Source organism: Reyranella sp. (assembly GCF_965279625.1).
Taxonomy (GTDB): domain Bacteria; phylum Pseudomonadota; class Alphaproteobacteria; order Reyranellales; family Reyranellaceae; genus Reyranella.
In genome coordinates, this window is the sequence record NZ_OZ257251.1 from 4,206,883 (window position 1) to 4,322,225 (window position 115,343).

Consider the following 115,343-nt stretch of genomic DNA (forward strand, 5'->3'; position numbering starts at 1 on the left):
ATCGGGCTTCCAGTTTAGGTCCTTGATCAGCGCCGGATTGGCCGAGTGATAGGCCGAATACTGCATCAGTATCGTGTAGCCGTCGGGCTTGGCGCGGGCGACGATGGCCGTGCCGATGTTGCCGTTGCCGCCGCCCTTGTTGTCGACGATCACCTGCACGCCCAGCTCCTGGCTCAGCAGGTCGGAATAGAGTCGCGCCACCAGATCGGTGCCGCCGCCCGGCGGGGCCGGCACCACCATGGTGATCGGCTTGTCGGGATAGTTCGCCTGGGCAAAGGCGGGCGCGCTGGCGGCGCCGGCCAGGGCGGTGGTCGCGGTGGTGGCGGTCGCGAGTGCCACGAAGCTGCGGCGCTTCAGGGGGCGTTTCATGGGTAGTTCCTCCTCCAGGTTTCTTTCAGTTCCGGCCGTGCATCGGCCTTGCGCGCGATGGCGAAGAGCTTGGGCGTCTCGGCCTCGAACCAGCCGCGCCGCGGGCGCCAGCGGGTCATGACGCCGATATAGATGTCGAGGGCGGAGAAGCGCTCGCCCAGGAACCAGGGTGCGCCGGCCGCGCTCTCGACCTGGCGCCACAGGCGCTGGGCATAGGCGTCGGCGGCGGCCCGGAACGGGTCACGCGCATTGTTCACCGAGACGAAGCGCGCCGGATCGTCGGCATAGGTGAAGGTGGGATAGATGTTGGCCACCAGGAACACCAGCCAGCGCAGGAACTTTGCGCGCTCCGGCGCGCCCGATCCGGGCACCAGGGAGTCGCTGCCCGTGACGTCGGCCAGCAGCAAGGTGATGGCGGCACTCTCGCTCATGACGCTGCCGTCTTGCATCACCAGGGTCGGCACCTGGGCCAGCGGATTGACCTTCTCGAGCTTGGCCTTGGCGCCGGGGTCCTTGAACAGATCACCGACCGTCTCGTAGGTGAAGGGCAGCCCGTACCAGTCGAGCTGCGCCTCGACGAGGGCCGAGCCCCAGCCCGGCCGGCCCCACAGCGTGTAGCCGCCGCTCACCGCGGCGACCCTACGGCTTCTGCAGCGGCTGGATCAGGCTCGACGTGTCCCAGCGGCCGCCACCGCGCGCCTGCACCCGCTCGTAGAACTGGTCGACAAGTGCCACCAGCGGCATGCCGGCCTTCTGGCGCTTGCCCTCGGCCAGCGCGATGCCGAGGTCCTTGCGCATCCAGTCGACGGCGAAGCCATAGTCGAACTTGCCGGCGACCATGTTCTGCCAGCGATTCTCCATCTGCCAGCTCTGCGCCGCGCCCTTGGAGATGGCGCCCAGCGCCTTCTCCATGTCGAGCCCGGCGCGCTGGCCGAGGTTCAGCGCTTCGGCCAGGCCCTGCACGATGCCGGCGATGCACATCTGGTTCATCATCTTGGTGATCTGGCCCGAGCCCGACGGGCCAATCAGCGTGACCGCCTTGGAGAAGGCGTCGGCCACCGGCTTGGCCTTGTCGAACGGCGCGGGATCGCCGCCGCACATCACGGTGAGCTGGCCGTTCTCGGCGCCCGCCTGGCCGCCCGAGACCGGCGCGTCGATGAAGTCGATGCCGAGCTTCTGGCCCGCTTCATGGAGCTCGCGCGCGATGTCGGCCGAGGCGGTGGTGTTGTCGAAGAAGATGGTGCCCTTGCCCATGCCGGCAAACGCGCCATCCGGCCCCAGCACGACCGAGCGCAGATCGTCGTCGTTGCCGACGCAGCAGAACACGATCTCCTGGCCGGCCGCGGCCTCGCGCGGCGTCTTGGCGGCCTTGCCCTTGTGCTTCTGCGTCCAGGCCTCGGCCTTGGCGAAGGTGCGATTGTAGACCGTGACCTCGTGGCCCTTGGCGGCGAGATGCCCCGCCATCGGAAAGCCCATCACGCCCAGTCCCAGAAATGCCACCTTGGCCATCGTTCCCTCCCGCGAAATCCGCCCCATCCGCGGGGCGGCGGCGATCATAGAGGCAAAATGCGACTGTGCCAGAGGGGGGGGAAGCGGCGCCGGACGGGTGAGGGGTAGGCATTGCTGGATGCTGTTGCCGACGTGTGCCGCCGGATAACATCCTTGTAAAGCCGGCCTATGTGCCGGCCTGAAGGCGAGAGTCAGCGCAATGAGCGACGATCCGAGAGACGAAGAGAGCCAGACAATCGACGAGCCCATACTGTCGTGCGTAGAGAATTGGACGTCGATGAGATCAGCCTTCATTGGCTGGTCGCTGTAGCGCAAGGCTTCGCCCTGCCTCAAGCAGGGCGAGATGACATCTTGCGGCGCTGCATCTTGGCATTGCTTGCTGCAGGCGCCCATCCATCCGCGCCGGTAGGTGGGGCCGCCGTGGCGCATAGTGCGCTCTGGCGCAATGGTTCGCCGGGAGTTGTGTGGAAACGGCTCGACTATGGCGACACGCCAGAGATGATTGCCGAAGCCATCGTAGAAGAATGGCGTCGCAATGGGTCCGATCCGTTGGATTTCAGCGTTTGGTTCGCGAGGAATGTGAGCCACGATAGGAAACTCGGAACATGATACTTCGGCGCGAATACGGGGCCACAATCGAAGAGTGCTTCGAAGAGATAGCCAGTGGCCTTGAAGTCGATGCTGTCGCTCTTTGGTCTTTGGTGTCCGATGGCTGGTACGGCTTCCGATTGAGGGAGGACGCGCTCACGGACTTTGTGCGTCGTGGTGTGATTGCTCTGCTGGAGAGCGGGGCGAAGCCCGTTATCGGGGTTTGGCGTATCGCGACGGCTGATTCGCCGATTCAGGTAAGGCCCGGATGGCCCCCTCCGCATGACTGGCAGGCGGTCGATTACGGAGAAACAACCCGTGCCATTGCCGATGCCATCGTCGAGGAATGGCTCGCCAGTGGAGGACTGCCGCACAGTGACCCGCGCGGCTTATGGTTTGCGTTACCTTCGTTTATCCGTGGATAAGCGCTGAGACTTGGACCGCCAGCCGTCTCTATCTCGCGCCAGCCAGAGCAAAGCGGGCTCACCCTCCGAACCGCAACCCCGGCACGTGGGAGGTGAGCCAGGGGCGCAGGCCCGACACCCGCGCAAAGTACGAGGAGTCGCCGTAGCGGTCGCCGCCATTGGCGTTCACGCCGACGATCGCCCAGCCGGCTGGCGTCTGCATCCACAGCGAGCCGCCGCTGTCGCCCGAGCCCAGCAGCCCGTCGAGCCGGCCGGCGCCTTCGGTCTCGCGGCGCAGGGTGACGGAGAGCCAGTTGCCGCGATCGCCGGTGCGCGGCGGCGGCTGCACCGGGTCCATCGCCTCGTCGATCACGTTGGTGGCGGCCGCCTTGGCGCCCGAGGGTCCGTCATAGGCGTCGTTCTCGCCGATCGAACCGATGCCGCGCGCACCGTAGCCGACCATCACCACCGGCGCGCCTTCCTCGTGCGTGCCGCCATAGAGCAGCGGCGCCGGCCCGCCGCCGTTCATCGGCCCGCGGAGGCGCAGCAGCACCACGTCGTAGCCGGTGGTGTCGTCGTTGTTGCCGTTGAACAGCGGATGGCGGATCTGGCGGTCGCCCTTGCACAGCGTGCCGTCGGGCGCGCGGAGGGTGAAGTCGAACACCGAATCGTCCCGCGCGAAGAGATGCGAGGCGCTGAGCACCCAGGCGTTGCCGCCGTAGTTGCCGAGCCAGGTCGCCGAGCCGATGCCCCAGTCCTCGCCGCCGTCGGTCGAGAGCGGGATGACGGGGGCGAACTGGCTCTGGTGGGCCAGCGCCTCGTGGGCGCGGAAGCCTTCGCTCTCATGGCCGGGCCTCCCGCCCTCGGCGCGCCAGGTGCGATCCAGCACGATGACGGCGCCGGCGGGTCGCGCGACGGGCAGGGCGGCGAGTCCGGCGAGGCCAGCGGCGAGCAGATGGCGGCGCGTGACGGTCATATATCAAACGCAGGATGGCCGGTGCCGGCGAGGCCGGCAAGGGCCGCATGAGCCGCTTAATCGAAATAAACGAAATAAACGAAACAACTGAAACGGATGTCGCACCCCCCCCCCCCCCCCCCCCCCCGGTGTTGAACCCGGATTCGGTCAATTTTCCAGGGGCCAGCAGTGCCAGCACCGCCGCCACGCTCAGCCTGGCGGAGACGGCCAGCGCTCCGGATTGCTGACGGACCGACAGGTGGCAACTCAACAGGCCGTGGCGATGATCTCTTCCTTGAATGGGGTCGCGGTTCAGGAGTCGTTTGCCGTTCAGGGTGCCCGCGTACACCGCATCGGCGGAGCGCCGTATCCCCACGTCACCACGGCCGTGCCCTCCTTCTCGGTGAAGGTTTCGTTCCGGCCGACATATCCCGCCTCCGGTCCGGCGGACTGGCGGACCATCAGCGACGTCGCGTCGCCGCGCTCGGCGATCAGCGTCCTTGGGTCTGTCGGGAAGAACGTCACGACGAGTTCGTTGCGGCGGTCGCCGTCGCAGAAGAAGGTTGCCGGACCGGTGCCGGCCACCAGTCGATAGCGCGCCTGGAGCGAGGCGATCCGCTGCCTGTATTCGGCCTCGACGCAGGACCGCTTGTCGTCGCTCTTCCAGCAGTCGTTGCGCCCCCGGATCCAGCCGATCTGTTCGGCCTTCAGGGTGGGCGGGTGTTCGTTGACGGCCTTCCGGGTCGCCGCCTCATAGACCTCGGCCAGCTTGCGATCGAGGGATGAAAGGGCGGCATCCCCGCAGATCAACTTCTCGATGCTGCCGTCGCGCGCCTTGGCACAATCGAAGGCCGGGCTGTCCGCCTGGGCCAGGGCCGTTGTCGCGAAGGAAAAGGTGAGGGAGAGAGACAGGGCGAATCGGCGCATGGTTTCCTTCACGTTCAGAGGGCCAGCAGTGCCAGCACCGCCGCCACGCCGGTCAGCAGCGGCGGCAGGGCGAGCGGCCAGGCGCGGCGGTAGAGGGCGGCGTCGGAGGTCGAGAGGGCGAGGATGGCGGCGCCCATCGAGACGCGGATCGGCGACAGCATGGTGAGGTTGGCGGTGACGCTGTTCTGGACGGCGGCGATCCAGGCCGGATCGAGGGCGAGGGCGCGGGCCAGCGCGGTCTCCATCGGCATCAGCATGGCGTTGGCCGCCGCGCCGCTGCCGGTCAGGAAGCCGCCGACCGCCGCGAACAGCGGCACGCCCAGCGCCGCGCCGCGTCCCGCGACCGCCCGCAGCGCCTCGGCGATCGAGGTCGCCATGCCGGAGCCGACATAAAATTCCGCCATCACCACGAAGGCCAGCGTCACGGCGCAGGCGCGCCAGGCGCCGCGCGCCGCCTCGGCCGCGACCCTGGCCAGCGGGGCGCGCGCCAGCAGCACCACGGCGAGGCCGATCGCCAGCAGCCAGAAGCCCGGCGCGTAGAACGGCGCGAAGGCCGGCTGGTTGTCGAACGGGCGCAGCGCCCACAAGGGCTTCAGCAGGTCGCGCAGCGGCGTCACGAGGCGGGTGGCGCAGAGCGCCAGGGTCAGCGCCACATAGGGCGCGGCGGTGCGCAGGGTGGTGCGCAGGCGCGCGCCGTCGGGCCGCTCGTCGCGCCAGAAGCGCACGGCCAGCAGCAGGGCGGTGGGCGCGGCGGCGGCGATCTCGACGTCGCTGAAGCGGTTGGCCATCCAGACCAGCGCCAGCAGCGCGGCCGTCCACAGGAGGTCGTCGAGCTTCTGCAGCGCCGGCACCGCCACGCCGGCCTCGCGGGCGAAGCGCCAGTAGAGCAGGAGGTACATCGCGTGGATCGGTACCTGCAGCACCGCCGAGCTGAGGCCGAGCTGGCTGGGCGCCAGGCCGGCCAGGGTGGCGCCCACGGTAGTGCCGATGGCCAGCGCGCCCCACGGCACCAGCGACTGGCTGTAGAGGCCGAGCAGCAGGGCCGGCATGCCGCCGATCCCCAGCCGCCGCAGCGCCGCCAGCGCGATGATGTAGCCCACGCCGAAGCCGGTCACCGATTCGGCGAAGGGCGCCAGCAGGAAGCAGACCGAGAACAGGCGGCGCGGCGAGGCCTCGAGCGTCCCGGCGCCCGGCCCGCCGCCGCGGGCCAGGGTGGCGCGATGGAAGAAGACGCCGGTGACGATGATGGCAATGACGTGCCAGGAGAGCCACAGGCCGGCCGGCACCTCGCGGCGGAACAGCAGCGCCACGGCGGCGGGGCCATCCGCCTGCATCACCAGCGCGGCCGAGGCGGCGAGGGTGGCCGCCAGCCCCGCCAGGCCCGCGACCAGCGCGCTGGCGCGGCCCGAGGCCAACAGGCCCAGGACGAGGAGGAGGGGCAGGAGCGAGAGCAGGGTGGTCATGGAGGGGGTTCTATAACCTTCCCGCGCGCCGCATGCTTCGGTTTCGGCCGAAGCGGGGTCCGGTTGGGGATGGCCGGGGGCGAAACAGCGCCTTGCGCCCGCGCCCCCTTTCCCTTAAACCCGCCGCCGATGCCCCGATAGCTCAGCTGGTAGAGCACGTCATTCGTAATGATGGGGTCGGCGGTTCGATTCCGTCTCGGGGCACCATTCCATTCCGATCTGTCGGTTACAGGTATTCTGCAGCATCGCGTGCGCCGATGCCGGGGCCCCTCGCTGCCTGACTATTTCCTGTAAATGGCGATCCGGAAGAGAATCCAGAGTATGGAGACCAAGAGCACGACCAGTGGCAACAGCCACCAGCGCAAATCGAACAGCCCCGACGAGACAGAGTCGGTCAGCTGAACTAACATTCGTCCGAATTCCTGCAAGAGTGTCTCCCGGGCCTGGCGGGCCTTCGGTGCAATGGTTCTGATCATCCGCTTTGGTACGACGGACGGCGCCACGGATAAGCGCACGGAGAAATTCACGTGGTCGAGAAGTTTTTTCAAGTCGCGCTGGCCGCAAGCGCTCGGGTCCCTGATCAGAGGGCTGCCGGCAGGAAGAAAGGCCTGCTCCTGGGAATTTCCGCCTGGCTGCGGGTCGTCGGCTATCTCGCCGTTCTTCAATTCGATCAGAAGTTCCGTGGCAGCCGCTTCAGTGCGGTTCTGACGTTCCTAGAGCCGCTGATCCTCGTCGTCCTCCTTGTCGCGATTAGGGGCGTTCTGCGTGATTCATTGCCCAACTACGGCACATCGACCTTCGTGTTCTACTCGTCCGGCATCTTCCCCTTCTACGTCTTCTTCCGGTTGTCGGTCCGTCTGCGCGGTGCGGCGCCAAGTCCGCAAAGGAGACTGCCACAGGTAGACAGCACCCAGATGGTGATCGCTTCCACGATCGCGGAAACCGGCATCATATTGACCACGATGGTCGTGTGGTTCACCGTCATGTGGTTCCTGGGTTTCAAGGAAGCGGCTCCCGTCAGGATCGACCTTTGCATCGTCTCACTCGCGTGGCTCTGTGGGCTCGGTATCGGTGTGGGACTGTTGAATGCGGCCGCGACCAAGGCCTCAAAGATCTGGCAGTTCGTCTACGGCAGGGCCACCATGGCGCTTGCATTCCTATCCGGCGTCTTCTTCGTTGTGGACCTACTTCCCTTGAGTGTTCGAAGCATCGTCGTGTGGAATCCGATCATGCACGGCATCGAATGGTTCCGGCTCGGCCTGTACGGCACGTACCCGGTCTTCACGCTCGACAGGGACTATCTGATCGACACCACCGCCATCGTCATCATTCTGGGAATCGCGGCGCATCGAGCCACGTTGCGCTTCGGTCAGTGAGCGGGTCGTGATCACATTGCACGGAATCTCCAAGACGGTCGGCCACGGGTCGCGCACACACGAAGTTCTCCGAGAGATTAATTGGAAAATCGAGCCCAAGTCTCGACATGTCATTCTGGCGACGGGAGGTGCTGGAAAGACCACGCTTCTGGATGTGATAAGTGGATGGCTTTCCCCTACCGAAGGGTGGGTGGAGAGGCAGGGAGTCGTCTCCTCGACAAAGAACCTCGTCCGCGGCGATCCAGGCACCACTGTCAGGCAGCTTATTAGGGGGTTATGTATTCTTTACGTTGCAGATCCGCTTAAGGTGGAAGAGTTCGTCCGCAAGTACATTATGATGGACGACGTTCACTTCAGGCAGGTGCGTACGTTGAATAATACTGATAAGCGAGCCCTCAATTCCGCTCTGTTCTACGCACTGCCGTGCGATTACTACCTGTTTGATGATCAGGTCCACCGTCTACCTCCTAAGTTTCTGCCTTCCGGTGAACAGGCATATCGTATGCGGGCAGGCGAAGCAGGGATGATCTTGGCGACCTCCAGGCTAGCGATAGCTCGTGATTTTGGTGGTCAGTTGAGCATTCTCCACGGAGGACGCCTCTTTCCCTTCAACGATTTCAAGGAGGGACTCGCGGTCTTTCGCAAGCTCCCGGAGACTCCGGCGCCCGGTGTCGAGCGCACTCCCGACCGCGAAGAAACGGAAGACGACTCCGGACTCGACGCCATGATCTAGTTCAGCTGCTCCTGGATCGAGCGAACGATCATGGTGCCCGTCATCCACAGGAGCATCGCAAAGAGCCCGACGACCACCACCGAAAGGGCCCTCTTCGGATAGGTCGAGCTTTGCGGCAACGACGGATAGACGAAGGGGCTTACATAGATGTGCTGTGCGAGGGCGTAGGCGCGGGCTTGTTCAAGGCTCGTCATGGCGCTTTGCAGCATGGTCTGGGAGAATTGCTGCTCGAGCGTGAGTTCCTCATAGCGTCCGACGATGTCGGCCAGAGGATTGTTGCCGTGTTGCATCTCCTTCACCTGGCTCTCGACGATCGCGAGCTGCTCGCGGGCGGCCTTGATGCGGGTTTCGAGGGAGTTGACGAGGGTTCCGGAGGCGGCCAGCCTGCCCTTTCGGAGGGTGGCGAGCTCGGTTTCGAGCTGGGCAATGGTTGCCCGAATCGTCTGGCTGAGGTTGGCGTTGCTCGTGACGACGCTGCTTTGCGGATCGATCACCTGCTCGGTATTGCGGAACTGGGTCATGGCGACCCGCGACTTCTTGAGGCGTTCCTCGGCGCGGGCGACATCTGCTTCGGCGAAGCGAATCGCGTCGAGCTGCGGGCGATTCGAAATCTTGTTGATCAGCTCTTCCGACAGGGACAGCAGCGTATTGGCGATCTGCAGGGCATCCTCGGGCGAAAAAGCCCTCACCTGTGCAGTGCCGATGCCTGTGATCTGATCGAAACTCGCGTTGACCATGCGCTGCCAGTAAGTGGCGAACTTCTCGATCGGAGCATCAGCGGGGAGGCGTGAGAAATAGTCGATCTGGTCGCCGCTGAACATGCCGCGCAGATCGAACTTCTTCTGAATGTCCAAGATCGCCTGACGACTCGTGACGAAGTTCGTAACCGTGTAGTCATCCACGGATGAGGAGGCCATTCCCATGAGCGAGGCCGCCCCTTGCAACGAGGGCATGCTCGACGGCGAGCCGGACTTACCCTCTCTAACCGTATACTGAAATTCTACAACGTATTGATCGGATGCGATGGCAAAGTAATAGATCGAAGCCGCGATGACCGGCAGCAATACGCACAAGGCGAAGCTCAGAAGCGTGGAGTAGGAAAACCTAGGCTTCGTCTGCGGGGGCCAGGGCAGGTTGACTATGGTTGATACTGCGTTCTCAATCCTGCTACTGTCACGATCGATTGCGGATTTTGCATGCTCGCTGCGATCTTTGCTTATCCGGGCGAGAAGAGCGCTAGCCTTGTCGGGGCCGCTAGCTTTCTCCATGGCAATTTGCCGTTGACGGCTGCGATCTGAATCTTGCATCAGCAACTCGTTAATTCTCTGCAGCTGTTTTGCTTCTGGAGAAAGGAGCCATCGTCCCGGCTCAAATTATCTTCATCGCCCTAGGTGCCCTGCCGCTCGCAAGCGCACAAATCCTTCTCCCCTGAAGAGCGGGCGATTTGCGATAGTAAAGCTATTACTACCTTGATACTTTCGTACACCAATAGCAACATGGAACTCTACTGTGTCAAAATCCCCAGCGAAAGATGCAGCGGCTCGAAGAGAAAATAAAATTTCGAAACTAGCGCGGCAATTGCAGAGAGTCCATTCCGTTCAAATGATGGCCCATTCTCGCAAGTGGAGAGATGTTTCCGAAGAAGAGAGAGTCGTTTGGGCCAAGATGGCACGCTTGGCATTCAGGACGTTGAGCGAATAAGCCGCAATGAACGACGGAACTCGAGCGCATTACTAGCCCAGCCGTCGCGCAACAAATGTGGCATTTTGGTATGCAATGTCTGCAGGCAGGCTCCGTCTTACGATCTGCGTAGCAAGATTGATCGAGCGCAAGTTTGCGATCACATCTGCGCCGAAGTCGGTCACCACTAAGCTGGCCGAGCCGTCGCCAGCCCTGCGAAACCTTGGGGGCAACGCGTGCTCAATGTCGTCGTCGACAACGCGAATTCGAGAGATGGTTTTATCCGGCAGTGGCCACCGAGTAGACATGGAGAAGATATGGACTCCACCTACTTTGAGCACTCTAGCGATTTCTTGATGGGCCTTCATCGGGTCCATTACGTGCTCTAACACGTCCGATGTAAGTACCAGATCCAGAGAAGCGTCGGGAAAGGACAATTGCCTCAAGTCTTCAAATGGCACGCCGTTTCTAACGTCTCCATGATGCGCTCCATCCCAAAAGTAGCTTCGCCGATAATTCGGAAGTTTGGAAAACAACCTGACAAAGGGGCCGCGTAGCGCCGGCTCATATATCGCCAACGAATCCAGCAGCTTGCTGCGCACAAGCTGCGCGAGGGAGAGAAACTGGCCCTTGCCAAACTCGTCCAAGATCAATGCTGCTTGGTCCCGATACCGAAGGGTTGCCTTACATTCTGGGCAGGGAAAGCCTTCCCTTACAGAAGCATGCCCACCTCTGTCGATCGCGCTTCGCGTGCCACAGATTGTGCAAACCAGCTGTGCGCTGTCTTTTGGAGTTTCAAGCAACCAAACCTCTCTCTAAACAGTCTTGTCCATAGCTTGCTGAACAGCAATACTTATGCCGATGATGTACACCATACGACGCCAGTCGGCTAAGGTGATTAGCGCTTTTTTTCTTGCAGCGTGCCTTAACGTTGCGATGCCCGCAGGGGCACGGGAGGCAGCGGACTGTGTAATGGTTCCGCCAATTGCGCGGCCGGAAGCATTACCCCCGTACGTCGACGATGCGGGCTCAATTCCGAACGAAGAAAACCGCAAGGCTAACAGACAATTGGTGGCCGTGCCTCGGGAACTGGCGGCGATAGTCGCGGCAGGAAGTGAAGGGGCGCCTGGAGCGGCGGCGTGCGCAGTAGAAAATCTGGACGCGTGGGCGCAAGCGAATGCCTTGCTGACCCGAGGGAACAACTTTGCCTCCACCCGGCAACTGCTTAGATACTCCACTGGCCTTAATATGGGAGTGTTTCGGCTTCGTGGCCGTGGCGTATCTCTCAGGCCAGAGACACTCGCTTGGCTGGAAAGTCTTGCGATTTTTGCGGCCGAGCAGTTCGAGGGGCGATACGACAAACATCAAATTGTAGATAATCTGTATGTTTGGTCCGGCGTGACCGCGGCATCATTCTCGTTGGTGGCGTCTAGTCCGTCGTTAAAGGCTTATGCCGACGGCGTCTGGCGACGTGCCATCGATGCTATCGAGCCGTTAGGCGGCGTGGCGGCCGAGCGTCGGAGGGGGCGCAGAGCGCTTTCATATCATACATATTATCTTTCTGCTGTTTTATGGCTGGCGAACATAAGAAAGAAGCAGGGGCACCCTGTGTCGCCCGACGACCAGAATGCCATCCAGAGTCTGGAGGACTTTATCGTCAAGCAGGTATGCTCCTCCTCAAGAACCCTGCCTGGAGTCGCAGCCCAGCAGATCAGGCCGACGGCGTCTGACTACAAGAGTGCGTTCTATCTTGCTGACGAAGTGTTCAGAATGCGCATCCAAGAGTGTGGCCTTAAGAAGCCACCAGATTATGATGCATTTCTTGGTGGGAAGATCGAGAGTTTGAACTGACGGTAGCGGCAGTCGCTCTTATTCGATTAGCTGAGGGCGCTTTCTGGGCGGCTTGGGAATCCGATTTCCCCATAGCTGGGCAATGAGCTGACTATTGAGTCGATCTATCTGGCTATCAGTCACAGCCAAAAGATCTCTCAAGCGCTCTGATTTCCAATGTTCGGGGGTGGGTTCCTTTCGTTCCACTCCAACTTTGAGTGAAAGTCCCGTTGCATCATTTACCCATTGCACTTCGTCTCGAAACTTCGAAGACAAGCCGGCTTCGATATCACTCTTGAGAGAAGGCTTGCCAACAATCGCAAGCTTTCGCTGGGCCTTCCTCAACTCTTTCATAATCTCATGCTTGGCGTCGGTGAAGACATTATCGGGGCCCGTGAAGCCATTCTGATGCAATGCCTGCAGAATGCACATGGCTTCTGCAGAAAGAGACTCGTTCTTCGTAACCGTGACGAATGCATCCTCCTTGACGTCGCGAAGATATCTGGTGCGAAAGTCCTGAGCTACGCAGTTCTTCACAAGGGATGATCGACTTACGTCGTGAGCCGAGAAGGCTGAACCGAAAACTGCTTGGTAACGTTCGACTCCGCCCTTCATCGCAGAGCTAGAGTTAAACGGGGAGATGATTTGCGCTGATGCCTTTACGATTTGCTGCTGAAGCGAGAGATAATAGCTTACTGGTTCCCGCAGATAGGCAACTACTTGGATGTCTGAAAAACAGTCGGCGAGAAATGTCTTTAGCTTTTCAAGTGAAGCGCGGTTCATATAGAAAAGAAACTCGGAAGACAGGATCATCGTTGCTGCATCCGACTGTTTAGCGGTATCCGCTAATCGCTTTAAGTAAGCGGCGGCATCGAATTTCTCTTGGGCAAATATTCTCGGGCGCTGTTCCTGGAAGCACATCACCAGAGGGTTGTGCGTTAGTTCGTTTGCGCGTCCGATTTCGGCGTATAGATAGCCGCTCTCTCGAAGGAGCCCTCGTTGCTGCGCAAACGTTGCCTGCAGGGTCGAGCTACCGGCCTTACCCATTCCAACGTGGAGAATGACGCGCATAGAGTTTGCTCCATCAACCCAAGCAGCCTTATCGCAATGTGAAGCGGCTGCGCGCTGCGGGAGATACAGCTTGACGAAGAACTGTTCAAGCTGACATCTTTGTAGAAACAACGTATTTATGAGGCGACCATGAACGATCCAAAAGTGGTGTCGGAACCAGTTCACAAAATAGACAGGGATTCACTAGTGGCGGCTATCTTGGCGGCCGGGGCGAAAGATGCTCCTGAGGAAGAGGTGCTGGCTCGATACGCGACTTTTCTTAAGTTGCTTCGGGACATGGGGGGGACCCGAAGGTTGTGGGCGGCTGCATCTGTGGCTCCTCGGACGGGCATATGATCTGACGAGGAGATGATCTAAGGTCATTTCCGTTCCCCCGGGATCTTGTTGCTCGCGAAGAGGGGGGGGCTACGCGCATGCAAGTCCCGATGCGAAGGGCGTTTTTGTCAGCGGTGATATCCTCTAACTCAGATCCATCCAGTAAACAGCAATCATCAGGCATTCGATGTGGTCCCTTTGAACGCAGAAGCCAGGGGCCTATGGCGCTGCGTCGGAAGAGTCGCTAATTCCTTTCTACATTCAGAATGTTCAGGTTGCATTGGTTGGAGGATATGCACATTTCAAGGCGTAAGGTTCTCTGGGCGCTGATGTCGGCATCGCAAGGTATGAAGTTTGGAGTACACTGGTTGCGGGGAGAACAAAGCTTGTCTGGTTTTCGGCGGGTTACTGAGAATTCTCAGAGAGGGTAATGTATGCGCTGGGTGAGGCTCGGCGGGTAGGCGAGCCATCAGTACCGGCTGGAAATATCTCTGAAACCCTCGCTGCTCCAATCGGAAAGTCCGCGATCTACCGGCTCTTCCCATGCGCTTGGGGCTAATGTAAAACAAGCGCGCACCGGTCGAGATTCACGCGTGAACTTCTTCTATAAAGCGAGCTCTTGGTCGTAGCATGTGGATAGGGGCTCCCGTCGGTGCGGGGCTTTATTTGGCGTAGGGTTTGCATCGATGTCGTGGCGTCTATGCAGATGTGCGTGTTGGCTGAGGCGGTGAGACAGTTATGACGAATGTGTCAGCCGTGGAGATCATTCCTCTCATAGAGGAGATCGATTTCTCTCAAGTCAAGGAAGTTGCCCGCTGGAAGCGAAAGCTGGCGATTTCCGGGCGCTGGTGGGCCGACATCAAGCGCGCCGACGCCGAGAAGTCCGGTTCGGTCAAGTGGGACGCGGAACGCGGTCTGCAACTAATGTGGCCAGGTACGCCAGGCCGGGTTCGACTGTGGCAGCGACTATCACTTGAAAAGTTGGCGCCGTCGCCTGGAGGTTACGATCTAAGGTTTCAGGCTTCGTTTCCGAGCGATTTTGACGTCAAGAAAAAGCTCCAATGGATCGCCATCCTGGAGGAAACGGAAGGCGGCACCACCAAGTTTTTCTCCCGGTTTGAGCTTTCGACCGCTCGCACGGCAAAGAGGCTCATTGTACTGGGAACGGCGCGGGCCGCGGCGTTCAGTGGTGGAGGGGCTTACCGACTTTCCCTCCAGTTCAAGCCTGATGCTCATTCCGTCTGTATGTTTTCCACACGGGTTGAGGCTTCGCGAGCTTTACTGCGCCCGCCGGCCGAGCCGGCCACACCGCCCTCCGCGGTGAGTCGACCCGCAGTCCGGCAACCGCCGGCTGTTGTCGTTCAGCCGGCGAGTCCTGTTGCCAGGCTCGCGCCGCAAAAGCCCGGCAACGAGAGGTCAGCTCTTCCCGTTGTCCCGAGCAAGGATCCGGAGGCTCGGAGTGAGAACCCGCTGGTGCCGCGACCCGCCTCGATCCTATCGTCCGGTCCGCCTGCGCGTCTGTTTTCCGGGCGCAAGAAGGCAATTGTGATCGCCTGGGACATGGGGCATAACCCGGTAGGCCGAGCATATCTCGTCGCGGATATGCTCAAGGCTACATACGACGTAGAGCTCATCGGACCACTCTTCAAGCAATATGGCGGCAAAGTCTGGGGGCCCGTCCAAGGATCGAGTATCCCTTTTCGGACCTTTGCCGCCGATGAAATTCAGGACTTTTGTCGGAAGGCTCTTAAGTTCGTCGAAGAGGCAGAAGCCGACCTTGTTGTTGCGTGCAAGGCGCGTATGCCCAGCATGGTCTTGGGAATGCTTCTCAAACATCGTCTGGGGTGTCCCGTGCTCATCGATGTGGACGATCACGAGCTGTCGTTCTTCCCCGGTGGTGAGCCGATGTCGCTGGCCGAAGTGAAGGCCGAACATTCTCGCGGCAACGGGGACTTGGCGCGCCTCTACGGGGAAACCTGGACGAGGCTTGCCGAATCCCTCGTGCCGACCTTTGATGGCGTGATCACCTCGAACGTCGCATTGCAGGAACGGTTCGGCGGAATTGTAGTGAGGCATGCGCGCGACGAGGCAACGTTCGGGCCCAATCCGGATGTGCGCGCCAGGATTCGGAAGGAGTTCGGATTCCCCCCTGAAGACAAGGTCATCCTATTTTTGGGAACGCCTCGGGCGCACAAGGGAGTGTTTCGAATTGCAGAGGCACTCGAACGTCTCGAGCTTCCCAATCTTGTCCTCTGCATTATCGGCTCGCCCAACGATAAGCGAATTGACGGAAAGATCGCGTCATTTAAACGAGCGCGAATTCGCATCTTTCCAGATCAGCCCTGGGAGCGGCTCCCTCAGCTAATCACGATGGCGGACGGCGTCTGCCTCTTGCAGGACGTGAGTTCACCGGTCTCCGCATACCAGATTCCCGCGAAACTGACTGATGCGCTGGCCACCGGAGTTCCCGTGGCGGTAACCGATGTTGCCCCTTTTCGCGACATACCGTCCCCGTCTGTCGTCACTCTCGTTCGGAGGGATGGTGACTTGGATGCATTTCTTACAAATATTTCAAAGGGGCGAGCGGGCGATGTAGCCTGCGTTCGTCGATCGCGAGATTTCTTCCTGGGGGAGCTGAGCTACGCTGTAAACGTAGCCCGCCTCAATGCCATCTCGCGAAGTGCCTTAGCTGTCAAGACCTCGTGGAACGAGCAATGGACGGAAGTGCTGGACTTCGTCAGCTCGATCGCCAATGCGCCGATGCCGTTGGTTCAGCCGTCGTGGTCAAACGTGAGGCTTCCATTCCCGGCACTGAGAAAAGACAAGCCATTCGACATTGCGTTCTTCTGGAAGCAGAACGACACTGGGCTTTATGGTCGACGTCATGACATGCTCCTCAAGTACCTAGCGCGGCATCCCCGCGTCGGCCGCATCGTCCAGTTCGACGCCCCGCTGGAGGGGAGGAAAGTGCGAGCTAGCGTCAGGACAGATGCAGATGCTTATCTGGATCAGACCAACCATGTCGTAAGCAACGTCATCAGCAGATTCCTGAAAATTGCGGACGGCGAGAAAATCAGCCGCCGAGTATTCGTGCATAGGTCCGGACAGGCGGCAGAAGGTTTTCTTGGCCAGGTACTTCCACCTAAGAGTGCGTATGTCCCTTGGATTCGTCAAACTTTGCAGGAAGCAGGGATAAATGGTCCGCTGATTGGATGGGTCGCGCCGGTTGTGTTCGAATATGCAGAAATTCATGACGAGCTCGGATTCAGCCTGAGTATCGCTGATTTGATCGACGATCAGAGGGCGATGCCTTCCACGGTCGAGCACAATCGGCGGGTTAGGGCCGGCTACGAGGAGACCCTGAGTCGAGTGAACATGGTTTTCACCAATTGTGATGCGGCTCGCGATGCTTTCTTGCCCATGCGGCGTGACATCGAAGTGATCACGAATGCAGCGGAGCAGCGTGCTACGGAAGAATACCATCGTCCCGCGATCTTCGATGAACTTAGAGGGCCGATCATTGGCTATGTCGGCAACCTAAGAGATCGAATTGATGTAGAACTACTTCAGCGTATGGCAGACGAGAAGCCGGAATGGCAGATTGTCCTGATCGGATCGGCCCACCGATCTCCGGATGTCTTGAGACTGCGCGGCCGCCAGAATGTACATTTTATGGGTGTCAAGCCCTACGAAAATGTAATCCAATACATTAAGGGCTTCGACGTCGCAATCATGCCACATGTCGACAATGCCGTAAGCAAGGCAATGAATCCGCTGAAGCTCTATGTTTATCTTTCATGTGGAGTGCCGATCGTAACGACCAGTGTTGCGAACATCGCAGAGGTTAAGGATTTCGCTGAGATCGCGTCCACTCAAGACGAATTCATCGCGAAGGTCGAGAGTCTTCTCGGCGTTGAACGGCGGATACAGTCCGGTGTTCTTGTGCCGCATCACTTGACTTGGAGTGAGCGGGTGGAGCGAATCGTTCGCCAGATCGATAGGCAAATTTCGTGACTGGTGCAGCGCCTTGATATTCGGAAGAAGATAGAGTCTTCCCTTCTTGACAAATAAGCACATGACGGATCTTTGGATAAGAGCCGATCCTGAGCAGTCGACTGTACACCGCTGTACGGTGAGATTTCATGCATTTAATGGGTGCCTCGCGACGCTAGTCTAGTCTTGAATTCCTTTGATCCGGGGCAGTGGCTGCGTGACAAGCCACAAGGAAGTGGGATTCATTCTTTCGGAATGGCGCTTTGGCTCAAAGAGTCATCTATGTCGAGTAGCGTGGCCAGTCTGCTCAACTTCAGTAGGAGCCGAAGTGAGCCCGTCACGGACTATCTCTTTAGGCAAGGCGTGGGCCGGCAATTCGACAAATGTAACACCGTATCGCCACTCGGGCTTGGTGACGGTGGGTCACCGCCAACTGCTGTCATACTACAATGACAACGGTGCGCTGACTTTCTCAGAAAGAAGTCTTGTCGGCGGGGCCGTGACACAGAAGACGGTAGAAGGCGTGTCGGCCCCCGTAGATGCTCATTTCAGCTCCTCGATTGGAGTGGATCGGGACGGCCGTATACATGTCCTGGCGGGGGCCCATGTTTCGAAGGCGATATGCCTTCGCAGCGATACCGAGAGTGTCGAGACCGTAAAACGGGTGGCAGATCCAGTCCTGGAGAAGTTCGACATCACCTATCCGGCCTTCGTGACGGACCGCCGCGCCAATTTTCATGTCGTGTTCAGGGTAGGCAGCGCGGCGCGTTCGGCATGGCGGACGCTTCAATGGGATGGCGCCTGGCTGGAAAAGAAGGGGTATCCGCTTCTGAGCGGAATTACTGAGCCCTGGAGTGCAGGTCCCTATATCAACACACCATTGGCCGATACTGGACAAGGATTCGGTCTGTTCGTCGTGTGGCGCACGGCCGCGATCTTCGGTTCCCGCCAGCGGGCCATGAATGGAGGGATCGACTATCTGGAAGCGGATTTGGTGACGAAGCGCCTGCGGACCTGGAGCGGGGCTGTTCTGCCCATTCCGGCGACCCAGGCGGTCATGGAAAGAGTTGCTGCCGTTCCCTGGACGGCGAGTCTCTGCAACCAGGCCGGGGCAACGCGCCTGGCTGACGGTCGTCCTGTCGGGGTCTTCTATTGGACGCACAAGGGGCGAACGACGGTAAACATGCTGTATCCCGACAGCCATGGCTGGCAGTTGAGGGAAATAGCGGAACTGGGGACACCGATCGATCTGGTTGGGAGAGGCACGCTTTCACTCCCCTATAGCCGGCCTGTTTGCGTCACGCTTCCAGACGGTTCCGTCTTCATAATATACCGGACCATGGAAGCGGGGCGGGCGCTGGTCGGACATCGGCTTCATCCACCAGACTTCGAGAAGGCGGAAGTTTTGACTCTCATCGAAGAGCCGCTTGGATATTACGAGCCGGTCGTGGATGGGCTTCGGGCGCAGCGGGATGGGATTTTGTCCCTCTATGTTCAGAAATGCCATTCGGGAATCGATGGGAAAGCAGAATTCATGAGTTCGGAAGCGTATCTTGCCGAGTGGGACTTTCAGGTCTCGAAAAAGGGAACTTTGTCGGTTTAGGTCTCCAAATCAATAATCGTCTCGCCTATTCCGTCTTTGGCCGCCGGGATGGGCCCCGTCGTTCTTCCAGGGTATCGCCCGCGACTTGGCGGGCCATTCCCCAGCAACCTCGTCAGCTCATTGGGGCAACTGGGCGTGCGGGTCGGCGCGGGGACCCGCCGCTGGTTCGGGAGACGATGCAGCGCGACCTTAGGATCGCCCGCTCGTTCCTCTAGCGACGTCTCGGACAGAGCGACAGATAGAAGAAGAACGCCATGACCGGCAGCGTGAACCAGTTGAGCGCGGCACCCGGGGCCGTGCCCATCGTCGTCACCGGCTTGAGGAAGCCGGCCAGCCCGCGCAACACGGGCTCGAGCGTGAACACCAGCAGCACGAGCGGCACCGTTCCACGCCAGCGCAGCAGCAGCACCCAGAGCAGCAGCGCGAGGAGGAGCTGGATCGCCCCCCACTGGCCGAACATCGCCACGATGTTCGAGCCGCCGTCTATGGTCGCGACGTCGATCGTGGCGATCGACTGCGCGCCACCGTCCGCCGCCAGCAGATGGATGCAGGAGCGCACGGTGATGACGCTGAGCCAGGCGATGGCGACCCAGAAGGAAAAAAGCGGTCCATCGTAGTGCGCTGGATTGGCCGGCAACAGCCTCGCCGGTGATGGGAGCCACGAGGAGGGCATGGAGAGGACGCGTCCGAGTTTAAACAATTTTACCAGAGACCTTCGATCCGAGATTCACCAGTGACTTCCTGAACAAGCACCCAAGGTAGCAATCCGGGGTCTTGCCGTGAACCGCGGTCACCCCAGCAAGAGAGCACAAGCTATACGAAGGTCCAGGCTCTCGAACTCTATGTAGAATGTTCCCGCCAAGATCCGCGTGCAAATCTCACCTCCAGGGCGCGCCATCGAGCCGGCGCGTTACACGAGAGGAAGAGCCATGATCGGCTATGGATTTGTCGCCCTCGGGGGCGCTTTCGGATCCGCTCTGCGCTTTGCGCTGGATCGGTGGATCACTCAGCTGCTTGGAAGCGCCCTGCCGTGGGGGACCATTCTTATCAATATCGGCGGGTCCTTTGTGATCGGTCTGTTCACGGCCCTCTTCGCGGGCACCAGCGCGGCCTCAACGCCCATTGAAATCCGCCAGTTCGTGCTTGTCGGCGTGTGCGGCGGCTTCACCACCTTTTCGTCCTTCAGCCTTCAGACCTTGAACCTGTTCAATGCCAACGAGCCGGGGCGGGCGCTGCTGAACATCATGCTGTCGCTCACGCTGTGCCTCATCGCCGTCGCTGCCGGTTATGTGCTGCCCGGCGCCTTCACCACGCTCTCCCGAGGCGTGGGCCCCTGAGCACGACCGTTCCGCGTCCGCACACGCCTGCCAATCTCGCCGCGTAACCACAGGAGCCGCACATGAAGATCGATCTTTCCGGAAAGTCCGCCCTCGTCACCGGCTCCACCGGAGGCATCGGCTTTGCCATCGCCAGGGGCCTGCAGGAGGCGGGCGCGGCGGTGGTCATCAATGGCCGCACCTCTGCCAATGTGGACGAGGCCCTCGCGCGCCTCGGAGGAGTGGCACGTGGCCGGGCGCTCGATCTTGCGAGCCCGGAAGGCGCGCGGGACCTGGTGGCGCTCGAGCCTGCGTTCGACATCGTCGTGAACAATCTCGGCATCTTCCAGCCGCAGGATTTCTTCGACACCGACGATGCCATCTGGGAGCGGCACTGGCAGGTGAACGTAATGGCCGGCGTCCGGCTCGCGCGAGCCTATCTGCCGCCGATGGCGGCGCGAGGCTGGGGCCGGATGATCTTCCTCGGCTCGGAATCCGCCTTCAACATTCCGGTGGAGATGATCCACTACGGCGTCAGCAAGACCGCCGATGTGTCGCTCGCGCGCGGCCTTGCCAAGCGCATGGCAGGGACCGGCGTGACCGTGAATTCCATCCTGCCAGGCCCCACGCTGTCAGAGGGGGTCGCCGAGATGCTCAAGCCGGCGATGGTGGGAGGGAAGTCGCTGGAGGAAGCGGGGGCGGGGTTCGTCCGTACGCACCGGCCGACGTCGCTGATCCAACGCCTCGCCACCGTCGATGAGGTCGCCAGCATGGCCGTCTATCTCGCCTCGCCCCTCGCGTCTGCCACCACGGGCGCTGCGCTGCGCGTGGATGGCGGCGTGGTCGACTTCATCAACTGAACCCGTTGAGGGGCAACGCCATGAGTTCTCGCATTCTTATCGTCGGCGGGTCGATGGGGGGCCTGTTCGCCGCCGTCCTCCTCGGTCGCGCCGGCTTCGACGTCACCGTCACCGAACGCTCCGCGCACGGGCTCGAGGGGCGAGGGGCGGGCCTCGTTGCCCAGCAGGAAGTCTTCGACATTCTGCGGGAAGTCGGCATCGAGCATCTCGCCCGCGTCGGTGTCACGGCGCATGAGCGGATCTACCTCGACCGCAGCGACGCCATCATCCATCGCCAGCGCACGCCTCAGACGCAGCTCTCGTGGGATGTGCTTTTCCGCACCTTCCGCGAGCGGGTGCCGGATGCACGCTACCGCATCAAGGACCGCGCCGTGCAGGTGCGGACCGACATCTCCGGCGCGACCGTGAAGTATGCGGACGGGCACGAGGAGACGGCGGATCTGGTCATCGGCGCGGACGGCATCGGGTCGCTCGTGCGCGAAGCCGTGTCGGGGCCGCAGTCGAGGCCGGCCTATGTGGGCTATGCGACATGGCGTGGGCTCGTGCCGGAGACGCTGGTGCCGGAACTGGCGCGGCGGCAGCTCTTCGAGCGGTTCTCCTTCTATGAAGGCCCGGGTTCACATGTTCTCGGCTATCTCGTTCCGGGCGCGGACGGGTCCACAGAGGTGGGCCAGCGCCGGTACAACTGGGTCTGGTACCGACGCTATCCGCCCACGGAGTTGAGCCGAGTCCTGGTCGATCGCGACGGTATCAGCCGTCCCTTCTCGATCGCGCCTGGCCGTGTGAGGCCGGAGGTCGTGGACCGGCTCAAACGCGACGCCGCTGAAGCGCTGCCGCCCTCCTTCGCGCAGGCGGTCGCCGCCGAGCCCCAGCCCTTCATTCATGCGATCTTCGACTATGCGCCCTCGCACATGGTGAAGGGGCGCGTGGCCCTTCTGGGGGATGCCGCCTTCGTGGCCCGGCCTCATACGGCCATGGGTGTCGCCAAGGCCGCAGGCGATGCCTTTGCGCTGCGTGATGCGTTACAGGCGCATTCGGATGTGGATGCTGCGCTCGCTGCCTATCAGGCGGCGCGGGTACCTGTAGGGCAGGCCATCGTGGCGTACGGCCAGAGATTGGGACAGTCGCTCCAGCTGGCTGGAAGCTGAGGCGGCCCCTGCGTCTACGTTGGCGCGAGCGGCGGTCGATGCCTGTGCACGCCGAGCCTCCATCTTCCGATCACGCCGATCCATGACTGCAGGGGTGATTTTCCCTCCCCATTCAGCCGATGAAAACTGACATGCCCCTCCAGGATCGCGCCCCCCAGGGGCACCCCGACCGCTCGAGCGAGAGCTTTGTGGCTCGGCCGAGGGACCACTTTCGCGATGGCGGCGGCGGCTGGTCTGGCTATCGCCAGTATCTACTACAATCAACCCATGCTCGATGTGATCGAGCAGGAGTTGGTCGACCGGCTTGCGGGCGCGGTTCCCATCGCCACGCAGCTCGGATATGCGGCGGGCCTGTTCCTGCTGGTGCCGCTTGGTGATTTCGTAGAGCGCAAGCGACTGATCCTTCTGCAGTTCGCGTTCCTTGCGGTCGCCCTTGCACTTGCGGCCCTTGCCCCGAACGCGCTGACTTTGGTCGCCGCGTCGCTGGCGGTGGGCCTTCTGGCGACGGTGGCGCAGCAGATCGTCCCCCTTGCCGCGCACCTCGCGCCGCCGCCGCGGCGCGGTGCGACGGTTGGAACCGTTATGGCCGGGCTTCTCACGGGCATTCTGCTCAGCCGGACACTGGCGGGCTTCGTGGCGGCTCATACCGGGTGGCGCCAGATGTTCTGGCTTTCCGTGCCGCTTGCGCTGGCGGGCGGCGGGCTAATGGCCGTGGTCCTGCCGCGCAGCAGGCCCGACTCGCTATTGAGCTATCCAAAGCTCCTGCGCTCAATCTGGCACCTCTGGCGTACCTTCCCGACGTTGCGGCTGGCGGCGCTCACCCAGTCGGCGCTGTTCGCGGCCTTCACCGTGTTCTGGACCATCCTCGCCTTCCGGCTTGCGGAGCCGCGCTTCGGCTATGGCGCGGAGGTGGCCGGTCTGTTCGGGCTCGTGGGTGCGATCGGGATTCTCGCGGCTCCCCTCGCAGGGCGCTTCGCCGACAGTCGCGGCCCGTCTCAGGCTGTGATCCTGGGCGTCGCCGTCACCGTTGTCGCGTGGCTCGTCTTCGGTCTCTGGACTTCGTTGACGGGACTGGTGGTGGGCGTCGTGTTGTTGGATCTCGGCATTCAGATGGCGCTCGTTTCCAACCAGCACATCGTCTTTGCCCTTCATCCCGAGGCACGCGCGCGGCTCAATACAGTGCTCATGGGCACCATGTTTCTGGGCGGCGCCATCGGCTCGGCACTCGGGACACTGGCCTGGCAGGCGGGGGAGTGGCAACTCGTCAGCGCCCTCGGCACCGGCTTTTCCATTCTCGCCGCCCTTCTGCAAGGGCTCGCCTGGCGCCCGCGTGCATGAGGCGCTGAAGGCGGAAACGACGTCCGTACGATCGCTCGCCCCGGGATATCGATCCTCGCAACCGACCGACGAAACAGGAAAGGCGGCCAACCCAGGTCACGGGGCGGCCGCCTGCTCATCGTCGCGGCGCGTCTGGCGCTTGGAGACGAGCGAGGGTCGCGCTCAGGGGTCCCTATCCTCGACCATCTTTCCGCGAAAGATGAAATAGACGGTCAGCGTATAGGCCAGCGTGAGAGGCAGGACGAAGACGCCTGCCCCCCAGAAAAGAAACGAGAGGGATGCGGGGGGGGAGGCCGCCTCCCAGATGGTGAGCGAGAAGGGCAGCATGTAGGGCAGGAAGGATCCCGCGAGCGTTGCGAACGCCGCAATGAAAATAGTTGCCCCCGCGAGGAACAGGAAGCGGTCGTCCCGGCGCCGAACGAAGAGGGCGAGGCTGGCAAAGGCGACGAGGCCCACCAGCGGGCACAGGAGCAGGGCCGGGCGCTCCATCCAGCGGTGCAGCACCGGGAGGCGGAGCTGAACGGACCAGATGAAGACCGCGACGAGGAAAGCGAGGAGCGCTGCCAGCAGACCCGGCAGGATGCGGAAGGAGAAATCCCGCAACGCCCCATCGGTCTTTCCGGCGACCCAGCAGGCCCCATCATTGCGTAGCCGATGGATAGGCCGATGCCGCAGAACATCGAGAAGGGGCTGGCCCAGCCCATTGAGCTCCCGGCGAACACCCCGTTTGCGAGGGGCAGGCCCTGCACGATGGCGCCTACTGCGGTGCCCTGCACGAAGGCTGCCACATAGGAGCCGGCGACGAAGCCTGCGTCCCAGATCGGGCGGCTGGCCGTGGCCTTGTAGCGGAACTCGAAGGCCACGCCCCGCAGGATGAGGCCTGCCAGCATGAGGAAGAGGGGCAGGTAGAAGGCCGAAAGGACGATCGAAAAGACGATCGGGAAGGCGCCGAACAGGGTGGCGGCGGAAACCACCAGCCAAGTCTCGTTGCCGTCCCACACGGGCGAGATGGAGGCCAGCATGTGCCGTCGCTCGGTTTCTCCACCGGCGAAGGGAAACAGCATCCCCACGCCGAGGTCGAAGCCGTCCAGCAGGACGTAAAGGAGGATCGAAAGTCCAAGAACAGAGGTCCAGAACTCGACCATGGTCATTCTCCCGATGTTGTGGTGCGCGACACGCCGGGACTGGCGCCAGGGATGGAGAGGGGGCGCTTGGGATTGGTGGCGTAGAGGGAGATCTCGGCGGCGGGGATCGGACCACTACGCAGCAGCCGGTATATGTAGAGGACCCCGAAGCCGAAGATGAGCGCATAGATGCTGGCGATCCCCACGAAGGTGAGCGCCACCTCATGTGCCGCCAGGAAAGGCGTCACTGCATCGGCCGTCCGCAGTTGGCCGTACACGACCCATGGCTGGCGTCCGACCTCTGCCGTGAACCAGCCGGTCAAGGTCGCAATGAAACCGAGTGGGAAGGACAGGAACGTCGCGGTGAGGAACATGCGCGCCCGCAGGATCCGTTCGCTGAAACTGAGCCACGTGCCGACCCACGCGACCGCCAGCATCAGCAATCCGCAGCCGACCATGATGCGGAAGGCGAAGAAGGGAATGACGACGGGCGGGCGATTCTCCGGCGCGAAACTCGTGATCCCCAACTCCTTCGACGTCAGGCTCATCGAGCCGATGAGGCTGCCGAGATAGGGTACCGAGACCTCGAAGAGGTTGCGCTCGGTCCTGGAATCGGGCCACGCAATGAGAATCTCGCTCGCGGGCTGCTGGTCGTTCCAGCGTCCCTCGATGGCTGCAAACTTGGCAGGCTGGTTATCATGGACGAAATCGCCGACTAGGTGCCCGAATCCGATCTGCACGGGCACCCAGGATCGCCGCGAGACGCAGTCCCATGACCGCCATGGTACGGCCCTCCTGCACCGCCTTGCCGCGCAGCACGTACCAGGCGCCGGTGGCGGCCACGCAGAAGGCCGATGTCACATAGGCCGCGAGGATCATGTGCGGAAAGCGTGTCCACACCGCCTCGTTGAAGATGATCGCGGACCAGTCCGTGGGCACGAACACACCCTCCGGCGTCAGCTCGAAGCCGGTCGGGTACTGCATCCAGCTGTTGTTGACCATGATCCAGAAGGCGGAGAGGCTCGTGCCCAGCGAAACCATCAGGCAGGCGACGAGATAGGCCCAGCGCGGTACGCGATCCCGGCCGAACATCAGTACGCCGAAGAATGCTGCCTCGAGCGCGAAGGCGGTGAAGCTCTCATAGCCGAGCAGCGGCCCCTGGATGGGGCCGGTGCGGCGGGAAAGCTCGCTCCAGTTGGTGCCGAACTGGAACGCCATGACGATGCCGGAAACCACGCCGAGACCAAAGGCAACGGCGAAGATCTTCATCCAGAAGTCCGACAGGCGGTGATAGATGCGCTCACCCGTGACGAGGTGGCAGGCCTCGAGAAAGGTCAGCCACGCGGCAAGGCCGATGGTGAAAGCTGGAAAGATGATGTGAAAGGAGATCGTGAATGCGAATTGTATCCGCGACAGCAGGAGAGGGGTGAGGTCCATGAGAGCATCCCGCGTTCTGAGGAACCGGCATTGACGGCAGGTGGATGCGGCCGCTCAGCGCGGCAGCAGATTGGTCCTGGCGAGGTCGATGACTTCAGAGCCGTGCCCGCTGAGGACGGCGCGCAGCATCCACAGGCCGAAGCCGCGGGCCTGCTCGAAGCTGATGGTGGGAGGCATGGAGAGTTCCTGCGTGGCCACCACCACGTCGAGCACGACCGGTCCGTCATGGGCGAATGCACGGTCAAGCGCATCCTTCAGTTCGGCAGGGTCTTCCACCCTTATGCCGAGAATGCCCATGGCGTTGGCCATGGCCGCGAAGTTTGGGTTCTGGAGGTCCGTGCCCAGTTCCACGAAGCCAGCGGCCTTCATCTCCAGAGCGACGAAACCGAGAACGCCATTGTTGAAGATTACCGTCTTCACGGGCAGCTTCTCCTGCACCAGCGTGATGAGGTCTCCCATGAGCATGGTGAAGCCACCGTCGCCGCAGAGAGCGACCACCTGGCGCTGCGGCTGTGCCGCCTGGATGCCGATGGCCTGCGGCAGGGCGTTCGCCATGGAACCATGCACCAGCGAGCCGACTAGACGGCGCGTACCGTTCATCTGGAGATAACGGGCGGCCCAGATAGTGGGCGTGCCCACATCGAAGGTGAAGGCGGCGCCGGCGTCCGCATGTGAGCTGATCAGCCGGGCAAGATATTGCGGGTGGATCGGTGTGCGGCCTGGCGTTCCCTGCGCCAACGCGTCGAGATCCTTGCGGGCGTGCCGGTAGCGGGCGACGCTGTCATCGAGATGCAGGCGGTCGGCCTTGACCTCGATCCGCGGGATCAGGGCCTCGAGCGTTGCCGTCACATCGCCGACGACGCCGAGGTCGAGCTTGCAGCGCCGTCCGAGATTGCCGGGGCGGATATCCACCTGGGCGATCTTAGCGGCGGTGGGCAGGAACTGCTTGTAGGGGAAGTCGGTGCCCAGCATCAGCAGAACGTCACAAGCATGCATCGCCTCGTAGCCGGACGAGAAGCCGATGAAGCCGGTCATGCCCACATCATAGGGATTGTCGTACTCCACATACTCCTTGCCGCCGAGGGCGTGGACGATCGGGCTCTTGAGCGCCTCGGCCAGCTGCATGAGAGGCGCGTGAGCCCCAGCACAGCCCCGACCGCAGAAAAGAGTCACGCGCTGGGCGCCGTTCAGCAGATCCGCGAGCGCATCGAGCTCGCGATCGGCAGGAGCGACCACCGGTACGGGGGGAACCAAGCCTTGCCGCTGGGAGATCGCGCGTTCGGGCGCCGACTGCAGCGCGACATCGCCGGGAACGACGATCACTGCCACCCCGCGCTGGCCAATGGCGGCCCGGATGGCATTTTCCAGCACGAACGGCATCTGACGCGGGTCCGAAACCAGCTCACAGTAGACGCTGCATTCCTGGAACAGGGTTTGCGGGTGGGTCTCCTGGAAATAGCCACCACCGATCTCGGCCGATGGGATCTGGGCGGCGATGGCGAGTACGGGGGTGCGGCTGCGCTGCGCATCAAAGAGACCGTTGATGAGATGGAGGTTGCCCGGACCACAGGAGCCGGCGCAGACCGCCAGATGTCCCGTGATCTGGGACTCTCCTGCCGCCGCGAACGCGGCCACTTCTTCGTGTCGGACATGAACCCAGCGCAGCTTGCCGGACACGCGCAAGGCTTCGGTGAGGCCGTTCAGGCTGTCGCCCACGACCCCGTAGATTCGCTCCACGCCCGCTTCCGCCAGCGTGTCCACCATCAGTTCGGCGACGTTCCGTGAAGTCATGGCCAACTCCCTCCAAGTGAATGCCAGGTAACGACAGTGGCCAAAGCCTAGGAGGGAGCTCGAGAAGGCACACTTCAGACATGAGTGTGTCGGCCTCATACCTTTGGATGGTCGGGTCGGGGAAAGCCGGTCATGGTCAGAGCATCAGCCGTGCTCCGACGCGCTCCTCGCCCGCCGGAAAAGGGGAGTTGAAGTCGTGCTGCGCGTTGCACCGTCACGCAGCAGCGCAACGGCATTCTCCGAGCCGGCTCGCAGACGAAATAGGATTGCGGGCTAAGGCATCGACGTCCGATGCATTGAGGTCGCGTCGCTTGGTTGCATCGTGGCCGTCGCGATTGGCGACGGCCGAGTTCGCCTCGCCTTTGGCGCTAACGCAGTTTGTGGAAGCTAATGCTCCAGAAACAACTGCTCCACGGCGATTTTGGCGGCACTCGTTTCAGCTGAATGCCGAGTGATCATCGCGCCCACCTTCTCACGGTTCCACCGGTATACTCTGCCGTGACCTGCCGTTCGGTCAGTAAGCGGCCTCCAGCAGCTGCTGCGCCGCGGCAATGCGCTCACCATCAGATCGGACGCCTGCGTTGGCATTGAAGTTCTTGACCGTCTGTCCCGCGATGAGGGGAAGCGCCGATCGTGGGATGTTCAGTTCGCTGAGACGAATCGGCATTCCCACGCAGCGATACAGGCGTTCCAGCTCATCGGCGATGACCAGCCTGATCGGCCTGTTGCTGCGACTGAGGCCGAGGGCGTCGGCGACGACCTGCGCCGCGGCCTCGTCGTCTTGCGACAACCGGATCTTGGTGGCGTGGATGGTGGAGATCGACTCGCCCTGGCCGACATGGGGGAACTGGACGTGCAAGGCGGTCGAAACGGCATAGTCTCCGCCAAAGGAAGAACTGGCCCCCATGCGGGACCCATCGTCCTCGGCGCGGTTCTGAAGGAAGGCGGCGATGCAGAGATCGGCACGCGAGGCGGCATCGTCGCGATTCTGGGCAAGGGCCGAATAGGCGCGAAAGGCGAGGCGGAAAGCCTGAAGGCGATCGCCTTCGACCAGTGGATTCGATTCGGCGGCGGCGATGGCTCCGACAACACTGGAGAAGACCGTGGTGGCGGTCGACCGGTGGGATGAAGACGTCGGCGCGGAAGCGACTCCGGCGCCGTCGGTCCGATAGCCTTTGGCATTCGACACCGCCGGGATGTCAGCCGTCGTAGCACCAGTCCTGATAGCCTTTAGGAAAGCGGTGCGCCCTTCTTCAGTCACATGATCGGCGAGGAATGGCGTCAATTCACCGGACTGTGCCATCGATGATTTTCAGGAATGTCGTCTCGACGATCCGTGACGTCAGCTGCCATGCGGTAATCAGGAACCGCCACGCCCCGGTGGTGCCACCCTAATAGGAGCAGGCCTGCCCTGGCAGCGCGTCGTTGGAATTCAAGTCGGCGACGAAGCGTTTGATCTAGGCAAATGCTCATGGCTGAGACCTTACCCTCGAAGGAGGAAGGTAACGGGCAAGCCGGGTAACGCGGCTACAATAACTGCCGCTCGACGAGACGCCGGAACGCGCCGTTACGGACGATCAGTTCGTCGTAGGTGCCACTCTCCACGATCCGGCCGGCCTCGAGGACGAGGATGCGATCAGCGGCGCGGATGGTACTGAGGCGATGGGCGATGACGATGCGCGTGCCGTTCATCGCGGCCAGGCTCGCGCCCACAATCGCCTGGGTGCGATTGTCGAGCGCACTGGTTGCCTGGTCGAGGAAGATCAGGCGAGGCCGGTTGACGAGCGCGCGCGCGATCATCACGCGCTGCCGCTGACCGCCTGAGAGCTGGCCGCCGCCCTCCATTACGAAGCTTTCGAGACCCATCGGCATGCTAGCGATGTCGGCGTCGAGGCCGGCCAGGCGCGTTGCGTCGTGGACTTGCTCGCGCGTCAGCGGCGCGCTGCCCGCGATATTGTTGTAGAGGCTGCCGGGCACGAGGCCGGCCGTTTCAAGCACGGTTCCGATCTGGTGGCGCAGTAGCCGAAGGTCGAGCGTCTCGAGATCCTTGCCGTCGTAATAGACGCCGCCGCGCGCCGGTGTTTCGAAGCCGAGCAGCAGGCGCAGCAGGGTGGACTTACCGGATCCCGAAGAGCCGACGATGGCGATGTTTTCGCCCGGACTTGCCTCGAATTCGATGTTGTCGAGCGTCCATGGTCGTTCCGCAGAGTAGCGGAACGAAAGGTTGCGCACCGCGACGTGCCCGCCCAACACACCGGGATCAACGCGGCTTCCGCCGACTTCGAGGTTGGCCTCGAACACCGGCCGGATGCGGTCGAAGAGCGGCGCGGCCTCAATTGAGATGTTGAGCGCACCGGTGAAGCCGAGAAGGGCGGCGGTGAACTGGCCGAAGGCGCTGTTGAAGGCGGCGAAGGCGGCGACGTCTATGGGTTCGACGCGATCGCCAGCGATCGCCAGCACGCAGAGCGTGCCCAGGATGGGAAGGCTTGTAGCGGCCACCATCTGCCAGGCCCCGAGGCGTCCCGACCTGGCGTCGTTGGCGCGCTGGTCGGCAAAGGCGTTAGACCAGCGCGCGAAGGCGCGCAGCTCGGCGGCAGCGACCCGAAGTTTGGCGATGCCGCCCAGGATCTCCACCAGCAGGCCAGTGACAATGCCCTTGCGCTCGTAAACGGCGCGTTCGAGGCGCATCTGCTGGCGGCCCAGCACAAACAAAATGCCGGCGGCGACAAATGCGTAGCCCGCGGCGAACATGGCCAGCCGCGCGTCATAGATCAGCATCACGCCGAGGCTGGCTAGCGAGAACACGCCGCCGATCATGCCGTTCAGGCCCTGGCCCGCGAGGATGCGCCGGATAGTATCGATGCCCAGGATGCGCAGCGCGAGGTCGCCCACGCCGTAGCGGCGGAAGAAGGACGTCTTGAGCCGCATGACTCGGTCCCAAACCGCGGCCTGCAGGCGAAGATCGATGTGCGTGCCAAGCCGGATCAGCGCCACCGACCGCGCGACCTGAAAACCTGCACTTCCGATGGCGGCCGCGACCAGCAGGATCATCATGTCGGCCAGCAGCGACGTCCGCGCGTCGGGGATCGCGTAGCCCAGGATGGCGCCGGTAGCGACGGGGATGAGCAGCCCGGCCAAGGTTGCCGCTGCCGCAGCCAGCAGCAGGCGAACCACGTCGCCGCGCGCCCCGAATAGCGCAAAGCGCCAGATTTGGCCCGTCGTGATCTGCTCGGGCAGCGACGCATAGAACATGTAGGCACGCGGCATAAGGGCCGCCGCCGACGTCGCATCGATGATGGTTTCGACACCGGTCTCGGGATCGATCGCCCGCCAGCGCCGGCGCCGCCAGACGACCGCCCGCGGCCGGCCACCGGTACTCTCGATGGCGAGCACGGCTGGGCCTTCCCTCTTCCACCAGCCGTCGTCGAGCGCGATCTCGCGAAAGCGGAAGCCGCTCGAATTGGCGAAGCGGCCGAGGCGGTCGAACACCGAGCTGTTACGCTCGTCCGCCGCCGGGAAGCGCAAGGTGAAGTTTTCCGTGGTGGCGATCGTCGCCAGCGCGGCGGCGAACGAATCGCCTCCGGAGATTGCGGTGCTCGCAATGGCGGGTGCACGAAAAGCCGCAACGTCGCTAAGGCGCTGCAGAGCCGCGGAGACTTCCGCCTCGTCCCTGAGGTGCCGCTCGTCCAGGGACTGGCGCATCGCGGTTTCACGCGCGATGACGCCAGCGGCGATCCGCGCAGAGTGCACGGAAGTGATGGCGGCAAGGCCTTCCGGCGCGTTGTCCGCCAGCAGCGACGTCGAGGTGACCGCACTTATCTCACCTTCGGAGATGAGCTGGGCGCTCATCTGATTGGCGAGCACGAGCAGCGAGAGGGCAGCAGATGGCCCTGTGGCCGCCGTCGCGGGGTAACGCAGGAGGGGCGTCGCTGCCTGCAGCCAGACGACCTCGTGCGCCGTCACCATGGCACCTTCCGGCAGCACGCGGCTCTCCCAGGCCGCCATCGGGACGGCCGAGGAATCGGCGCGAGCCAATCCCGGCCAGGACAGCAACGCGCCATGCCAGGCATCGAGTGCGGCGGCGTCAATCGGTCCGGCGGACAGCAGTGCGCTCCCGGTCGAGCCGTCCTGTCCGACCAGCAGAAACGACACGCCAGGGGCCGCCAGCACGAACACGGCAGACCCTTCCGGCAGATCGGCCAGGAAATGGCGAGGCCCGGTTGCTCCGTGGAGGCCCACGACCACCACATAAAGCCGCGCGGGCCGCAGCAGCCGACCGGGCGAGGCGAGATGCGCGAGGTCCGTCATGCCGCATCCTCGGCGCCGATCAGCCGGGCATAGGCACCCGCGGCGGCGAGCAGCGAGGCATGCGTGCCGCGTTCCACGACTTTGCCGCGCTCGAGCACGATGATCTCGTCGCAGTCGCGGATCGTACTCAGCCGATGAGCGACGAGGACGCAGGTCATGCCGCGGCGCCGGACCGCCGTCAGGATCTCGTTCTCGCTCACCGCGTCGAGGGCGGAGGTCGCCTCATCCAACACCAGCAAGGAGGGTTCGCGCACCAACGCGCGCGCGAGCTCGATGCGCTGACGCTGGCCGCCGTTCAGATTGCGGCCGGCCTCCTCGATCGCGCCGTGGAAATTGCCTTTCATGGCGCTGACGGTCGCCGTCAGGCCGGCATCGTCTATCGCGTCGACCAGCCGGGCGTGATCGACGGTGTCGTCCCACAGGGTGACATTGTCGTGGACGGTACCGGCGAACAGCTTGATGTCCTGATCGACGGAGGCAACGATCGTCGACAGCCGCTCACGCCCCCAGGCCTGCAGCGTGTAGCCGTCTACGCGGATGTCGCCGGCGCGCGGTTCCAGCAGTCCAGTGATCAGCTTGCCCACGGTGGACTTGCCGCTGCCTGATTCGCCCACGAGCGCCACCCATCGGCCCGGGGCCACGTCGAGTGAAAAATCCTCGATCAACGGTGGTTCCAGCGGGCTGTAGCCGAAGCTCACACCCTGCATCGACAGGTGGCCGGCAGCGCGCGCGTCGGGCGGCGCCTCGAGTGCGGCAGCCCCGGCGCGCGAGAAGCGCCAGTCGGGCTTGTACTGCAGCACGTCATCGAGCCGCGACAGATCGGCCGAGGCCTGCTGTACCTTGGCGGCCACGCCGACCATCTGCTGGACGGGCGCCGAGAAGCTCATGAGCAGGCCCTGAAAGGCCACGAGTGCGCCGATGCTGAGTTCTCCATTGACGACCTCCAGCGCGCCGACGCCGAGGACAGCGGCGGAAGTCAGGCTGAGGAGGACCGCCGGCAGCAGGTCGATGGTCTGCTGATACACGCCCAGCTTCTGTTCGGAATTTATGGTTCGCGCGTGGTAGCCCGCCCACTTCGAGAAGAAATCGTTCTCGCCACCGGTCGACTTCAGTGTCTCGATCGACTGCAGGCCAACGACGGAGGTCGAGAACAGTCGGGCCTGGTCCATCTGCAGGCGCAGCGCTACATCGGCCAGCGAGCGATGCAGCAGGCGGAGGACGACGATGTTGAAAACCGCGCTGCCCAGCACGATAGCCGCGAGCTTGAGGTCGTAGGAGATCATGACGGCGCCCAGGAACATGGCCGTCAGGCAACTTGCCGCCGCGTTGCCAAAATCCCGCGCCAGCAGCGTCGCCACGCGGTCGTTGGCCTCGACGCGACTGACGAGATCGCCGGTATAACGCTGGCTGTAGAAGACGACGGGCAAGCTGAGCACATGCCAGGCGAAGCGCGCCGACTGTTGCAGTGCCAGCCGCAACTCGATGCGCACGAGGGCAATGCCTTGCAGGTAGCGAAGGACGACATTGATCAGAAACGTGAGGCCGAGACCCACCAGCAGCGGGTTCAGCCATCCGTCGAAGCGCTGGATCAGGACCCTGTCGACGAATGCCGCCGTCAGGCCCGGCACGATCATGCCGGGGATCACCAGCATCAGGCTGATCCAGGCGACGAAGGCGATGGCGGCATGAAGGCCTTTCAGTCGGCCCGCCAGCTTCGCCATCACGCCCGGGGCGGCGCCGCCGGTAATGAAGGCGGGGCCCTTCTTGAACTCCAGCGACACGCCGGTGAAGCTGTTGGCGAACTCCGCGCGTGAAACGCTGCGCGGGCCGGCCGCCGGATCGTTGAGATAGACCTTGGTCTGCGAGACGCCTTCGAGCACCACGAAGTGGTTGAAGTTCCAGAAGACGATCACCGGAAAGACGCCGGCTAGGACTTCGTCGACTTCGCGGCGCATGCCGATGGCCTCGAGGCCATAGTGCCGCGCCGCTCGCACCACGTTGCTGGCCTTGCTGCCGTCGCGCGACACGCCGCAGGAGACGCGCAGTTCCTCAAGCGGCACCCGCCGCCCATGATAGGCCAGCACGATGGCAAGCGCTGCCGCGCCGCATTCCACGATCTCCATCTGGAGCACGGTTGGCGTGCGGACGCGGCGCGTCGCGAAGAGACTGAACAGGATGTCTATCCGCTGATGCTGAGCAGCTTGCGCAGCGCCGGAATGATCAGGCTGATCGGCCGCACCTCGTCGATGACGATATCGAGGTTGGCAACGGAGCCCGGCGTGATTTTGTAGGGCGGCCCGCTGCCGCTCCACCATTCGTAGCCGCTCAGATTGGCTTTCGACGGAACCAGCTCGACACGGGCGAGCAAAGCCGAGCTGCCGTCACCGACCAGGCGCTTGGTGAGCTGGGCATTTTGCAGGATCTGCTCGATATGCTCGTTGGACATCTCATTCTCGGAGACGGCGATCACGCGGCCGCGCATCGAGCCGTATTCCTCCTTCTTCGTGCCGTCCGGCATGACATAGGCGTTCATGCCGACAGCGACGCGCTTCCTCCTTTCGCCGCTCAGCACGACCAGCATCTCCACATTATCCTCTGCGCCCGAGCCGATCGTGACCAGCACCGCGCCCATCGTCGTCACGTCACCCCGGCCCATGCGGACTTCCTGGATGACGCCGCCGACCGGCGCCCTGACCACCGAGCCCACCGCCTTCTCCACCCTGAGTTCCTCGACTTCGGCCCTCTTGAGATCGATTTCGGTTTGTTTCTCGCGCTCTTTGTCGTCGAGATCGTCGCGCTTGGCCTGGACCGTCGCCTCTATCTCGATCTTTTTGGCGCTGCCGTTGGCGATCTCAAGAGTCGTTTCGTCATACTGCTCCTGCCGGGCGATTACTTCGGCTTGCGCCATCATTCCCCTGGCACGCAGCGATTCATATCCCGCAACGAGCTGGCGAAGGCGGTCGCGACGTATCTCATTGGCGGCCAGCTGGCCGTCTATCGCAGCCTGCTGGCGACGCGCAGTCTCTTCGCTCTGGCGGATCTGAGCGGCATTCGCCGCCTTCAGCTTGGCCATGTTCGCCTCGAGGCGTCCGACTTGGGCCATCCCGTTCTCGATCTGCGCGCCCAGCAGCCTCTGCTCGATGCGAGCGATTTCGGCGCCGGCCAAGACGCGCTCTCCCGGCTTCACGAAAATCTCGAGCACCAGACCGGCCGAGACAGCCGACACGGCGAAGTTGCCCGACCTGTCGGCCAGCAGCACGCCACGCCCGATCGCGCGCGTGGGCACGGATCCGAACACGCCCCACACCAGCGCCGCCAGGATGATCACGGCGGCCGATACCGCCAGCAGGCGCATCGCCGGAGGTATCAAGCCGATGCGTTGGTCGAGTTGCTCCGGTGAATTAAGCCGCTGGAGGGCTGCGTCCCGGAAGATCCTCTTGCCGGCACCGGCACCGCTCTCCTGTCGATCGCTCAATCGATGTCCCCACGGGTGTACACTTAATCAAAGAGCGTCATCCAGTTGGATGCAAATCCGGCCGGCTCGGTCGCGAAGTAGTGCTGGCCAAATGCATCGGCATAGAACTTCGCCGTCTCCAGGACGCCCCGTTGCATCATCGCCGCCTCATCTGCATCCCCTGTCGCAGGGCTGTGATGAAAATACGTCCCGAACAGTCTTGCGCAATCCACGGCATAAGCCCGCGTAAACAGGATGTGCTGATGCCAGAAGACGTCGATATCCGGCGGCGGTACGAGAATGAGCCCGGGATCGAGGAGATGCATGCAGAGAAATCGCCGGTACCTAAGCTCGGCGTAGTCTGCGATTTCCTGCCTCCAGCCCTTCTCCTCGATCACCTTGCGCTTGACGCTAGCCAGATCGAGCAAAGTGACGGCAGCCATCGCCGCCTCGACGCTCATGGAGGCTCTGCCGCTCTCTTCGCCGACGGCGATGCGCCCGATCTCCGTTGCGCTCATCAACGCCTCTCCCCGTTGCTGCTTCGGGTCAGCGCTCGGTCAATGGCTATCTGAACATGCAATTGCCAGCGGCACAAAAGCAGACCCCGCCGGCCACGCCATCGAGTTCGGCATCGGTGAGTTCCTTGCCTTTGGATTTGGTCCTCGCCTTGGCATGGTCTTTCGCCTCATCGGCGGTGAAGGAGTAGCCTTTGCTCGCCGCAAAGCCCGCCGCGCGTTCCATCGGACTGGCGTGCGACTTCTCGGCCTGCGCCGTTGCGGCTGCGGCACGCAGGGCTTCGTTGGATTGCAGGTCGGCTGCAAAGCGCTCGATTTCGGCGATGCTCATGGCGTCTTCCTTAAAATGGTTCCGCCATTCTTTGCGCGCTTTATGAGTCAATGAGAAGTACTAATACCAACGGCCTGAGCGTGTGACTCATTTCAGGGATTCCGGAGCGATGCGCGGCGTAAGAACAAGCCCGCCAACGGCATCTTCGAAACCTACGACGATATCGTCGAGGCCTGCTTCAATGCATGGAACGTCTTCGCCAGCGATCCTGCCGCCGTCACATCAATCACGAGCCGAAACTGGGCAAGGGTCAATGTTTAGGGCCGTTGGTTTAAGCTTGGAAATCGGGCCTTTCCCCTAGGGCTCGGATCCCGGGGAAAAGGTTTGCAGACTTGATGGCGATGGCGCCCGTCTCGCCACCAGCTCGAGGCACGGTGGCCAGCAGGCATGCCCCTCGGTCAGTAAGCGGCCTCCAGCAGCTGCTGCGCCGCGGCAATGCGCTCACCATCAGATCGCACGCCTGCGTTGGCATTGAAGTTCTTCACCGTCTGTCCCGCGATGAGGGGAAGCGCCGATCGCGGGATGTTCAGTTCGCTGAGACGAATCGGCATTCCCACGCTGCGATACAGGCGTTCCAGCTCATCGGCTATCGCCAGCTTGCCAGGCTTGTGGCCACGATCGAGGCCGAGCGCTTCGGCCACGACCTGCGCCGCGGCCTCGTCGTCTTGCGACAACCGGATCTTGGTGGCGTGGATGGTGGAGATCGACTCGCCCTGGCCGACATGGGGGAACTGGACGTGCAAGGCGGTCGAAACGGCATAGTCTCCGCCAAAGGAAGAACTGGCCCCCATGCGGGACCCATCGTCCTCGGCGCGGTTCTGAAGGAAGGCGGCGATGCAGAGATCGGCACGCGAGGCGGCATCGTCGCGATTCTGGGCAAGGGCCGAATAGGCGCGAAAGGCGAGGCGGAAAGCCTGAAGGCGATCGCCTTCGACCAGTGGATTCGATTCGGCGGCGGCGATGGCTCCGACAACACTGGAGAAGACCGTGGTGGCGGTCGACCGGTGGGATGAAGAGGGTGTCGTCATCAGGACCTCGTAGTCCAGCAGGATTGCCTGCGGCCGGGTCTTGGGGTCGAAGTACTCCATTCGATGATCCAGATCGTCATTCTTCAGCCCCGTTCCAGCGCGATTCATGGCGCTGGTGGGAGTGGTCGGGACGTTGACGATGGGCAGCTTCGGTGCGGCCAGGCGCGGGCTGTAGGCCGGCTTGTCGGCCGGGTACTGCGTCATGAGCTCGAAGGGATCGCGCTCTTCTCCGAGGAAGATGGCGACGGCCCGCGTGGCGACCAGCACGCTTCCGCCCCCGACGGCGATGAGGAGATCGGCATTGGCCTCGCGAGCGGCATCCCTGGCGGCGCAGACGTTGGGGTAGGGACAATCCTTTTCGATCTGATCAAAGACGCCGGCTAACGTCGGCCCCAGCGTCTTTTCGAGGCGGCGAACGATGTCGGTTCGCTTGTTGATGGACGGGGAGCAGATCACGAAGGGGCGCTTGGCGCCGGCGCGCGAAACGACTTCATTGAGGTGGTTCTCAAGGACGTTCGATCCGCAATGCAAACGCCAGTTAAAGCCCGAAGCACGAAAGCTCACGCGATTTCCTCCTGATTTGTGGGATGTCCGATCCATAAGGCCTTCATGCCCGTTCGCGGAGGCCGGCTCCAGATCAACTTTTGCCGCCGTGCAAGGCGGCATCGCGCTATATAGGCGGTGTCCGTTGAGCGAGGAGTGAAGTCCAGTGGCATCGCCGTCGTCCGTTACCGTCATGAGCGGTCTCGCCCTCGAGGTGGCCGTCAATCGCTGGCTGAAGCCGGCCTTCGAGGCTGCGTCGCCCTATCGCCTGGAGATCGACTGGCGCCCGACCACCGCCATCATGAAGTCGATCGCCGAAGGGCAGCGCGCCGACGTCGTCATCGCCATTAACGGCGCCATGGACAAGCTTTGCGCCGACGGCATCGTGCGTCCCGAGACCCGCGTCTGTCTCGCCGATTCGATCCTGGGCGTCGGCGTCCGCGAGGGCGCGCCGAAACCCGACGTCTCGACCGTCGAAGCGTTCAAGCGCACGCTGGTGGCTGCGAGGGCCGTGGCTTACTCGCGGGCCGGTGCGAGCGGCATCTACTTCACCGGGCTGGTCGAGCGGCTGGGGATTGCCGCAGAGGTCAACGCGCGCGCCGTCACGATACCGATGGGGTTCACCGGCGAGAAGGTCGCGAGCGGCGAGGCCGACATTGCGATCCAGCAGGTGAGCGAGCTGATGTCGGTCCCCGGCGTCGCCGTCGCCGGTCCGTTTCCCCCGGAGGTCCAGACCGTCTCCACCTTCGATGCCGCGATCTTTGCCGATGCCGCCAACGCCGAGGGTGCCGCCGCGTGGATGGCGCTGCTCGCCTCGCTCTCTGCTGCGAAGGCCTATGGCGATGGTGGCCTGGTATCCCGCCTCGCGCATTCCTGAAAACGCTCTCCTTTCGAAAGACCGCTCGCATGTCGAAGAAGCCCCGAATCGTCCTCCTGCATGGCACACCCGTCGCCATCGAACCCATCCAGCGCGCGTTCGCCACGCGGTGGCCCGAGGCCGAGGCCGTCGACCTGCTCGACTCCTCGCTGTCGATCGATCGCGCCAAGGACCACGACCTGACGCCGCGCATGTTCGAGCGCTTCGTCGAGCTCGGCGGCTACGCCCATCGCATCGGGGCCGAGGCGATCCTCGTCACCTGCTCGGCGTTCGGGCCGGCGATCGAGCGCATGGCCCGCGAACTGCCGGTACCCGTGCTGAAGCCCAACGAAGCGATGTTCCGGGAGGCGATCGGCCGGGGGCGGCGGATCGGGATGCTCGCGACCTTCGGGCCGTCGGTGCTGACCATGACGGAGGAGTTCGAGCAGTTCGTCGGTGAGGCGGGCGGCGAGGCGGGTGGCGGGGCGACGCTCGAGACGATCGTTGTCGAGGGGGCGATGGACGCGTTGCGCAAGGGCGACGCCGACCGGCACAACGCGCTGATCGCTGCGCGGGCGCCCGAGCTCGTGCACTGCGACGCCATCATGCTCGCGCACTTCTCGACGTCGCGGGCGCTGGCGGCCGTCACTGCCGCGGTCGCGACACCGGTGCTCACGGCGCCCGACGCCGCGGTCGACCGCATCAGGGCTGCCATCGGCAGTTGACGCGGGGCATTGTTCCGGACAACGTCCTCAATTGCTTTGTTCCATCCGTTGTGGCGTGGATCATCCTCCGATAGGCTCTCTGAGCGATCTTGGGCGCTTGATACGGGGGTGCTGCTCCCTTTTGCGGAGGCGCGCCTTACGGATTTGGGTGTCTTGAGGGAATGATGACAGCTGGTGTCAGTGGCGAACAGCTCGCGCGCTTTCGCGTGCTGTTGTTGGTCGGCACGGCATTGACGGCCCTCTCTCTCCCGACGGGGGCATCCGCACAAACGGCCTGGACGGGAGCCACCACTTCGGACTGGTCCGCAAATGGCAACTGGACCAACAACGCACCTACAGCAGCAACTCTAACCACCTTGGGAGGCGCGGGCGGCGCCAACCAGCCGACGCTGAGCACCAACAGCGCTGTCGGAAGCCTGGCCATGAACGGGACCGGCAATACGCTGGACCTGAACAACAACACGCTCACATCGACCACGTCCGTGGACCTGTCCGCTGGTACCATCACCGGTGGCGGTACCGTGACTGTGACCGGTTCGTTCATCATGAGCGGCGGCACGGTCGGAAGCGGCGTCAGTGTATCCGCCGCGAACGCCAATCTGTCGGGTGGGTCGCTCACCGGTGCCCTTCTGTCGTCGACCGGCCAGGTGAACGTGCAGGCCGGAAGCGCGGTCGCCACGACGGGTGAACTCAACAGCGGAACATCGATCCTCTCCAGCTTCGGCGCCGTCCTCAACGCGCAAGGTATTCTGTCGGCGCCGACTGTCACGAACCTGGGCACTGTGACGGTGACCGGAACTCTGTCCGGCGTGGGTGTGGCCGGACCTAACGTCTCGCCCATAGCGACGTTCGACAATCAGGGTACGGGTGTCCTGACGATCAATGCAGGTACCTTTTCCGGCATCAACAGCCTTGCCAATGCGGGCAGCGTTTCGGTCACCGTCGGCGCCGGGTTGACGGCAGTAACGATTGGTAATGGCGGTACGCTGACGAACAACGGCGGTATGGCGGCTGCGAGCTACAACAATAGCGGCGACACGACGAACAACGGAACCTTGGGAACTGCCGGCGTGACGGCGTTCACCAATACCGGCACAGTGACGAACAACGCCGGCAGCACCCTGCAAGGTGCGAGCTACACGCAGACCGCAGTGACAACGACCAATAACGGCGCGATGACGCTAAGCGCAGCGCTGGCTGTCAACGGCGGAACGTTCACCAATAACGCGACCGGTACAGTAGCAGCGGCGACTATTTCGAACGCTGCTGGCGCTACGATCGCGAACAACGGCACCTTGGGAACTTCCGGTGTATCGGCGCTCACCAATAGCGGCACGGTGACGAACAATGCCGGCGGCACCTTGCAAGGTGCGACCTACACGCAGACCGCCGGGACAACAACCAGTGGCGGCGCGATGACGCTGAGCGGAGCGCTTACTGTCAACGGTGGAACGTTCAGCAATAACGCCACCGGAACAGTGGCGGCGGCGACGATTTCAAACGCGGCTACTGTAACGAACAATGGCACCTTCGGAACTGTCGGCGTAACGGCGCTCACCAATAGCGGCACGGTGACGAACAATGCCGGCAGCACCCTGCAAGGTGCGAGCTACACGCAGACCACCGGGACGACGACCAATAACGGGGCGACGTCGCTGGGCGGAGCGCTGACCGTCAATGGCGGAACCTTCAGCAATAACGCCACCGGAACGGTAGGCGCGGCGACGATTTCGAACGCCGCTGGCGCTACGATAACGAACAACGGCACCTTGGGAACTTCCGGTGTATCGGCGCTCACCAATAGCGGCACGGTGACGAACAATGCCGGCAGCACCCTGCAAGGTGCGAGCTACACGCAGACCACCGGGACCACGACCAGTGGCGGTGCGATGACGCTGAGCGGGGCGCTGACTGTCAACGGCGGAACTTTCACCAATAACGCCACCGGAACGGTAGGCGCGGCGACGATTTCGAACGCCGCTGGCGCTACGATAACGAACAACGGCACCTTGGGAACTTCCGGTGTATCGGCGCTCACCAATAGCGGCACGGTGACGAACAATGCCGGCAGCACCCTGCAAGGTGCGAGCTACACGCAGACCACCGGGACCACGACCAGTGGCGGTGCGATGACGCTGAGCGGGGCGCTGACTGTCAACGGCGGAACTTTCACCAATAACGCCACTGGAACAGTAGGCACGGCGACGGTCTCGAACGCTGCTGCCATAACGAACAATGGCGCCTTGGGAACTGCCGGCGTAACGGCGCTCACCAATACCGGCACGGTGACGAACAACGCCTTCAGCACGCTGCAAGGTGCGAGCTACACGCAGACAACCGGGACGATGACCAATGGCGGCTCGGTAACGCTGAGCGCGGCGCTGACTGTCAACGATGGAACTTTCACCAATAACGCCGCCGGAACTGTAGGGGCGGCGACGAGTTCGACGGCGGCCGGGAGCACTGTCAACAATGCGGGCACCTGGACCGGCCCCATCAGCAACACCGGCACGTTCAACCAGACGGCGGGGTCGACCGGCGCCTTCACCAACAACGCGGGCGGCACGCTGGGCCTCTCGGGCGGAACGATGGCAAGCCTTGCCAACTCGGGCACGGTGACTGTCACGGGCGGATCGATTACCGGCGCACTTGGCGTCAACGGCGGCACCGTCAGCCTGGTCGGCGTCACCAACCTGACGACGGGCTCGCTGTCGGGCAGCGGCGGCACGATCGCGCTGGGCACGGGGAGGCTGACGACCGGCGGCGACAACGCGTCCACGAGCTATTCGGGCGTTCTTTCCGGCAGTGGTGGCGGCCTGACCAAGCAGGGCACCGGGACGCTTATCCTGAGCGGCGCCAATACCTACGGTGGTGGGACCATAGTGACAGGCGGCACGCTGCAGGGCACGACCATCAGCCTGCAGGGCTCGATCGCGAACAATGCGGCAGTCGTGTTCGACCAGGCCTCGAATGGGACCTACGCCGGCGTCGTCTCGGGCACCGGCACATTGACCAAGACGGGTGCGGGTGTCCTCAATCTCGCGGGCGCCCAGACCTATACCGGCATCACGTCGGTGACGGGCGGCACGCTGGCGGTGAACGGCAGCCTCGCGAGCGGCGTTGTGGTGGGCCCGAATGGCACGATCGGCGGCACCGGTATGATCGCTGGCCTGACCGTGAACGGCGGCACGCTGGCGCCGGGCAACAACTCGATCGGTGCGCTGACGGTCGCGGGCAACTACACGCACAATGGCGGCTTCTACCAGGTCGAGGTCAACGGTGCGGGCCAGAGCGACCGGTTGAGCGTGACGGGCGCCGCCACCTTGAACGGAGGCAGTGTGCAGGTGCTGGCCCAACCGGGAGCCTATGCACGCAACACCACCTACACGATCGTCAACGCCACCGGCGGCGTCGCGGGCGCCTATGCCGGCGTCACCAGCAACCTCGCCTTCCTGACACCGAGCCTGAGCTACGACGCCAACAACGCGTTCCTGACCCTTTTCCAGTCGAGCAGCGCCTTCGCGTCGGGCGCGCAAACGGCGAACCAGCTCGCCGTCGGTACTGCACTCGACATTGCCTCGCCTTCGGTCACCAGCGGCGACTTCAACACGGTGCTGAACGCGCTTGCCGGCTTGAGCACCGCACAGGGCCCGGCAGCCCTGGACGCGATCAGCGGCCAGCCCTATTCGGGCTTCGGCACCGTCAACATCGCGGGCAACATCCTGTTCATGAACGCCTTGGCGCAGCAAATCGCCATAGCGCGCGGCGGGACGCCGGTTGCCACGCGCGTGGCGCTCGCCGAGGCCTGCGAAACTTCTTGCGACACGGCGGCGCCGGCGCGATGGGGCGCCTGGATCACCGGGCTCGGCGGAATGGGCAACATCGGTGGCAATGCCAATGCAGGCACACTGACCTACAATTTCGGCGGCGCGGCGGTCGGCGTGGATTATCGCGTCGACCCGCGCTTTCTCGTCGGTGCGACAGTGGGCTTTTCGAGCGGCCGGCAGTGGGTCGGCGGCTTCCAGGCCACGGGGTGGAGCGACACCTACAATGCGGCGCTTTATGCCTCCTTCACCGAGGGCGGATTCTACGCCGACGGCCTGGCGGGCTACGCCTATGCCAACAATACGCTGCAACGTTCGATCGTCATTCCCGGCCTCGCGGCGCGCATCGCCACTGGTACCGCCGGGGCTAACCAGTTGCTGGGTCAGGTCGAGGCTGGCTACCGGATCGAGATCTACGCGCCGGCTACCGCGACTGTCTCGCCGTTCGCACGCTTTCAGACCGTGGCGGCGTCACAGAACGCCTTCACCGAGAGCGGCGCCAACTCGCTGAACCTCAATGTGGCGCAGCAGAACACCACGTCTGTACGTTCAGTCCTGGGCGCCGACCTGGCGGCTGCCATCCCAATTGCGCAGGCGCGGACCCTCGCCCTGACGTCGCGGCTGGGCTGGGCTCACGAATATGCCAGCACGACGCGGCCTGTAACGGCCTCGTTCGCCGGCGCAGCCTCGGTGCCTTTCACGGTCTACGGCGCCCAGCCGCAGCGCGACGCCGTGGTGATCGGGCTCGGCCTCACGACGCGGATCGCCGACGGTGCTTCGATCTACGCGCGTTACGATGGCGAGATAACCGGTCGAGACGACGCCCACGTCTTCTCGACTGGCCTGCGCATGACGTGGTGAGCGATTTGCGGGTAGAACGCGGAAAGGCCTCGAGCCTCGGTATCCGGAAGAAATTCCAGGTCACCAACGGTAAGCCGTTGATCGGTCGAGAAACGGGAAGTTGAAAGCGTGAAGAAGCTTCTGTCGTTTGGTATCCAGGTCCTCGCAGCGATGTGCGTAGGATCGCCCTCCGGAGGCGCCCAGGCGCAGACCTTGCCTCCCGGCGCATCCGCGCGGACCGAGATCCTGACCTATGACAATTGGACGGTGACTTGCCGCGAGGTGTGGGAGCCTCGGGAAAAGCGGAGCTGTACCGCCGAGTTAAGCATCATCCAGGACGCCAACAAGACGCGACGGGTGTTGTTGGCCTGGACCATCGCGCCCAACAAGGACGGCGTTCTGACCTCGACCCTGCGCTTCCTGCCCGGTGTCCAGATCGCGCCTGGGGTGGAGTTGAAATTCTCCGACAAGGCACGTCGCAAGTTTTCCATCACGACGTGCGAACCGGCCTATTGTGAAGCCACGATATCGCTGGATGAAGCCTTTGTGCGCGATGCCTCGGCGGTTACCCAGGCAGAAGCGATCATCCAGTCTTCCGACGGACGACAGGCAAACATTACGATCAATATGACGGGCTTTGCCCGGTCCCTGGCGATGGTGCGATCAGCAGCTCGCTGAAGTCGATCGCGCCCTGTCGTTGGCCGCAGTGGTTGTGAACTCCTGGTTGTCTAAACCGAGGGTCAAACCGCGCATGTTTGTGCGCGGCCGTGCTCGGTGTCGGTGTCAGCAACTTGCGTATTGACCAATGCGAACGGCTTTGTTCGAGGGAATTCGGGTGATTGAAATGCTCTTGGCGGCGGTCGCTGCAGTGGCGGCGCTGTCAGTGGCGGCGCACGCTCTGTCGGAGTCGCTTCAGAGTCCGGGCTTCTACCTCGGCTTGCCGGCGGTCAACGAGAGCCACAACATCGTTTGGGCCGCCGTGGCATGATCGGCTACGATTTCCTCGGCCTCGCATCGAGATCGAGGCATTTATCGTGACACCATGGGCATAGGCGTCATGCCCGGCTTGCCTTACACGTTCGCGGTCGACCGCATCAGGGCCGCCATCGGGGCTGACGCCGGGCATCGCCCGCGCTTGCGAACTCTTCCTGCGACGGTACAGGATCCGTGTTGGTTTGAAGGAGGAAATCATGGCAAAGCGAACCGTCGAGAGCCCGCAGGCGATGAAGGCGCTGGTCGGTCAGGAGCTGGGGGTTAGCGACTGGCTGGTCATGACTCAGGAACGCATCAATACGTTCGCCGAAGCAAGTGGCGACCATCAGTGGATCCATGTCGATGTCGAGCGCTGCAAGACCGACATGCCGGATGGCAAGACCATCGCGCACGGCAATCTCACCTTCGCCGTGATCTCTACCTTCGCCCGCGATGTGCTGAAGATCGACAATATGCGGAACGGCATCAACTACGGCTCGAACAAGGTGCGCTACACCAGCCCGGTGCAGGTCGGGGCCCGTATCCGCGGCCGGCAGAAGCTGCTGGCCGCCGACGACATGCCGAACGGCGGCATTCGCATGACCTACCAATGGACTGTCGAGATCGAGGGCCAGGAGCGTCCGGCCTGTGTCGCCGAGACCATGAGCATCGCCTACGCCAAGACGTAGGCGACCGCGACGCTCTTCTCCATTCAAATGGGGAAGTGCCCCGTCATACGGGGCGATGGGGTCATAGGCGTCGCAAAGCCATGACCCCTCCGACGCGCAAGACGCCGCCACCTCCCCATTTGAATGGGGAGGAACGTGATTCGCCGCTCCGGTCGCTACTTCCGCTTCAGATAGTCGATCGCGAGATAGCTCAGCGCGCGCACGCCGTACTTGAGGGCGGGCTCGTGGACGCGGAAGAGCGGCGAATGGTTGGCGGGCGCCTGCAGCGGGTCGGCGTCCGGTGGCACGATACCCAGGAAAAAGAACATGCCCGGCACGACCTGGGCGAGGTACGAGAAATCCTCAGCGCCCATCACCGGGCGCACCTCGGTGACGCGCTGGGTGTCGAGACCGTTCTTCAGGCTGGCGGTGCCCCAATCGGTGAGCGGCGGATCGTTGTAGGTCACCGGCACGCCTTCGAAGACCGTGACGGTGGCCTTGGCGCCGGCGGCATCGGCGATGGCGGTGGCGGTCTTGTCGATGCGCTTCCAGATCTCGGCGCGCACGCCCTCATCGTGGGTGCGGATGGTGCCTTCCATGGCGACCGAATCGGGCAGGATGTTGTTGCGCACGCCGCCATGGATGGTCGAGACCGAGACGACCGCCGGCGTGAGGGTGGGATCGAGCTGACGGCTGACGATGGTCTGCAGCGCCAGGATGATCTGCGCCGAGGTGACGACGGGATCGATGCCGCGCCACGGCTGCGAGGCGTGCGTCTGGCGGCCCTCGACGTCGATCTTGAGGCGATCGGCGCTTGCCATCAGCCCGCCGGGGCGGAGCGCAATCACGCCTGAGCGGATGCCCGAGGTTACGTGCAGGCCGAACACGGCGGACGGCGCCGGGTTCTGCAGGCAGCCGTCGGCGATCATCGCCTGGGCGCCGCTCGGACGGCCGTCGTTGGAGCCTTCCTCGTTGGGCTGGAAGATCAGCTTCACCGTGCCCGGTATCTCGTCCTTCATGCCGGCCAGGATCTCGGCGACACCCATCAGGATGGCGACGTGGCAATCGTGGCCGCAGGCATGCATGACCGGAACGGTCTGCCCGAGATACTGCGCCGTGGCCTTGGAGGCGAAGGGCAGGTCGACCCGCTCCTCGACGGGCAGCGCATCCATGTCGGCCCGCAGCGCCACGACGCCGCCGGGCTTGCCGCCCTTCAGCACGCCCACGACGCCGGTGATCCCGACGCCCGTCCTCACCTCGTAGCCGAGTTTTTTCAGGTGTTCGGCGGCGAGCGCGGCGGTGCGCGTCTCCTGATACGAAAGCTCCGGATTCTCGTGAAGGTCGCGCCGCCACGCGATGACCTTGTCCTCGATCTCGAGGGCCGCAGCGGAAATGCGCTCGGAAAGTTCGTTGCCGGTGGTGATGTCGTTCATGCCGTGAGTGTCCTAGACCACGGGGCGGGTGCGCAAGAACCTACCATCGTTCGGGAATGCTCATACCGCGGATGGTGGTCGTTCCGCGAGAGCAGGGCCCGGGAAGCGGGCCTTTTCTCCGGGGCTCGGGGCGCCGGAGAAAAGGCTCGCATAATGAATGGCGGTGGGCGCAATCCACCACGAACAGGTCTCTCCGTCGTGTTCGGAGCAGGAAATAACTCAGGCCGGAACAGGAAAATTCGGGACCAAAACTTGGAATTTTCGCCCATCGATCGCTGCGAGCATAACGACCTTCAATGAAGTCGAACGCGGTTTAGATCCATGTCGGCTGAGAAAGCTCCTTTCGATCTTTGAGTAATCTGCCGGACGAGTCTTCCTTACGACGCATAGCGCTGTTGCCATCAGCTGCGTGAGCGAGAAGGGCCATCTCCGGTCTCCGGAGGGAACAGGCACCAGCGGCTTGCTCCCGGCGGACAAGGTTGGCGAGCAACAAAAACGCGATCCGGAAACCCTTCTCGCAGGCTCGCCGTCGCCGGTGAAAGCGAGACTGAGGTCGGCTTCCGCCGGTACCGGCGTCACGCCCTGCCTTGACAGAAACCCCAAACTTGAGATTGTATCCAATAAGGATAATATAGAATCCAATTCGCGAACGGAGATAACGGCCCATGAGCGCCCCCGTGAAAATGACCCTGCCCGAAATCTCCAGCACCGTGCATCAGTTGCTTCTGAAGCATGGTTTTTCCGAAGCGCATGCAGGGGCCATCTCTCGAACCGTCACGGCCGCCGAGCGCGACGAATGTCTGCATCACGGACTGTTTCGCATCCCTTTCTATATCAACGGGGTCAAGTCGGGTCTGGCGACGGGGGACAAGACTCCGACCATCAATGACTTGGCGCCGGCCGTCGTGCGCATCGATGCCCACTACGGCTATTCCAATCTCGCGCTGGAGGTCGGCGATCAGCTTCTCGCGGACCGGGCCAAGCAGTTCGGCATCGCGGCCCTGGTCATCAATCACTGCCACAGCATCGTCGCCCTGTGGCCGGAGGTGGAGCGGTTGGCCGCGCGCGGGCTCGTCGGTTTCTCCTTCGTCTCGGCCGCGCCTTATGTGGCGCCCGCGGGCGGCAACAAGCCCCTGTTTGGCACCAACCCGATTGCCTTCGCCTGGCCCAGGCCGAATTCGGAGCCCTATTGCTTCGATATGGCGACCAGCGCCAGCGCGCGGGGCGAAATTCAGGTCCGGATGCGGGACGGCCGATCTCTCGGGGAAGGCTGGGCCATCGATGCCGCGGGTCAGCCGACGACGGACCCCGGACAAGCCCTGCTGGGTGCCCAGCTGCCGTTTGGTGGCTTCAAGGGGTCCGCGCTTGCCACGATGGTCGAGTTGCTGGCCGGGCCCCTTATCGGTGATTTCCTGAGCTACGAGTCCGGCGAGTACGACACGGCCGGCGCCGGCACCTGCTGTGGCGGACAGCTGGTCCTGGCCCTCGATCCGACCAAGTTCAACATGCTGGGCGATCTGCAGAAACAGATGGAGCACGGCGAAGAGCTGTTCACGCGCATCCTTGCCCAGACGGGCGCGAGGCTTCCTTCCGATCGCCGGTACGCAGCGCGCAAGCGGACGGTAACGGAAGGGGTCCTGGTCCCGGCATCGCTTTACGACACTCTGCAGGTCCTGCTGCGCGGAGAGGTGCCGGATGCCCGCCAGGATTGGGAAGGCGACCACAATGTAGTCAAGGCCAACGTCGCCTAGCCCGTTGGGCAGTCACGAGGAAGTCCCAGCATGACAACCGAATACCTGCCTACTCAGCGGACCGAATTCCAGAAGGTTCCGACGCGGGGATCCTATGATCGAGATCTGGTGCACGCGATCATCGACCAGTCCATCGTCTGCCATGTCGGGGTCTCGATGAACAATACGGCGCGTGTCATCCCGATGGCGATCCTGAGGATCGGCGAATACGTTTATCTCCACGGCAGCAACACGAGCCAGTTGCTGCGCTCGCTGGCCGATGGCGCGGAGGTGTGCATCACCGTCAGCATCATCGACGCCTTGGTCGCGGCACGGTCCGGCTTCCATTGCGCCGTGGACTACAGGTCGGTCGTCCTGTTCGCAAAGGGGGAGGAAGTCCGCGATCGGGGCGAGAAGATGCGGATTCTCGACGGCTTCATCCAGCACATGGTGCCGGGGCACAAGGTCAGGGAACCGAAGGGGAAGGAAATCAACGCCACCGCCGTGATCCGATTTCCATTGGTCGAAGCCTCGGCCAAGGTCAGGGATACGGGCGTGAGCGATTTCGAAGAGGATCAGCAGCTTGATTCCTGGGCTGGGGTCATTCCGTTGAAGATCGTCGCGGGCGACCCGGTCGACAGCCCGACCCTCAAGGCCGGCGTCAAGACGCCCGAGTACGTCAAGAATTTCACCGGTTGGCGAGCGGTCCGGTAGGCTCCCGGGGCCACGGCACGACGCCCGCCTCCGCACTATGCGCCGATCGTGTTTTCCAGCCACCAGATGGCGAGTTCGCCCGACCGCAGGATGTGATGGCGCATGGCGCGACGCGCTTCCTGTGCATCATGCTGTTCGATCGCACGGATGATGGCTTCATGCTGGGCCACATTTTCGCGCATCGCACGGCCGTCCATGGTCGCGGTGGACATCATGATGCCGCGCGTGAAGTTGGCGTGGAGGTCGAGGACCATGGCCTTGAGGCGGGTATTGCGGGAAGCCGTCAGAATGATGTCGTGAAACGTGGCATTCGATTCGACCCAGCCCCTGCTGGCGTTCTTCGCCGTGCTGGCCTGGGGCTTCTGGGGGACGAGCGAATCGACAACCGACGCAAATTTGACCTGCGCCTTTTGCAGCGTCTCGACCTGCTCATCCGTGACCCATTCGACGCATAGTTCCGCGGCAAGGCCCTCGAGTTCGGCCCGCACCTGATAGCCTTCGCGAATCTCGCGCGCACCGGGAATGCGGACCGTCGCACCCTGGTTTGGCAAATGCTCGACGAGGCCTTTGGTTTCAAGCTGGCGAAGCGCTTCCCGAATGGGCGTCCGGCTGACCGAAAACTCTTCGGCCAGTGCTTCTTGGCGCAGTCGCGAACCGGGCACCAACTCTCCGGACATGATGCGATCAGCGATCGTATCCGCGAGTTGCTTCACGAGGTCGATGCTATTTGTTGTCAAGGGCCACTCCCCGCCTTTCATGAGCGTTTGAAATTTATTGTTGACGAAACCCAGGACTGGATGCAACGCTATCTATATTGGATACAATCTCAGATGCGCCGTCGCAATAGCCGATCGTGTCAGCTGAAGGGCGCCATCCACCCAAGCCTTCCAAAGCCTGAGACGGCGGGAAGGTAGCATCGCTTTGGAAGGGAAAATCAATGGGGAACCTGATCAAAGCGGCCGCCGCGACCGCTCTCGCCCTCGGGGCGTTCACCTCGGTGTCGGCCGTCGCTCAGCAGATGGTGAAAGTCGGGATCGTGCAGTCCACCTCCGGCGGATCCGCTGCCATCTACGGGACTGTGCAGAAGAATGCGGCGGAGCTCGCGATCGAGCAGATCAATGCCTCCGGCCAGCTGGGGAATCTCAAGCTGGAGGGGATGCATGCGGACGACGCCGGCGACCGCGGCCAGACCGTCAATATTTTTCAGCGGATGCTGAATCGCGACAAGGTCGCCGTCATCTTCGGCCCTTCGTTGTCGAATTCCATGTTCGCAGCCGGGCCGCTCGCCCAGCAGGCGCGCACGCCGGTGATCGCGAGTTCCAATACCGCCTCCGGCATTCCGGCAATCGGCACCTATATCTTCCGCACCAGCCCGCCTGAATCGGTGACGTTCCCGGGCGTCCTGCAGTTCGCGAAGGAAAAGTACAAGATCAAGACGGCAGCCCAGATCTACGGCATCGACGACGTGTCGATGAAGGCCAACTACGAAGTGCACAAGGCGGCTCTCCAGAAGGAAGGCATCAAGGTTCTGACGACCGAGACGCTCCAGAAGGGCGACGTCGACTATTCCGCCCAGCTGACCAAGATCAAGGCCGCCAATCCCGATGCGATCGTGATCAGCGCGTTGGCAGAAGAAGTCGCCAATATCGTCCGCCAGGCGCGCCAGCTCGGCATTCCGCAGGCCACGCTCCTGATCGCCTCGAATTCCGCCATCAGCCCGAAATTCATCGAACTTGCCGGGCCGGCGGGCGAGGGCCTGCTGGCGGGAGCGGGGTGGTTCCTCGATTTCGACAGCCCGGCGAACAAGGCTTTCATCAAGGCTTATTCCGCCAAGTTCGGTTCCGAACCGGACAGCTACGCCGCTTACCAATACACCGCCGTGCTGGCCTTTGCGGACGCCCTCAAGCGGGCTGGCGGGGCAGGCGATTCGGCCAAGCTGCGCGACGCACTCGCGGCGACCAAGGATATCGACTCCCCGCTTGGCAAGTTTTCTTTCACCAGCGACCGCGAGCCGGTGATCCAGGCCAAGGTTCTGGTGGTGAAGGCAGCAAAGTTCGTCATCGCCGAGTAGAGGATCGCGCCGGATGTCGATCTTCCTCCAGCAAATGGTCAACGGCCTGTCGCTCGGGGCCACCTACGCAGTGTTCGCCATGGGATGCACGCTGGTGTTCGGCGTGCTGAACGTGGTGAACATGGCGCAGGGGGCGTTCTTCATGGCCGGGGCTTATCTCGGCCTGGAGATCGCCCTGATGGGCCTGCCGCTGCCCGTGGCCTTCCTGGGGGCGATAGTGGCCGGCGGCGTCCTCGGGGTGCTGACGGAACTCCTCATCTTCCGCACCATCAAGCGCCGGGGCGGCCATCGCTGGATGGGGCTGGTCGCCAGCCTCGCCTTGGCGCGCGGACTGGTGGCCTGTGCGCAGGAATTGTTCGGGACCCAGATCCGGCGGTATCCGACCATCGAATGGCTTTCCGTCAGCTTCGATGTGGCGGGTGTTCGCTTCCAATCCATTCAGCTCCTGATTGCCGGCCTGTCCCTCCTGCTGATGGCGGCCTTGGCGATCACGCTTCGGAGAACCGCGATCGGACGGGCGATCCGAACGGTCGCTTTCGGCGAAGACGTGGCGCAGATCGTCGGCGTGCCGGTCAACCGTACGATCATGGCGACGTTCTTTCTGGCGGGCGGCATGGCCGGCGGCGCCGGCTTGCTGCTCGGCATCCTGTTCAATGTCGTCTCCCCCTTCATGGGGGAACACATGCTCGTGAAGGGCTTGACCGTGATGATCATCGGCGGCCTGGGGAATATTCCGGGGGCCGTGATCGGCGGGCTCTTGCTGGGGTTGATCGAGGTCGTCAGCACCGCCTATGTCGCATCGTCGTTCCGGGACGCGATCGGGTTCGGACTGATATTCCTGATCCTGCTGTTCCGGCCGACCGGTCTGTTCCGCTCTTTCGAGGAGCGGCGGGCATGATGGAGGCGCTGTCGCAGTTTTGGGCCAGCTATTCCAATCTGATCAACCTCTGCCTGCTCAACGCCTTCATTGCCTACGGTGTGTTTCTTGCCCTGAGCGCCAACATGTTCACGCTCGGCACCGGCGGTTTCATGTCGCTCGGGGCCTATACCAGCGTGCTGCTGACGATGGGGTCGGACGCCCCTTTCGTCGTGGCGCTGGTCGCCGGCGGCTTGGTGTCGGCCTGCGCGGCGCTTCTGATCGGTGCACCGGTGCTGCGACTGCGCGGCGATTATTTCATGCTCGCGACCTTTGCCTTTACCGAGGTCGTGCGGGTTCTGGCCTTGAATCTGGAAAGCGTGACGGGCGGGGCGATCGGCATCATGAACATTCCGACCAAGACCGAGACTTGGCATTACATCGCGCTGCTGGTCGTGCTCATCGTCCTGATCCGGCTGTTCCGGCGGTCGCATTTTGGCTTGGCCGTGGCCGCGATCAAGAGTGACGACGTCGTGCCGCAGGCGGTGGGGATCGATGTCTTCCGATACCGGCTTTCCATCTTCACGGTGAGCGGTTTCATCGCCGGCCTGGCCGGCGGATTTGCCGCGCACATGAACTACTTCATCGCGCCGGGAGACTTCGGCCTTGCGCGAAGCATCGATGCGCTGGCCTTTCCCATTCTGGGAGGGGTGAACGCTCTGCTCGGGCCGATTCTCGGCGCGGTTTTCACCACGACCTTGCCCGAGGTGCTGAGGTTCTCGAGCCAGCTGCGCGAGATCCTCATGGGCGCGCTGATCATCGGCGTCGTGCTGTATCTGCCGGGCGGCATGTATTCGCTCCTGAGCTTTTCGCCCTCGGCACTGGGCAAGATCGGCCGCAAGGCGGCTGCAAAAGGCCTCGCGGCACCGAACCCAGCTCATGGAGATGGCGCATGACTGGAGCCCATCTGTCCGTCCGCCAGATCGCCAAGCAGTTTCAGGGCATCATTGCGGTGGACCGCATTTCGTTCGAGGTCCCGGCGAACAGCATTACCGGACTTATCGGCCCGAACGGCTCCGGAAAAACATCGACGATGAACATGATCACCGGGCTGTATGCCGCGGATGCGGGCTGGATCCGCCTGGACGATGTCAGCATCGACGGTCAGGCGCCGTTTGAGATCGCCAAGCTGGGTGTCGCACGAACGTTTCAGAATATCCGTCTGCTTGGCGACCACACCGTCCTCGAGAACGTGGCGCTCGGCTGCCACCTCACCCGTACGACCGGCTTGCTGGCGACCTTGCTGAACCTGCCGTCCCAGGCTCGTGAAAAGCGTCGGGTGACCGAGAAATGCCGGGAGCTGCTGGCCCTGCTCGGCATCGAGAACCTTGCCGAGACGCGGGCGGCGAGCCTGTCCTACGGCGACCGGCGGCGCGTGGAGATTGCCCGCGCGCTGGGGATGCATCCCAGGCTGCTGCTGCTGGACGAGCCGGCGGCGGGCATGAGCCGGGCGGAGCGCCAGAAGCTGGTGGATGTCATCCGGAATATCCGGTCGCGTGGCATTAGCATTCTTCTGATCGAACACGATATCGAGCTGGTCTCGAATACCTGTGATCGCATCGTCGTCCTGAATTTCGGGCGGGAAATCGCAGAAGGTACCTCGGAGGAAATCAGGAAGAATCCCGCCGTCATCGAAGCCTATCTGGGGTCGGATGCCGATGCTTGAGATCAAAAATGTCCGTGGGGGCTATGGCGTCGTCGATGTGCTCAACAGCATCAACATCAAAGTGGCACAGGGGGCCTGCGTATCGATCATCGGTGCGAACGGTGCCGGCAAGACCACGACTCTGTCGGTGATCTGCGGGTTGATATCCGCGACAGCGGGCACGGTGATGCTGCAAGGGGAGGACGTCACCAACCTGCCGGCGCACGCTATCGTGAAGCGGGGTGTCAGCTTGGTGCCGGAGGGGCGGCGCATCGTCTCCAACATGACCGTCGAGGACAATCTCCTGGTGGGCGCCTATACCAGGACCGATCGGGCCGTTCGCGACGATCTGGACAAGATCTATCAGCGCTTCCCACGCCTTAAGGAACGGTCGGCCCAGTATGCCGGATCCCTTTCGGGTGGCGAGCAGCAGATGCTGGCGATCGGTCGCGCTCTGATGGCCAGGCCCAAGGTTCTGCTGCTGGATGAACCGTCGATGGGGCTGGCCCCCCAGATCGTGAACAGCATCTTCGACATCATCCGGGAAATCAACCAGTCCGGAACGACCGTCCTCCTGGTCGAACAGAATGCCCGCAAGGCGATGGCGGTCTGCACCTATGGGTACGTGATGGAGATGGGGCGCATCGTCTTTGAAGGCGAGCGGGACCTCCTGGCGAATTCACCGCAAGTCGTCTCCGCTTATCTTGGTGCCGGCTGACGCAGACGCTGCAAGGTCAGACCTCCAACGTCTTCATCAGGTCGGCGATCTTGATCGTGGCGAAGCTGGAGTAGGCCGCCTGCTCGAACTGAACGAAGCGCACATCCTCGATGTCGTGCGACAGCGTCTCGGTGATCGGGAAAATCACACGCTCGCTGATGTCGAGTCGGGCTTGAAGCAGACCTCCACATCGGCGCTGCCATCATTCGCAATGACGCCGGCGCGGACAGTCAGCGACGCGCAGGGTCGACAGCCTCGTGGCGAATGCTATGAGCGGACTACTTCGGCGTGAGCTTGCCCTCGAAAAGGCAGTGGCCGTCGAGCATGTTCGTCGAGGCGCGCTCCTCTAGGGGAGCCGACGGCGTCCATCTTGTTGCAGCCGCCGACGATGGCGGTCGTCTTGGACTCCACGTCGGCGCCCAGCGTCGCCTTTGAAGTTCCGTTCCATGCAGTCTTCCTCGGAAGCTACCACTCGACCATCAGGCGCCAGAGAAAGCGCGCCGGAGGCGGCCAAATTGACTGAATTTGCAGGCGAATTGTGCGTCGTATGGTGGTTGTCTTCGACGCCGAAAGCCTCGCAAAACGGGCGTCTTTCGCGATGCATGCATGGCCGGAGTGGGCGTTCGCGGCATCGCTGGCGGTGCAGCCATTCAGCCGCGAACCCCCTTCCTTCCCCGGTAGCAGGGAAAATATCAGGGATTCGGCGAGGGGCGTGATTGGCTGAACTGCGGAGAATGCCTGCAAGGACGGCATCTTTTGAGGTGTTGCTGTGCAACACAGCCCAATCGGAGCAGGGAATTCGGACACCCCGGAACCGGGTATTGGGGGAAGAAAACAGGGAATCCCATCGGTGCGATCGGAACACCAATTTGTGCCCGATTCATATCGAGGCATTCGCATGACAGGCACTAAGCACGCTTCAATACTCGGTCCCGCGGGTCAATGGACTCCGAATGCGGTGCCCTTCGAGCGTCTAAGCATATCGGTTCCTCTCACGCGTTCGATGCCGTCGCGGCAAGACGGTCTCCATGACAATAGGCACACCTATTGCTTCGACTGGCAGCATGGTCACCGCGAGGCTCCTGTCTACCGCCGAGGAGGCGAGCGCGACCGGCACGGCCGATCAGGCGCCTTTGGCGACGGAAATCGGCACGCAGCTTCGCCGTATCCTCGGCACCGCCGACTTCGCCGCCTCGACGCGCAGCGGGCGCTTCCTCGCCTATATCGTCGAGCGCACGCTGGCGGGCGAAGCGCGCCTGCTGAAGCAGTACAGCATAGCTACCGAGGCGCTCGGCCGGGGGCCGGGATTCGATCCCGACCGCGATCCGCTGGTGCGGTTGGAAGCGGGCAAGTTGCGCCGCAACCTCGACGGCTATTATGCCAATCAGGGCGCTGGCGACCCGGTTCGCATCTCGGTGCCGCGCGGGAGCTACGTGCCCACATTCGAACGGGTGTCGTCAATGCGCCCGGACGCCGGCGTTGCCTTGCTGGGCACGCTCGCCCCGACGCGGCTGCTGGTCGTGCAGACCAGCGGACTCGGCCCGGAAGCCGCGTTATTTTCCTTGGGACTGACCGAACAGCTCACGGTCGAGCTGGCGCGCTATCCCGACCTCTCGGTGGCGCCTGCGATCCCAATCCTGCCCGAAGGTTCATCGCCCGCGTCTCTCGGCCTGTCGACCAAGGCGCGCTTCGTCGTGACCAGCAGCGCGCGCCAGAGCGGGAGGCGACTGCGCGCCGTCCTGAAGCTGCACGATCTGCAGGCCAACGCAATCATCTGGACCGACTCGTTCGACGGCCCGCCCGACGCCACCGCCACCATCGAGGCGCAGGACGCGATCGCACGCCGTGTCTCGGCCGAGATCGCCGACTTCCACGGCGTGATCTGCCGGCTGCTCGCATTCGAGTCGGTCAGTGGCGAAGCCGATCGCGTATGGACGCCGCACGTCGCCATCCAGCGCCATCGCTATCTCACGCGCATCACCAACGAGCAGGTCTATCGACTGGCCCGGGCGGACCTCGAGACCGGGGTCAGGCGCGCGCCCTATTCGGCGATGATGTGGGCGGCGCTGGCGCATACCGCCTTCACCGGCAATTGCCTGGGTTTTGACGATGATGTCGATTTCCTGCAGTCCGCCGATCGCCATACCCAGCGCGCCATGGAGCTCGACCAGGGCTGCGCCTACGCACATGTGGCGGCCGCGACGATCGCCATGTACCGCCGCGATCTTGTCGGCGCGCTGGAGGTCTGCGAGCGTCTGGCCGCAGGCAATGCGCATGCGCCCAGCACCAGACTCAGCGCCGGCTTTTTCCGCTCACTGGCGGGGGACTGGGAAACGGGCGCGCAGCTCATGGCGCAAGCACTGGCTGTGATCCGCCACCCGCCGGGGTGGGCATTCCGCGCCACCTTCCTCAACGCCTATCGCCAGCGCGACTACCTGGGCGCGCTGAACGAATTGCAGACCTATCCAGCCGGTGAGCAGTTCACGCCCTCGTTGCTCCGCGCCGCCGCCTTCGGTCAGCTAGGCCGTTCAGAGGAGGCAGCCCTCGCCATTGCCGAGGTGCGTCGCAAATGGCCTGCCTTTCCGCGGTTCGCCGACCGCTATTTCCGTTATCTCTCGGGTGTTGATGCCCTGTCGGAGCATCTGCGCGAGGGATTGCGCAAGGCCGGTCTTGAGGATTGAGCACGAAGCGCGCCGTAGCATACCCCCCAATAACGGTAGCTACCCTGCACGAGGAGGTGGCCGCTCCGTAGAGTGATCCAACGCCCGATTCCTCTGGAGGCCAGCATGGTTCTAACCCGGCGATCATTCAGCATTCTCTCGTCCCTATTGTCCGTGGCAGGCCTCACCACGACGCGTGCGACGGCCCAGGATTTCAAGGGCGAGGGCGGCAAGGTGCGGGTGGCGTCTTTTCCCGGCGGCAACGATTATCCGTTCTGGGCAATCGCCAAGCTCGGGCTCGACCGCAAGTATGGGTTCGAGCTGGAGAACGTCTCGGTGCAGCCCGGCGGTGCAGCGCTGACCGCGTTCCGCTCGGGTGCGGTCGAGGGCGGCCTGATGAACTGGCTGGAGCTGGCGCGCGTGCGGACCGCGGGAGAAGAGATCACCGCCATCGTGCCCTTCCTCGAGATGCCCAACGTCTGGGTCGTTCCGAAGAACTCGCCTGCCAAGACTGTGGTCGACCTCAAGGGCAGGAAAGTCGGCACCTACAATCGTTTCAGCCCGGAATGGGTCCTCTACCTGTCGACGGCCAAGTCGAAATTCGGCTATGACCCGCGCACCGAGAGCACGATCCAGGAGGCCGGGCCAGGCCTGCTGCGCGGCCTGATGGACCAGAAGCAGATCGACGCCACGTTCATCTTCTACAATCTCGCCATGCCGATGGTCGCCTCGGGCGAGTACCGGATCCTGTTCAATAGCAAGGACCTGCTCAAGCTCGCGGGAATGCCCACCAGCACGATGCTGACGTCGGTCGCGTTCCGTGAAGCCTATTGCCGCTCGAACCCGAAGAACGTCCGCGCCTTCGCGATGGCTTATCGCGACGCCGTCGAGTACCTGCGTGCCAACGACCCGATCTGGGTCGAGTGCCTGGCGCGGCAGAACATCACCGACGCGGCGGTCGTGCCGCTGATGCGCGACTACAGCCGCGAGGTGACGCTGGCGCGTTTCTCCGCCGACCCGATGGCCGAAACCAAGCAGCTCTTCGAGGTGCTCTATGCGACCGGCGGCAAGGAAGCCATGGGTGTCGACGCCCTGCCGACGGGCATTTTCAACACCAGCTTCTCGAGCTAACGGACCGTGAAGTCGCGTCTGTTCACCGGGGGGGTGCCGAGGCTGGCGTCGGTCGCGATGCTGCTGGCGATCTGGTACGCGGCGGCCTGGCTGCCCGCCAAGCCGTTGCTGCCGCCGCCGCACCAGGTGCTGATCTTCCTGTTGCAGGACATCCAGAAGCCGGAGATCTGGAAGCATCTGGGCGTGACACTGATGCGCATCTTCCTGGGTTTCGGCCTGTCGATGGCGATCGCCATACCCTTCGGAATCGCGCTGGGCTTCTCGGCATTCGCGCGCCAGCTGTTCGGCTCCTGGGTGGTCATCGGGCTGATGATCCCGAGCCTCGTCTTCATCATCCTCGCCTATACCTCGATCGGCCTGAACGAGTTCGCGGCCGTCGTGGCGGCGGCGCTGGCGGTGGTCTGGGTACTGACCATCAACATCTGGGAAAGCGCCAAGGCCGTCGACGTGAAACTGATCCAGATGGCACGGGGATTTGGCCTTTCGCCGATCCGCATCGTCACGTCCGTCGTCCTGCCGCAGCTTGCCGCCTCGCTCATGGCGTCGGCACGGTTCGGTCTCGGGCTTGTCTGGAAGATGGTGCTGTTCGTCGAGCTGCTCGGCCGCAGCAATGGCATCGGCTACCAGATCGAATATTACCACCAGCTGTTCGATCTCGGCCGCGTGCTGGAATACACCGTCTTCTTCGTGGCCATTATGCTGCTGATCGAGATCGTGGTGCTGGGCGGCATCGAGCGCCGCCTGTTCCGCTGGCGGCCAGCGGCCCGGCTGGCCTGACACGATGTCGGTATCCATCGCCATCCGGGACTTCGCCAAGGAGTTCCAGACTGCCGACGGCTCGCGCTTGCGCGTGCTGGAGAATGTCGACTTGCAGGTGATGCCCGGCGAGTTCGTGACCATCCTCGGGCCGTCGGGCTGCGGAAAATCAACCCTGCTGAACGCGCTGAGTGGGCTCGACACAAGCTTCGAGGGCAAGGTCGAGATCGGCCGCAGCGCGGTGGGGGCCGCCAAGCCCCGCATCGCCTATCTGTTCCAGGAGCCCCGCCTGCTGCCGTGGCGCACGGTACGCGGTAACATCGAGTTCGCGCTCGATGCGGCGCGCGTCCCCAAATCCGAATGGCCGGCGCGCTGCGAACGATGGCTGCAAGCCGTCGGCCTCGCATCGTTCGCCAACTATTTTCCGCTACAGCTGTCGGGTGGCATGCAGCAGCGTGTCTCGATCGCGCGCGCCTTCTCGATCGAGCCAGAATTGCTGCTGATGGACGAGCCGTTCAGCGCGCTCGACGAGATCACCGCGCTCCGCATGCGCCAGCTGTTGCTGTCGCTGTGGGAAGCCGATCGCCGCACCGTTCTGTTCGTGACGCACAATTCGCTGGAGTCGGTCTATCTCTCGGACCGCATTGTAGTGATGAAAAGTGGTCCCAACAGCCGTATCTGCGATGAGATCGGGCTGGGCCATCTGCGCCGGCCGCGCACGTACGACGATCCGGCGCAATACGAAACGCAGCGTGCCGTGCTCGCCACCCTGATGCGGTACGTCTGATGAAGGGCAATGCGATCGTCGCAGGCGCGGGAATCGGCGGTCTGGCTGCCGGCCTGGCGTTGCTGCGCAAGGGCTGGCAGGTCCGCATCTACGAGCAGAGTGACGATATCCGGATCCTGGGCGCGGCGATCTACATCTGGGAAAATGGTCTTCGCGTGCTCGAGACGCTGGGCGTCTACGAGCAGGTGATCGCGGGCATGCAGCAGGTCCAGGTGCGCGAGCGGCGGGGGGCGAAAGGCGAGCTGCTGGGCGTCGAAAACACGGCGGCGAGTGGCCGCCTCTTCCTGCCGATGCGCCGTGCGCTGCTGACTTCGCTCAAGGATGCGGTGCTGTCGGCGGGCGGCGAGATTCATTTCGGCAAGCCGATACAGGGCGCCGATCCCTGCGGCGCGCTGCGCTTCCGCGACGGTACGGTGGAGCAGGCCGATCTCGTGGTCGGCGCCGACGGCGTCAACAGCCGGGTGCGCGACAGCCTAGGGCTGCTGCGCTCGCGCAAGCCGGTGGGCCAGTACGGCTATCGCATCATGATCGATCGGCAGCCGGGCGATGCCGCGCACGAATCCCGCAGCCGCATCAGCGAGCACTGGAACGGCAGCCGGCGGCTGCTCTATGCGCCCAGCAGCCCGCAGCAGGTCTATGTCCAGCTCACCTCCGTGCGCGGCGATCCGGCGGCCGGCGCGCCGTTCGACCGCGCCTCGTGGCTCGAGACCTTTCCGCATCTCGACTGGGTGATCGAGCGTATCCCCGAGGACGGCAAGGGCGACTGGTTCGAGGTCGTGCGCGTCCATTCCTGGGTGCGCGGCCACGTTGCGCTGATTGGCGATGCCGTCAGCGCCCAGCCGCCGTTCCTCGGGCAGGGCGGCGGTGTTGCCATGACCTCGGCCCTGTCGCTGGCGGATGCGCTCGCGAAGCACGCCGATGTGGAGAGCGCGCTGGCAGCCTGGCAGGCCAACGAGCGGCGTTTCGTCGAATGGGTCCAGACGGTCTCGCGCTTCTATGGCGAACTGGCGTTGATGCCTCAGGCGCTGCGCAAGATGATGCTTAAGCTACTCACGGGCAACGCCTGGCTTCGCGAACACACGATCCGATGTGCGGCGCTGCGGCCGCCGACGGGTGCCGTGTGAAGCCGCGGCCTTTCGACTATCGGCGCGCAGCCACCGTCGAGGAGGCGTGCCGCCTTCTGGCTGGCCCGGCCGAGGCGCGAGTGATCGCCGGCGGCCAGAGCCTCGTGCCGATGATGAACCTGCGTCTCGTCTCGCCCGCGCTGCTGGTCGATATCGGCGGCCTTGCCGAGCTGCGGAGAGTTACACTCGCAGGCGACGCGCTGCACATCGGTGCATTGGTAAGGCACCGTCAGGTCGAGACGGACCCGCTGGTGGCGCAACACGCGTCGCTGCTGGCGAGCGCCGTTCGGCATGTCGCGCACCAGTCGGTGCGCAACCGCGGCACGCTGGGCGGCAGCCTCTGCCATGCCGATCCGGCGGCGGAGTTTCCCGCCTGCATGCTGGTGCTTGAGGCCACCATGCACATCGCCTCGTCCGGCGCCGAGCGCACCGTCGCGGCGGGTGACTTTTTCCGCGGCATGTTCGCAACGGCCCTCGAGCCGGGCGAGGTGCTGACCGGCGTGTCGATTCCGCTGGCCGCCGCGCGCGATCCCGCCGCCCTCCACGAGATGTCGCGCCGGCACGGCGATCTCGCGCTGGCGGGCATCGTGGGCCGGCGCGGGCTTGGGCTGCAGCGCTGGGCGGCATTCGGCGTCGAGGATCGAGCCGTTCGGCTCGCCCAGCTCGAAGCGCTGCTGGCCGAAGAACCGCAAGCCGGTGAGGCCGATATTCTGGCGGCGTTGGCGCTCGACCTGCCGTCGACGGCGGGCGCGGGCAACGCGGGACGGGCCAAGCTCGTGATCGCCGCCGACCTGGCGCGGCGTTGCCGAGATGACATCTACCGGGGGGATGTAGCGGCATGAGCGGCATCCATACGATCAAGTTCAGGCTGAACGGGCGCGTCGTGGCCAAGCATGTCGAACCGCGCATTAGTGCGGCCGACATGATCCGCCACGATGCCGGGCTCACCGGCACGCATGTCGGATGCGAGCACGGGGTGTGCGGCGCATGTTCCATTGTTCTCGACGGGGCCGTGGTGCGCGGTTGCCTGGTCTATGCCGTGCAGCTCGACGGCGCGGAGGTCGAGACGATCGAGGGGGCGAGCGACAGCGGCCGAATCGCGGCGTTGCAGGCAGCTTTCGTCGACCGCAACGCGCTGCAATGCGGCTTCTGCACGCCGGGCATGCTCCTGACCGCGGCCGAGCTGCTGTCGCGCGAGCCCGACCCGTCGCGCGAACAGATCCGCGAAGCGTTGTCCGGCAATATCTGTCGTTGTACCGGCTACGAGGCGATCGTCGATGCCGTTGCCGTCGCAGCGAAGGCGAAGCCATGAGCGGCACGACGACCAAGGCGGTCGGCTCCTCGCACCGGCGCGGCGACGCGAGGCTGTTTGTCGGTGGTCGCGGCACCTATATCGACGATGTCGCGGTGCCGGGCGTGATGCATGTGGCTTTCCTGCGCTCGCCGCACGCGCATGCAAGCATTGTGGCCATCCGCACCGCCGAGGCCGACGCGCTGCCCGGCGTGGTTCGTGTTGTGACGGCCGCCGACCTTGCGCCGGTCTGCAAGGGCTGGCAGACGTCGCAGACCTATCCGGGCCTGGTGATGCGCACGCAGTATCCGCTGGCGGAGGACCGCGTCGTGTTCGTGGGCCAAGCGGTCGTCGCGGTCGTGGCGGAGAGTCGCGCACTCGCGGAGGATGCTGTCGAGCTGGTCGAGATCGAGTGGGCGCTGCTGCCGCCGGCCTGCGATCTTACGGCTGCCCTGGCGCCCGACGCGGCGCGCGCCCATCCGGACCTCGCGGGCAATCTCGCCTACCAGGCCGATGTCGGCGATGCCGAGGAAGCGGCGCTGTTCGCCAACTCGGCTTGCGTGGTCGAGGCCTCCTTCCGCTTCAACCGGCAGACCGTCATGCCAATGGAGACGCGTGGGGTGGTGGCGAACTACCTGCCGGGCGACGGCAGCCTGACCGTCTACCAGAGCCACACCGCGCCGCACCAGCTGCGCTCGCTCTACGCCACGCATCTCGGTCTGGACGAGGGCCGCATCCGTGTGATCTGCCCGCATGTCGGCGGTTCGTTCGGAGCGAAGATCCATCTCTATTCCGACGAGGTCGCGACGGTGGCGATCTCGTGCCTGATCGGCCGGCCGGTGAAATTCATCGCCGACCGGCTGGAAGCGCTGATGACCGACATCCATTGCCGCGAGCAAATCGTCACGGCGCGGCTGGCGCTCGATGGCGAGGGAAAGTTCGTGGCGTGGCGGGCGCAAACGCGGCTCGCCATGGGCGCCTTTTCGACCCATCCCGGCTCCAGCGTGCAGGAGGGCGACGAGGCGGTGCGGCTGGCCATGGCGCCCTACCGCGTGCCGCATGTCGGCGGCCGGCTCGAGGTCGTGTTCCAGAACAAGAACATCGTCGGCCAGTATCGCGGCGTCGGCCACCCCATCGCCGCGGCGATCGGCGAGCATCTCATCGAGAAGGCCGCCGCTGCCACGGGCCGCGATCCGGTGGCGCTCAGGCTCGCCAACTATGTTCCCGACGATGCCTACCCGGTGAAGACGCGCACCGGCATCGACCTGGATGCGCTGTCGCACCAGGCCTGCCTGCGGCGGTTGACCGAGATCGTCGACATCCCGGCTTTGCGCGCGGAGAACGAGCGGCTGCGCGTCAAGGGCATCCATCGCGGCTTCGGCATCGCCTGCTTCATCGAGCGCACGGCCACCAACGCACCCTCGAACGCGCATATCCGAAAGGCCACCGCGCAGGACGGGATCACGCTCTCGATCGATCCGTCGGGCGCGGTGCGTTGCGCTATCAGCGTCACCGATCAGGGGCAGGGCACGCACACTGTAATGGCGCAGGTGATCGCCGATGAACTCGGCGTCGCGGTTGACCGCATCCGCATCGTCTCCGGCGACAGCCAGGCCACGCCCTACGGTTCGGGCGTGCGCGCCTCGCGTGGCACCGCGGTCGGCGGCGAGCTGGCCCTGCAGGCCTCTCGAGAGCTGCGCGCGGTAGTCCTCGAGGTGGCGGCGCAGCTGCTGCAGACGAGCGCCACTCAGCTGACGATCAGCCACGGGATGATCGGTGCGGCTGACGGTGAGGGCTCTGGCATCAGCCTCGCCGACCTCGCCGAAATCGTGCACTTCAAGCCTCAGCTTTTACCCAGGGGTGCACAGGTGAGCCTGTCGCTGTCCCGCCATCTTGGCCACGACTGGCCGGCCCTCGTGCCGACCAACGGCGTGCAGGCCTCTCTGGTCGAGGTCGACGTCTGGACCGGCGCGGTGCGATTGCTGCGTCACTGGGCGGTCGACGATTTCGGCACCATCGTGAACCCGCTACTGGTGGGCGAGCAGGTCCGCGGCGGCATCTCGCAGGGAATCGGCCAGGCGCTGTTCGAGGAGCTTGTCTACGATGCCGCCGGCCAGGTGCAGAACGCCTCGCTCGCCGACTATCTCGTGCCGCTGGCGTCGGACTTGCCCGACATGGTGATCGACCATGTCGAAACACCATGGCCGCACTCGGTGCTGGGCGCCAAGGGCGCGGGAGAGGCCGGTACCACCGGCGCGGTCGGCGCCGTGCTCAACGCCGTCAACGACGCGATCCGCCCGCTCGGCGCGGCCATCACCGAGCTGCCGATGACACCGGAGCGCCTGCTCGCCGCGCTCAAGCGCCTTTGATGCCCGCAGCTGACACAACCCTCATGACCCAACACTGGCCCCGCAACGACCGCATCCATCTCGCCAATGTCCACATCCCTACCCAGGTGCTGGTTGGCGACGCGCCGGGCCTCCCCGACGAGGACGGGCTGGTGAAGCTCGACCTGGTGATCGAGCGCGGCATCGTCGCCGATCTTCTGCCGGCGGGATCGGTGACCGGCGGAGCGGTATGCGACGCGGACGGTGGCATGTTGCTGCCGCCCTTCGCCGACCTGCACTCCCATCTCGACAAGGGCCACATACTTCGGCGGGCGCGCAATCCCGAGGGCACTCTGATCGGAGCCCGCGCCAGTACGCGCGCCGACACAGAAAAGTACTGGCGCGAGGAGGATGTCGAGGCGCGCTTCGAGTTCGCGCTGGAATGTGCCTATGCCCACGGTACCGGGGCGATCCGCACGCACATCGATTGCTTCGTGCCCGGTCAGGCCGAGATCAGCTTCGCGGTGTTCCGCAGGCTGCGCGATCGCTGGGCGGGCCGCATGGTGGTCGAGGCGGCGGCGCTGGTCAGCACCGACCTCTACGACACGCCCGAGAACAGCGCGCTCATCGACATGATCGCCGAGTCGGGAGCACGGCTGGGCGGCATCACCTACCGTCTCGATCACGGAGAAGACCCGACTGTCGTCGATGCGCGCCTGGACCGGCTGCTGATGCTCGCAAAGGAGCGCAGGCTCGATGTCGACCTGCATGTCGACGAGAACGGCGCGCCGTCGTCGACGACGCTCGCCCAGGTCGCCGAGGCGGTGATACGCCACGGCTTCGAGGGTCATGTCGTGTGTGGCCATTGCTGCAGCATGTCGATGCAGGAGGAGCCGGTGTGGCGGCGGACCATCGGGCTCGCCCGCGATGCCGGTCTCACCATCGTCAGCCTGCCGCTGGTGAACCAGTTCCTGCAGGGCCGGATCGACGGCGGCACGCCACGCTGGCGGGGCATTCCGCTGCTTCGAGAACTGAAGGCGGCGGGCGTCGCCGTGGCGCTGGCGAGCGACAATTGCCGCGACCCGTATCATGCGTTCGGCGACCACGACATGATCGAGGTGTTCGGGGCCGGTGTCCGCATGGGGCATCTCGAGGCCGAGCTGGACCGATGGCCGTCGTCGATCACCACTGTGCCGGCATCGGTGCTGGGCGTGGCCGAAGGCGGGCGCATAAGGCGCGGCGGGCCGGCCGACTTCCTGCTGTTCGGTGCGCGCGACTACAGCGAATTGCTGGCGCGCCGTCAGCCCGATCGGCTGGTGATCAGGGGCGGGCGGCGCATCGACGCCCAGCTGCCCGACTACCGCAAGCTCGATCGCATCGTCGCCCGCAGCCAGATCGTCAGCACGCAATAGGGGAGCACGGATCATGTTCACCAAGAGCCAGCACGCCGCGTGGCATCACGTCCTCGAGCTATGCAAGCTGGGTGAGGGCGAGACGGCGATTGTCCTGGGCGCCCAGGGCGTCGACACGCGCTATCGCGACATCGCCCTGCAGGTCGGTCGTGAGCGGGGTGCGAACGCTGCCTACATCGAGGTCGAGAACGCAAACCGGCTGCCCGCGACCGCCCTGGCGGCTCTGCGTGCTGCAGACTTCGTCATCGATCTCTCACATAGCCACGATCCGGAGATCCGCAAGCTCGCCCCGCACGGCACGCGGACGCTCGTGGTGCTGGAGCCGCCGGAGATCCTTGAGCGCATGCTGCCGCAGGCGTCCGACAAGGATCGCGTCCTGCACGCCCAAGCCTGCATCCGCCAGTCCGCGCGCATGCGCGTGACCACGGAGGCCGGCACAGATTTCGAGGTGGCGCTGGGCGAACTCGGCGGCAATTGCCAGTACGGGTTCTCGGACGAACCCGGCCATTGGGACCAGTGGCCGGGTGCCTTCGTCACGACCTACGGCAACGAGGGCTCGGCCAACGGTACCGTGGTAATCGCAGAAGGCGATATCATCTTTCCCCAGAAGGAATACATGCGCAGCGCCATCACGCTCCGGATCGAGGGTGGCTATATCCGTGCGATCGAGGGCGGCGTGGACGCCATGCTGCTCAAGGCGACGCTCAATTCCTACGCCAATCCCGAAGTATTCGCCGTCTCCCATCTCGGCTGGGGACTTAGTCGCAAGTCGCGCTGGGATGCATTGGGGTTCTACGACAAGAAGGATATCGAGGGGCAGGACGGCCGCGGACACTACGGCAACTTCCTTTTCTCGACCGGGCCCAACCTCTCGGGAGGCGGCACGCGCCGCGCACCACTGCATCTCGATATCCCGCTGCGCGACGCCACGGTCTGGCTCGACGATCGCCAGGTGGTGAGGGCAGGCGAGGTGCTGGCGCCAGAGCAACGAGCCTAGCAAGAGGTTCACGATCGGGGGCGTTTACTCGACGAAGGCCTTTTCGACGACGAACTCGCCCGGGGTGGTGGTGCTGCCCTCGGTGAGGCCCATGCCTTCGAGCAGGGCGCGGATGTCGGCCAGCATCTGCATGCTGCCGCACAGCATGAAGCGGTCGTTCTCGCGCGACATCGGCGGCAGGCCGACGTCCTTCGCAAGGGTGCCGTTCTCGATCAGGTGCGAGATGCGGCCGCGATACTTGAAGGGCTCGCGGGTCACGGTCGGGTAGTAGACCAGCTTGTCGCGGACCAGGTCGCCCAGGATCTCGTCGGCCGGCAGCTCGTCGGCCAGGGCCGAGCGGTAGGCGAGGTCGCGGACATGGCGGCAGCCATGGACCAGGATGACCTTTTCGAAGCGCTCGTAGACTTCCGGATCGCGCACGATCGACAGGAAGGGGGCGAGGCCGGTGCCGGTGCCCAGCAGGTAGAGATTGCGGCCGGGGGTCAGGCTGTCGAGCAGCAGGGTGCCGACGGCCTTGGCGCCGACCAGCACGGGATCGCCCGGCATCAGGTTCTTGAGGTGCGAGGTGAGCTTGCCGTCGGGCACCTTGATCGAGAAGAACTCCAGCTCGTCCACGTAATGCGGGCTGGCGATGGAGTAGGCCCGCAGCACCGGCTTACCCTCGACCTTGAGGCCGATCATGGTGAACTGGCCGCTGGCGAAGCGGAATCCCTTGTCGCGGGTGGTCCGGAAGCTGAACAACTCGTCGGTCCAGTGATGCACCGACAATACAGTCTCGTTTCTCAACGCGCTCACGATGCCACTCCCTTCGGGGCGATGCGCGCTCTCATCTCTCTTCTGGCGCATCGGCACTAGACGAATTTCATCGCACAGGCGGTTGCCGAATCGGCAACGCCCGCTTCAATGAAGCATCAACGCTCTGAAAGCCGCTTCGGAGGCTCCGGTCTGCTGGCAAGCGCCTGTCGCCATCGAGGCTCTGGTGACCGGCATCAGCGCCGTTTGGACGACGACCACCAGGACGAGAAAGGCAACGATCGGAAAGCCGACGAGCCAGGCAGAGTCTTCGATTCCAGCTGCGTGTTCGCTGGGGAGGGCCGAGTCGAGCATGGGAGAGGGGACGCAAGATCAGGGCCATTTCTCCGGCGTTTGGCCGCTGTTGCGCAATCGACAACACCTTGTCGCGAAGAATGTGGATTTACGAAACAGGCGATCACCTGAGACCTTGAGGCCATCGCGACCCATGGAGGGGATGGTCATGGAAGCTCAGGTCAGTCCCGTTACAGGCGAAGCTTTTCCCAAGCCGATTCCGCGCGGCGCGCTGGATTCATATTTCTCGATCTCCGAGCGCGGCTCGACGACTGCGACAGAAGTCCTGGCAGGTGTTTCGACCTTCCTGGCACTCTCCTACATCTTCGTCGTCAACCCGGCGATCCTCAGCCAGGCCGGCATTCCGACCTCGATGTCGCTGTTCGCGACGATCACGATCTCCGCGCTCGCAACGATCCTGATGGGGGTGTGGGCCAAGCTGCCGTTCGCTGTGTCGACAGGTCTCGAGATCAACGGCTATGTGGCGTTTGTCGTCATTGGCGCGATGGGCTTCACGTGGCAGCAGGCGCTGGGCATGGTCTTCTGGTCCGGCGTGCTGATGGTGATCGTCACCCTCGCGTCGATCCGCGAGAAGGTGATCGACAGCATTCCCGACGCCCTGAAGATCGGCCTCTCGTTCAGCGTCGGCATGTTCCTCGTGCTGATCGCGATGAAGCTGTCGGGCCTCTTCGTCTATGAAGGCCTGATGCTATCTGGCTTCGGCAGCCTGGTGTCGCCGGCTGCGATCTGCCTCTATGTCGGGCTCGCAGCCATCCTGCTTCTGGAGCGGTTCCGGGTGCTCGGCAGCGTCCTGATCAGCATCATCGGCGTCACAGTGCTCTATCATGTGCTGGCGTCGCGCGGCATCGCGGGCTTCACGCCGGCTGCCGCGAGCTCGACGCCCGCGATCTCGAAGGAGATGTTCTCCGGTATCGGCGCGCTGTCGCCTGCCGTGCTGCTCGACCCGCGCGCGCTGTCGGTGATCCTGGTCCTCTTCATCATCGACTTCTACGGCAGCGTCGCCAAGCTGATCGGCCTCACCTTGCGGACGACGTTGATGGCGAGCGGCAAGCTGCCAGGTCGCGAGAAGGCATTGCTGGTCGACGGTGGCGGCACGGCAGCCGCCTCTCTGCTGGGCACGACGAGCGTCGTGGCCTTTGTCGAAAGCGCGGTCGGTATCGGTGCCGGTGGCCGCACGGGCCTGTCCGCTCTGGTCTGCGGCGTGCTGATGGCGCTGTGCTTCCTCGCGATGCCCTTCATCTATCTGATCCCGGTCGGCGCGACGCTGGGGGCGCTGGTCTATGTCGGCTTCCGCCTCTGCCCGGCCTACGATCAGTGGAAGCCGATGGCGCCGATCGACAAGCTGACTCTGATCAGCATGCCGTTGATCACGATTGCGACCTTCTCGCTCGACAAGGCGATGGTCGTGGGCTTCGTCCTCGCCGCCCTCTCGGCGGTGTTCAAGAAGCAGAGGGTCAATCCCTACCTCGCCGGATCGGCCGCCCTGCTGGTGGTCAGCATGATCCTGCAGGCGAGCTTCTGACCCGCAACATTATCCAGTCTGACCTGCGATCCTCAACAGGAGCCGTACTCAAATGGCAATGCTCGAACGCGCGGAATGGTACGACCTGGCGCGCACCACCAACTGGACGCCGACCTACGTTTCCGAGGCTGAGATGTTCCCGCCGGAAATGGGAGATCCCTACGGCATCCCTGTCTCGGAGTGGGAGACCTATGACGAGCCCTACAAGGTCACCTATCGCGAGTATGTCTCGATCCAGCGCGAGAAGGACAGTGGCGCCTATTCGGTGCGCTCGGCGTTGCAACGCTCGAAATACTACGAGAAGGCCGACCTGGCCTATCTAAGCCTTCTGAAGCTGCACTACGCGGCGATCGCCCTGTCGGAGTACCAGACCGGGCAGGCTTGTGCCCGCATGGCGCGCTTCGGCCGGGCGCCCGGCATGCGCAACATGGCGACCTTCGGTGTGCTCGACGAGCTGCGGCACGGACAAATCCAGCTCTCGTTTGCCCACCAGCTTACGCCGCTCGACCGGCAGTTCGACTGGGCGCAGCAGTCGCAGCGCAGCAACAACTGGGCGGCAATCGGCGGCCGTCATCCGCTCGACGACGTGATGATGACTCGTGATGCCGTCACCACGTCGATCATGCTGAACTTCGCTTTCGAGACCGGCCTGACGAATGTGCAGATGATCGGTCTTTCGGCAGATGCCGCCAACATCGGCGATTTCACCTTTTCCAATCTCATCACGAGCATCCAGTCGGACGAGGCGCGCCACGCGCAGATCGCCACGCCGCTGATCGAGATCCTGATCCGCAACGGCCGCAAGGCGGAGGCGCAGAAGTCCGTCGATATCGCCTTCTGGCGCATCTGGAAGACCTTCGCGCTGCTGACCGGCATTCCGATGGACTACTGGTTCCCGCTTGAGAAGCGCGACCAGTCGTTCAAGGAATACATGCAGGAATTCGTGCTCGTGCAGTTCGAACGCCAGCTGAAGGACGTCGGCCTGGACCTGCCCTGGTACTGGGACCACCTCAAGCACGAGATCGACACGTATCATCACACCCAGCAGGCCGGCATCTGGAGCTGGCGCCACACGATCTGGTGGAATCCGACGGGCGGTCTCGGCGCGGCCGAACGCGGCTGGCTGGAAGAGAAATATCCCGGCTGGAACGATACGTTCGGCCGCTATTGGGACGTGATCATCGACAACGTCAACAAGGGCGAGGAGGAAAAGACCTACGCCATCGGCACGCCCGCCATCTGCTGCATGTGTCAGCAGACGATCGCCACCCGCGGCGGAAGCGTCTGGGAGGCGCGCGTCCACCAGAAGGAACACAAGGGTCGCCGCTACAATTTCTGCTCGCCGGTCTGCGAGTGGGTCTTCGACCAGGAGCCCGAGCGCTACGACGATTTCGAGAACATGAATGACCGGCTCTACAGCGGCACGATCGATCCGCCGACGCCGGAGAACCTGCTCAGGTACATGGGCATTGGCGTGATCAGCGAGGGTGGCAAGGACGCTCACGACTACAGATGGGCGACAGAGCAGATCCCGAAACTGCGGGCGGCGGAGTGACGCCGATGATCGCCGTGCTCAGCAGATTTCAGAACGATGCTCACGTGCGCGTCATCGACGTCGAGCCGGACTACACGATGGACCAGGTCGCGGCCGCCTGCGCCGCGCCCGCCGTCGATCGTCAGGTACGTCATCCCGCACCGGGCAAGCCGTTGCGGGTACGACCCACCACCAAGGACGACAGCGCGCCGGCCTACGCGCGCGCGATGACGGTGCGTGAAGCGGGCTTCAGGCACTACGAATGCATCGACGTGTTCGTCGAGTAGCCGAACCATGCTCGACGCCGACCTGACCCTTGAATTCCATCGCGCCGCCGACTTCGACGAGCTGTGGGCCGGCGACATGCTTGAAGTCGACATTGCGGGCGTAAAGGTCCTGCTGGTCCATACCGAAGACGGAGAGGTGCAGGCGGTGCAGGCCATGTGTCCGCACCAGGCCGTCGCCCTGAGCGGCGGTGAACTGCGCGGCAGTACGATTACCTGTCCTGCCCATCGTTGGGAGCTCGATGCCGTCAGCGGCAAGGGGGTGAACCCCTGCCATGCCGAGCTGGCGCTTTATCCGACCAAGGTCGTGGACGGCCAGATCTACGTCGCCGTCCGCGACGTCACGCCCAAGCACTGCAAGCCTTAAGCAAGGAATCTCGAAATGGCAGATGGAACGGTGAGCGGGGCGACGATGATGGCCGGACCCGTGTTGAGGGCCGGCGAGATCACCGACGCCCTGATCGAAGCCCTGCAGGAGGACAATCCCGGCAAGGAACTCCAGGTGCGCGACGCCAGCGGCTACGTGCGCGTCGAGGGACCGGGCGGCCTTACCCTCAACCGCAAGACGGTCGAATACATGCTGGGCCGAAGCTTCAGCATGCAGGAGATCGAAATCCACATGACCGGCTTCTCCGGGAAGATCGAGATGACGGCGGACATGATCCGCTGGTTCTTCCGCGGCAGCCGCTGACCCCATCGCCGAGGAACATCATGGACACGCGAGAGACTTCGACCCTGCGTCCCCTCAAGACCTGGAGCCATCTGGCGGCTCGCCGGCGCCGACCGACCGAATACGAGACGGTGTCGACCAACCTTCTCTGGAGCACGCAGGATCCGGACCGGCCCTGGACGATGGGCCAGGCGATCCCGATGAGCGGCTGGTTCAAGCGCTACCGCAACGAGAGCCCGCTGCAGCACGCGGACTGGGACGGCTTTCGCGATCCCGACCAGCTCATCTACCGCAACTACACGCTGATCCAGGACGGTCAGGAGGCCTTCGTCGACGGCCTGCTGGACGAGCACCAGCGCAACGATCACGACGAGAGCCTGCCGCAGGCCTGGCTCGAAGTGCTGGGCTCCCACTGGGCGCCGGCGCGCTACGTCGTTCATGCCCAGCAAATGTCGTCGAATTATCTGGTGGCGCTGGCGCCTTCGAGCACCATCGTGAACTGCTTCATGCTGCAGGGCGGCGATCAGCTCCGCTGGGTTTCCCGTATCGCCTACCGCACGGCGGCGCTGCGCAAGGCGCATCCGGGACTGGGATTCGGCGAAGCCGAACGCGCGCATTGGGAGCAGAACCCCGCCTGGCAGGGCTTCCGCGAGCTGGCCGAGCGCGCGCTGGTGGCGTGGGACTGGGCGGAGCAGTTCGTGGCGCTCAATCTGGTGCTGAAGGCCGCGACGGATGCCGCGTTGCTCTCGTTCGGTCGCGAGGGCAAGCGCCACGGCGACAGCCTGACCGGCCTGCTGGCCGACGCTCAGCTGATCGACAGCGAGCGGTCGCGACGTTGGACGAAGGTGCTCGTCGACTACGCGGTGCAGGGCAATCCCGGCAATGTCGAGGTCCTGCGGGGCTGGTTCGAGAAGTGGCAGCCGCTCGGGTTGAAGGCACTTTCCGCCTATTGCAGTTCCATGCCCGACGCGGAGGATTTCGAGGCGGCCGCGCTCGAGCAGTACCGGATCAACCAGGCTGCCTGCACCGGCGACGCCTTCTAGGATCGGAAAAGTAAGGCCATGCCCGATACCCTCATCGTCCGGCAGAGCGGCAGCGAACAGGTGGTCCGCGCCATCTGCCGCATGTGCCACGGCGGCTGCGGCACCCTGGTCACGATCAAGGACGGCGTGGTCACGGATGTCGCGGGAGATCCCGACAATCCCGTCAACCGCGGCAAGCTCTGCTCCAAGGCAGGGGCGCCGTCGGTCGAGCAACTCTATCACGAGGCGCGAATCGACCGACCGCTGATGCGCGTCGGCGAACGCGGGGCCGGCGAGTGGAAGGCCGTGAGCTGGCCGGAAGCGGTCTCCTTCATCGCGAGGAAAATGCTCGAGATCAAGGCCGAGGACGGTGCCGAGGCCGTGGCGTTCGCCCGCGGCGTATCGATGAACAACAACCAGATCGTGACGCGCCTCGCCAATCTGTTCGGCACGCCGAACATCGCATCGATCAATTACTACTGTTACGGACCGCGCACCGCGGCCTGCACGCTGATGGCCACCGGCCGCTTCGCCGCGCGCGGCTGGGACGTCGTGGCGATTCCCGATTTCTTCAACCATCCGAAATGCATCGTGGAATGGGGCGCTCAGAAGCGCATCGCCAACGACCATGGCCTGATCGGCCACACGCCGGTCACCGATGCGTTCCGCGGCAAGCCTGTCAGCATCATCGTCGATCCGCGCCGGCCGACCGCGTGCGGACCGGGTCACATCTGGCTGCCGCTGCGTCCGGGCACCGACGGCGCCATGGCGCTGGGCTGGGCCAACGTGATCATCGCGGAAAATCTCTACGACAAGGACTTCGTCGAGAACTGGTGCCACGGTTTCGAGGCGTATCGCGAGATGGTCGCGGCTTATACGCCCGAGGTCGTGGCCGGCATCACAGGCTGCGACGCCGAGGAGATTCGCAAGGCCGCCCGCCTCTATGCCACGACCAAGCCGGCCAACATGGTGTGGGGCACGGGCGCCGACCATATCGGGCGCAATGCCGTGCAGTCGAACCGGGCGATCCTCGCGCTGATCGGCATCACCGGAAATCTCGACGCGCCGGGCGGCAACTGCTTCTGGCCCTCGCCCAAGCTCGGCGACACCGAGCGCTATGATGCCTTGCCGCCGGGCCAGGCGGAAAAGCGCATAGGCGCGGATCGCTTCAAGTGCCTGACCCTGCGGCCCACGGTCTACGCGCATCCGCCGAGCCTGTTCGACGCGATCCTGACGGAGAAGCCCTACAAGGTGCGCGGACTGCTGGTGGTCGGCAACAATCCCGCCGTCTGCTATCCGAACACGGCAGCGGTCACGGCCGCGCTGCGCAAGCTAGACCTGCTGGTGGTCAGTGAGATCTTCATGACGCCGACGGCGGCACTGGCCGACATCGTGCTGCCGGCGGCGAGCAATCTCGAGCGCACCGAGCCGCGCCTCTACATGCACATCAAGGGGCCGGGCGGCACCCTGATGGATACGTCGACCCGTGCCGCCGTCCAGATCGCCGAGCGCCGCTCGGACTGGGATTTCTTCGCCGACCTCGCAGTCGCGTTGGGCCTGGGCGAGCAGTACGGCACGACGGAGAGCATCGCCGAGGAGGCATTGGCGCCCTTCGGGATGAGTTGGGACGAACTCCGCGAGAGGGACTACGTGACCGTCCCGATCGCCTATCGCAAGTACGAGCAGGAAGGATTCGGGACGCCTACCGGCAAGTTCGAACTCTGGTCGACGCAGCTCGAACAGTGGGGTTATCCGCCGCTGCCGGTCTACGAGGAACCGGCCGAGAGTCCGGTCTCGACACCGGCCCTGCATCAGCTCTACCCGCTGATCCTGAATACCGGCGTGCGCACGCCGACCTACTGGAACTCGAACGGGCATCCGCTTTCGACCCTGCGCCGCCTCAATCCGGAGCCGTTGCTGGAGATTCATCCGGACACGGCACAGGCGCGTGGCCTCGAGGATCGCGCGATGGCCTGGGTGGTGACCCGCCATGGCCGGATGCGCCTCCGGGTGCGCTTCAGCCGCCGGACCCGTCCCGACACCGTCTCGGTGCCGCACGGCTGGTGGCTCCCCGATGCGGAAGGACCTGATTTCGGCATCTTCCAGACCTGCTCCAACATTTTGCTCGGGAACGATCCCGACGATTGCGACCAGATCCTCGGTTCGAGCCCGCTGAAAGCCGTGCTGTGCGACGTCGTTGCCGAACCACTGCCGGGAGAGTGAACATGATCGTAGAAGTCGCCCGAATCGACGTGAAGCCCGATGCAATCGACGCCTTCGTGGCCGCCGCGGCGGCAGGGAAGAAGATCTTCTCCGAGGCGGAGGGCTGTCTTTCGATGGAGGTCCGGCAATGCGTCGAGCATCCGGCCAGCTTCCGCATGATCGTTCTGTGGCGCACGCTCGAGGATCACACCGTCACGTTCCGCAATTCCGAAGGCGTGAAGGCTTGGCGGGCGGCGATCGGTCCGTATCTTGCAGCGCCGGTCGAGGTCCTGAACTTCGACCGTGTCGCGGTCCAGGCCGGCACTCCGCTATCGCACTAGCGGAGCAGGAAGGTGGCCAGTGGCTCGGTGGAACGGTGCGATGTCTGACAGGCATTCGGCGCGGCACTCGGACGCGATCATCATTGGTGCTGGGCCGTGCGGCCTCTTTGCCGCTTTCCAACTCGGGGTACACGGCCTCAGGAGCCAGACCGTCGACGCGCTCGACCGGGTCGGCGGCCAATGCATCGAACTCTATCCGGACAAACCGATCTACGACATCCCGGCCTGTCCGGCGATCGGTGCGGCCGAGCTGGTCGAAAAGCTGACCATTCAGGCAGCGTGCTTCTCGCCGGTCTATCACATGGGCCAGCAGGCCACGTCGCTGGAGCGGACCTCCGACGGCGAGTGGGTGGTGACGACTGACAGAGGTCTTGTGTTACAGGCGCCGGTTGTCGTCGTCGCAGCCGGCGGTGGCAGCTTTACGCCGAAAACGCCGCCGAATCTCGGCCGGCTTGCCGAATTCGAGGGCGGTGCGGTGCGTTATGCCGTGCCCAATCTGTCGGCGCATGCCGGCGAGCGGATCGTCATCGCGGGTGGCGGCGATTCCGCAGTCGACTGGGCCATCGCGCTTTCTCCCGTGGCGACGGAGGTCGTGCTGGTTCACCAGCGCGAGGAGCTGCGGGCGCAGAGGCATTCGGCGTCGCGCCTGCAGGAGCTCGTGGAAGAGGGCCGCGTGCGGCGGCTGACCGGACGGGTCGTGGATCTCCACGGCGCCGCGCCCAGCCTGGAGGCCGTCACGGTTCACGGAAAGGATGGCCGGACCGTCGTGCCGGCCGACCGGCTACTGGTGTTCTTCGGCTTCATCATGCGCGAGGGCCCGCTCGCCAGTTTCGGATTCGAACTCTCGGAGGGGCTCATTCCGGTGGACACAGAGCGGTTCGAGACATCGCTGCCGGGCGTCTTCGCGATCGGCGATATCGCGACCTATCCCGGGAAGCTGAAGCTGATTCTTTCGGGTTTCCACGAGGCCGCCCTGATGGCTGCGGCTGCGGCACGGCGCTGCCGACCCGGCGAGAGCCCGTCCACGGAATACAGCACATCGTCGCCGCTCTTCCGGGAGCGGACACAAAGCGAGCTTGGAGGCCGATCGCCATGAAGAGGCAGATGCATCTCGGACTGTTCCTGCTGGGGACAGGCAGTCATACCGGCGGCTGGCGCCATCCGGGCGCGACCAGGAGCTTCCAGGACATCGACACGGTGCTCGAGATCGCCCGTGCCGCCGAGGACGCGAAGTTCGACCTCATCTTCATGGGCGACAATCTCAATGCCGATCCCAAGGGCCATCCCTCCTTCACGCTTCGCCTCGAGCCGCTGACGCTGCTGGCGGCCGTCGCGGTGGCGACGAAGAAGATCGGCCTGGGCGCCACCGTCTCCACCACCTTCAGCGACCCGTTCACGGTCGCGCGTGCCTTCGCGTCGCTCGATCACATCAGTCACGGCCGCGCCGCCTGGAACGCGGTCACGACCGCGAACGCCTCGGCCTCGGTGAACTTCGGCATCGACCATCCCGATCATGCGCGTCGCTACGAACGGGCGGGGGAGTTCGTGGATGTGGTGCGGGGCCTGTGGGATTGCTGGGATGACGACGCCATCGTCGCCGACGCCGCGACCGGCCTCTACATCGATCCGCAGAAGCTGCATCCGCTCAATCACGAAGGGACATTCTTCAAGGTGCGCGGGCCGATCAACATCGGCCGCGCTCCGCAAGGTCAGCCGGTCCTTCTCCAGGCGGGTGGATCGGAAGCGGGCATTGCGCTGGCAGCGCGGACTGCCGACGTCGTCTTCTCGGTCGTACAGGACTTCGACGAGGCGTGCGTTGCCTATGCGCAGGTCAAGGATTCCCTGCCGAGATACGGCCGCCGGCCGGACGACGTCACGGTCATCCCAGGCGTCATGCCGGTGGTCGGCCGCACCGATCGTGAGGCTTTCGACAAGCTGGCCGTCCTGCAGAGCTACACGGCCGGTGGCAGCGGCATCAACGTCCTGTCGGAACGCTTCGGCATCGACCTTTCGGCCTACGATCTCGACGGGCCGGTGCCGGAACTTCCATTGTCCGACCATTATCACAGCTTCACGCGGGTACTCCTGTCCAAGGCGCGGCGTGAGAACATGACCTTGCGCGACCTCTATCACCTGACGGTGGCCGCGCGCGGCCATTGGGTGCTCTGCGGCAGCGCGGAATCGGTCGCTGATACGCTGCAGCACTGGTTCGAGAACGGCGCGGCCGACGGCTTCAACATCATGCCCGCCACGCATCCGCACGGGTTCGACGACTTCACGCAGATGGTCGTGCCGATCCTGCAGGAGCGGGGACTCTTCCGTCGCGACTACGAGGGCGACACGTTGCGCGACCATCTCGGCCTTGCCCGGCCGCCGGTCGCACGGACCGCGACTCAGCGAAAGGCGTCGTGAAAATCATTCATCGTCTGAGTTGACGTACTCCTCCATCAGGGCGGCCGCCGCTCGTCGCAGCGATTCAGCGGCGGCGCTCACGATGGGCGATACCGAGCGATTGACGGCCGTGCCGATGATGAGCTCCGGCGGCTTCAGGTTGCGGTCCTGGAGGGGGATGAACTTGAGCGATCCGTCGCGCAGTTGCGGTTCCACGCCGACCGGCGTCTGAAACGCGACGCCGGCGCCGAAGCGCACCATCGCCGCGATGAAGTTCGGGTCCGACGCCGTCACGGTGTTGCGAAACTGGAAGGATCGGCCCTCCAGCATGCGATCGACGACGATCCGGAAGCTGACCGAGGAATCGGGCAGGATGATGGGCTGGTCCTCGAGATCGTGCAGCCGGACGACCTTCAGATGTGCCAGCGGATGGTCCGGCGCGGCAATGATTCCGAAGGCCATGGGCACACTGATGAGGTGCCGGACCTTGCGGTTGGCGCTCGAATGGAAGGCGATGCCGATATCGGCATTCCCGGCCATCAGTTGCGGCATCACGTTCGCAGAGCCCGTGAAGTCGCACTCGAACGTCACCCGCGGATAGCGCTCGACCAGGCTCGAGAGGGCCTTGGGCAGGAACTCGGTGCCGGCCGCCTGGACGGCCACGATCTTCACGTGGCCGCTGCGAAGGCCGTTCAGATCGTCGAGATGGGCCCGCATCTGGTCGAGATCGCGCAGGACCTGCATGGCATGTGACGCCACGAACTCGCCGGCAGCGGTCGGCCGCAGCCGGGTCGATGTCTTTTCGAGAAGCTGAACGCCCAGGATACCCTCGAGATCCTTCAGTTTGCGGCTGATCGCCGAGGGCGCGATGTTGAGTTTTCGCGCTGCCGCGCGGATCGATCCGCAACGCGTGATCTCGTGGAAATACACGACCCAACTCGCGTGGATCTGGAGCTGCGCATGCGGCTTCTTCTTCACGGACACGCCTTTGGGACGGTCGTGACGGGCGGGCAGCGGGTGCCGACGAGGATCCCTGTCATTGAATGGCTCCGACGAGTCCATCCTGCAATCAGCAAGCTTCGTGCCGTTCACGTTTGGGCAACAGAGTGTGCAGAACTATGCCGATTGTGCGCTCGCCCGATCTGCCCGAATTTTCGAGCGCGGCGTGGATGAAGTCTCGAACGGAGCTTCTTCCCGCGGATGAGGCAAATCCACATGGCACGCATATGGCTTCGGTCCCTTCAGCGCTTGTCGGAAGTGTCCGGCCCCCGGGTCGGCGGGATCGATCGCCCCTTTGCTTCCCGCAAGGCGCCAGCACGAGAGGGGGATCAGTGACGCGGCAAATGCATCTCGGCCTGTTTCTCCAAGGCACCGGCAATCATCCGGCGGCGTGGCGGCAACCCGGCGCCTTCGACAGCTTCACGAACATCGACATGATCCGGCAGATCGCGCAGATGGCCGAGCGCGGCAAGTTCGACATGATCTTCATGAGCGACCATCTGCACGCCGATCCGAAGGCGCATCCGTCGTTTATCGTCCGCTTCGAGCCGCTGACGATGCTGGGCGCCATCGCGATGGTGACATCTCATATCGGGCTGGGTGCGACCGTCTCGACGACCTACAGCGATCCCTTCACGGTGGCGCGTGCGTTCGCCTCGCTCGATCATATCAGCGGTGGCCGCGCGGCGTGGAACCTGGTCACGACCATGAACGCGGCATCGGCGTCCAACTTCGGGACCGTACATCCGCAGCACAACAGCCGCTACGAGCGTGCGGCCGAGTTCGTCGATGTCGTTCTGGGCCTGTGGGACTGCTGGGATGACGACGCGATCGTCAAGGACAAGGAGCGCGGCATCTACGTCGACGCGTCGAAGATCCGTACGCTGAACCACGAGGGCGACTTCTTCAAGGTCAAGGGACCGTTGCACATCGGACGGACGCCCCAGGGCCGCCCCGTCGTGCTTCAGGCCGGGGGCTCGGAGCAGGGGCTGCTGCTCGGGGCGCGAACCGCGGACGTGATGTTCTCGGTCGTCCAGGACTTCGCGGAGGCGCAGCAATCCTATCGGGCGCTCAAGGCCAAGCTGCCCCAGTTCGGTCGCTCGCCCGGTGACGTCTCCCTGCTGCCAGGCGTCATGCCGATCGTGGGTCGCACGAACGCGGAGGCGTTCGAGAAGCTCGCGGCCCTGCAGGGCGAGATCGACGACGGCGTGGCGACGGTCCTGCTCTCGGAGCGGCTCGGCATCGACCTGGCGGAGCACAAGCTCGACGCGCCCGTGCCCGACCTGAAGCTCGCGGACACGTCGCATTCCTTCGCGCGTGTGCTGCTCGCGAAGGCGAGGCGCGACGGGATGACCCTGCGCGATCTCTACAATCTGACGGCGAGCGCCCGCGGCCACTGGGTGCTGTGCGGCAGCGCCGAGACGATCGCCGACACGCTCCAGCACTGGTTCGAGAACGATGCGGCCGACGGCTTCATCGTTATGCCGCCAAGCTTTCCGGACGGCTTCGGTGACTTCATCGACGGCGTGGTGCCGATCCTGCAGGAGCGCGGGCTTTTCAGGCGCGAGTACAGCGGTCCGACGCTGCGGGATCATCTCGGCATCGGGCGGCCGACCGTGCCGTCTCAGATGTCTGCGTGAGGCGCGTTCCCGGGGTGGGGATCGACCCGGGCGTGAAGATTTTGGGGGGCGGGACCAGACCCGCAGTGGGAACTTCGATGGAGGCAAGGATGAGCAAGTTGATCGGTCGGCGCGGGACGCTCGCAGGTGCGGCCGCGGCAGGTTTGGCGATGCCGATGCTGGGGCGCGTCGCCATGGCGGCGCCACGGCAGGTGAAGATCGGCGCGGTCCTGCCGATTTCCGGTCCCAACGCCGCCGTCGGCATCGGCATGATGAACGCCATGGATCTCGCGGTGCGCCAGATCAATGCTTCCGGCAAGCTTGCCGATCTCCAGTTCGAGCTCATGAAGCTCGACGACCATTCGTTACCCAGCGAAGGCGTGGCGGCGGTGACGCGTGCGGCCTCGGATCCGGCGGTGCTGGCCTGCTCGGCCCACTGGAACTCGCCCGTCGCGCTGGCGACGCGCGACGTCTTCCAGCGCCGCGGCCTTGCCAATCTCAATCCCTGCGCCATCAACTGGAAGATCACCGCGGAACAGAAGGGCGACGAGATCTTCCGCATCGCGCCGTCGGACCTGTGGCAGCTCGAGATGGCGGCCAAGATGCCGTTCACGACACTGGGCAAAAAGACCTACTTCCTGATCGACGACAACACCAACTACGGCAAGTCGCTGGTCACCGCCTTCGACGAGAACGCCGTCAAAGCGGGCGGCAGCAAGCTCGGCGCGGACAGCATCGCCGTGGGCGAGAAGGATTTCACCGCCGTTCTGACCAAGGCCAAGTCGTTGAAGCCGGACGTCATCTTCTTCGGCGGCGTGACGACCGAGGCCGCACTGCTGCGCCAGCAGATGGTGCGCCTCGAAGTGCCGGCGCTCTACTACACGGGCTCGGGCACCATGACCCCGACCTATGTCGAGGCGGCGGGGGCGGCGGCCGACGGCACCTACGCCTTCTTCTATGGCTTGCCGTACGATGCGACACCGGGTGGTGCAGCCTTCATCGAAGCCTACAAGAAGGCCGGCTACGACAAGCCCTATGAGACCTACGGGCTGATCGCGTACGCCGCGATCGAAGCGGTGACGCAGGCGGTCGCCAAGGCGGCTTCGGCCGGCGAGCCGACCCGGAAGGGTGTCGTCGATGCGCTGAAGAGCGGCACCTTCACCACGGCGCTGGGACCTCTCTCGTTTCCCCGCCCGGGCGACGCGGCACAGAAAGTGCTCGCCTTCTATGTGGTGAAGGGCGGGAAGTGGACGTTGACGCACTACAGCAAGCCGGACGGCGCCATCGTCGTGGCCGAGCGCCAGAGCGTCTGGGACCTGCCGTGGAAGTGATGTAGCCGGGCAGGGAGCAGCTTCGTCATGTTGTCACAGCAGCTTGTCAACGCGCTCGTACTGGGCAGCGAGTACGCGTTGATCGCGGTGGGATTCACCCTCTATTTCGGGATGCTGAATCTCATCAACCTGGCGCATGGCGCCGTCTATATGGCCGGCGCCTTCGCCGCCGTCGCCGCCTATCGCGCGGCGATCGGCGAGGGCTTTTCGTCGGGCCTGGCGCTCGTGGCGATGTCGATGGGTGGGCTGTTGTTCGCCAGCGCGCTCGGCATGCTGGTCGAGAGGGTGGCCGTGCGGCCGCTGCGGCAGGCACCGCCGCTCGTTTTCCTCATCACGTCGATTGCCGTCTATCTGGTGCTCGAGCAGTGCGTGCTGGTGTTCTTCCCGAACGGCGCCAATCCGCAGGTCTTCCCCGATCCATTCGCCCTGCGTTCCTTCTCCTTCGCAGGCGCGGTGATTGGTGAGGTCCAGATCTTCGTGATTGTGCTCGCGCTGGCGCTGATTGCGGGCCTGCACTTCATCATCAACGGCACGCGGCTTGGCCGTCAGATCCGGGCGATCACGGCCGATCCGATCGGCGCCCGCATGATGGGCGTGAATGTCGATCGCACCGTAGGGTTCGCCTTTGCCCTCGGCTCCGGCCTTGCCGGGATCGGCGGCATCGTCGAGGGGCTCAATTTCGGCTCCGTCTCTTTCACCATGGGCTTCATCGCCGGGCTGAAGGGGTTCACTGCGGCCGTCATCGGCGGCCTCGGCAATGTCTATGGTGCGCTGGCTGGAGGCTTTCTCCTCGCCATCATCGAGGTGCTGGTCAGTGGCTATCTTCCCCAGGGGGCGGCCTACAAGAATGTCGTCACCTTCGCACTCCTGATCCTGTGTCTTCAGCTTCGCCCCGACGGCCTGCTGGGCACCAAGAAGAGCAGCCGCGTATGAGCGCGCCCTCGGTCGAGATCGCCGTGGCGCGCGGCACCCGCGACGGGCTGGCCCGCGTCCTAGCCGCTGCGCTGGCAGTTGCCATCCTCTGTCTGATCCTGGTCGGAATGCACATCCAGGCGGCCAACCTGATGCTCGTCTACCTGGCGGTGCTCGCCTGTGCCGGCGGTGCCGCGGCCTGGATCGCGCGCCAGCGCCTGCCCCTGGTGGCGGCGATTGGACAGCAGAGCGGAATATTCGGGGCCGTGGCGCTGATGGGCGCGGTGCTCCTGCCGTTGATCCTGAACGACCAGTACCAGGTCCATGTCCTGGCAATGGCGGGCATCTTCGCGCTCATGGCGCTCGGGCTCACGGTCACCATCGGTTATGCCGGTCTCGCGGATTTCGGCTACGTCGCCTATTACGCGATCGGCGCCTATACCTCGGCGCTCCTCAACGTTCGTTTCGGCCTCCCGTTCTGGGCGTGCCTGCCTTTGGCAGGCATCGTGGCGGGGCTGCTCAGCCTGTTGGTGGCTTTCCCGGCGATCCGGGTGAGGGGGCATTACCTCGCCCTTGTCACGCTGGGCTTCTCCTTGATCGTCATCCAGCTCATCAACAATCTTACCTGGCTGACGGGTGGGACGGAGGGTATCTCCGGCATCGAGACGCCGGTGCTGTTCGGCTGGGACTTCGCGGCGCCGATCAAACTCGGTCCGATCGCGCTGCCCGGAGAGGCAAGCTACTACATGCTCGTCCTCTTCGTCCTGGTCCTCGCCTTCGTCATCCTCTCGCGCATCACCCGGTCACGCTGGGGGCGCATGTGGACGGCGATGAGGTTGGATGAGGTCGCGGCCGAGGCGGCGGGTCTCAACATCACGCATCTCAAGCTGGTGGGCTTCGTGACGGGTTCGTGTCTGGGCGGACTGGCCGGTTCGCTCTATGCGCACATGGTGGGCTACATCGATCCTTCGAGCTTCCACACGATGGATTCCATCCTGCTGCTCGCGGTGGTGGCCATCGGCAACTGGCGTCTGCCGGGCGTGCTGGCCGCGGCCCTGATCTTCGCGGTGCTGCCGGAGAAACTTCGCGCCTTCGAGGAATACCGGCCGCTCCTTTTCGCGCTCGCCCTGCTGATCATCATGATCATGCGCGGACGGCGGATGATGGCGGCCCGCTGATGACCTCCATCCTTTCCGTCCGCAATCTGGCCAAGCATTTCGACGGGCTGGTCGCCGTCGATGATGTGTCTTTCGACGTTCCCGCCGGCAGCATCGTGGGCATTATCGGTCCAAACGGGTCGGGCAAGACGACATTGATCAACATGATCACAGGCGTCTATGTCCCGAGCGCCGGCGACATCCTGTTCGACGGACAGTCGGTGGCGGGGCGCAAATCGTTCGAAATCGCTCGCATCGGCATAGCGCGCACCTTCCAGAACATCCGCCTGTTCGACGAGCTGAGTGTGCTCGAGAACGTCATGGTGGGCGCCGACGCGGCGCGCGGCGGCGCTTACTTCTCGGCGCTCCTCGGACTGGGAGCCGAGTTGCGACGGGAAGCGGACGCCGCGCGCGATGCGATGGCATTGCTTGCCGCGTTCAGCGACGACCTCGTGCGACGTGCCGACGTGCAGGCGGGCACCTTGCCATATGCCGACAAGCGGCGCCTCGAGATCGCCCGCGCACTTGCGCTGCGTCCGCGCCTCCTGCTGCTGGATGAACCGGCAGCTGGCATGTCGCCCGATGAGATCCGCACGCTGGTGCGCGAGATCAAGGGGCTGGCGGTGGGCGGTCTCACGGTGATCCTCGTCGAACACAAGATGAGGCTGATCGAGGGCGTGACCGACAGCGTCATCGTGCTCGATCACGGCAAGAAAATCGCCGATGCGCCGTTCGATCAGGTCCGTCGCCAGAAGAACGTCATCGAAGCCTATCTCGGCCGGAGTTATGCCGATGCTCAGTCTTGAAGGCGTCAGCGCCGGCTACGGCCGCGCCAAGGTCCTGAACGATGTGTCGATCAACGTCTCGCCGGGCGAGATCGTCTGCCTGCTGGGCAGCAACGGCGCGGGCAAGTCGACGACGCTCCTGACCATCCTGGGCCTCGTGCGCTCGTGGAGTGGCAGCGTATCGCTGGACGGCCAGCAACTCGGCTCGGATACCGCCGAGATCGTGAGGCGGGGCATCGCCATCGTGCCCGAAGGCCGCCGCATCTTCGCGCCGCTGACCATCGAGGAAAATTTGCGGATGGGCGCCGAAGCGCGGCGCTCGACCTCGGCCGAGTATCAAGACGATCTCGACCGGATGTTCACTATGTTCCCCGTGCTCAAGGAACGACGCCACGATGTCGGCGGTGTGCTGTCCGGCGGGCAGCAGCAGATGCTGGCGATCGGACGCGCCCTGATGGCAAGGCCGCGCTACCTGTTGATGGACGAACCCTCGATGGGCCTGTCACCGGTGCTCGTCGACCAGGTGCTCGACACGATCGGCGAGATCCAGAACCAGGGCGTGTCTGTACTCGTCGTCGAGCAGAATGCCTTCGCCGTCCTACGCATTGCCCATCGCGGCTACGTCATGCAAGGCGGCCAGATCGTCCTGCAAGGCACCGCGGAATGGCTGCAGCAGGCGGACATGGTGATTGAGGCTTACTTGTAACCTTTGGCTGCGGAAGGCCTTGGTCTGGAAGCCGGCAAAGCAAGCTACAACCTGATCCCGGTTAAGGTGTCCACCAACTGGCGCACCAGATACAAGCCCGTGCCGGCGATCAGCGCCAGCAGTCCATCCGAGCGCGATGCGGAAAGTCGCATCTCGACGCCAGGACGCCAGTACATCGTCCTTTGCCTCGGTGGCCAGCACGAGAATCGGAGGCTTTTCACTCAGCTTGTAGAAGTTTGCGAAGTACGACGCATCGAGGGTGGTGAGCACGACGCCGGCGAACGAGGCGTGGCGTTGATTGAAGCGTCGCGAGCCGGGGATGATCCGTTGTCCGCCGGAGCGGCTCTTGCAGGATTGCCGATCACAAGACCTGGGTTGGGCGATGCCTGATGCCGCTTGAAATATTCGCAGTGGCCGTTGTCGAAGGCGGCAAGGTCCATTTCAGGACGCCGCAGATAAGACTTGGCGCATGAGGCGAATGCGGCTGTCCTTCGCCTGTGGCCGTTTCATGCCTGTTGCAACCCAAATTGCTCTACTCGGGAAATGACTTGGCCAGCACGGTGAAGATCACTCAATAATCGCATCTGCATGGCAATTTCCCAATTGGCCATGCAAATTTCAGTCGATTTCGATACTGCGTCATTCGGTGGAAACGAAGGGCCGTCCGCCACGTCCGCGAGACAAGCAGGCCCGCAATTGCAAAATATCGCAGTGATAGAGCAATTAGTCTTGGAAAGCAGAATGGGCAATAGTCCAACAATAATTGCCGGTACAAGCGAGTTCAGGACCGAATGTGACCGTGACAGCCTCCTTACCACGCAGGTGCTAGACGCGAGATCTGCTCCAACGGCGCGTCGCTTTGCCTCGGCGAACCGAGTCGCGGGCCTTGTGCCTGTCGACGGCTCCTCCCCTGCCGTCGCAGGATATTGCAATGACACCGCAAATAGTGCACTTTTTCTGTAATATTCGGTCAGCCTCTGAGAATGGCTTGGGGAGAGAATCGGCAATGCCTGTGCATTGGACCATCAATTCGGAAGCGAGGCTTTTCGAGGTTTCCTGCAGTGGCCTGGTCGAATCGGACGAGATTTACCGGATGCTGGATGTCCTGGTCGGCTCGGATGCTCTCGGATACCGCAAGCTGTTCGACGGCAGTCGGGCCGATACGCAGATGGGCGCCCTGGAAATACTGAAGATCGGCGTTCACATGCGCAGCCTCCATCGTGACGGCGTGGCTCTCGGCCCCCTGGCTGTCGTCATCCCCGAGGAAAAGTACCCGCTGCTTTCCCGGATCCTCGGAATCCTCGCGGCGCCCCGCCGGCCGATGCGGATTTTCACCAGGACCAATCAGGCGCGAAAGTGGCTGGAGACTGCCAGCGTTCGCGAGAGCATCCTCGCGCCCAGTCAAGAAGCGGCTCGCCCTCGCGCAGCGCGGTGAACGTCGGGGCCGTGGTCGATTCCCGTATGGACGCCGTTGCCGGGCCGCTGCACCATCGCGGGCCGGCCCGCCCTGTCGCTCCCTGCTTCGCCGGTCGTCATCAGCCTTCCGATCGGTCTTGGATGCGCCATGAAAGTTCGGGCTGCCGTTGAGCCTCCGTCGGCGGAACACTCGTTTTCGTTCGACGGGTTCTGCCTCATCCCGCGCCGCCAGCTGCTGCTTCGCGATGGCGAGCGCGTGAGGATCGGCGGCCGCGCGCTGGACATTCTCACCCTGTTGGTCGAGCGGGCGGGCGAGCTGGTCTCCAACGCCGACCTCGAAGCGCATGTCTGGCCCGAGACGTTCGTCCATGCGAGCAACCTGAAGGTCCACATCGTCCTGCTGCGGCGGATCCTGCGGGAGGCTTCCGGCGATCCGCAGGCGATCGTAAACGTGCCGGGGCGGGGCTACCGTTTCACGCGGCCGGTCGCGCGTCGCGGTCGCGCCGCTCCTGTGTCGGGCCGACCACGGAAATCGGTGCGCCGGGCGTTCGACGCGCTCCCCCGCCTGTTCGGTCGCGAGGAGGAGATCGGGCGTCTGATGGACGCGCTTTCGGCGCATCCTCTGGTCAGCATCGTCGGCGCGGGTGGTGTCGGCAAGACGACACTTGCGCTGGCGACCGCCGCAAGGCTCGGGCGGCGTTTCGAGGCGCCAACCTGCTTCGTCGATTTCTCCTCGCTCGACGACCCGCAGCACGTGGTCCAGTCGATCACCGCAGAACTGGGCCTGCGTGCCGATCCGGGTGATCCGTTGGGCAGCATCGCCGATCATCTGCGGGCCACGCCGCGGCTGCTGATCCTCGACAATTGCGAGCACCTCGCCGCCGCCATCGCCGCCGCGCTCGAGCGCCTCGCCGCCGGCCTCCAGGGATCCGCCATCCTGGCCACGAGTCGCGAACCGCTGCGGACGCGGATGGAGCATGTGCTGCGTCTCGCGCCGCTCGCCTGTCCCGCGGACACGTCCCGGATCGCGGTGGCCGAAGCCTTGCTTCATCCTGCCGTTGCGCTGTTCGTGGCGCGCGCCGGCGACTGTGGCACGTTCTCGCTCCGTGACGACGAGGAGGCGGCGTCGGTGTCGCGCATTTGCCGGCGGCTCGATGGCTTGCCTCTCGCGATCGAGCTTGCCGCGAAACGGCTGGGAACGATGCGGCCGGCCGAACTGCTGCAGCGGCTACAGGATGGGCTCGATGCGGTGGGGTGGGGCGATGCGGCTGTGCCGGCGCGACAGCGGACGCTGACCGCGACGCTCGACTGGAGTTACCGGCTGCTCTCCGCGCCCGACAGCCTGATCCTGCGGTTCGTCGCCGTGTTCGCGCGCGAATTCGCGACGGCCGATGCGGTCGCGCTGCTCGCGCCGCTCGGCCTGTCGGAGGCCGACATCCTCGCAGGTCTGGAGAGCATCGCGTCGAAGTCGTTCGCGACGGTCGAACTGCGGCAAGGTCAGCCCTGCTATCGCCTGTTCGAAAGCGTGCGCCACTATGGCATCGCGCAGCTCGATGCCGGCGGCGAGCGCGAGCGGGCGCGTCTTCTGCATGCCCGACATCTGCTCGAAGTCGTCGAGCGTGCAGAGGAGGAATGGGAGTGGCAGGTGGCCTACGAATGGGTGGGACGCCACGGGGCTCGCCTTGACGATCTGCGCCACGCCATTGCCTGGGCGTTCGGCCCGACCGGAACCCCGTCCATGGGGGTCCGGCTCACCGCGGCGGCGATTCCCCTGTGGGAAGAACTGTGCTCGGTCGACGAAGCGCGTCTTCGGGTCGCCCATGCCCTCGACGTCGCTCGGTCCCTGCCGGACTGCGACGTCCGGCTCAAGGCGAAGCTCGCTTTACGCCACGCCTGGACGTTGACCTGGTCGCAGGTTCGGCTTCCCGAAACGGCGGTGCCATGGACCGAGTGTCTCGATCTCGCGCGGGCGGCGGGCGACAGCGAATATGAGCTTCGCGCGCTGTGGGGACTTGCGACTTACGAGACCTTCACCGGACGGACGGTTGCCGCCATCGATCATCTGCGGGCGTTCGACGCGCTGGCCGAGCGGACGGGCGACCCTTCCGTCCAGCCCGACGGGCAGCGGCTGCTGGCGCTGGCGCGGGCTTATGTCGGCGAGGTGAGGCAGGCCGACGAAGCGCTGGAGCGGCTGGCGCACCAGGTCAACCGCTTCGAGAAGCAGGCGCGCGTCACGCGCTTCTCGATCGACCGCTACTGCATCATCCGCAGCTCGCTCGCCTTCACGCAGTGGCTGCGCGGCTGCACCCGCTCGTCGCTCGCGGCCGCGACGCAGGCGGTCGAGGCCGCGGTCGCGCTCGATCATCCCGTCTCGCTCGCCAACAGTCTGGTCTTTGCCGGCGTGCCGCTGGCTCTCTGGACGGGGCAGCTCGATCGCGCCGAGGCGGGCCTGGCCCTCCTGCGCACCAACCGTGCCATCCGGAACACGTCGGTGTGGCCGCGGCTCGCGCGCTTCTTCGAGGCGTCGCTTGGGCACGCACGGGGCGAGCGTGCAGCGGTGGCGTCCATGCGTACCGCACTCGACGAGCTGCTCGAGACAGGCTTCGTGACGCGGGCGCCGATGTACATCGCCATGCTGGCCGAGGCGCTGCTGGAGCAGGGTCGCCTCGACGAGGCCGGGGCGCGGCTGGACGATGCGGAACGGCGGCTCGCCCTCTATGGCGAGCGCTGGTGCCATCCCGAACTCCTGCGCCTGCGCGGACGGGTCGAGGTGGCGCGCGGTGAAGGGCAGGCCGCGGAGCGCCTGTTCGAAGCCGCGATCGGGGAGGCTTCGGCGCTCGGGACGCTGAGCTTCGAGCTCCGCGCCGCCTGCGACTTGGCGCGCTCCCTCGCCGCGCGCGGTTGCCGCGATGCTGCGATGGGGGCCCTGACTAAAACCTCTGCGCGTTTCACCGAGGCGGGTCCGGAAACCGAAGTCGGTTCGGTGAGATCGCTGATGGAAAATCTCCGCTGACCGAAGGCGCGTGACCGCCCTTGATTCTTAACCACAATTAACTCGTCAGGCCGGCGAGCGGCGACGCACTGTGGCGTGTGCCCGTTTGCAGTGGGTCGGTACGATGAGAGTGTCAGTTGTCCGAGGTGGTGCCGGGGTCGCGTTGGTGCTGGTGGCCGGCGTGGTGGGTTACCTCTGCCTCTGGCCGGTGCCCGCGGATCCTGTGGCATGGTCGGCCGGGACGCCGCCCGGCTATGTCGGTGTGCATGCCGCGAACACCCGGCTCGCCGGCCTGCGGACGATTCCCCTGGGAGAGGAGTTCGGGCCGGAGCAAGTCGCCATCGGCCCCGACGGGCGGCTGTACGCCGCGATGACCAGCGGCAACCTGGTGCGGATGCAGCCGGACGGCACGCAGCAGGAGGTGTTTGCGCAGACCGGCGGCCGGGTGCTTGGCTTCGACTTCGATTCCGACGGACGCATGATTGCCGCCGATGCGATGAAGGGCTTGCTGGCGATCCATCCCGATTCGCGCGTGGATCTGTTGGCCGATCACGTGCGGGCCGGCGATCCGATCGGCTATGCCAACTCCGTCGTCGTGGCGCCGGACGGCACCGTCTACTTCACCGATGCCTCCGCCCGCTTTGCGCCCGCGAACTGGGGCGGCACCTACGAGGCGAGCATCCTCGACATCATCGAGCAATCTGCCACGGGGCGAGTGCTGGCCTACGATCCGGCGCGCAAGTCCATCCGGATCGTGGCGCACGGTTTCTCGTTCGCCAACGGCATCGCGCTCTCGGCCGATGGCCGGTCTCTGTTCGTCAGCGAGACCGGCCGCTACCGGGTCTGGAAGATCGACGCGAACGCACACGACGTCGACGTGAGGCGGGGCGGCGCTGGGACCACCGTGCTGCTCGACAATCTGCCGGGCTATCCCGACAACCTGATGCGCGGGCGCGACGGGCGGATCTGGGTCGGCCTGTTCAAGCCGCGCAATCCCGCCGCCGACAGCCTCGCCGGCTGGCCCTTCCTGCGGAAGGTCCTGCTGAGATTACCGCGCTCGCTGCTGCCGCTCGGCCGATCCTACGGCCACGTCTTCGCCATCGACGAAAGCGGCAAGGTCGTGGAAGACCTGCAGGATCCCGACGGTGCCTATCCCGAGACGACGGGGGCGACCGAGACCGCCGACCGGCTCTATATCCAGAGCCTGCATGCCCGAATGATCGGCTGGCTGCCGCGATGAGGGCACGGTCGTTCCTCGCCCTGCAGGCGATCGTCCTGACCACGGCGATGGGACCGGTACTCGCGCAGGCCGACGTGCGGGCGGGCGCGAAGGAGGACATCTATCTTCTTCGCAGCATCCGCGAGCCGCAGACCGCCGACGCGGCCTGGTGCCATCCGGACAGGATCGGCTTCGAACCCTTCCCGACCGACGCGGAGCGTTTCTTCTCCTTCTGGAGCGTGCAGTCGCGCGCCGAGGACGGCAGGGTCATCGAGGCGCAAGCGGGAAGGGTCGCCGAGCTGCGCGGCTGCTTCGGTCCGACCGCCGAGCCCGCCCGCCAGAACTTCTATGCGGAGATCCGGCTCGGCCCGCTGCTGGTGCAGGGACGGGGCGAGTGTCTTGCCCTCGCGCTCGACTTTCCCGAACAGGGGCTGTTTCCGGTGCGATGCCAGCTCGTGTTGCGCGAGGCCGGTCCCTATGTCGGCGGCCTCCTGACGACAAATACGCTGACCAGTAAGGCGCCCTTCGGCGCTGTCACGGAGCCGCCCGGTTACGCGCAGGCGTCGATCGCCACGATCCGCCTCTGGAAGGCAAAGCCCTAGTTCGACGATCATAGGTGAAAGCGAGGTTGCCGTATCATGACCGACCGTGCCGAAGAGACCGACCCGCAGCGGCGCACCCTTCTCGAAGTCGCGGGGGCGGCGATGCTGGGCGGACTGATCGCCGCCGGCGCCGCGCCGGCCGTGGCCCAAGGCACCCGGCAGCCGGACACCACGCCGCAGGACAAGGATTCGCTCGGCGCGCGCCTGCGCGGCGTGCAGCATTTCGGCCTGACGGTCCAGAACATGGAGCGCGCCTTCGCCTTCTATACCGAGGTGCTGGGCGGCACGGAAATCATGCGCGACGGCGATTTCCAGGGCGAGCGCATCCACAACACACTCCTGACCGCCGAGGAGATCGAGGCGCGCGAGCGGCACGTCAACCCGCGCGGCCGGGGTGTGCCGGACCTGCGCGGCGGCGCGCAACGGCTGGATGTACGCTTCATCCAGTTCGACAACGTCGTACTCGAACTGCTGCGGTATCGCGACGCCGGTCAGCCGATGGGCGGCCCGAACGCCTTCGCCGAGCCGCTCGGCCATATGAGCCCGGCCTTCCCGCGCATGATGCACATCTGCTTCCACATCGGCGACGATGTCGACTTCAACCTCTTCATCCGCGACCTCGAAGCCGAGAGCGCACGGCGCGGCATGATTCAGGTCCGCGCCAACCGCGTGGTGACGGTCACCTCGGAAGCGGAGCGCAAGGCGGCGCCGCTCGAGGCGAACTCCAATCCGATCACCGAAGGCAAGTCGAACGGCTGGCGGCTGATCTACTGCCGTGGGCCGGAGGGCGAGCAGCTGGAATTCGTGCAGGCGCTCGGGCCGGTGAAGCAGGTGTTCGACGGCGCGCTCGAGGCACGCCGCCAGCTTGTCGCGTCGCGCCGCCGCTAAACGTCGACGTCAGGAGAAGTCATGCCGCGCATCCTGCTTCGTGCCGTCATCGCCTTGCTGATCGCCGCCGCTGCGCCGGCGGAGGGCTCGGCAGAGGAAAGAGGAGTCGTCCGCTATGGCGCCATCCCCGCTGGGGCCTATGCGGTGGTTGCGGAGGTTCGGGCAAAGCTTGGCCAGGAGGCGGCGCTTCGTGAGGCTACCCTCCCCCTCGTGGCGAAAGTGCGCGGCGAGCCCAACAACCTTGTCTATTTCCTCCACGAGGACCGCGCCACGCCGGGACGTTTCGTCTTCTACGAAGTCTTCGCCAGCAAGGCGGATTTCGAAGCGCACAACGCCACGCCGCATGTCCAGGCCTGGTTCAGGCGCCTGCCCGAACTGGCCGAGGGTGGCGTGAAGGTCATCCAGATGGAAATTCTCGGCAGTCTGCCGGCACAGGCGCGCTAATCGAATCGAAGGAAGTTCCATCATGAAGTCCGGCAATGAGACCGTGGCGGCGCAGGCCGCGCCAGATCCGGTGGGCGAGAAGCCCGTCATCGTCCTGGTGCACGGCGCCTTCGTCGATGGATCGGGGTGGGCTGGTGTCCATCGCCTCCTGCGCGAGGCCGGCTACGTCGTCGTCGTCGTCCAGAACCCGACGACGTCTCTTCCCGATGATGTCGCGGCCGCCCGGCGGGCCATCGCGGCGGCCGCTCAGGAAGTCGTGCTGGTGGGCCATTCCTATGGCGGGGTCGTCATCACCGAGGCGGGCTCCGATCCGAATGTGACCGCGCTCGTCTATGTGGCGGCGTTCGCGCCAGATCGCGGGGAATCGGTTTCATCGATCGTCGCGCAGGCGCCGGCCGGCGCGCCCGCCTTGCCGATCCTGCCGCCGGTCGAGGGCTTCCTGATGCTCGATCCGGCGGCCTTTCCCGGCGTGTTTGCCGCGGATGTTCCGCCGGGCTTGGCGACGTTCATGGCCGATGCCCAGCAGCCCTGGGGAGCCGCTGCGCTCGACGGCAAGGTTTCGTCGCCGGCATGGGCGACGAAGCCGAGCTGGTATCTGATCCCCCGGGACGACCGCGTCATCCCGCCCGACGCTCAGCGCGGCATGGCGCTGCGCGCGCGATCCACCGTGCGCGAGGTGGCGGGAAGCCACGCCGTCTACGTTTCGAAGCCCGAGGCGGTCGCGGCCTTGATCGAGGAGGCGGCCCAAGCGTCTCGCGGCAAATCGAGATAGCCGCACGGGGGCAGTCTCTTGCAGGAGCGTTTGATTTGCGGCGAATCGTGCAGCTTGTCTTGCACAATGGCCGTATTGCCGGAAGAATTGCACCTCATTCACGAGGCATCCGGGGAACCAGGGGCAATGCAGTTCGATGACGTCATCCTCGGCCGCCGGAGTATCCGCGGTTACAAGCTCGAACCGGTTCCCAGGGCGCTGATCGAGGAGATCATCGCGCTGGCGATGCGCGCACCCTCGTCGATGAACACCCAGCCATGGAATTTCTACGTCCTCACCGGCGAGCCGCTGGACCGGATCCGCGCCGGCAATACGGAGCGGATGCTGGCGGGCGTCCCGCAGTCGCGGGAGTTCCGGACGGGACAGCCCTTCGCGGGTCCCCATCGCGACCGGCAGGTCGGCGTCGCCAAGCAGTTGTTCTCCGCCATGGGGATTGCGCGCGACGACAAAGACATGCGCCAGGACTGGGTGTTGCGCGGCTTCCGCCAGTTCGACGCGCCGGTCTGCGTGATCGTGACCTACGACCGCGTCCTGGACGGCAGCGACGATACGCCGTTCGATTGCGGTGCTGTGACGACGGCGCTGGTCAACGCCGCCTGGTCGCGCGGGCTCGGTGCCGTGATCAACAGCCAGGGCATCATGCAGTCGCCCGTGGTGCGCGAGCATGCGGGTATTGCCGACGATCAGGTCATCATGAAGAGCATCGCGCTAGGGTGGCCGGATGAAAGTTTCCCGGCCAATGCGGTCGTATCCGAACGGAAGTCCGTCGGTGAAGCCACGGTGTTCGTCGGCTTCGGCGACTAGGTCTGCCGCCGGACACCGGCGGCACCGGCCCGAGGATCGGAGTTGCGCGCCGGACTATTACGCGGCACCGTCGCGGCATGGTTCGTGTCGCCAGCATTCTCCTGCCCCTCGTCCTTCTCGCCGGCTGTGACGGCTTCCGGGTCGGCCGTGACAATCCGCAGCCCTCGCCCGGCTGGGTCGGTCACACTGTGGCCGACTTCGCGGCCCGCAATCCCGCGGCAAAGCAAATTCATGAGCAGGACGCGCTGTACGTCTTCGAGAACAGTCCCGGCTACGGCAAGTGCGAGGTCATCCTCAAGACCGACGGCCGCTTCATCACCGACGTCGTGAACCTCTGTGCGCCGGGCTCGCTCTGGCTAGCGCCGCCGTCGCACCGGACGGATGCGGCAGCGGTTACAGAAGTTCGGTGATGTAGGCGGCGATCCTCGGGAAAGACTCCAGCAGCCAGTTGACCTCGAGGGGCGCCAAGACCAGTAGTTTGACCACCGTTTCGGTGCGGACCGATCTTCGGGCGAGGGCGTTTCGGCCGCCGAACGCATCTCCTGGACCGAGCCGCTTGCGGTTTCGTCCCACTTCGACATCAACCTTGCCCTCCGCGATCAGATACAGCGACGTCACGGTCTCGCCGCGCCTCACGATGTACTCGCCCGCGCCAAAGGTCCGGGTGCCAACCGACGGAAGAAGGTTGATGATGGTGCCGGCGTCGATCCCGGCGAAGATCGGCATCCGCGCGATCAATCCGCCCGTTACGACGAAGTTCTGCCGCGCGATGATGCTGACGAAGGCCGTGGCGACGATGCCGGCGGGCAGGGCGAGCATCAGCAGGCCGACGACCATGGTGAGCGCTCCCACGATGCGGCCCCAGACGGTTACCGGCACGACGTCGCCATACCCGACAGTGGTCACCGTGGCGACGGCCCACCACATCGATTCGGGAATGGAGCCGAACTTGTCCGGCTGCGCCCTGTGCTCCAGCACGTAGAGGAAGCCGGCGGAGATCAGAACCACCGACGCCAAGATCAGGACGCACGCCGCCAGCGCGTGACGCTCGGCGCGCACTGCCTCAACCAGAGAGTGGAAGCCGGGCGAGTACCGCGCGAACTTGAAGAAGCGCAGGAGCCGGATCAGTACGATCACGCGCAGGGTCAACAGTGGTGAGCTCGCTCAAGATGAAGGGCGCGACGGCGACGAGATCGATCAGGCCTTGGACGCTCAGAATCCAGCGGAGCCGTGATCGCCAGGCCGGCTCGCTGCTACTGAAGGTTTCGTCTGGGGCGATCCAGACCCTGAGCAGATACTCGGCGGCGAAAATGAAGAGGGAGACGTTCTCGATCGCATCGAAGACGGTCCCGTAGGCGGCGTCCAGACCCCTGACGGTGCTGAGGACCGACGTTGCGACGTTCAGCAGGATCAGGGCAAACAAGGGATAGCGGACACACAGGACGCCCCGGTCCCGATGGCCATGCCCGCCCAGGAGCTGCGAGGTTCGCCGCCTGAGATCCAATACACCCGCCTCGCCTCAGTCGGCCGCCGAGTCTGCTCATCGCAGCTTACTCGACGCTTACGGCTCGGATCGCCGGGGGCACCGACTGTCCAAGCCGCCTCCACGCAGCAGGTGCCACTCGCAAAAAGCGGCTCTCTGAGGAGCCGCTTTGTCGCAATGAGAGGATGGGCCGCAGTCTTTACTGCGTGCAGGGGAGGACCTGGCGCTGATCGGCGATCGAGTAGGAAGCCGGGCCGCAGGGCGCCTTGCCCGAGGCTTGCTCGGCCTTCGGCGTCGGCGGCGTGCAGGGTAGCACGGTCTGGCGCTGGTCGGCGACCGAGTAGCTCGACACGCCGCAGGCTGGTTGGCCGGACTCGGTCTTGGTCGTCGGCGGAGCGCAGGGGACGACCTGGCGCTGATCGGCGGTTGAGTAGGAGGCCGGGCCGCAGGGCGTCTGAGCCGTCTGCTGGGCGGTCGCCGAGGTCATCCACATAGCGGAAGCCGAGAGCACGGCCAAGGCCGCGAGACTTCCCATCGCAAGGATACGCATCATCCAGTCTCCCATTTTTGTGCAGCCGAATTGATCGAACGGCTGCACGCTATCGGGGAGTCGGGGAGCGCTCTGTGAAGCAGGTTACACAGGGCGCGAAGAATTTCGTGTGCGTGTGCGACGATTGAAGCGGACGCGCTACGGCGCGTTGGCCGTCGACGTCGAGCGGTCCATCAGCACGTCGAACTCGCCGCGGCTCGTGCTCACCGAGAACTGGAGGGTCCGGCCGACGGCATGCCCCGAAATCACGAAGGGACCGACGACGTTGCCGGTGCCGCGGATCGGCACCGGGCAGTTGAGGTCGCCCGAGCCTCGGACATCGCCCGTCAACGAGACGGTCATCGAGAAGGCACTGGCGCTGCAGCCTGGAACGTCGATCGTGCCGGCGCCGCTGCCCCCCGAAATCCGAATGCGGGCGGTCACCATTTGCTGCGGGGCCCGCCGCGCGCCAACATAGGCGCCATCGAAGACGTTGGTCGGCGCGGGCGGGGCCGGGGGTGGAGCGGGCACGACGTTCGGCGCTTCCTCCAGCCTGCGATGCTCGTCGTCCCAGCGCGCGATCGCGGCGGCAGCGCCCGCGAGCAGCTGCGCGCGCTGCCCGGCGTTCAGGAAGCCGGTCGCCGGTACACCCATCTTCTTCTGCCAGCCGGCGATCATGTCGCGCGTGCGCGGGCCGAACATGCCGTCGGTGCCGCGTGTGTCGAAGCCCAGCGCGGTCAGCGCGACCTGGAGGTGCTGACGGTCGGCGACGGCGAGATGCAGCGCGCTCTCTGCGACTTCGGCCTCTACCTTGGCCCTGTGCGTGGCAACGATCGCGGCCTCTGCATCGGCCTTCTGTCTGGTTGTGGCTTCGAGCTTTTCCTCGGCGCGCCGCCTGGACGCGGCCTCCTCGTCGGCCTTCTGCCTCGCCGCCTGCGCCTGCACCAGCGCCACATCCGCTAGCCGCTTGTTCTCCGCCTCCAGGGCGGCCTTCTGCAGTGCGTCCTGCTCGGCCTGGCGCAGCGAGGCCATCTCGACCTCGGCCCGGCGATGGGCCTCGTCCTCCGCCGCGCGCCAGGCTGCCGTGTCGGCGAGTTGCTGCTGGCTGGCCGTCGCCGCTTCGCGCCGGATACCTTCGATCTTCAGCCGAAGCTCGGCGAGGTCGGCTTCCGCCTTCTGCCGGTCGAGCCGTGCTTTCTCGAGATCGGCCACGGCCTGCCGCAGCGCTTCGGCATCGGCCTCGGCCTTGCGTTGCGCCTCTTCTTCGAGTCGCTTCTTCTCGGCGGCCGCCGCATCGGCCGCCCGTCGCTCGATCAGGAGCCGTTCCAGATCCTCGGCCTTCAGCGCCTGCAGTTCGGCGAGGGTCGGCGGCGGACGCGGTGCAAAAGCGACATAGGCGATGCCGGCGAGGGCGACGCAGCCCACGACCGCGGCGGACCACAGGGCCAGGCGCACGCGCCTCGCGGCGTGGGGCGACGGCGCCATCGACGGCCAGACATGGGCTGCCGGCGAGATCTCCGGTACCGCCGGCCAGTCGGCGGCATCCCAGTGGACGACAAAGGCGCTGATCGGTCGGTCGATATTCTTCAGTTCGAGGTCGCCAAGCTGCTCGAAGCGGGCCTTGTGCCGCCCCGCCACGGCCTCCCAGACGTTGCGCGACACGACGATGCCGCCCGGCGCAGCCTGTTCCTGCAGGCGTGCGGCGACGTTGACGTCGTCGCCGTAGAGGTCGTCGTGCTCGACGATGACGTCGCCGATATGGAGGCCGATCCGGAAGGCGATGGCGTCGTCGGCCGCAACGTCGCGATTGGCGGCGGCCATTGCCTGCTGGAAATCGATGGCGGCGGCCAGCGCATCGACGGCGCTCGCGAACTCGACCAGGCCGCCGTCGCCCGTCAACCGCACAGTGCGCCCGTCATGGCGCCGCACGATGGGCGCCAGCCGGCGCGTAAGGTGCTCCAACAGCCGGGCCACGGTGCCGCTCTCGTCTCGGCCGATCAGCCGCGACGATCCCACCACGTCTGCAAAGAGGATTGCCGCCAGCCGGCGACGTTGTCGATTCACGGGACCATCCGCCCCTTGCTGTCCAGCGACTCTAGGAGGCACCGCACTCCCTGGCTACCCGCCGTCGATGATCCCGTGCAGCGCATCGAAATCAAGTACGGTCAGGCGGCTGCGCCCCAGTTCGACGATCCCGGCCTCGCGCCAGATCGCAAGCTGCCGGCTCACGATTTCGCGCGAGACGCCCAGCGTGCGTGCCAGCTCCTCCTGGGAGATGTGGATGGTCGCGGCAGTCGTGTCGGTTCTTTCCGGGCGGCCATAACGATCCATCAGGACAACCAGCTGCTTGGCCAGGCGCGTGGCGACCCCGAGGAAGGCCGAGTCCTCGACGAGGTCCGTGGTGCGCCGAAGCCGGCTGCACAGCAGCGCGATGATGCGCATCGTGGCCTCCGGCCGCTGGGCAAGGAACGGCTGGAACACCGCGCGGTTGAGGAAGAGCAGCTCCGAGGGCTCGCGGGCGATCGCCGTTGCCGTGCGTCCCTTGCCGTCGAGCAGGGCGATTTCGCCGAAGAACTCGCCGGGCCCGAACATGTTGAGGATCAGCTCCTTGCCCGCCGCCGATTCGACGGTGACGACGACCCGGCCGGCCAGCACGCCGTAGAGCCCGTCGCCGGGATCGTCCTTGCGGAACACGACATGCCCCGCGGGAACGCGCCGGCGCAGTGCATGCGCCAGCAGCTCGCGGCTTTCACTCTCCGTGAGCGCGCCCAGGAACGGATGCAGGCGGAACAGGTCGTGCGGCGTCATCAGGGGAACGGTGTCGCGGATGCGTGCCACGCGGCGCGGCGCGCCCTGGCTCCGATGTCCGCATGAATAGGCCGCGTCGTCCAGTATCGGGCGTTCGCCGCCGGGACGATGCTGCAGATCGTCTGTCATGGTGCCTCCGCACCCGGTCGCCTCTCCCGGCGATCGACTCCCCATGCGACGGCGGGCGAAGCTTGTCTGTGACATACCGCACACAGAAGCGGCGGTTGTGCGATTCGCTTCTCAGAGGTTCTGGAGCTTGTTCTCGACGCCCAGGATATGGCGCCCGACCATCTCGACATGACCCATCATCGCCTGCAGGTGCTGGCTGGCGCTCATGGCGTCGCGGAAGCGGCGCTCGAACGGCGCCGAGTCCAGGATCGCGGTCGTTCCGGCGGCGCGATAGGCGGCGATCGAAACATCGGTCGCCTCGTTCATGCCGTGTGTGGTCGCAAGGCGCAGCCGCATGCGGCCGTCGACGTCGAGCGTGCCGTTGGCCGCCGCGTCGTAGACCTGGGCCACCTCGGCATGCAGGTAGGCGCGGGCCGCCGACAGGCGCGCTTCGAGCAGGGCGATTTCGCGTTGGATCGCATTGTTGGCCGACATGGCGTTGATCGATGCCCGGCTGTGCTTGCCGCGCGCCAGGTCGATGTAGGTTTCGAGCATCCGTCGCGCGACGCCCAGCGTCACGCTGCAGAAGCCGCTGGCATAGAGCAGCGTCGACATGATCGTGTAGATCGGCCCGGGCTCGCGCCGTTCCTCCAGCGCATCGCGCGCCGGCGCCTGGGCATCGGGAATGAACAGATCCGTGACCGTGTAGGTGTCGCTGCCGGTGCCGCGCAGGCCCAGCACGAACCAGTCGTCGACGATTTTCGCCGCGCTGCGCGGGAAGACGAAGCTGCGGTCGTCAGGTCGGCCGTAACGATGATGCGGCGTGCCGTCGGGGTTCTGCACGGCACTGTGAGCGCCCATCCAGGTCGTGTGCCGGCCGCCGCTGGCGAAGCTCCAGGTCCCGCTCAGCCGGTAGCCGCCCTCGACCCGGATCGCGCGGCTTGTTCCGTTGCGTGCGCCCCAGGCGAGGCCCACGCCGGGATTGCCGAAGAGGGCCGCCGCCGTCTCGGGCGGCATGGCCGCGGCCGAGGTCGCCGAGGAGACGTTCGACTGGTTCACGAACCAGGCGGTGCTGGCATCAGCCCAGGCGATGGTCTCGACAGTTCTGCAGAAATCGAGCAGCGGCAGTTCCTGCCCGCCCAGGCTCAGGGGCAGCAGCAGGCGCAGCATGTCCTGGCCGATGAGCGCGTCCACCACTTCCGGCGCGACCTCGCGCCGGCGATCCATTTCCGCGCCGTGTCGGTCGAGCAGCGGCTGCAGGGCGCGCGCCCTTTCCGGGGCGCTGAGGGTGGGGGCCGGCTGAACGAGCGTGTCCATGGAATCCTCGGGGCTGCGTCGTGCGTCTGCTCTCGCATCCATACTGGACCGCCCGGACAGCCGGTCAATCGATCGGCCACGAATGCCACTACCCAGCGAAAGGGGCCTATCCCGCGATGTCGGCTGCGACGCGCCGGTCGCGCGCGACCGCCGTCGCGATGGCGGACGGTCCGTCGAACTCCAGGGGGATCTGGGCGAGGCGGGCCTGGGTCTGCATCGACCTGTCGCTGCGCAATCCCACCAGCGCCGCCGTCAGCCGCTTCGCCACCGCGGCCGGTGTGGCGGCCGGCGCGAAGATGCCGAAGCTGATCGTGTAGGCGAGCTTCCTGTCCCCCACCAGTTCGGCCAAGGTCGGCACGTCCGGCAGTTGCGGCGAGCGCGCGGCGCCCGAGGTCGCGAGCACGCGCAGCTTGGGGCGATTGCGGGCATTGTGCAGCAACGCTGTCCGCGTATCGACGACCGCGATGTCGGCGCGACGCGTCAGCAGCAGGTCGACGGCGGCATTGCTGCCCGTCACCTCGATCGGCGCGAAGGAGAGATTCAGGCGGCGTTCGACCAGCGCCAGCAGGAGGCCGATGGTCGAGTCGGCGCCCATTGTCGCCGCCCTCAGGCGGGCCGCGCGGGCGGCGGCGAGCAGGCCCGGCCAGTCGCGGATGTCGGAGAGTTCGTTGACCGCCAGCGCGGTCGAGAAGCCGCGCGTTACCTTTGCGATCGGCTGGAGCCGCGACAGCAGCGGCTCGGCCGGCGTCTCCTGCAGCACCAGGTTCAGGATTTCGGCGATCAACAGCATCCGCCCGTCGGGCTCGGCGTCGATCACCTGGAGGGCGGCCCGGCGTCCGGCCTGGCCCAGCGTATAATCGAATTCCACCGGCTCGTTGAGCGCGGCCGAGAAACCGTTCTGGATCAGCTGGGCGCAGAGGTCGGTGGGATTGCCGACGCCGAAGCCGCAGATCAGGCGAACGGCCTCCGACGCGGCATCGGCGCGGCGGCCGATCAACGCGGTCGCGGCCACCGCCGCCGTTCCTCGCAGCGCGTCGCGTCGGGCCAGCTTCATGCGCCGATGATACGTCAACGCGCGAGCGCGGTCTCGCTGGCCGGGTCGCCGGCGATGCGGCTGTGCCACATGATGCGCTTCTGGGTCATGTCCCACGGCGTTGCCTGGTGCAGCAGGCAGCGATTGTCCCAGAGCACGGCGTCGCCCGGCGCCCAGTCGTGGTGATAGACTCGCGGCGGCTGGCAGGCGAAGTCGATCAGCTCCTGCAGGAAGCTCTCGGACTCGGTCGGGTCCATGCCGGGAATGGCGTGGGCGTGGCGGCCAATCAGCAGCGACTTGCGGCCGGTCTCGGGATGGCTCTTCACCAGCGGCCGCAATGGCACAGGGCCGTCGTGCAGCCCATAGCCGCTGTATTCGCCGTCCCCCGTCTTCGTGTGGTGGCCGAGCTTCGACTGGCTGTAGTGCAGTGAGTGACGGGCCTGCAGCGTCTCGACGCGCGCCTTCAAGGTTTCGTCGAGAGCATCGTAGGCCGCGCGCATGTCGGCGAAGCCTGTCTGGCCACCGACGGTAGGCACGACCTCGGCGCTGAACACCGCGCCCTTGGCCTGGACCGGCATGTAGGTGCTGTCGGCGTGCCAGCCCATGTTGCCCTTCAGGATCTTCATCATGTCGTCGTTGTCGGTCTCGACCCGCAGGCTGCCGTCGGGCCGCACGTTGCTGATCGCGGCCATCTCGAACTCGAGCGGCCCGACGCGGCGCGCGAACGCGATCTGCTCGTCACGGTTGAGATGCTGATCGGGGAAGACGAGAAGGGCGTACGCGAGCCAGGCAGCATGCAGTTCGCGCCAGGCGGCCTCGTCGAGTTCGGCGAGCTTCACGCCGGTTATGACGGCGCCGAAGGTGGCGTTGAGTGGAGCGATGTGGAAGGCGCGTGCCATGCGAATCCTCCTGGTCGTTTTCGCCAGTCTAGGATCTTTTCGGGCCAGGTAGAATCACCTTCCTCCCATTCAAATGGGGAGGTAGCGGCGCCTGGAGCTGACGGCGGGAGGTATCGTAGACCGCTCTTTCTTCGGCGCTCACGGACATCGCGAAGCGATGTCCTGACGCTCCTAACGGCCGAGCTTCGCTCGGGCCAGCCCCAAAAGAGAACGGCCGGGCGAATGCCCGGCCGTTCGTGCCTTCCGATGAGGGATCCGGTTACTGGATCACGATCTCGACGCGACGGTTCTGCGGCTCACGCACGTTCGGGCCGGTCTGCACCAGCAGACCCTGCTCGCCACGGCCGAGAACGGCGATGTTGGTCGCCGGCACGCCCTCGCGAACCAGCGCGTCCTTGACGGCGTTGGCGCGACGCAGCGACAGCGCCATGTTGTAGGCCTCGGTGCCCGACGTGTCGGTGTGACCCGTCGCGGTGATGCGGGCGTTGCCCTTCTGCTTGTAGGCGCCCGCGGCCTGTCGGATCGTGGTCAGCGCCTGGTCACTCAGGTTCGCGCGATCCCAGTCGAAGAACACCATGAACGACGGCGGGGCGACGGCCGGCGCGGTCGGCGCCGGCATCGGCGCTGCGGCCGGCTGGCCGAACTTGTAGGCGACGCTCAACATCGTCGTGATGTTGTTGTTCTGGTACGCGCCCGGGTTCGTCGTGCCGTAGTAACGGCCGTCGAGGTTCACACGGAAGTTCTGATCGACGTTCCAGCCAAGGCCGATGATGCCCTGGTAGGCGAACTGGGTGCTGCAGAGCGAGCAGCCGTTGATCGAAGAGTCGGCGAAGGCGATACCGGCGCCGGCGCCGATATACGGGGTGATCGTCGCGCCCGGGATGAAGTCGTAGAGCAGGTTGGCCATGACGGACAGCTGCTCGATGCGACCGCTGGTGTTGCTGAAGACGTTGCCGAAGTTGGCAGTGCCCGTGCCGTTGTTGGACCGGAACACGCCTTCGAGCTCGATCCTTGGACCCACGAAGTCGTAGCCGACGAAGCCGCCGACCGCGTAGCCGAGGTCCATATTGTAGTTATTGTTGTTCAGCAGCCAGTTCAGGCCGCCTTCACCACCGATGTAGATACCGGGGTTGGACGGGCCGGGACTCCACATCGACTGCGCGTTAGCGGCCATGGGAACAGCCATCAATGCTGCAGCAGCGAGAAGTGCCTTCTTCATTTTCAATACCTCGTTGGGTGAAGCGTCCGGGCTGACGGACGCACGCCTGACCAACGAGGGTTGCGTGGATTAAGTTGCGGTTGCCGGGGAACCCGGGGGCACTCGCCCTGCGACCGTGGCCGCAGGGCAACAGTTTGGCAGGTTCACTGCATGATCAGGCTTACTGCATGAACCAGCCGTGGCTGACCACGGCGGACTGCCCGCTGTGCACCGTGCTCTTGGCGGCGGCGTAGAAGAGGACCGCGTCGGCCACGTCGTCGGTCGTCGTGAACTGACCGTCGATCGTGTCCTTCAGCATGACGTTCTTGATCACCTCTTCCTCGGTGATCTTCAGTTCCGCGGCCTGCTCGGGAATCTGCTTCTCGACCAGCGGCGTGCGCACGAAGCCCGGGCACACGACGTTGGACGCCACGTTGTATTCCGCGCCTTCCTTGGCCAGCACCTTGCTGAGGCCGATCAGGCCGTGCTTGGCGGTGACGTAGGGCGCCTTGAGCTTGGAGGCTTCCTTGGAATGCACGGAGCCCATGTAGACGACGCGGCCGTACTTGGCCTTGTACATGTGCTTCAGGCAGGCTTTCGTCGTGAGGAAGGCACCGTCGAGATGGATCGACAGCAGCTTCTTCCAGTCGGCGAAGGGGAAGTCGACCAGCGGCTTCACGATCTGAATGCCGGCATTGCTGACCAGGATGTCGATCTTGCCGTACTTGGCGATGGTGTCGGCGACACCCTTCTCGACCTGCGCCTCGTCGGTGACGTTCATGGCGACGGCGAAGGCATCGCCACCCTTGGCCTTGATCTCGTTGGCGGTCGCCGTCGCGGCGTCGAGATTGAGGTCGGCAATCACCGGCGTGCCGCCCTCGGCGGCGAGGCGCAGGGCGATTTCCTTGCCGATGCCCGAAGCGGCGCCGGTGACGATGGCAATTCTTCCTGTGAAACGCGACATGGCTGATCCTTTTCTCTGTGCCGGTTACTTTGCGAGATAGTCAAAGACCACTTCACCGAGGCCCAGCGTCAGGTCGGTGACATAGTGGCTGGCCGAGACGACCTCCCGCACCGGCAGGCGCGAGACGTCGCACATGGCATGATCGAAGAGCTGGAGGGCGGCGGGGCCGGTCCAGGCGCCCTTCACCGTCACGTCCTCGCAGTAGTAGCGCACGAGCTCGCAGATGCGGGGCGTGCAGTCGACGTGCGGCACGATCTTGATCATGAAGGCCGGCTTGGCCAGCGCCTTGATCAGCGGCGCGTGGTCGAGCTCGCGATGCTTGTAGCCCATGGTGGCGTTGACGCAGAGCACCGAGCCGTAATGCAGGGTGCAGACCAGCGTTTCGCTCTCGTGGCTGATCTTCGGCGTGGCGAGCTTCTTGGGAAAGCCCCAGATCTCGCGACCGCCGGCGATCGGCGAATTGTCGTCGAGGTACATGGCGTGCACATAACCGCCTTCCTGCACCTGACCGTCCTTGTCCTTGAAGCGCACCGGGATGACCTGTCCGGTCTCGGTGTAGTCGCCGAATCCCGTCGAATCGGGCATGCGGATGAACTCGTAGTTCACGGTGTCGCCCACGACCTCGAGCGGCTCCGGCACCAGCGCGCGCAGCACCTCAGGATCGGTGCGATAGGTGATGACGACGAATTCGCGGTTGTAGAATTTGTACGGCGGCTTCGGATAGCTCGGATTGTTGAGCGGCATCGCGAAGGCGTTCTTGCGGACGTCGTCGATTTTCATTTCTGCGGCTCCTTGCGGCCCTGCAGGGCCAGATCGAACGTGAATACGCCGTCCGGACTCTCCGGACGCTGCAAGACCTCGGGATGCTCGAGCGAGCGGGTCATGTCGGAGTAACCCGACTCCCAATGCTCCTCCATCGTACGGCGGGAGAATTCGTAATCCTTCGACGAGCCCTCGTACTTCCGCGCGTGATAGATCGTGTGGATGATGTTGTAGACCTTGCTGTCGGCTTCCTGCGCCACGAGTTCGGCCTCGGGCGTCTGCCGCAGCTCCGGTGGCATGTCGGCAAGGATCTTCGCCATGGCGCGGCGCAACGCCTGTATCTGCCGGAATTGATCGGTGCCGGCACGCGTGCGGCTGGAGTAGCGGATGTCCTTCATGCGCGTGTCGACCTCGACCATGTCGCGCGGCAGGTCGCCGCGCGCGCTCCACAGGTCGATCTGGAAGGCGAGCGTGTCGGCGCGCGGACGGGCGTCGAGCACCCATTGCAGCGGCGTGTTCGAGACGACGCCGCCGTCCCAGTAGAACTCGCCGTCCACTTCGGCCGCGGGAAAGCCCGGCGGCAGCGAGCCGCTGGCGATGACGTGCTGCGGTCCGATCGTATGGGTATCGTTGTCGAAGTAGATGAAGTTGCCGGTCTTGACGTTGGTGGCGCCGACGCTGAAGCGCATTTCCTTGGCGTTGATACGGTCGAAGTCGACCAGTCGCTCCAGCAGGGCCTTGAGCGGGGCGACATCGTAGTAGGCGAGGTTGCCCGGATTGCCGGCGGGCGTGAAGATCGGCGGCGGGAACCGTGGCTTGAAGAAATCCGGCGCGCCGAACAGCATCGTTCCGAACGAGCGAAGCTGGTTCACGAACTGGTGTTCCATGTCGCTGCTGAACTCGAAGCCCTTGATCGTCGGCAGCCCCAGCGGCGACCGGGTGATGGTCTCCCAGAACGTGCGCAGCTTTTCGATGCGGGTCTCCGGCGGATTGCCGGCGATCAGCGCGGAGTTGATGGCGCCGATCGAGATTCCGGCGACCCAGTCGGGATGCAGGTTGGCTTCGGCCAGCGCCTGATAGACGCCGGCCTGGTAGGAGCCCAGCGCTCCACCGCCTTGCAGCAACAGGGCAATCCGTTCGAAGGGCGGGCGGGGGCGGGGGACGGATTGGGTACTGATCGCGCTTTCTCCCTCGTGGTGCAGCCGCCACGGCGCCGCTTTCTGGCGTGCCGGCCGCAGGGCGGCAATGGCTGTTCCGCAAATTGCAGGCCGAAATTAAGCGGCCGCCATTATGTGTACATTACAAAGGTGAAGGTGGACCAGCCGCGAGGGCGGGATCGCAGGCGCGGCTCGCTCGCCCTTTTACGCCGCCGTGGCGGAGAAGCGCAGGTCGGGCAGGGGCCCGGCGCGGTCCACCGCCGCGCCGGCATCGAATTCCCGCAGTTCCGGCAGCACCGTGCGGGCGAACAAGCTTATGTTCCGCGCCGCTTCCTCGTGCGGCATGCCGGCATAGGAGAAGACGCCGACAAAGGCGCTGTTCTTCGTCTGTTCGTGAATGGCCAGGATCTTCCCGTAGACCTGCTCAGGGGTGCCGTAGACCTGGAGGTCGGCGAAGAACTCGATGGCTTTCTGGTCGCCGTAGACCGCGAGCTTCTCGTTCATCTTGGCATAGTACTCGTAGCCGCGCTGGTTCTTCATGTGGGCGCCGGCGAACTGGTAGTGGTCGAGTACGGTGCGGTAGTAGCCGCCGATATATTTCACGGCCATCTCGCGCGCCCGCTCGGCGCTCTCGTCGACGAAGGTCCAGCCGGCCGAGATCGGCTGCGGCGCGTCGGTGCCGTTGATCTCGCGATAGAGCGCATTGTACTCGGTGAGTTCCTTCTCGACCTCGCGCCACGGCTTCTGCGGGATGATCAGCAGGCCGACCCCCAGCCGCGCCATGATGCGCGCGCTCTCGGGCGACACGGCGGCGGCATAGGTGCGGCCACGGAAGCTCTTGAACGGGGCGGGGCGGATCTCGACCGGCGGCTGGCGGTAATGCTTGCCTTGGTATTCCATGATCCCGGTCTCGAGGCCCTTGAGCAGCGCTTCGCCGTACTCGACGAACAGCTCGCGGCTGTCGCCCATGTCGAGGCGGAAACCGTCGAACTCCACCTTGCCGGCGCCGCGCCCCAGACCCAGGATCATGCGGCCGCCCGACAGATGATCGAGCATGGAGATCTGCTCGGCGACCCGCACCGGATCGTGCCAGGGCAGCACCACGACCATCGATCCCAGCCGCACATGCTTCGTGCGGCCCGCCATGTAGGACAGGAACTGCACCACATCGGGGCACATCGTGTAGTCGGTGAAATGATGCTCCACCGACCAGATCGATTCGAAGCCCAGCGGCTCGGCCATGTCGGCCAAGGCCAGCTCGTTCAGGTAGATCTGGCGGTCGCTGAGAGCCCGGCCGGTATTTTGGAAGACCGCAGCCATTCCGACATGCATGGCGTTACCTCCTGCTGGTGGCCGTATGGTAAACGGCGGTTCACATGATTGGGAAGTCCCCGCCGATGCTTGATTCTGCCTTATTCGACCGTCATATCCGCCGCATGCGAACCCTGCTCACTGCCCTTTCTGCCGTTGCTCTGCTGTCATTCGGAACGGTCCACGCCGAGGCTCAGAGCCCGGTACAGCAGGCGCAGGCCCAGGTGCCAGCCTCCAATCCGCAGGTTGCGGAGGTCGAGCGCTATTTCAACGGCATCCGCACCATGCAGGCCCGCTTCGTGCAGTCGAACCCGGGCGGCACGGTGGTGCAGGGCACGCTCTCGGTGAGTCGGCCCGGCCGCATGCGATTCGAATACGATCCGCCGTCGCAGCTCAAGATCGTGGCCGACGGCAGCCAGGTGACGATGTGGGACATCGCCAACCGCGACTTCGGCCAGTGGCCGATTGGCTGGACCGCCGCCTCCTTCCTGGTGCGCGAGCCGATGGTGCTGCAGGGCGGCGACCTCATGGTCGAGAAGGTCGAGCGCACCGACGGCATGCTTCAACTCACCATGAGCCAGGCCCGCAAGCCGAACGAGGGCAAGGTCATCGTGCGCCTGGGCGAGAACCCGATGGTGCTGCGCGGCTGGACCATCATCGACAATCGCGGCCAGCGGGTCGACGTTTCCCTGAACGGCCTGCAGACCGGCCTGCCGCTGGCGGCAAGTCTCTTTAAGTTCGATGGTCCGGATGCGGGCGCCATTCGACGCGGCGTCGATCGCAACTAGGTCTATACTCCCCGCCGGAACCGACGTGGGGATCTGAAGACGTGAGCGGACTGACGGTGAGGGCCTCGACCGAGGCCGATGTGGCGCGTTGCGCCGAAATCTACGGACATCATGTGCTGCACGGGACGGCCTCGTTCGAGGTCGATCCGCCGGACGTGGGCGAAATGCGCCAGCGCCGCGCTGCGGTGCTCGATCTGGGCCTGCCCTATCTGGTGGCCGAGAAGGAAGGCCGCCTGCTGGGCTATGCCTATGCCGGCCTCTACCGCACCCGCCCGGCCTACCGCTTCACCGTCGAGAACTCGATCTACATCGACAAGGATGCGGTCGGGCAGGGCGTCGGCAAGGCGCTGCTCCTGCCGCTGATCGACCTGTGCGCCCGCGACGGCCGCCGCCAGATGATCGCGGTAATCGGCGATTCCAAGCATGCGGCGTCGATCAACCTCCACGCCTCCTGCGGCTTCGCGATGGTCGGCACCCTGAAGAGCGTCGGCTTTAAGTTCGGCCGCTGGCTCGACAGCGTCCTCATGGAGCGGCCGCTGGGACCGGGCGACACGACGCTGCCCGAAACGCAAGAATGAAGGGGAGAGAGACGCCATGCGACTGATCGATTATTTCGACCGCGGCGCCGATCTCTATCCGGAGCGGCATTGCCTGCATGACGGCACGCGCGGCTGGACCTATCGCGAGGTGCGCGGCCAGACGCATCGCGTCGCCAACGGGCTGCTGGCCATGGGGCTCGGGCGCGGCTCGAAGGCTGCCGTCTACAGTCCCAACCATGCCGCGGCCTATGCCTGCCTGCTGGGCATCGTGCGCGCGGGCGTCACCTGGGCACCGGTCAATGCGCGCAACGCGCTGGAGGAAAATCTCTACATCCTGAACAACACCGACGTGGAGGTGCTGTTCTACCATTCGAGCTTCGAGGGCTATCTCGCGCGCATCCGCGAGGCCTGCCCACGCATCACCGGGTTCATCTCTATCGACACGCCGTCCTTCGAGACATGGCTGGCGGCGCAGAAGGAAGAGGCGCCCGACCTGCCCGACGCGCCCGACGACGTGGCGTTCCTCGCCAGTTCGGGCGGCACCACCGGGCGGCCGAAGGGCGTGCAGATCACCAACGGCAACATCGAGACGATGAACTCGATCTTCTGGGCCTGCATGCCGGTGAAGTCGCCGCCGGTCCACCTGATGGTCGCGCCGATGACACACGCGGCCGGGGTCTGCTCGTTCCCGCTGCTGGCCTTCGGCGGCACCAACATCTTCATGGGCACGGCCGATCCCGGCGGCATTCTGGCCGCAATCGAGAAGCACAAGGTCACGCATGTCTACATGCCGCCGACCCTGATCTACATGCTCCTCGCGCATCCCGACGTGGGCAAATACGACTACAGTTCGCTGCAGCATCTCGTCTATGCCTCGGCGCCGATGTCGGTCGACAAGCTGGTCGAGGCCGTGAAGGTGTTCGGTCCCGTGCTGACGCAGACCTACGGCCAGGCCGAGGCCTGCATGATCTGCACCTTCTTCTCGCCGGAAGACCACGTGGCGGCGCTGGAGAGCAACAACCGCCACCGGCTCGCGAGCTGCGGCAAGGTCTCGCCGCTGGTGCGGCTCGAAGTGATGGACGATCACGGCAAGCTGCTGCCGCGCGGACAGCGCGGCGAGATCGTCGTGCGCGGCAATCTCGTGATGAAGGGCTACTACAACAATGTCGAGGCGACGGCCGAGGCGTCGGCCTTCGGCTGGCACCATACCGGCGACATCGGCGTGATCGACGAGGACGGGTTTGTCTACATCGTCGATCGCAAGAAGGACATGATCATCTCCGGCGGCTTCAACGTCTTCCCCGGCGAAGTCGAGCAGGTCCTGTGGAGCCATCCCGCGGTGCAGGATTGCGCGGTGATCGGCATACCCGACGAGAAGTGGGGCGAGGCCGTGAAGGCCGTGGTCGAGCTGAAGCCCGGCATGACCGTGGAGGCCGACGAGCTGATCCAGCTCGCCAAGGACAAGCTCGGCGGCGTCAAGGCGCCGAAGACGGTCGACTTCGTCGACACGCTGCCGCGCAGCCCCGTCGGCAAGGTGCTGAAGAAGACGCTGCGCGAACCGTATTGGGTCGGTCACGAGCGGAAGATCTGATGCGGGACTGGTTGCGGCGTCTCCCGCCCAACGTGCAGGGGGCGCTGTGGCTGGTGAGCGGCGGCTTCATCTTTACCTCGACGGGGGTGATGATCCGCCTGCTCTCCGAGCAGATCGAGAGCGTCCAGACGGCGTTCTTCCGCGCGATCCTCTCGGTGATCATGCTGTTGCCGCTGATGATCTCGGGCCGGGTGAAGCCTTGGCTCAGCCAGCGCATCAAGGGCCACTTCTGGCGCACCTTCATGGGCACCACCTCGATGGTGCTGGGGTTCTACGCGATCTCGATGCTGCCGCTGGCCGACGCGACCGCCATCGCCTTTTCCCAACCGCTCTTTTCCGTCGTGGTGGCCGCGCTCATCGCCAAGGAAAAGGTCCGCTGGCGCCGCTGGACCGCCACGCTCGTGGGCTTTGTCGGCGTGCTGGTCATGGTGCGGCCGGGCGAGGGCAGCCTGCAGCTCGGCGCGCTGGTGGCGCTGGCCAACGCTGCCTGCGTCGCCATCTCGATCCTGCTGGTGAAACGCCTCTCGGATTCCGAATCGCCGCTGATGATCCTGACCCAGTTCGCGATCTTCTCGACCCTGTTTCTGGCACTTCCCGCGATCTGGGTCTGGCGTTGGCCTGACCTGTTCGGCTGGATGCTGGCGATCGGCATCGCGTCGACCGCCACGGTCGGCCAGTATTTCTGGGTGCAGGCCTTCAAGTCCGGCGAGATGTCGGCCATCGCGCCGTTCGAATACATGCGCCTGCCCTTCGCGGTGTTCATGGGCTGGCTGATGTGGAACGAGATGCCGGTCGTCTGGACCTATGTTGGCGCCGCCATCGTCATTGCCTCGGCGCTCTACATCGCCCATCGCGAGCATGTGGTGGCGCGCGAGCGGCGGCGCGCCGCAGCGGTCAGCCCGCCGGCGAAGCCTCCGGCCCGGCCGGGGCCCGGCCCTGCTCCTTGAGCAGCCAGGCCCGCGCCCGCGCGCGATGCTCTTGCGTGATGTGCATGCGGGCGGCGGTGAAGGCCGCCACCAGGATGGCGGCGTCGTCGGTGAAGCCGAGGCCGAGCAGGAAGTCCGGTATGGCGTCGAACGGCAGCACGAAATAGGCGAGCGCCCCGAACAGGGTGGCGCGGATCGGCAGCGGCGTGGCGCTGTCGCTGGCGCAATAGAACGCGGCGACCGCGTCCTCGGTGAAAGGCACGCGGCCCAGGGTGCGGCGGGCTTTCTGCCAGAAATTCCGGCGGACGGTCGTCTCGTTCCGGACCAGGTCGGATGCATCGCTCATGCGGGGAAAGTTGGGTCGGCGGGCCCGCTTGGCAAGGGGGATGGAAATGCTAAAAGCGCCCAACCACGGAGGATACGGATGAACGTCAAGGGTCAGGCCGCCATCGTCACGGGCGGCGCGTCGGGATTGGGCGGCGCCACGGCGTCGGCATTGGCCGCCGCGGGCGCCAGGGTCGCGATCTTCGACCTGCAGGACGAGCTGGGCGAGCAGAAGGCGAAGGAAATCGGCGGCCTGTTCGTCAAGACCAACGTGGCCGACGCCGCCAGCGTCGAGGCCTCGGTGAAGACGGTCGTCGAGAAGCTGGGCGCGCCGCGCGTCGTCGTGAACTGCGCCGGCATCGGCAGGTCTGGCCGCACGGTCTCCAAGTCAGGCCCGCACGACCTCGCGATGTTCGCCCAGGTGATCCAGGTCAACCTGATCGGCACCTTCAACGTGATCCGCGTTGCGGCCTACGCCATGAGCCAGGCCGAGCCGCTGGACGGCGGCGAGCGTGGCGTCATCGTCAACACCGCGTCGGTCGCGGCCTTTGACGGCCAGATCGGTCAGGCGGCCTATTCGGCGTCGAAGGGCGGCGTCGTCGGGATGACCCTGCCGATCGCTCGCGATCTCGCGAGCCTCGGCGTCCGCGTCTGCACCATCGCGCCGGGCCTGTTCCTCACGCCGATGATGATGAGCCTGCCGGCGGAAGCGCAGAAGAGCCTGGGCGCCCAGGTGCCGTTCCCCTCGCGTCTCGGCGACCCGAAGGAATATGCCCAGCTCGCCATGAGCATCGTGGAGAATCCGATGCTGAACGGCGAGACGATCCGCCTCGACGGCGCGATCCGCATGGCGCCCAAGTAACCAGCCCGGAGGGCGTCCCGATGCGGCTTGCGATCCTGTTGATGACGGCCGTCGTGGCGGTGGCCGTTGCCCGGCCGGCCAGCGCCGAACCGCGCTGGCTCGCCTGCAAGGTGACCGACCAGGGCGGACAGGTGCGCAATTTCAATGTCGTGTTCGACGACCGGCGCAACACGGCCGGCGTCTGGGACGGCGCCTCAATGGTCGAGGGGTCGAACGTGGCCATCACGTTCCAGGCGCTGCGGGCGACCTTTCCCAACTTTTCGATGACCTACAACCGCAACGACGGCGCGTTCTCGATGACGCCGCTCGGCGCCAACTACGGTGGCCTGCTGCACGGCGACTGCCGTCGTAGTCTGGCGCCGCCCGGGGTACCAGAAGGGCGGCGCTGACGGCGTCAGTGGCCGTGGTCGGCCGCCTGCTCGCAGCGCAGGTCGGCGATGCTGTTCTCTGTCGCCTGTCGGGCCGGCGTGGTCTGGCCGTTGCAGGTGTAGCGGATGCGCAGCGTCTTCGTGAGACGATCGGGCATGCCGAAGATGTAGGCCATCGCCGGCACCTGGCAGCGGGTAGGACCTTGGCCGCAGATGTCGCGGACCTGCTGGGTCACGTCGATCGTGGAGGTGGGACCGCCCCATGAGGCTTCGACGATGTCGATGCGACGCGGCACGATCGGCGCGCCGCCGACGCACGCCATCCGGACCTTGAAGCTCGGCGTCGCCACTTCCGACAGAACGAAGTTCTGCGGCTGGCACGTCCAGATCACCGTCAGCTTCTTGGCGAGGTCGAAGCGGTTGTCGTTGTAGCTCGGGCCGTTGGCGAACACGTCGCAGGGATAGCCGCCCGGGCAGGTCACCAGGCTGGTGACGTCGGCGCCGGGACCGTTTTGCGGCAGACCCCAGTAGGCGCGATTGATCTGCGCCGTCGAGACAACGCCCTGTGGTGACTGCGTGCACGCCATGACCGTCCCCACGACGGCGAGTGCCAATAGAACAAGACGACCCCAAGTCATGAAACCCCCGGAAGTTTCCGCACTGACGTTCCCAATATTCCCACGGTCAAACTAACCGCGGCCCGCGACCCCGGCAATCGGCCAAGCTTGACACTATTTGCACTGTCTTTCAGAAAGCGGTGATGGGGATCGCGATCTCCCCACGAGGCGACAGCCGAAGCATCGCGTCCTGCTCCATTCACCAAGGACGCCGCACATGACTTCGCCCAACTCGATTTCTCCCGAAAAGCTCGTCCGACTCATTGGACGTCCGGATTCACCTGTACTGATAGACGTCTGCACGGACGAGGACTTCGCCGCCAACCCGCACCTCGTGCCGGGGGCGATGCGTCGGCCGTGGGCCGAGGTTCCTGTGTGGGGACCGGCCTTCGTTGCCGCTCGGCGGCCTGCCGTCGTGGTCTGCAAGAAAGGCC

General features: G+C 64.6%; 105 protein-coding genes, 1 tRNA gene and 2 pseudogenes (2 of these 108 only partly in view). 68 read left to right on the top strand and 40 right to left on the bottom strand.

Annotated elements, in window-relative coordinates; translation table 11 throughout:
• The 3 genes in view from ACQY78_RS20460 to ACQY78_RS20470 are tightly spaced (at most 10 nt apart) and all read right to left on the bottom strand, a layout consistent with a single transcriptional unit that may run on beyond the window.
• Positions 1-369: the 5' end (the start) of a Bug family tripartite tricarboxylate transporter substrate binding protein gene (locus tag ACQY78_RS20460; RefSeq protein ID WP_428678099.1), read on the bottom strand. Its footprint begins 636 nt before the window's first position; only the first 369 of its 1,005 coding nucleotides appear in the window; its start codon is at positions 367-369; its stop codon lies beyond the left edge, outside the window.
• Positions 366-998, bottom strand: coding sequence for a glutathione S-transferase family protein (locus ACQY78_RS20465; RefSeq protein WP_428678101.1), 633 nt, complete (start codon positions 996-998; stop codon positions 366-368). Before ACQY78_RS20465 ends, ACQY78_RS20460 begins: the two co-directional genes overlap by 4 nt.
• 10 nt (positions 999-1,008) lie before the next feature.
• The gene (locus ACQY78_RS20470) at positions 1,009-1,878 is read right to left on the bottom strand and encodes an NAD(P)-dependent oxidoreductase (protein ID WP_428678103.1); all 870 of its coding nucleotides are present in this window, start codon (positions 1,876-1,878) and stop codon (positions 1,009-1,011) included.
• 267 nt (positions 1,879-2,145) lie between these two features.
• Here ACQY78_RS20470 and ACQY78_RS20475 point away from each other — a divergent pair, with 267 nt between their 5' ends.
• Both ACQY78_RS20475 and ACQY78_RS20480 read left to right on the top strand, forming a co-directional pair.
• A complete protein-coding gene (locus ACQY78_RS20475) occupies positions 2,146-2,487 on the top strand; it encodes a hypothetical protein (protein ID WP_428678104.1) in 342 nt (113 codons plus the stop codon).
• Positions 2,484-2,891: a hypothetical protein gene (locus ACQY78_RS20480; protein ID WP_428678106.1), complete on the top strand. Its 408-nt coding sequence runs from the start codon at positions 2,484-2,486 to the stop codon at positions 2,889-2,891. Before ACQY78_RS20475 ends, ACQY78_RS20480 begins: the two co-directional genes overlap by 4 nt.
• Positions 2,892-2,949: 58 nt before the next feature.
• Here the strand turns inward: ACQY78_RS20480 and ACQY78_RS20485 are convergent, their stop codons facing one another.
• The 3 genes from ACQY78_RS20485 to ACQY78_RS20495 form a co-directional block, all read right to left on the bottom strand.
• On the bottom strand, positions 2,950-3,846 hold the full coding sequence (locus tag ACQY78_RS20485; protein WP_428678107.1) for a trypsin-like serine protease: 897 nt from the start codon (positions 3,844-3,846) through the stop codon (positions 2,950-2,952).
• A 309-nt stretch (positions 3,847-4,155) separates the two neighbouring features.
• On the bottom strand, positions 4,156-4,752 hold the full coding sequence (locus ACQY78_RS20490; RefSeq protein WP_428678109.1) for a lysozyme inhibitor LprI family protein: 597 nt from the start codon (positions 4,750-4,752) through the stop codon (positions 4,156-4,158).
• Between the two features lie 14 nt (positions 4,753-4,766).
• Entirely contained in the window at positions 4,767-6,215 is a 1,449-nt protein-coding gene (locus ACQY78_RS20495; RefSeq protein ID WP_428678111.1) for an L-lactate permease, read from the bottom strand.
• A gap of 131 nt (positions 6,216-6,346) precedes the next feature.
• On the opposite strand from ACQY78_RS20495, the gene ACQY78_RS20500 reads away from it, so the two are divergent.
• From ACQY78_RS20500 to ACQY78_RS20510, 3 genes are all read left to right on the top strand, one after another.
• Positions 6,347-6,422 (top strand) — tRNA-Thr (locus ACQY78_RS20500).
• A gap of 320 nt (positions 6,423-6,742) precedes the next feature.
• Positions 6,743-7,591, top strand: coding sequence for an ABC transporter permease (locus ACQY78_RS20505; protein ID WP_428678113.1), 849 nt, complete (start codon positions 6,743-6,745; stop codon positions 7,589-7,591).
• Positions 7,592-7,598: 7 nt separating this feature from the next.
• Positions 7,599-8,324, top strand: coding sequence for an ATP-binding cassette domain-containing protein (locus tag ACQY78_RS20510; RefSeq protein ID WP_428678115.1), 726 nt, complete (start codon positions 7,599-7,601; stop codon positions 8,322-8,324).
• Here the strand turns inward: ACQY78_RS20510 and ACQY78_RS20515 are convergent.
• Positions 8,321-9,631 (bottom strand): hypothetical protein, encoded by a 1,311-nt coding sequence (locus ACQY78_RS20515; RefSeq protein WP_428678117.1) that lies wholly within the window; start codon positions 9,629-9,631, stop codon positions 8,321-8,323. The two genes, ACQY78_RS20510 and ACQY78_RS20515, sit on opposite strands and share 4 nt — an antisense overlap.
• Before the next feature lie 426 nt (positions 9,632-10,057).
• Complete coding sequence (locus tag ACQY78_RS20520; RefSeq protein ID WP_428678119.1) at positions 10,058-10,651, bottom strand: class I SAM-dependent methyltransferase; 594 nt, start codon at positions 10,649-10,651, stop codon at positions 10,058-10,060.
• 325 nt (positions 10,652-10,976) lie between these two features.
• Between ACQY78_RS20520 and ACQY78_RS20525 the strand changes: the two genes are divergently transcribed.
• The gene (locus ACQY78_RS20525; protein ID WP_428678121.1) at positions 10,977-11,855 is read left to right on the top strand and encodes an alginate lyase family protein; all 879 of its coding nucleotides are present in this window, start codon (positions 10,977-10,979) and stop codon (positions 11,853-11,855) included.
• Positions 11,856-11,873: 18 nt separating this feature from the next.
• Here the strand turns inward: ACQY78_RS20525 and ACQY78_RS20530 are convergent, their stop codons facing one another.
• Positions 11,874-12,905, bottom strand: coding sequence for a hypothetical protein (locus tag ACQY78_RS20530; protein WP_428678123.1), 1,032 nt, complete (start codon positions 12,903-12,905; stop codon positions 11,874-11,876).
• Between the two features lie 1,053 nt (positions 12,906-13,958).
• Between ACQY78_RS20530 and ACQY78_RS20535 the strand changes: the two genes are divergently transcribed.
• Positions 13,959-17,234 carry a glycosyltransferase gene (locus ACQY78_RS20535; protein WP_428678125.1) on the top strand — a complete coding sequence of 1,092 codons (3,276 nt, stop codon included), beginning with the start codon at positions 13,959-13,961 and terminating at the stop codon, positions 17,232-17,234.
• A gap of 307 nt (positions 17,235-17,541) precedes the next feature.
• Complete coding sequence (locus ACQY78_RS20540; protein WP_428678126.1) at positions 17,542-18,816, top strand: BNR-4 repeat-containing protein; 1,275 nt, start codon at positions 17,542-17,544, stop codon at positions 18,814-18,816.
• Positions 18,817-19,027: 211 nt separating this feature from the next.
• On the opposite strand, the gene ACQY78_RS20545 is transcribed toward ACQY78_RS20540, so the two are convergent.
• Complete coding sequence (locus ACQY78_RS20545; protein WP_428678128.1) at positions 19,028-19,453, bottom strand: hypothetical protein; 426 nt, start codon at positions 19,451-19,453, stop codon at positions 19,028-19,030.
• A gap of 292 nt (positions 19,454-19,745) precedes the next feature.
• On the opposite strand from ACQY78_RS20545, the gene crcB reads away from it, so the two are divergent.
• The 4 genes from crcB (at position 19,746) to ACQY78_RS20565 (ending at position 23,478) form a co-directional block, all read left to right on the top strand.
• Entirely contained in the window at positions 19,746-20,153 is a 408-nt protein-coding gene (gene crcB / locus ACQY78_RS20550; protein WP_428678130.1) for a fluoride efflux transporter CrcB, read from the top strand.
• Positions 20,154-20,215: 62 nt separating this feature from the next.
• Positions 20,216-20,992, top strand: a complete 777-nt coding sequence (locus tag ACQY78_RS20555) for an SDR family NAD(P)-dependent oxidoreductase (protein WP_428678132.1) — start codon at positions 20,216-20,218, stop codon at positions 20,990-20,992.
• A gap of 20 nt (positions 20,993-21,012) precedes the next feature.
• Complete coding sequence (locus tag ACQY78_RS20560) at positions 21,013-22,140, top strand: FAD binding domain-containing protein (protein ID WP_428678134.1); 1,128 nt, start codon at positions 21,013-21,015, stop codon at positions 22,138-22,140.
• A gap of 216 nt (positions 22,141-22,356) precedes the next feature.
• Positions 22,357-23,478, top strand: coding sequence for an MFS transporter (locus tag ACQY78_RS20565; RefSeq protein WP_428678135.1), 1,122 nt, complete (start codon positions 22,357-22,359; stop codon positions 23,476-23,478).
• 162 nt (positions 23,479-23,640) lie between these two features.
• Here ACQY78_RS20565 and cydB read toward each other — a convergent pair.
• From cydB to ACQY78_RS20615, 10 genes and pseudogenes are all read right to left on the bottom strand, one after another.
• Positions 23,641-24,629 (bottom strand): annotated as a pseudogene (gene cydB / locus ACQY78_RS20570) (cytochrome d ubiquinol oxidase subunit II).
• Positions 24,626-26,039 (bottom strand): annotated as a pseudogene (locus ACQY78_RS20575) (cytochrome ubiquinol oxidase subunit I). The pseudogenes cydB and ACQY78_RS20575 overlap by 4 nt, the downstream one beginning before the upstream one ends.
• Before the next feature lie 54 nt (positions 26,040-26,093).
• Entirely contained in the window at positions 26,094-27,830 is a 1,737-nt protein-coding gene (gene poxB / locus ACQY78_RS20580) for a ubiquinone-dependent pyruvate dehydrogenase (RefSeq protein WP_428678137.1), read from the bottom strand.
• A 514-nt stretch (positions 27,831-28,344) separates the two neighbouring features.
• Positions 28,345-29,133, bottom strand: coding sequence for a hypothetical protein (locus ACQY78_RS20585; protein WP_428678139.1), 789 nt, complete (start codon positions 29,131-29,133; stop codon positions 28,345-28,347).
• Between the two features lie 224 nt (positions 29,134-29,357).
• Complete coding sequence (locus ACQY78_RS20590) at positions 29,358-32,138, bottom strand: NHLP bacteriocin export ABC transporter permease/ATPase subunit (protein WP_428678141.1); 2,781 nt, start codon at positions 32,136-32,138, stop codon at positions 29,358-29,360.
• The gene (locus ACQY78_RS20595) at positions 32,135-34,270 is read right to left on the bottom strand and encodes an NHLP family bacteriocin export ABC transporter peptidase/permease/ATPase subunit (protein WP_428678143.1); all 2,136 of its coding nucleotides are present in this window, start codon (positions 34,268-34,270) and stop codon (positions 32,135-32,137) included. The genes ACQY78_RS20590 and ACQY78_RS20595 overlap by 4 nt, the downstream gene beginning before the upstream one ends.
• A gap of 47 nt (positions 34,271-34,317) precedes the next feature.
• Positions 34,318-35,613, bottom strand: a complete 1,296-nt coding sequence (locus tag ACQY78_RS20600) for an NHLP bacteriocin system secretion protein (protein ID WP_428678145.1) — start codon at positions 35,611-35,613, stop codon at positions 34,318-34,320.
• A gap of 23 nt (positions 35,614-35,636) precedes the next feature.
• Positions 35,637-36,110: a glycine-rich domain-containing protein gene (locus ACQY78_RS20605; RefSeq protein WP_428678147.1), complete on the bottom strand. Its 474-nt coding sequence runs from the start codon at positions 36,108-36,110 to the stop codon at positions 35,637-35,639.
• Between the two features lie 46 nt (positions 36,111-36,156).
• Positions 36,157-36,438 carry a Nif11 family protein gene (locus ACQY78_RS20610; RefSeq protein WP_428678149.1) on the bottom strand — a complete coding sequence of 94 codons (282 nt, stop codon included), beginning with the start codon at positions 36,436-36,438 and terminating at the stop codon, positions 36,157-36,159.
• Between the two features lie 398 nt (positions 36,439-36,836).
• A complete protein-coding gene (locus tag ACQY78_RS20615) occupies positions 36,837-38,030 on the bottom strand; it encodes an iron-containing alcohol dehydrogenase (protein ID WP_428678151.1) in 1,194 nt (397 codons plus the stop codon).
• A gap of 145 nt (positions 38,031-38,175) precedes the next feature.
• Between ACQY78_RS20615 and ACQY78_RS20620 the strand changes: the two genes are divergently transcribed.
• The 6 genes from ACQY78_RS20620 to ACQY78_RS20645 all read left to right on the top strand — a co-directional run bounded on the left by ACQY78_RS20620 (position 38,176) and on the right by ACQY78_RS20645 (position 45,915).
• Positions 38,176-38,886 carry a substrate-binding domain-containing protein gene (locus tag ACQY78_RS20620; RefSeq protein ID WP_428678153.1) on the top strand — a complete coding sequence of 237 codons (711 nt, stop codon included), beginning with the start codon at positions 38,176-38,178 and terminating at the stop codon, positions 38,884-38,886.
• A gap of 29 nt (positions 38,887-38,915) precedes the next feature.
• Positions 38,916-39,590 carry an aspartate/glutamate racemase family protein gene (locus ACQY78_RS20625; protein WP_428678155.1) on the top strand — a complete coding sequence of 225 codons (675 nt, stop codon included), beginning with the start codon at positions 38,916-38,918 and terminating at the stop codon, positions 39,588-39,590.
• A gap of 164 nt (positions 39,591-39,754) precedes the next feature.
• Entirely contained in the window at positions 39,755-44,275 is a 4,521-nt protein-coding gene (locus ACQY78_RS20630) for an autotransporter domain-containing protein (protein WP_428678157.1), read from the top strand.
• A gap of 108 nt (positions 44,276-44,383) precedes the next feature.
• Positions 44,384-44,932, top strand: coding sequence for an invasion associated locus B family protein (locus tag ACQY78_RS20635; protein WP_428678159.1), 549 nt, complete (start codon positions 44,384-44,386; stop codon positions 44,930-44,932).
• 166 nt (positions 44,933-45,098) lie between these two features.
• Positions 45,099-45,242 carry a hypothetical protein gene (locus tag ACQY78_RS20640; RefSeq protein WP_428678161.1) on the top strand — a complete coding sequence of 48 codons (144 nt, stop codon included), beginning with the start codon at positions 45,099-45,101 and terminating at the stop codon, positions 45,240-45,242.
• Positions 45,243-45,444: 202 nt separating this feature from the next.
• Positions 45,445-45,915 (top strand): MaoC family dehydratase, encoded by a 471-nt coding sequence (locus ACQY78_RS20645; RefSeq protein ID WP_428678163.1) that lies wholly within the window; start codon positions 45,445-45,447, stop codon positions 45,913-45,915.
• A 155-nt stretch (positions 45,916-46,070) separates the two neighbouring features.
• Here the strand turns inward: ACQY78_RS20645 and ACQY78_RS20650 are convergent, their stop codons facing one another.
• Positions 46,071-47,327, bottom strand: coding sequence for an amidohydrolase (locus ACQY78_RS20650; RefSeq protein WP_428678165.1), 1,257 nt, complete (start codon positions 47,325-47,327; stop codon positions 46,071-46,073).
• Between the two features lie 665 nt (positions 47,328-47,992).
• Here ACQY78_RS20650 and ACQY78_RS20655 point away from each other — a divergent pair.
• Both ACQY78_RS20655 and ACQY78_RS20660 read left to right on the top strand, forming a co-directional pair.
• Positions 47,993-49,078, top strand: coding sequence for an Ldh family oxidoreductase (locus ACQY78_RS20655; protein WP_428678166.1), 1,086 nt, complete (start codon positions 47,993-47,995; stop codon positions 49,076-49,078).
• 30 nt (positions 49,079-49,108) lie between these two features.
• A complete protein-coding gene (locus ACQY78_RS20660; protein WP_428678168.1) occupies positions 49,109-49,771 on the top strand; it encodes a pyridoxamine 5'-phosphate oxidase family protein in 663 nt (220 codons plus the stop codon).
• A gap of 35 nt (positions 49,772-49,806) precedes the next feature.
• Here the strand turns inward: ACQY78_RS20660 and ACQY78_RS20665 are convergent, their stop codons facing one another.
• Positions 49,807-50,508, bottom strand: a complete 702-nt coding sequence (locus ACQY78_RS20665) for a GntR family transcriptional regulator (protein ID WP_428678169.1) — start codon at positions 50,506-50,508, stop codon at positions 49,807-49,809.
• Between the two features lie 200 nt (positions 50,509-50,708).
• Here ACQY78_RS20665 and ACQY78_RS20670 point away from each other — a divergent pair, with 200 nt between their 5' ends.
• From ACQY78_RS20670 to ACQY78_RS20690, 5 genes are read left to right on the top strand one after another with little or no spacing between them, the layout of a single operon-like run.
• Positions 50,709-51,842: an ABC transporter substrate-binding protein gene (locus ACQY78_RS20670; RefSeq protein ID WP_428678171.1), complete on the top strand. Its 1,134-nt coding sequence runs from the start codon at positions 50,709-50,711 to the stop codon at positions 51,840-51,842.
• 13 nt (positions 51,843-51,855) lie between these two features.
• On the top strand, positions 51,856-52,740 hold the full coding sequence (locus tag ACQY78_RS20675) for a branched-chain amino acid ABC transporter permease (RefSeq protein ID WP_428678173.1): 885 nt from the start codon (positions 51,856-51,858) through the stop codon (positions 52,738-52,740).
• Complete coding sequence (locus ACQY78_RS20680) at positions 52,737-53,654, top strand: branched-chain amino acid ABC transporter permease (protein WP_428678175.1); 918 nt, start codon at positions 52,737-52,739, stop codon at positions 53,652-53,654. Before ACQY78_RS20675 ends, ACQY78_RS20680 begins: the two co-directional genes overlap by 4 nt.
• Positions 53,651-54,424: an ABC transporter ATP-binding protein gene (locus ACQY78_RS20685; protein ID WP_428678177.1), complete on the top strand. Its 774-nt coding sequence runs from the start codon at positions 53,651-53,653 to the stop codon at positions 54,422-54,424. The genes ACQY78_RS20680 and ACQY78_RS20685 overlap by 4 nt, the downstream gene beginning before the upstream one ends.
• The gene (locus tag ACQY78_RS20690; RefSeq protein WP_428678179.1) at positions 54,417-55,121 is read left to right on the top strand and encodes an ABC transporter ATP-binding protein; all 705 of its coding nucleotides are present in this window, start codon (positions 54,417-54,419) and stop codon (positions 55,119-55,121) included. Before ACQY78_RS20685 ends, ACQY78_RS20690 begins: the two co-directional genes overlap by 8 nt.
• Before the next feature lie 16 nt (positions 55,122-55,137).
• Here the strand turns inward: ACQY78_RS20690 and ACQY78_RS20695 are convergent, their stop codons facing one another.
• Entirely contained in the window at positions 55,138-55,269 is a 132-nt protein-coding gene (locus ACQY78_RS20695) for a hypothetical protein (protein WP_428678181.1), read from the bottom strand.
• Between the two features lie 916 nt (positions 55,270-56,185).
• Here ACQY78_RS20695 and ACQY78_RS20700 point away from each other — a divergent pair.
• The 10 genes from ACQY78_RS20700 to ACQY78_RS20745 all read left to right on the top strand — a co-directional run bounded on the left by ACQY78_RS20700 (position 56,186) and on the right by ACQY78_RS20745 (position 67,606).
• Positions 56,186-57,802, top strand: coding sequence for a hypothetical protein (locus ACQY78_RS20700; protein WP_428678183.1), 1,617 nt, complete (start codon positions 56,186-56,188; stop codon positions 57,800-57,802).
• A 153-nt stretch (positions 57,803-57,955) separates the two neighbouring features.
• The gene (locus ACQY78_RS20705; RefSeq protein WP_428678185.1) at positions 57,956-58,912 is read left to right on the top strand and encodes an ABC transporter substrate-binding protein; all 957 of its coding nucleotides are present in this window, start codon (positions 57,956-57,958) and stop codon (positions 58,910-58,912) included.
• 6 nt (positions 58,913-58,918) lie between these two features.
• On the top strand, positions 58,919-59,689 hold the full coding sequence (locus tag ACQY78_RS20710; protein ID WP_428678186.1) for an ABC transporter permease: 771 nt from the start codon (positions 58,919-58,921) through the stop codon (positions 59,687-59,689).
• A gap of 4 nt (positions 59,690-59,693) precedes the next feature.
• Positions 59,694-60,455: an ABC transporter ATP-binding protein gene (locus ACQY78_RS20715; RefSeq protein WP_428678188.1), complete on the top strand. Its 762-nt coding sequence runs from the start codon at positions 59,694-59,696 to the stop codon at positions 60,453-60,455.
• Entirely contained in the window at positions 60,455-61,579 is a 1,125-nt protein-coding gene (locus ACQY78_RS20720) for an FAD-dependent monooxygenase (RefSeq protein ID WP_428678190.1), read from the top strand. The genes ACQY78_RS20715 and ACQY78_RS20720 overlap by 1 nt, the downstream gene beginning before the upstream one ends.
• Complete coding sequence (locus tag ACQY78_RS20725) at positions 61,576-62,421, top strand: FAD binding domain-containing protein (RefSeq protein WP_428678192.1); 846 nt, start codon at positions 61,576-61,578, stop codon at positions 62,419-62,421. Before ACQY78_RS20720 ends, ACQY78_RS20725 begins: the two co-directional genes overlap by 4 nt.
• Entirely contained in the window at positions 62,418-62,891 is a 474-nt protein-coding gene (locus ACQY78_RS20730; protein ID WP_428678194.1) for a (2Fe-2S)-binding protein, read from the top strand. Before ACQY78_RS20725 ends, ACQY78_RS20730 begins: the two co-directional genes overlap by 4 nt.
• The gene (locus tag ACQY78_RS20735; RefSeq protein ID WP_428678196.1) at positions 62,888-65,239 is read left to right on the top strand and encodes a xanthine dehydrogenase family protein molybdopterin-binding subunit; all 2,352 of its coding nucleotides are present in this window, start codon (positions 62,888-62,890) and stop codon (positions 65,237-65,239) included. The genes ACQY78_RS20730 and ACQY78_RS20735 overlap by 4 nt, the downstream gene beginning before the upstream one ends.
• A gap of 23 nt (positions 65,240-65,262) precedes the next feature.
• Positions 65,263-66,609 (top strand): cytosine deaminase, encoded by a 1,347-nt coding sequence (locus ACQY78_RS20740; protein WP_428678197.1) that lies wholly within the window; start codon positions 65,263-65,265, stop codon positions 66,607-66,609.
• Between the two features lie 13 nt (positions 66,610-66,622).
• Positions 66,623-67,606, top strand: coding sequence for a 2,5-dihydroxypyridine 5,6-dioxygenase (locus ACQY78_RS20745; protein ID WP_428678199.1), 984 nt, complete (start codon positions 66,623-66,625; stop codon positions 67,604-67,606).
• Positions 67,607-67,630: 24 nt separating this feature from the next.
• Here the strand turns inward: ACQY78_RS20745 and ACQY78_RS20750 are convergent, their stop codons facing one another.
• Entirely contained in the window at positions 67,631-68,404 is a 774-nt protein-coding gene (locus ACQY78_RS20750) for a ferredoxin--NADP reductase (RefSeq protein WP_428686450.1), read from the bottom strand.
• 457 nt (positions 68,405-68,861) lie between these two features.
• Here ACQY78_RS20750 and ACQY78_RS20755 point away from each other — a divergent pair, with 457 nt between their 5' ends.
• Genes ACQY78_RS20755 through ACQY78_RS20800 form a run of 10 tightly spaced genes read left to right on the top strand, consistent with a single transcriptional unit; the run spans position 68,862 to position 78,700 of the window.
• On the top strand, positions 68,862-70,235 hold the full coding sequence (locus tag ACQY78_RS20755; protein ID WP_428678201.1) for an NCS2 family permease: 1,374 nt from the start codon (positions 68,862-68,864) through the stop codon (positions 70,233-70,235).
• A gap of 52 nt (positions 70,236-70,287) precedes the next feature.
• Complete coding sequence (locus tag ACQY78_RS20760; RefSeq protein WP_428678203.1) at positions 70,288-71,790, top strand: YHS domain-containing protein; 1,503 nt, start codon at positions 70,288-70,290, stop codon at positions 71,788-71,790.
• 5 nt (positions 71,791-71,795) lie between these two features.
• Entirely contained in the window at positions 71,796-72,056 is a 261-nt protein-coding gene (locus ACQY78_RS20765; RefSeq protein WP_428678205.1) for a toluene-4-monooxygenase system B family protein, read from the top strand.
• A gap of 7 nt (positions 72,057-72,063) precedes the next feature.
• The gene (locus tag ACQY78_RS20770) at positions 72,064-72,420 is read left to right on the top strand and encodes a Rieske 2Fe-2S domain-containing protein (protein ID WP_428678207.1); all 357 of its coding nucleotides are present in this window, start codon (positions 72,064-72,066) and stop codon (positions 72,418-72,420) included.
• Between the two features lie 15 nt (positions 72,421-72,435).
• Entirely contained in the window at positions 72,436-72,744 is a 309-nt protein-coding gene (locus ACQY78_RS20775; RefSeq protein ID WP_428678209.1) for an MmoB/DmpM family protein, read from the top strand.
• Positions 72,745-72,764: 20 nt separating this feature from the next.
• A complete protein-coding gene (locus tag ACQY78_RS20780) occupies positions 72,765-73,766 on the top strand; it encodes a toluene monooxygenase (protein ID WP_428678210.1) in 1,002 nt (333 codons plus the stop codon).
• A gap of 18 nt (positions 73,767-73,784) precedes the next feature.
• Positions 73,785-75,968 (top strand): molybdopterin-containing oxidoreductase family protein, encoded by a 2,184-nt coding sequence (locus ACQY78_RS20785; protein ID WP_428678211.1) that lies wholly within the window; start codon positions 73,785-73,787, stop codon positions 75,966-75,968.
• Positions 75,969-75,970: 2 nt separating this feature from the next.
• Positions 75,971-76,288 (top strand): putative quinol monooxygenase, encoded by a 318-nt coding sequence (locus tag ACQY78_RS20790; RefSeq protein ID WP_428678212.1) that lies wholly within the window; start codon positions 75,971-75,973, stop codon positions 76,286-76,288.
• Positions 76,289-76,328: 40 nt separating this feature from the next.
• On the top strand, positions 76,329-77,384 hold the full coding sequence (locus tag ACQY78_RS20795; protein WP_428678213.1) for an NAD(P)/FAD-dependent oxidoreductase: 1,056 nt from the start codon (positions 76,329-76,331) through the stop codon (positions 77,382-77,384).
• A complete protein-coding gene (locus tag ACQY78_RS20800; protein ID WP_428678214.1) occupies positions 77,381-78,700 on the top strand; it encodes an LLM class flavin-dependent oxidoreductase in 1,320 nt (439 codons plus the stop codon). Before ACQY78_RS20795 ends, ACQY78_RS20800 begins: the two co-directional genes overlap by 4 nt.
• A gap of 3 nt (positions 78,701-78,703) precedes the next feature.
• On the opposite strand, the gene ACQY78_RS20805 is transcribed toward ACQY78_RS20800, so the two are convergent.
• Complete coding sequence (locus ACQY78_RS20805) at positions 78,704-79,657, bottom strand: LysR family transcriptional regulator (protein WP_428678215.1); 954 nt, start codon at positions 79,655-79,657, stop codon at positions 78,704-78,706.
• Between the two features lie 353 nt (positions 79,658-80,010).
• Between ACQY78_RS20805 and ACQY78_RS20810 the strand changes: the two genes are divergently transcribed.
• From ACQY78_RS20810 to ACQY78_RS20885, 16 genes are all read left to right on the top strand, one after another.
• Positions 80,011-81,318 (top strand): LLM class flavin-dependent oxidoreductase, encoded by a 1,308-nt coding sequence (locus tag ACQY78_RS20810; protein ID WP_428678216.1) that lies wholly within the window; start codon positions 80,011-80,013, stop codon positions 81,316-81,318.
• Positions 81,319-81,407: 89 nt separating this feature from the next.
• Positions 81,408-82,628, top strand: a complete 1,221-nt coding sequence (locus tag ACQY78_RS20815) for a branched-chain amino acid ABC transporter substrate-binding protein (RefSeq protein ID WP_428678217.1) — start codon at positions 81,408-81,410, stop codon at positions 82,626-82,628.
• Positions 82,629-82,655: 27 nt separating this feature from the next.
• Positions 82,656-83,561 carry a branched-chain amino acid ABC transporter permease gene (locus tag ACQY78_RS20820; protein WP_428678218.1) on the top strand — a complete coding sequence of 302 codons (906 nt, stop codon included), beginning with the start codon at positions 82,656-82,658 and terminating at the stop codon, positions 83,559-83,561.
• Positions 83,558-84,718 (top strand): branched-chain amino acid ABC transporter permease, encoded by a 1,161-nt coding sequence (locus ACQY78_RS20825; protein WP_428678219.1) that lies wholly within the window; start codon positions 83,558-83,560, stop codon positions 84,716-84,718. Before ACQY78_RS20820 ends, ACQY78_RS20825 begins: the two co-directional genes overlap by 4 nt.
• Positions 84,718-85,503, top strand: coding sequence for an ABC transporter ATP-binding protein (locus tag ACQY78_RS20830; RefSeq protein WP_428678220.1), 786 nt, complete (start codon positions 84,718-84,720; stop codon positions 85,501-85,503). The genes ACQY78_RS20825 and ACQY78_RS20830 overlap by 1 nt, the downstream gene beginning before the upstream one ends.
• Complete coding sequence (locus ACQY78_RS20835; protein WP_428678222.1) at positions 85,490-86,188, top strand: ABC transporter ATP-binding protein; 699 nt, start codon at positions 85,490-85,492, stop codon at positions 86,186-86,188. Before ACQY78_RS20830 ends, ACQY78_RS20835 begins: the two co-directional genes overlap by 14 nt.
• A 3-nt stretch (positions 86,189-86,191) precedes the next feature.
• On the top strand, positions 86,192-86,578 hold the full coding sequence (locus ACQY78_RS20840; protein WP_428678223.1) for a hypothetical protein: 387 nt from the start codon (positions 86,192-86,194) through the stop codon (positions 86,576-86,578).
• 616 nt (positions 86,579-87,194) lie between these two features.
• Positions 87,195-87,623 carry a hypothetical protein gene (locus ACQY78_RS20845; protein ID WP_428678225.1) on the top strand — a complete coding sequence of 143 codons (429 nt, stop codon included), beginning with the start codon at positions 87,195-87,197 and terminating at the stop codon, positions 87,621-87,623.
• A gap of 129 nt (positions 87,624-87,752) precedes the next feature.
• The gene (locus ACQY78_RS20850; RefSeq protein ID WP_428678227.1) at positions 87,753-90,617 is read left to right on the top strand and encodes an ATP-binding protein; all 2,865 of its coding nucleotides are present in this window, start codon (positions 87,753-87,755) and stop codon (positions 90,615-90,617) included.
• Positions 90,618-90,720: 103 nt separating this feature from the next.
• Positions 90,721-91,836 (top strand): SMP-30/gluconolactonase/LRE family protein, encoded by a 1,116-nt coding sequence (locus tag ACQY78_RS20855; RefSeq protein ID WP_428678229.1) that lies wholly within the window; start codon positions 90,721-90,723, stop codon positions 91,834-91,836.
• Positions 91,833-92,417, top strand: coding sequence for a hypothetical protein (locus ACQY78_RS20860; protein ID WP_428678230.1), 585 nt, complete (start codon positions 91,833-91,835; stop codon positions 92,415-92,417). The genes ACQY78_RS20855 and ACQY78_RS20860 overlap by 4 nt, the downstream gene beginning before the upstream one ends.
• A gap of 36 nt (positions 92,418-92,453) precedes the next feature.
• Positions 92,454-93,305, top strand: coding sequence for a VOC family protein (locus ACQY78_RS20865; RefSeq protein WP_428678232.1), 852 nt, complete (start codon positions 92,454-92,456; stop codon positions 93,303-93,305).
• Between the two features lie 21 nt (positions 93,306-93,326).
• A complete protein-coding gene (locus ACQY78_RS20870) occupies positions 93,327-93,749 on the top strand; it encodes a putative quinol monooxygenase (RefSeq protein ID WP_428678234.1) in 423 nt (140 codons plus the stop codon).
• A gap of 22 nt (positions 93,750-93,771) precedes the next feature.
• Entirely contained in the window at positions 93,772-94,521 is a 750-nt protein-coding gene (locus tag ACQY78_RS20875; RefSeq protein WP_428678236.1) for an alpha/beta hydrolase, read from the top strand.
• 126 nt (positions 94,522-94,647) lie between these two features.
• A complete protein-coding gene (locus ACQY78_RS20880; RefSeq protein WP_428686452.1) occupies positions 94,648-95,325 on the top strand; it encodes a nitroreductase in 678 nt (225 codons plus the stop codon).
• 77 nt (positions 95,326-95,402) lie between these two features.
• A complete protein-coding gene (locus tag ACQY78_RS20885; RefSeq protein WP_428678238.1) occupies positions 95,403-95,735 on the top strand; it encodes a hypothetical protein in 333 nt (110 codons plus the stop codon).
• On the opposite strand, the gene ACQY78_RS20890 is transcribed toward ACQY78_RS20885, so the two are convergent.
• The 13 genes from ACQY78_RS20890 to ACQY78_RS20950 all read right to left on the bottom strand — a co-directional run bounded on the left by ACQY78_RS20890 (position 95,719) and on the right by ACQY78_RS20950 (position 108,915).
• Positions 95,719-96,474, bottom strand: a complete 756-nt coding sequence (locus ACQY78_RS20890; RefSeq protein WP_428678240.1) for a cyclic nucleotide-gated ion channel — start codon at positions 96,472-96,474, stop codon at positions 95,719-95,721. The genes ACQY78_RS20885 and ACQY78_RS20890 overlap by 17 nt on opposite strands.
• Positions 96,389-96,829 (bottom strand): ion transporter, encoded by a 441-nt coding sequence (locus ACQY78_RS20895; RefSeq protein WP_428678242.1) that lies wholly within the window; start codon positions 96,827-96,829, stop codon positions 96,389-96,391. The genes ACQY78_RS20890 and ACQY78_RS20895 overlap by 86 nt, the downstream gene beginning before the upstream one ends.
• Before the next feature lie 178 nt (positions 96,830-97,007).
• Positions 97,008-97,361 carry a hypothetical protein gene (locus ACQY78_RS20900; RefSeq protein WP_428678243.1) on the bottom strand — a complete coding sequence of 118 codons (354 nt, stop codon included), beginning with the start codon at positions 97,359-97,361 and terminating at the stop codon, positions 97,008-97,010.
• A gap of 135 nt (positions 97,362-97,496) precedes the next feature.
• Complete coding sequence (locus tag ACQY78_RS20905; protein ID WP_428678244.1) at positions 97,497-99,401, bottom strand: adenylate/guanylate cyclase domain-containing protein; 1,905 nt, start codon at positions 99,399-99,401, stop codon at positions 97,497-97,499.
• Positions 99,402-99,455: 54 nt separating this feature from the next.
• Positions 99,456-100,274 carry a Crp/Fnr family transcriptional regulator gene (locus ACQY78_RS20910; protein ID WP_428678246.1) on the bottom strand — a complete coding sequence of 273 codons (819 nt, stop codon included), beginning with the start codon at positions 100,272-100,274 and terminating at the stop codon, positions 99,456-99,458.
• A gap of 111 nt (positions 100,275-100,385) precedes the next feature.
• A complete protein-coding gene (locus tag ACQY78_RS20915) occupies positions 100,386-101,570 on the bottom strand; it encodes an acyl-CoA dehydrogenase family protein (RefSeq protein ID WP_428678247.1) in 1,185 nt (394 codons plus the stop codon).
• 106 nt (positions 101,571-101,676) lie between these two features.
• Positions 101,677-102,624: a tripartite tricarboxylate transporter substrate-binding protein gene (locus ACQY78_RS20920; protein ID WP_428678249.1), complete on the bottom strand. Its 948-nt coding sequence runs from the start codon at positions 102,622-102,624 to the stop codon at positions 101,677-101,679.
• A gap of 14 nt (positions 102,625-102,638) precedes the next feature.
• Positions 102,639-103,502, bottom strand: a complete 864-nt coding sequence (locus ACQY78_RS20925; RefSeq protein ID WP_428678250.1) for a TauD/TfdA dioxygenase family protein — start codon at positions 103,500-103,502, stop codon at positions 102,639-102,641.
• A gap of 259 nt (positions 103,503-103,761) precedes the next feature.
• A complete protein-coding gene (locus tag ACQY78_RS20930) occupies positions 103,762-104,721 on the bottom strand; it encodes an OmpA family protein (RefSeq protein WP_428678251.1) in 960 nt (319 codons plus the stop codon).
• 160 nt (positions 104,722-104,881) lie between these two features.
• A complete protein-coding gene (locus ACQY78_RS20935; RefSeq protein WP_428678252.1) occupies positions 104,882-105,664 on the bottom strand; it encodes a 3-hydroxybutyrate dehydrogenase in 783 nt (260 codons plus the stop codon).
• 24 nt (positions 105,665-105,688) lie between these two features.
• Complete coding sequence (locus tag ACQY78_RS20940; protein ID WP_296328816.1) at positions 105,689-106,444, bottom strand: acetoacetate decarboxylase; 756 nt, start codon at positions 106,442-106,444, stop codon at positions 105,689-105,691.
• Positions 106,441-107,550, bottom strand: coding sequence for a patatin-like phospholipase family protein (locus tag ACQY78_RS20945; protein WP_428678254.1), 1,110 nt, complete (start codon positions 107,548-107,550; stop codon positions 106,441-106,443). The genes ACQY78_RS20940 and ACQY78_RS20945 overlap by 4 nt, the downstream gene beginning before the upstream one ends.
• Positions 107,551-107,787: 237 nt before the next feature.
• Positions 107,788-108,915, bottom strand: a complete 1,128-nt coding sequence (locus ACQY78_RS20950; protein WP_428678256.1) for an LLM class flavin-dependent oxidoreductase — start codon at positions 108,913-108,915, stop codon at positions 107,788-107,790.
• Between the two features lie 65 nt (positions 108,916-108,980).
• Here ACQY78_RS20950 and ACQY78_RS20955 point away from each other — a divergent pair, with 65 nt between their 5' ends.
• The 4 genes from ACQY78_RS20955 to ACQY78_RS20970 are packed head-to-tail and all read left to right on the top strand — an operon-like array spanning position 108,981 to position 112,759.
• Positions 108,981-109,682, top strand: coding sequence for a LolA family protein (locus ACQY78_RS20955; protein WP_428678258.1), 702 nt, complete (start codon positions 108,981-108,983; stop codon positions 109,680-109,682).
• A gap of 41 nt (positions 109,683-109,723) precedes the next feature.
• The gene (locus tag ACQY78_RS20960; protein WP_428678259.1) at positions 109,724-110,260 is read left to right on the top strand and encodes an N-acetyltransferase family protein; all 537 of its coding nucleotides are present in this window, start codon (positions 109,724-109,726) and stop codon (positions 110,258-110,260) included.
• 16 nt (positions 110,261-110,276) lie between these two features.
• Positions 110,277-111,812 (top strand): class I adenylate-forming enzyme family protein, encoded by a 1,536-nt coding sequence (locus tag ACQY78_RS20965; protein WP_428678260.1) that lies wholly within the window; start codon positions 110,277-110,279, stop codon positions 111,810-111,812.
• Positions 111,812-112,759: a DMT family transporter gene (locus ACQY78_RS20970; protein ID WP_428678261.1), complete on the top strand. Its 948-nt coding sequence runs from the start codon at positions 111,812-111,814 to the stop codon at positions 112,757-112,759. Before ACQY78_RS20965 ends, ACQY78_RS20970 begins: the two co-directional genes overlap by 1 nt.
• Here ACQY78_RS20970 and ACQY78_RS20975 read toward each other — a convergent pair.
• Complete coding sequence (locus ACQY78_RS20975; protein ID WP_428678263.1) at positions 112,707-113,084, bottom strand: YkvA family protein; 378 nt, start codon at positions 113,082-113,084, stop codon at positions 112,707-112,709. The genes ACQY78_RS20970 and ACQY78_RS20975 overlap by 53 nt on opposite strands.
• A gap of 78 nt (positions 113,085-113,162) precedes the next feature.
• On the opposite strand from ACQY78_RS20975, the gene ACQY78_RS20980 reads away from it, so the two are divergent.
• Together ACQY78_RS20980 and ACQY78_RS20985 are read left to right on the top strand one after the other, a co-directional pair.
• A complete protein-coding gene (locus tag ACQY78_RS20980) occupies positions 113,163-113,924 on the top strand; it encodes an SDR family NAD(P)-dependent oxidoreductase (RefSeq protein WP_428678265.1) in 762 nt (253 codons plus the stop codon).
• A 20-nt stretch (positions 113,925-113,944) separates the two neighbouring features.
• Positions 113,945-114,313: a hypothetical protein gene (locus ACQY78_RS20985; protein WP_428678266.1), complete on the top strand. Its 369-nt coding sequence runs from the start codon at positions 113,945-113,947 to the stop codon at positions 114,311-114,313.
• A 5-nt stretch (positions 114,314-114,318) separates the two neighbouring features.
• Here ACQY78_RS20985 and ACQY78_RS20990 read toward each other — a convergent pair whose 3' ends face one another.
• Positions 114,319-114,879, bottom strand: coding sequence for a hypothetical protein (locus ACQY78_RS20990; protein WP_428678268.1), 561 nt, complete (start codon positions 114,877-114,879; stop codon positions 114,319-114,321).
• A gap of 247 nt (positions 114,880-115,126) precedes the next feature.
• Here ACQY78_RS20990 and ACQY78_RS20995 point away from each other — a divergent pair, with 247 nt between their 5' ends.
• A protein-coding gene (locus tag ACQY78_RS20995; RefSeq protein WP_428678270.1) for a chromate resistance protein ChrB domain-containing protein crosses the window boundary here: on the top strand, positions 115,127-115,343 show its start. Its footprint extends 614 nt past the window's final position; the window shows 217 of its 831 coding nt (coding positions 1-217); it begins with the start codon at positions 115,127-115,129; its stop codon lies beyond the right edge, outside the window.

Bases quoted from the DNA above. Each gene is read 5' to 3' on its own strand.
- ACQY78_RS20470 (WP_428678103.1), bottom strand. From the start codon at position 1,878: ATGGCCAAGGTGGCATTTCTGGGACTGGGCGTGATGGGCTTTCCGATG.
- ACQY78_RS20480 (WP_428678106.1), top strand. From the start codon at position 2,484: ATGATACTTCGGCGCGAATACGGGGCCACAATCGAAGAGTGCTTCGAA.
- ACQY78_RS20485 (WP_428678107.1), bottom strand. From the start codon at position 3,846: ATGACCGTCACGCGCCGCCATCTGCTCGCCGCTGGCCTCGCCGGACTC.
- ACQY78_RS20490 (WP_428678109.1), bottom strand. From the start codon at position 4,752: ATGCGCCGATTCGCCCTGTCTCTCTCCCTCACCTTTTCCTTCGCGACA.
- ACQY78_RS20495 (WP_428678111.1), bottom strand. From the start codon at position 6,215: ATGACCACCCTGCTCTCGCTCCTGCCCCTCCTCCTCGTCCTGGGCCTG.
- ACQY78_RS20515 (WP_428678117.1), bottom strand. From the start codon at position 9,631: ATGCAAGATTCAGATCGCAGCCGTCAACGGCAAATTGCCATGGAGAAA.
- ACQY78_RS20525 (WP_428678121.1), top strand. From the start codon at position 10,977: ATGGTTCCGCCAATTGCGCGGCCGGAAGCATTACCCCCGTACGTCGAC.
- ACQY78_RS20530 (WP_428678123.1), bottom strand. From the start codon at position 12,905: ATGCGCGTCATTCTCCACGTTGGAATGGGTAAGGCCGGTAGCTCGACC.
- ACQY78_RS20535 (WP_428678125.1), top strand. From the start codon at position 13,959: ATGACGAATGTGTCAGCCGTGGAGATCATTCCTCTCATAGAGGAGATC.
- crcB (WP_428678130.1), top strand. From the start codon at position 19,746: ATGATCGGCTATGGATTTGTCGCCCTCGGGGGCGCTTTCGGATCCGCT.
- ACQY78_RS20555 (WP_428678132.1), top strand. From the start codon at position 20,216: ATGAAGATCGATCTTTCCGGAAAGTCCGCCCTCGTCACCGGCTCCACC.
- ACQY78_RS20560 (WP_428678134.1), top strand. From the start codon at position 21,013: ATGAGTTCTCGCATTCTTATCGTCGGCGGGTCGATGGGGGGCCTGTTC.
- ACQY78_RS20565 (WP_428678135.1), top strand. From the start codon at position 22,357: ATGGCGGCGGCGGCTGGTCTGGCTATCGCCAGTATCTACTACAATCAA.
- poxB (WP_428678137.1), bottom strand. From the start codon at position 27,830: ATGACTTCACGGAACGTCGCCGAACTGATGGTGGACACGCTGGCGGAA.
- ACQY78_RS20585 (WP_428678139.1), bottom strand. From the start codon at position 29,133: ATGGCACAGTCCGGTGAATTGACGCCATTCCTCGCCGATCATGTGACT.
- ACQY78_RS20590 (WP_428678141.1), bottom strand. From the start codon at position 32,138: ATGACGGACCTCGCGCATCTCGCCTCGCCCGGTCGGCTGCTGCGGCCC.
- ACQY78_RS20605 (WP_428678147.1), bottom strand. From the start codon at position 36,110: ATGAGCGCAACGGAGATCGGGCGCATCGCCGTCGGCGAAGAGAGCGGC.
- ACQY78_RS20610 (WP_428678149.1), bottom strand. From the start codon at position 36,438: ATGAGCATCGCCGAAATCGAGCGCTTTGCAGCCGACCTGCAATCCAAC.
- ACQY78_RS20625 (WP_428678155.1), top strand. From the start codon at position 38,916: ATGTCGAAGAAGCCCCGAATCGTCCTCCTGCATGGCACACCCGTCGCC.
- ACQY78_RS20630 (WP_428678157.1), top strand. From the start codon at position 39,755: ATGACAGCTGGTGTCAGTGGCGAACAGCTCGCGCGCTTTCGCGTGCTG.
- ACQY78_RS20640 (WP_428678161.1), top strand. From the start codon at position 45,099: ATGCTCTTGGCGGCGGTCGCTGCAGTGGCGGCGCTGTCAGTGGCGGCG.
- ACQY78_RS20645 (WP_428678163.1), top strand. From the start codon at position 45,445: ATGGCAAAGCGAACCGTCGAGAGCCCGCAGGCGATGAAGGCGCTGGTC.
- ACQY78_RS20650 (WP_428678165.1), bottom strand. From the start codon at position 47,327: ATGAACGACATCACCACCGGCAACGAACTTTCCGAGCGCATTTCCGCT.
- ACQY78_RS20655 (WP_428678166.1), top strand. From the start codon at position 47,993: ATGAGCGCCCCCGTGAAAATGACCCTGCCCGAAATCTCCAGCACCGTG.
- ACQY78_RS20660 (WP_428678168.1), top strand. From the start codon at position 49,109: ATGACAACCGAATACCTGCCTACTCAGCGGACCGAATTCCAGAAGGTT.
- ACQY78_RS20670 (WP_428678171.1), top strand. From the start codon at position 50,709: ATGGGGAACCTGATCAAAGCGGCCGCCGCGACCGCTCTCGCCCTCGGG.
- ACQY78_RS20675 (WP_428678173.1), top strand. From the start codon at position 51,856: ATGTCGATCTTCCTCCAGCAAATGGTCAACGGCCTGTCGCTCGGGGCC.
- ACQY78_RS20680 (WP_428678175.1), top strand. From the start codon at position 52,737: ATGATGGAGGCGCTGTCGCAGTTTTGGGCCAGCTATTCCAATCTGATC.
- ACQY78_RS20685 (WP_428678177.1), top strand. From the start codon at position 53,651: ATGACTGGAGCCCATCTGTCCGTCCGCCAGATCGCCAAGCAGTTTCAG.
- ACQY78_RS20690 (WP_428678179.1), top strand. From the start codon at position 54,417: ATGCTTGAGATCAAAAATGTCCGTGGGGGCTATGGCGTCGTCGATGTG.
- ACQY78_RS20700 (WP_428678183.1), top strand. From the start codon at position 56,186: ATGGTCACCGCGAGGCTCCTGTCTACCGCCGAGGAGGCGAGCGCGACC.
- ACQY78_RS20715 (WP_428678188.1), top strand. From the start codon at position 59,694: ATGTCGGTATCCATCGCCATCCGGGACTTCGCCAAGGAGTTCCAGACT.
- ACQY78_RS20720 (WP_428678190.1), top strand. From the start codon at position 60,455: ATGAAGGGCAATGCGATCGTCGCAGGCGCGGGAATCGGCGGTCTGGCT.
- ACQY78_RS20730 (WP_428678194.1), top strand. From the start codon at position 62,418: ATGAGCGGCATCCATACGATCAAGTTCAGGCTGAACGGGCGCGTCGTG.
- ACQY78_RS20735 (WP_428678196.1), top strand. From the start codon at position 62,888: ATGAGCGGCACGACGACCAAGGCGGTCGGCTCCTCGCACCGGCGCGGC.
- ACQY78_RS20740 (WP_428678197.1), top strand. From the start codon at position 65,263: ATGACCCAACACTGGCCCCGCAACGACCGCATCCATCTCGCCAATGTC.
- ACQY78_RS20745 (WP_428678199.1), top strand. From the start codon at position 66,623: ATGTTCACCAAGAGCCAGCACGCCGCGTGGCATCACGTCCTCGAGCTA.
- ACQY78_RS20755 (WP_428678201.1), top strand. From the start codon at position 68,862: ATGGAAGCTCAGGTCAGTCCCGTTACAGGCGAAGCTTTTCCCAAGCCG.
- ACQY78_RS20760 (WP_428678203.1), top strand. From the start codon at position 70,288: ATGGCAATGCTCGAACGCGCGGAATGGTACGACCTGGCGCGCACCACC.
- ACQY78_RS20765 (WP_428678205.1), top strand. From the start codon at position 71,796: ATGATCGCCGTGCTCAGCAGATTTCAGAACGATGCTCACGTGCGCGTC.
- ACQY78_RS20770 (WP_428678207.1), top strand. From the start codon at position 72,064: ATGCTCGACGCCGACCTGACCCTTGAATTCCATCGCGCCGCCGACTTC.
- ACQY78_RS20775 (WP_428678209.1), top strand. From the start codon at position 72,436: ATGGCAGATGGAACGGTGAGCGGGGCGACGATGATGGCCGGACCCGTG.
- ACQY78_RS20780 (WP_428678210.1), top strand. From the start codon at position 72,765: ATGGACACGCGAGAGACTTCGACCCTGCGTCCCCTCAAGACCTGGAGC.
- ACQY78_RS20785 (WP_428678211.1), top strand. From the start codon at position 73,785: ATGCCCGATACCCTCATCGTCCGGCAGAGCGGCAGCGAACAGGTGGTC.
- ACQY78_RS20790 (WP_428678212.1), top strand. From the start codon at position 75,971: ATGATCGTAGAAGTCGCCCGAATCGACGTGAAGCCCGATGCAATCGAC.
- ACQY78_RS20795 (WP_428678213.1), top strand. From the start codon at position 76,329: ATGTCTGACAGGCATTCGGCGCGGCACTCGGACGCGATCATCATTGGT.
- ACQY78_RS20800 (WP_428678214.1), top strand. From the start codon at position 77,381: ATGAAGAGGCAGATGCATCTCGGACTGTTCCTGCTGGGGACAGGCAGT.
- ACQY78_RS20815 (WP_428678217.1), top strand. From the start codon at position 81,408: ATGAGCAAGTTGATCGGTCGGCGCGGGACGCTCGCAGGTGCGGCCGCG.
- ACQY78_RS20820 (WP_428678218.1), top strand. From the start codon at position 82,656: ATGTTGTCACAGCAGCTTGTCAACGCGCTCGTACTGGGCAGCGAGTAC.
- ACQY78_RS20825 (WP_428678219.1), top strand. From the start codon at position 83,558: ATGAGCGCGCCCTCGGTCGAGATCGCCGTGGCGCGCGGCACCCGCGAC.
- ACQY78_RS20830 (WP_428678220.1), top strand. From the start codon at position 84,718: ATGACCTCCATCCTTTCCGTCCGCAATCTGGCCAAGCATTTCGACGGG.
- ACQY78_RS20835 (WP_428678222.1), top strand. From the start codon at position 85,490: ATGCTCAGTCTTGAAGGCGTCAGCGCCGGCTACGGCCGCGCCAAGGTC.
- ACQY78_RS20845 (WP_428678225.1), top strand. From the start codon at position 87,195: ATGCCTGTGCATTGGACCATCAATTCGGAAGCGAGGCTTTTCGAGGTT.
- ACQY78_RS20850 (WP_428678227.1), top strand. From the start codon at position 87,753: ATGAAAGTTCGGGCTGCCGTTGAGCCTCCGTCGGCGGAACACTCGTTT.
- ACQY78_RS20855 (WP_428678229.1), top strand. From the start codon at position 90,721: ATGAGAGTGTCAGTTGTCCGAGGTGGTGCCGGGGTCGCGTTGGTGCTG.
- ACQY78_RS20860 (WP_428678230.1), top strand. From the start codon at position 91,833: ATGAGGGCACGGTCGTTCCTCGCCCTGCAGGCGATCGTCCTGACCACG.
- ACQY78_RS20865 (WP_428678232.1), top strand. From the start codon at position 92,454: ATGACCGACCGTGCCGAAGAGACCGACCCGCAGCGGCGCACCCTTCTC.
- ACQY78_RS20870 (WP_428678234.1), top strand. From the start codon at position 93,327: ATGCCGCGCATCCTGCTTCGTGCCGTCATCGCCTTGCTGATCGCCGCC.
- ACQY78_RS20875 (WP_428678236.1), top strand. From the start codon at position 93,772: ATGAAGTCCGGCAATGAGACCGTGGCGGCGCAGGCCGCGCCAGATCCG.
- ACQY78_RS20880 (WP_428686452.1), top strand. From the start codon at position 94,648: ATGCAGTTCGATGACGTCATCCTCGGCCGCCGGAGTATCCGCGGTTAC.
- ACQY78_RS20885 (WP_428678238.1), top strand. From the start codon at position 95,403: ATGGTTCGTGTCGCCAGCATTCTCCTGCCCCTCGTCCTTCTCGCCGGC.
- ACQY78_RS20900 (WP_428678243.1), bottom strand. From the start codon at position 97,361: ATGATGCGTATCCTTGCGATGGGAAGTCTCGCGGCCTTGGCCGTGCTC.
- ACQY78_RS20910 (WP_428678246.1), bottom strand. From the start codon at position 100,274: ATGACAGACGATCTGCAGCATCGTCCCGGCGGCGAACGCCCGATACTG.
- ACQY78_RS20915 (WP_428678247.1), bottom strand. From the start codon at position 101,570: ATGGACACGCTCGTTCAGCCGGCCCCCACCCTCAGCGCCCCGGAAAGG.
- ACQY78_RS20920 (WP_428678249.1), bottom strand. From the start codon at position 102,624: ATGAAGCTGGCCCGACGCGACGCGCTGCGAGGAACGGCGGCGGTGGCC.
- ACQY78_RS20925 (WP_428678250.1), bottom strand. From the start codon at position 103,502: ATGGCACGCGCCTTCCACATCGCTCCACTCAACGCCACCTTCGGCGCC.
- ACQY78_RS20930 (WP_428678251.1), bottom strand. From the start codon at position 104,721: ATGAAGAAGGCACTTCTCGCTGCTGCAGCATTGATGGCTGTTCCCATG.
- ACQY78_RS20935 (WP_428678252.1), bottom strand. From the start codon at position 105,664: ATGTCGCGTTTCACAGGAAGAATTGCCATCGTCACCGGCGCCGCTTCG.
- ACQY78_RS20940 (WP_296328816.1), bottom strand. From the start codon at position 106,444: ATGAAAATCGACGACGTCCGCAAGAACGCCTTCGCGATGCCGCTCAAC.
- ACQY78_RS20950 (WP_428678256.1), bottom strand. From the start codon at position 108,915: ATGCATGTCGGAATGGCTGCGGTCTTCCAAAATACCGGCCGGGCTCTC.
- ACQY78_RS20955 (WP_428678258.1), top strand. From the start codon at position 108,981: ATGCTTGATTCTGCCTTATTCGACCGTCATATCCGCCGCATGCGAACC.
- ACQY78_RS20965 (WP_428678260.1), top strand. From the start codon at position 110,277: ATGCGACTGATCGATTATTTCGACCGCGGCGCCGATCTCTATCCGGAG.
- ACQY78_RS20970 (WP_428678261.1), top strand. From the start codon at position 111,812: ATGCGGGACTGGTTGCGGCGTCTCCCGCCCAACGTGCAGGGGGCGCTG.
- ACQY78_RS20975 (WP_428678263.1), bottom strand. From the start codon at position 113,084: ATGAGCGATGCATCCGACCTGGTCCGGAACGAGACGACCGTCCGCCGG.
- ACQY78_RS20980 (WP_428678265.1), top strand. From the start codon at position 113,163: ATGAACGTCAAGGGTCAGGCCGCCATCGTCACGGGCGGCGCGTCGGGA.
- ACQY78_RS20985 (WP_428678266.1), top strand. From the start codon at position 113,945: ATGCGGCTTGCGATCCTGTTGATGACGGCCGTCGTGGCGGTGGCCGTT.
- ACQY78_RS20990 (WP_428678268.1), bottom strand. From the start codon at position 114,879: ATGGCGTGCACGCAGTCACCACAGGGCGTTGTCTCGACGGCGCAGATC.